Below are 115,343 nucleotides of genomic sequence, written 5' to 3'. Positions count from 1 at the left end.
CCGCGATGAACAAGGAAATCATCCGCATCATCGCCTATGGGGTCGGGCTCTCCTCGATCGCCGCGGTGGTCTATCTCGCCGGTCCGATGATCGAGATCGGCGGCGTTCGCCCGCTCGAAAATTCGATCGTTCGCGACATCATTATCGTCGTGCTGGTCGCCGCCGCCGCCGGGCTGGCCGGCTTTACCTTTTGGCGGCGCAAGAAAAACGCTGCCGAGATCGAAAAGGGCATCGCCGAAGGCGGCGCCCCGGATAGCGACGCCGAGGTTTTGGGCGAGCGCATGAAGGACGCACTGGCGACGCTGAAAAACGCCAGCAAAGGCGCGACCAAGGGCGCTTATCTTTATGAACTGCCCTGGTATCTCCTGATCGGACCGCCCGGCGCCGGCAAGACCACGGCGCTCGCCAATTCCGGCCTCAAATTCCCGCTGAGCCGGGGCGCGACCCCGGCGGCGGTCGCGGGCGTCGGCGGCACGCGCTATTGCGACTGGTGGTTCACCGAAGACGCCGTGATGATCGACACGGCCGGGCGCTACACGACGCAGGATTCCGACGCGCGGGCCGATCAGAAAAGCTGGCTCGCCTTTCTCGATCTTTTGAAGAAGAATCGGCCGCGCCAGCCGATCAATGGCGTCATCGTCGCGATCGCCCTCTCCGACATCATGACCGAGACGCAGGCGCAGATCGAAGCGCATGCGCAGGCGATTCGCTCGCGGCTGATCGAGGTCAACAAGCAGCTGAAGGTCGATTTTCCGGTCTATGTGCTGTTCACCAAGGCCGATCTCATCTCGGGCTTTCGCGAGTTTTTCGGCTCGCTCAACGAGAACGCCCGCGCGCAGGTATGGGGCGCGACCTTCCAGACGGCGGACAAGAAGCTCAATCTCGTCGGCGAGGTTCCGGCCGAATATGATTCGCTGATCGCGCGCCTCAACGAATGGACCACCGACCGGCTGCAGGAAGAGCCGGTGCCCTCGACGCGCGCGTCGCTGTTCGGCTTTCCGGCGCAGGTCGCGGCGCTGAAGAAGCCGGTGTTCAATTTCCTCAATCTGATCTTCGAGCCAACGCGCTACCACGCCAATGCGACGCTGCGCGGCTTCTATTTCACCTCCGGCACGCAGGAGGGCACGCCGATCGATCAACTGATCGGCGCGCTCTCGCGCAGTTTTGGCGCGCGCGAAGTCGCCGCCAACGCCTATTCGGGGCGAGGCCAGAGCTATTTTCTGAAGAATCTGGTCGGCAAACTGATCATCGGCGAGGCCGCCTGGGTCTCGACCGACCGCGCCGCGGTGTTTCGCGCGAGGCTGATCAAGGGCGTCGCGCTCGGCCTGCTGGCGCTCGTCTGCGCGGGCCTCTCGCTCGCCTGGTTCGGCAGCTATCAGCGCAACAGCGATCTGATCGTGCGCACGCAGGCTGGCGCGGCCGATTTCCGCACGGTCGCCGGCCCGCTCGCGACGGAGCCCGAAATTTCCGACCGCGATCTCGCCAAGATTCTGCCCCCGCTCAACAAATTGCGGTTCTTGCCGGCCGGATTTGAAACCAAGGGCGAGACGCCGCCGCTCGCGGCGACGTTCGGCCTCAGCCAGTTCGACCGGCTGCAATCGGCGTCAACGGGCGCCTATGACATGGCGCTCGAGCGGCTGCTGCGTCCGCGCCTGATCTACCGTCTCGAAGAGCAGATGGAGGCGAACCGCGGCGACCCGAGTTTTCTCTATGAGGCGCTGAAGGTCTATCTGATGCTCGGCGGCTTGCATGCGGTCGATCGTGATCTCGTCATGAATTATCTGCGCCGCGACTGGACCGAAAATCTTTATCCCGGCTCCGCCAATGCCGACGGGCGCAGGCTGCTCGAGGCCCATGTCGCGGCGATGCTCGACATGAAGGGCGACATCATCGTCAGCCTCAACGGGCCGCTGGTGTCGGAAGCGCAAAATCTTCTCGCGCGGCTCAGCGTCTCGCAGCAGGCCTATGAGCTGCTCCGCTCGCAGGCGGCAAGCTCGGAGATTTCCGATTGGAACGCCGCGCGGCAGGGCGGCCCCGATTCTGCGCTGGTGTTCGAGGCGACGCAGGGCGCTGCGCTTGATTCCATAAAGGTGCCGGCCTTCTACACCTATGCCGGCTTCCGCCGTCTGTTCATCGACCGGCTGTCCGGCATCGGCGAAAAACTCAAAAGCGATCGCTGGGTGCTCGGCGCCGCGGGCGAGCAGGCGGCGGTCGAGGATCAGTACAAAAGCCTCAGCGACGATCTGCTGGCGATCTATGGCAAGGATTTTATCGCGGCCTGGCAAAGCGCGCTCGGCCGGCTGAAGCTGAAGCGCCTCCTCGCCGACAAGCCGAAATATGTGACGCTGGCGGCGGCCTCCGCGCCGACTTCGCCAATCAAGCAACTGATCGTCTCCGTGCGCGACGAGACCGCGCTGACGCGCGAGCGGCCGGGCTTCGCCAAGAAGGAAGGCGTCGATCCGAACGCCGCTTTGTTTCAGAACCGCGCCGTCCCGGGCGCCGATATCGAGCAGGCCTTCAAAGCCTATCACGTGCTGGTCGAGGGGGAGGCCGGGCGGGCGCCGGTCGATCTCATCATCTCGAACCTCGCCGAAATCTACCAAAGCCTGCTGCTGATGGGCAATCCGGCGCAGGCTCCGCTCGCAACCTCGCAGCTGCAGACGCAGGTCGCGGCGTTGCGCGCCAACGCCAACCGGCTGCCGCAGCCCTTCGCCGGCATGCTGCAAACGGCGGGGACCGATATCGACGGCGATCTGACCAACAGCTTCCGCTCGCAGCTGAACCGCGCGCTGCGCGATACGGTGACGGGGGTCTGCCAGCAGGTGGTGTCGAACCGCTACCCCTTCGCCCGCACCGACCGCGAGGTTTCTCTCGTCGACTTCGGCCGCCTGTTCGGCCCGCAGGGGATCATCGACAAATTCTTCTCAACTCAGATCCAGCAATATGTCGACATGTCGAAGCCGGTCTGGACATTCCGGCAGGACAATAATGTCGCGCGGGCGCTCGCCTCGTCCGGCGCGACGCTGAAGGAGTTCCAGCGCGCGGCGCAGATCCGCGACGTGTTCTTTGCGACCGGCGGGCTGATGCCCTCGATGACGCTGACGATTACGCCGCCGCCGGCGCCGCTTCCCGCTCTGCCTGCTCCGCCGCCGCCCGCCGCGGGCGCGGCTCAGGCGGCGCCGGCCGCCACTCCGGCGCCCGCCGCGCCGACGGTGAGCATCAAGATGGACATGAACGGAACGCCGATCATCAGCCCGGCGGGCGCCTCGGCGCCGGTCGTCGCGCAATGGCCGGGCGCATCGACCAACCGTAGCGCGATTACCGTGACCTCGGATGCGCCGGGCGCGCAGCCCTCGACCATCGAGCGGCGCGGTCCCTGGTCGCTGTTCCGGCTGATCGAGGCGGGCGCCCCGGTGCCGCACGGCGATTCGATCGTCGTCAGCTACATCGTCGGCGGCCGGGAGCTACAATATACGTTCAGCGCGGGCTCGACGCAGAATCCGTTCACGCTGCCGGCGCTGCGCGAGTTTCACTGCCCGAGCGACCTTTAGACCCATGATGCGCTGCGGCCTCATCGGCAAGATCGCCGCAAAGCCCGACTATGTCGCCCTCGACGCGCCGGCGCCCCTGCTGGCGGCGATGGAGCCGTGGCTGCACGCGTCCATCGCCTCCAGCCGTCTGATGCTTGGCGAGTCGTGGCAGGGCGTCTTCCGCGCCGCGCCGATCTGGCGGTTCTGGCTTGGCGCAGAGATCGCCGGCGCGCCTGTCCTTGGCGCCTTGGCGCCCTCGATCGACGCCGGCGGCCGCTATTTCCCGCTGATCGCTTTCGCCTCCAGCGAGGCGGCAATAGCGATTTTGCCGCCCGAATTTGCCGATCACGACGCCTGGTTCAAAGCCGCCGAAGCGCTGCTGCTCGCCTCCCTTGGGCAAGGGGCGAGCTATGAGGCGACGGTCGCCGCCGTCGAGCGCCTGCCTGCGCCCGCCTGCGCGCCCGCCGTCGCGATCCGGCCGCCGCTGGCTGCGCTCGCGGGCGGCGTCACCGCGCCGCTCGACGACAAGCCGCTGGCGGAGGTGTTTTCCTGGCTTCGTCGCGCCGACTGGGGCAAATCCTATGGCGCGCGCAGTTTCTGGTGGACGGCTGGCGGCGTCAGTTTTCGCCCGCGCGCGCTTGGTTTTTATCATCTGCCCGACCCGTCGCTGTTTGCCGCCATGCTGACGGGTGAATTTTCTGGCGGCTCCGGCGCCGGGATGGGATAAGGCGCGTCAGGCCGGCGCGCGTCGCCGCTTCAAAGGTTCAAGAAAACACGAGGGATCCATGCTTGTCACACGCCTGTTCCGCGCCGGGCTTACGGCCGCTTATGCTCTTGTCGCCCCGGCGGTCGCCCTCGCGCCGCAGCCGGCCGCCGCGGCCGATGAGACGGTCACCAAGACGGGGCTTCGCCTGATCGACACGCAGCCGGGCGCCGGCGACACGCCAAAGCCGGGCCAGACGGTGAGCGTGCATTACACCGGCTGGCTTTATGCCGACGGCAAGAAGGGAAAGAAATTCGACAGTTCGCTCGATCGCGGCCAGCCCTTCTCCTTCACGATCGGGCAGGGCCAGGTGATTCAGGGCTGGGACGAGGGCGTCGCCACCATGCGCGTCGGCGGCAAGCGCACATTGATTATTCCGCCGGAACTCGGCTACGGCGCGCGCGGCGCCGGCGGCGTCATTCCGCCGAATGCGACGCTGCTTTTCGACGTTGAGCTGCTTGGGGTCAAATAGCGCGGCGCCGCAATTAAAGGTTGCGACGCAGGCGGGGCGATGGGAATTCTGCTGGCGGAGGGGTAAGGCCAAGAAGAACCGGGAGAGGGCCAATCGGGGCGAGGCAAGGGGCAGGGCAGTTAGCCGGGGCCGGATCGACGTGACCGCGAAAAACGATATCGGACCGACGCAATCAATCGGGAGCGCGCCCTCGGCGGCGTCCTATGGCGTCAACGCGCCGCGGGGAGCCGATTTTCCGGGCTCCGAATCGCTGCGCCCCGGCATGCAGCTGAACGGCGTCTATGAAATCGACGCCCTGCTCGCCCGCGGCGGCATGGGCGAGGTCTATAAGGGCCATTCGATCCAGACCGGCGATCTCGTCGCGATCAAGGTCATAAGGGCCGATCTCGCCGAGAATGAAGTTGCGATTGCGCTGTTTCGCAACGAAGCTTCGAAGCTGCACCGGCTGCACAATGAAGCGATCATCCGCTACTTCGTGTTTTCGGTCGATCCCGTGTTACAGCGAACCTATCTGGCGATGGAGTTCGTCGAAGGCGAGCCCCTCTCGCAGATCCTGCGTCGCGCGCCGCTGCCGCCCGAAACCGTGCGCCGCCTCGCCTGCCGCGTCGCGCTCGGGCTTCACGCCGCGCATAAGCGCGACATCATCCATCGCGACGTCTCGTCCGATAATATCGTCATCCAGAACAATGACGTCGAAGAGGCCAAGATCATCGATTTCGGCATCGCCCGCTCGACCCAGGCGGGCACGACGCTGATCGACATCGGCTTCGCCGGCAAACTCAATTACGTGTCGCCGGAACAGCTCGGCCTTTATGGCGGCGACGTCGGCGCGCGTTCGGACATCTACAGTCTCGGCCTCGTGCTGATCGAGGCGCTGCGCGGCGCTCCGGTCGACATGGGCGGCACCCAGGTCGAAGTGATCGACAAGCGCAAGAGCGTGCCGAGCCTCGAGGGGGTCGATCCGCGCCTCGCGCCGGTGATCGAGAAGATGCTGCAGCCCGATCCTGCGGCGCGACAGCAGAGCATGCAGGAGGTCGCCGATGATTTCGCGCGGATCGCGATCGAATCGGCGACCCGCGATCGCGCCGCTCCGCCGCGCGGCGGCTCGATCCGCCGCCCGGCGCCGCCCGCTGCGCGCAGGCGCCAAATCACATTGGCGCTAGGCGCGGGATCGGCGCTCGTCGCGATCGCGCTGCTCGCGGGCGCCTATTTTTGGCTTGCCAGCCCCGCGCAAAAACGTCCGGAGACGCCGCAACATGCGGAGGTCGTGCTGCAGCCGCCGCCGGAGCAGCCGCCTTTGACTGCGCCGCCTGCCGCGCCTCCCGTGACCGAGCCGGAGGCGCCGATGTCGCCCGCCACGCCACCCGGCGTCGTCACGCGCGAAAGCGTGCTCCGCTACATCGAGACCTACGAGGGGGCCGCCTGCTTCAGCATCCTGTCGGCGGCGGCGACGGCCTCGTCGACGCGAATCGAGGCGATCGGCGCCGAAAGGAGCGCGTTCGACGAGCTCAACGCCGCCTTCAGCCGGGCCATGGGCTTTGAGGCGGATATCAAAGCGATTCTCGTCCCGACCGCGGAATGCGCTGCGCTTGATTTCTACAAAGCGGCGAAGCCGGCCGCGGCGCTCGCCCCGCAGGTGCAGATCGACACGCCCTTCCTGCGCGCCGGCCAAACTCTGACGGGGTCGATCTCGGGGGCCAAGGATCGCAAGGTCGAGGCGCTGCTCATCAGCGACGACGGGACGATCCAGAACGTCACCAATGCGCTTCCAACAGCCCGTCCGCGCCCGTTCAGCCTCGCGGTGACGCGGCCGAGAGCAGGCGGGCAGCCGCAAATTCTGATGTTCGTCTCGAGCGCCAGCCCGCTGGCTTCGCTGAAACTCGGAAAACCCGGCAAGGCGGCGCAGATTCTCGCTGCGGCGGAAACGGAGGCGGCCGGGCGTCAGGAGCAGTTGGGCGTCGCGATGAATTATTTCTACGTGACGGAATGATTGATTAATGACCGCCGCTGCTGGTGCGGTCGGCGAGGGCCAGAATCAGCATCGTCAAGGCGAAGATGAGCAGGGCGCCCAGCGCCAGTCCCAGCTTCTCCGGCTGAAAACTCTGGTCGAGCTCCAGCAGGCGTTCAAGAATATTGACGGAGGTGATCGCGACGATCGAGCTCAAAAGCTTCTGCTTGAGACCCGCAAAGCCAATCCGGGTCAATCCCTCCGGCCAGCTCGGATGGTCGGAGACATTGATCGGACGCACGAAATTTTCGAATGTCGAACAGATGACGATCAGGATGAGATTGGCGGTCAGGGAGAAATCGATGAGGCTCAATATGCCGACGATGACGTCCGACTGATCAGCGTCCCGCAGATGCGTCACAAAGACGATGAGCTTGACGCAGAATTTATACAACAGCGTCAAAAGGCCAATGATGAGGCCGGCCAGAAACGGCGCCATCAGCCAGCGGCTCGCGAAGAACAGATTTTCGATGCCGCGTTCGACAGGTTTCATGGCGCCTTCGCCTGGAGAGGTTCCGATCGGATTGAAGCTCCAGCGTGATGCCATGGAAAGCGCGAGCGAGGCAACGCTTGGCTGCTCGCGAGCGTCTGGCTCAGGCCGCTTTCAGCTGCGCCACGCGGATCGGAATCGGCGGATGCGAGTAGTAGAACATGGCGTAAATTCTGTCCGGCGTCAGCGTCGCCAGATTGTCGCGCGACAGACGCGTCAAGGCGTTGATCATATCCTCTTCGCCGACGATCGCCTTGGCGAAGGCGTCGGCCTGAAACTCGGCCCGGCGCGACAGGAAATTGAGCAGCGGCGCGGATAGCCGAAGCAGCGGGCCAAGCGCGGCGGACACGATCATCAGCACGATCCCCGGATCGTCCGGAAGCCCGAACTGGCTGGCGAGGCCGCCGGCCGAAAAGGCCCAATGCAAAACGGCGAAGATCACGAAAAGGAGGATCGCCGATTGCGCCAGCCTCTGGCCGATGTGGCCGAGCTTGAAATGGCCGAGCTCATGCGCGAGCACCGAAATGATTTCGTCTTCGGTGTGCTTTTCGAGCAGGGTGTCGAAGAAGACGATGCGCTTGACCTTGCCGAAGCCGGTGAAATAGGCGTTGCCATGGCTCGACCGTTTCGAGGCGTCCATCACATAGAGGCCGTTCGATTTAAAGCCGCAGCGCGCCAGCAGCGCTTCGATGCGGCTTTTCATCGGGCCGTCCGGCAGCGGCCGGAAGGCGTTGAAGAGCGGGGCGATCCACATCGGATAGATCACGCTGGCGCCGATGGTGAGTAGGACCGTCGCCGCCCAGCCGATGACCCACCAGAGGCGAGGCAGCGCCTCGATCAGCCAGAAAAGGCCGAAAAGCAGCGGCGCCGCGATGACGAATTGCAGCACGAGGCCCTTAATCTGATCCAGCGCGAAAATGCGCGGCGTCGTGCGGTTGAAGCCGAAAGCCGCCTCGATCTTGAAGGTCTTGACGAGGGCGAAGGGAAGCGCGAGCCCGTAGCTGACCGCGCCGATCGCCATCACAAACGCGACGCTGCGCATAAGGCCCGGTTCGAACAGCGCCGCCACGAGCGCGTAAAGCGGCGCCAGCAGAACGGTCAGCCAGAGAACGGACAGGCCCGTGTCGAAAATCGTATGGAGCGCGCCGAGTCTGGCGTTCGCCAAAGTATAATCGGCGGCGCGCCGATGCTCTTCGAGCGTGACGACCGAGCGGAAATCGACCGGAATGCTGTCACGGCTAGCGCGCACCGAGTTCATTTGCCTGCGCCGCAAATAAACATCGAGCGCGCCGGAGGCGATGATCGCGGCGATAATCGATATAGCGGTGACGCTCAACGACGGCTCCAAACTGGATCCCGGCGGGGGTGTTCGCGCCGCTGGCGATTGGACCGGCGGCGCCGGAGCGATGCGTGGATCAACGCGCCGCGCGAAGGGCGCTACGGCGAAATCCGGCGGCGGCGCGTTTCAGCGCCGCGGCGCCTTGCTAGACGTCTTGGTCGCCCTGACGATGACGGGCGATAACGGAAGGTCCGCCATTCTTCGGGCGCAGCCTGACGACCACGTCGACCTTCGAGATTTCATAGCCTTCGGGCGCTTCGACGCCTTCGGCAAATCGCGCGCAATCGTGTCCGATGTCGCAGACCGCGCCGCTATCCTCGAAGAAGAAATGCGAGTGATTGCTCGTATTGGTGTCGAAAACCGTCTTGCCGCCTTCGATGGCAAGGCTGCGCACCAGCCCGACCTGAGCGAATAGATTGAGGACATTGTAGACTGTCGCGAGAGAGGCCGGCATCCGGGCGACCTGCGCTTCGGAGGCAAGCGCATCCGCTGTCAGATGTCGATCGCCCTTGCCGAACAAAAGCTTCGCCAATCCGAGCCGCTGCCGCGTCGCCCGCAGGCCATACCGCTCCAACAGGGCGCGCCCCTTAAATGCCGGCTGGCCGGCTTGCTGGAACTCGTTGCCCTTGGACTCATACATGAACGGATGCGCTTTCCCAGAATTCGCCTCCTCACATTGAATGCAATTTTTGCGTAGGACACAATCAAAAAGATAATGTTTAGAGCAATTCTAACGGAAAACCCCGCGCGCTCGTCTTGCGCGCCGCCCTGCCGTGCGGCGGCTTTATACGAAAAGCCGTAAGCTGCGCAGGGTTCGCGTCGGCCGTCATCTTGAGGAAACGAGCGCGTTCGCCATCCGGCGTCGTGTTTTGCTTGGCCGCCGCGCGGCAATGCTTCTGGGGAGACAAACGCTTTCGGCGCGCGATCGCTTCGTCAGCGGTCAGCCGGCGAAGCTATGGGGAGCCAGGAACTGCCAGGCGCTCAGCAAGAAGACGGGCATTGCCGCCGGACCATTTTGATTTTCATCGACCCATTGTCCGACCGAATAGATCATCCGGTCGGCGCTTGGGCGAATCCGCCAGCCTGATTGGCCGTGGAATTACTTCTTGGTGGCGCTGTTGAAAGCGGCCTGCGCCGACTCGCCAAGCTCCTTGGCTTGATTCTGGATCGCCTGGAGCTGGGATTTGGCGAATTCGGACTGCAGTGAGAAGACTTCCTGAACATCCTTGGCGTGGAGCAGCTTCTGCGCCAGATCGAAAGCGGCGTTGACGTTGCTTTCTGCAAACGACATGGCCTTGGTCACGGCTTCCTTGGCGCTCGAAGGAAGGGCCTCGGCCGAACCCGTCGCTTTTTGAGCGGCGCCGATAAAGCCCAAAAAGGCTTCACGCGCTTGCTCGAAGTTCTTTTCCGCAAGGTCGCGAATCTGCGTGGGGATTTGCTGCGGTATGTCGATCATGGCGTTCTCCTTCAGCTGAAAGGTTGGTCGATCCGAGTTTTAGGGGCGGCTTTTGGCGCGATGCGTGTCTTGGAGCGTTACGAACAAGGTCGGGAGGCTGGGCTGCAGTCGGAGCTTTGTGGCCAACTCCAGGTTCAACACTGCAAGTTCACCGCGTTGGGGACGAAGCAGCCTTATCTTTCCAGAATTTAGCCGTCTGCGCCACCCCCTTGGGGTCGTAGTCGCAAACTGTGACGTTTTAGCTGCATCTGCGGCAAACATCTCGCTTTCGCGCCGCCGGCGCGTTACATCGATGTCAGCCGCTTTCGAAAGGATTCGCCATGTTGTTCGTCGCATCGGTGCTGAAGGGATTTGCCGTCGCGGCCAGCGACGGGAAGATCGGAACCGTCGACGACTTTCTGTTCGACGACGAGAGCTGGAAAGTCAGATGGCTCGTGGTCGACACCGGCGGTTGGCTAAGCGGCCGCAGGGTTCTCGTGCACCCCTCCGCGCTGGGGGAGCCGGACCCCGTGCGACGCGTGCTGCCCGTGCAACTGACGAAAGCGCAGATTGAAGCCGGTCCCGACCTCGCCCAACACCAGCCGCTGTCGCGGCAGATGGAATCCCATCTTTACGATTATTACGGCTGGGATCCCTCGTGGGGCGTCAGCTATTTCGGCATCGGGGCGATCGCCCAGCCTTTATCGTTGCCGCCGCTGGAGGGCGAGGCCACCGCCGCCGACGCCGCCGAGAACGCCGCGCATCCCGGCGAGCAGGACCCGCATTTGCGGAGCGCCGCGGAAATCAATGGCTATCATATTGAGGCGAGCGATGGCGAAATCGGCCATCTTGAAAGCTTTGTGCTTGACCACGCCAATTGGGACATTCGCTATCTCGGCATTGCGACGAGCAATTGGTGGGGCGGTCAGCACGTCCTCATCGCTCCCTTTGCGGTGAAAGAGATCGATTGGGCCGACCGGCGCATTTCGATCGACATCACCCGCGCGCAAGTGAAGTCGAGCCCGCCATGCGATTCGATCGAGATGGTCGACGAGGCCTATGAGCGGATGCTGCACGGCCATTACGGCTGGCCGGGCTATTGGTACTATCCGGATTAGGCTGGCCAAGCGTTCCCCGCCGCGCGGGGCCGGCGCTCGGCGCGCGTGCCCGCGAATACCTGATTGTTTTTAGAAGATCTTCGGTCTTTCCGCATTGCAGCAGCAGTTGTTTTGCCCGGCCGCCGGCCGCGGTAGAATAGCGCCGCGGCGATGCTGTGGAAGCCGCGACAATTTCCATTCATCATTTGTGATATTCGCCGGCGATTTGTGCGGCGCAAAGAAATAGTTGCGCAAATGTCGCACCTAGGGGTCCTTTAACTTGGTGCATGCGAGATCGCGTTGACAGGGCGGGACCCGAAATGTACCGATGATTTCAGGCTCAAACGTATATCTTCTTGCGCTTATACGTGGAGCAGAACGATTTAGCAGTAATAAAGCGGGAGAAGTCGCCTTCCTGCAACAGCCTCAAAATATAAACAGAAACTTAATCGGCGTTGCTTGCAAATCGATCAATAAGAAAATGGGCGACTCTTTAGTTAAACTAGCAAACAACGGATGGGGAGAGTAATGGCTAACCGCATTGGAAGATCCAGGAGTCGCCGAGGCGGCGCCTATTTGGCGATGGCAGGCCTGATGGCCTCGGTGTTTGTCGGCTCGGTCGCTGCGCGCGCCGACACGACGGACGAATTGCTCGATCAGCTCAAGGCCAAGGGCGTCCTGACCAAGGGCGAATATTCCAAGCTGAAGCAGCGCCACGCCGCCGAAACCTCGAAGGCCGGCCCGCGCGGCGCCGCTCCGGTCGTCGGCAATGGCCGCTATCTGACCGCGCTCGACAAGGGCGTCGGCTTCCGCATTCCTGGCCAGCAGATCGTCACCAAGGACAATGGCGTTGTCTCCGTCGGCGACGTCGACGTGAAGCTCACCGGCGCGCTGATCTTCTTCGGCGCTGAGACCTTCAAGAATAATGTTTCCGGCACCGCGCTTGTCGGCGGCGTTACAGGCGGCCTCTCCGGCGGAAGCACCGTCAACAACGCCAACTCCATTCGTTCGGGTCTGCTGCCGAGCAACGTCGTGTTGAGCCTCGCCACTAACCAGATGGGTTGGGATCTCGGCTTCACGGTCGGGGCGTATTTTGGCGGCAACAACGTCTTTGTCGGATCCGATCCTAGAAATGCCAACGCAGGCGGCTCCGCATTCGCGCTCGGCACTCCCGGCATCGACCTTCGTCAGGTTTTCGGTACGATCGGCACTCCCGAACTGGGCTCGCTCAAGATTGGTCGCGACCTCGGCCTGTTCGGCGGCCAGGCGATCCTCAACGACTTCACCCTGTTCGGCGTCGGCACCGCGGCCGGCAACGCCGCCCCGGGTAATACGGCCCTCGGGCGCATCGGTCTCGGCTATGTCTATGCCGACTGGATTCCGCAGATCACCTATACGACGCCCGGGTGGAACGGCTTCACCGCTTCGGTCGGCTTGTTCTCGCCCCTCGCCGCCACGGATATCTTCACCGGCGGCCTAACAAGCGGCGTCATGACTGCCCACGATCAGCCCCAATTCCAAGGCCAGATCAAATATGTTGGTCAACTCGCGCCCGATTTCAAGCTGACCGCGTGGGTCGACGGGATTACCCAGTTGCAGCGCGCTGAAGTCGGCGATTCCGTCACCGCCTTTATCAGCGCCGGATCCCACACCAGATCGTCCGGCGTCGACGGCGGCGCCCGCGTCGACTGGAATGGCTTCAGCGTGGTCGGTTACGGCTACTGGGGCAGCGCGCTCGGCACCACCGGTCTATTCTGGCAAGCCCTCAGCCCGGATGGTCAGGCGCGCAAATCGTCCGGCTGGTACGCTGAGGCGGAATACACCTTCGGCTCGAGCCCATATCTTCCTGGCTTCCTCGGCGGCGACCGCTTCACGATCGGCGGCAGCTTCGGACAGAGCTTCCTCCAGGCAAACAGCTTCGACACGGGCACCGTGTTCGGCGCAGTCTATGAGCCCTTCCTTCTGCATACCAACCAGTCCGCGATCGGATTTGTCCGCTACAAGCTGACCGATTGGGTGGCGTTCCAGGCCGAGTTCATCAACTCGAAGTCGATCAACCAGTCTGGCGGCTCCTTCACCACCAACGCCGTCGTCGGCGGAACGACCTTCTTCTTCTAAGCCACTCGCCTAGAAGCCAAGCTCAAAAACGCCGCCCCGTCTTGGACGCGGGCGGCGTTTTCTTTTGCGGGGTCGTGCGCGCCGGATAACAAAAAGGCCGACCGGTTTCCCGATCGGCCTTTTTTGTGCGGCGACCCGGCGCCGCTCCGCGCAAAAACCCGGAGCGGCGAAAGATCAGAAGAAGCCCAGCGGCTTGTTGCTGTAGCTGACCAGCATATTCTTGGTCTGCTGATAGTGGTCCAGCATCATCTTGTGGTTTTCGCGGCCGATGCCGGACTTCTTGTAGCCGCCGAAGGCTGCGTGAGCCGGATAGAGGTGGTAGCAATTGGTCCACACGCGGCCGGCCTTGATGGCGCGGCCGAAACGATAGGCGCGGGTGCCGTTGCGCGTCCATACGCCCGAACCGAGGCCGTACAGCGTGTCGTTGGCGATCTCGAGCGCCTGCGCGTCGTCCTTGAAGGTCGTGACCGAAAGCACCGGTCCGAAGATCTCCTCCTGGAAGATGCGCATCTTGTTGTGGCCCTCGAGCACCGTCGGCTGCACATAGAAGCCGTTGGCGAGCTCCGGGCCGAGATCCGCGCGGCCGCCGCCGGCGAGCACCTTGGCGCCTTCCTGGCGGCCGATGTCCATATAGGACAGGATCTTCTCAAGCTGGTCGTTCGAAGCCTGTGCGCCGATCATGGTCGAGGGATCGAGCGGGTTGCCCTGCTTGATCGCGTTGACGCGCTTGATGGCGCGCTCCATGAAGCGATCGTAGATCTTCTCATGCACCAGCGCGCGGGAGGGGCAGGTGCAGACCTCCCCTTGGTTCAGCGCGAACATGGCGAAGCCTTCGAGGGCCTTGTCGAAATAATCGTCGTCTTCGTCGGCGACGTCCTCGAAGAAGATGTTCGGGCTCTTGCCGCCGAGCTCAAGCGTCACCGGAATGATGTTTTCCGACGCATATTGCATGATGAGGCGGCCGGTCGTCGTTTCGCCGGTGAAGGCGACCTTGGCGATGCGCGGACTTTGCGCCAGCGGTTTGCCGCATTCGACGCCGAAACCATTGATGACGTTGAGGACGCCGGGCGGAAGCAAATCGCCGATCACGTCCATCAGGACCATGATGCTCATGGGCGTCTGTTCGGCCGGCTTCATGACGATGCAATTGCCGGCGGCGAGCGCGGGGGCGATCTTCCACACCGCCATCAGCAGCGGGAAATTCCACGGGATGATCTGCGCGACGACGCCGAGCGGCTCATGGAAATGATAGGCGATGGTGTCGTGGTCGATTTCGCTGATCGAGCCTTCCTGGGCGCGCAGCACGCCGGCGAAATAGCGGAAGTGATCGACGGCGAGCGGCAGATCGGCCGCCTTGGTCTCGCGGATCGGCTTGCCGTTGTCGATGGTCTCGACCATCGCCAGCACATCGAGCTTTTCTTCAATGCGATCGGCGATGCGCAGAAGCACGAGGGACCGCGTCGCCGGCGAGGCGTTGCCCCAGCTCTCGCGGGCGGCGTGCGCGGCGTCAAGAGCAAGCTCGACGTCTTCGGCAGTGGAGCGGGCGATGGTGCAGACGACATTGCCGTCGATCGGCGAGATATTCTCGAAACTCTGGCCTTTGACCGGCGGCGTCCACTTGCCGCCGATGAAATTGTCGTAGTGCGGCCGGATGGCGATCTGATCCTTGAGATCGGCCAGAAGCTTTTCAACCATAAATATTCCTCCCTGTTAAGATCATTCGCCTGTCGGATCTTCGGACGGCGCCTGTCCTGCGTCGCCCGAGGCCTTTGCCGGACGTTGCGGCTTTGGCGCGCCGCTGTCCGATCGTCCGCCAGAGGAATCGCTTGCGCATCCCTCTCTCAACACAGCCGCTGGCGCGGCCGTCCGAATTCGTTCCTGCGAGGCGGCTTCGCCTCGGCCCTGTCCGTTTGCCGACAATAAATCGGAGTTGGCAATAAGTCAGAGAATAAGACGGTCGTCAAAGCAGCGAAAAGGGGCGAAGCGGTCTCCGCCGCCTACACTTTCCGATTGCCTGACCGGCAAAGGTTGTGCTTTGTCCTTTTAAGATGAAACTCAACTTATGTGCTGGCGACGGGGCTGGCTGCTTTCGGCGACGTTTGCGTCAAGAGACCGGGGACCTGGCCGCACAAGCCTCCGCGGCCGATCGGGGATTTTTGTCTGTTCGGCGGATTGCGCCAGCGCCGCGGCTTCTGATCGCGACATGCGCTCGGGGGGCGCGTTTTTGGGCAGCATCGCGCCTTTTCGCCAAAACATCCTCCAAGACCCGTCCAACTTACGGCATGATGCGCACGAAAAAATCACGCTCGCGGGGATTTTGTTCCCCGCTTGTTCCTTACATTCGGCGCGTTGCGATTGCGAGATCGACGGGCGCGGAGTTTAATGATCACGCCGCGCTGGTGGCTATACCCTAAAGGTCGCACGCGGCGATGCTCAGGGGCCCGGCGAAGTCGCGCAGCCGCCGCCCGTGGAAGGACAGCGCGTCGAAATTGCGCCAGTTGGCGCGGGGAACTCGATGGCGAAAGTTTTGATTGCCGACGACCATCCGGTGTTTCGCCGGGCGCTTGGCGATATCGTCGGCCAGCTGCTGCCCTCAACCGGCCTTGCGGTTGTCGAGGCGGCGGATCGCACGCAATTGTTCGAGATCGTCGAAAACGACGACGTCGATCTTATCCTGCTCGATCTTTGCATGCCGGGCATGACAGGGCTGCCGGAGCTTGTCGCCATTCGCAATATCGCGCCCGCGACGCCGGTGGTCATTATCTCGGCCATTGACGATACGACAATCGTCAATCAGGCGATCAACTGCGGCGCAGCCGGCTTCATCCCCAAATCCTCTTCCATGGAGGATCTGGCGGCGGCGTTGAAGCAGGTTCTCGACGGCGGAGTCTATATCCCGGGCAGCGACGAGGCCCGCGAAAAGCGCGGACCCGCGGAGGCCGACGCCTTGACGCCGCGCCAGCTCGCCGTCCTCGGTTTGTTGTCGGCCGGTAAGTCGAACAAGGAGATCGCGCGAGCGCTGTCGATCAGCGATCTCACCGTCAAAGTGCATATCACGACGATCTTTCGGAAACTGGGCGTCGCCACGCGCACGCAGGCGATCGTCGCCTTTCAGCGCGAGCGCGCACAGGTGTCGAATAATTGAGCGGTCCGGCAATGGGATTTCGCGCGCGAAACTATTGCGGAGACGCTGAGGACGCGGCGCGGCGCGAGGCGAGTGCGGTCAGCATGGCCCGCAGCCGCATCGGCGGCGCAGTCTTGGCGAGAAAATCATAGCCCTGCCGCTTTAACGCCCGCTGCAGCTCGCCGCTCGAATCGCTGGAGACGATCAGCGCCTGCAGCTCCTGCCCGAACGCCGCGCGCATCGCCGCGACGGCCTGCGTTCCGAAAACGCCATTATCGAGATGATAGTCTGCGATAACGAGATGCGGCGCCTTGCGCGCGGCGCTGAGCGCGGTGATCGCCGCATGCGGCGAGCGCACGGCGATTGTGATGCAGTTCCAGGAGCGCAGCAGCGCCGAAAGCGCATTGCGCAGCCGCATGTCATTGTCGATCACGACGACGCAAAGCCCGGCGAGCGATGCCCCGCCAGGCTCGAGGATCGGCTCGGGGACAGCAGGGGGCGCCTCGCTCGATCTGAGCCGCAGGGCGAAGCACGAGCCGCGTCCGAGGATCGAACGCACCTCGATTTTGGCGTCGATCAGCCGGGCGATCCGCTCGGTAATCGCAAGCCCGAGCCCAAGCCCGCGGTCGCCTTCGCGCGCCGCCGCGCCAAGTTGCCGGAATTCTTCGAAGATCAGCTTCAAATTCTCTTCGGCGACGCCGACGCCTGTGTCGTAAATCTCGACCGAGACGTCCGCGCCGCGCCTGCGGCAGCCGATCAGGATCGAGCCCTCCGCCGTGTAGCGCAGCGCGTTGCTGATGAAATTGCGCAGCACGCGCTCGATCAGAACGCGGTCGCTGTGAACCGCGGCTGCGCTGGCGACCGTCCTAAGCCGAAGGCCGACGGCTTCCGCCTGCGGCTCATAATCCTGGCGCAGCCGGTCGAGCAGCGGCTGAAGCGCGAAAGAACTGAGTTCGACCGGCCAGACGCCGGCGTCGAGGCGGGAAATATCGACCAGCGTCCGCACCAGCTCGTCGACTGTGTCGAGCGCCGCCTCGATATTGGCGACAAGCTCGCTGCCACGCGATTGCGGGTCTGAATATTCGCCGACATGCTCGCCGAGCATGCCAAGGAAGAGGCGAGCCACATTCAGCGGCTGGTGCAGATCGTGGCTGGCTGCGGCGAGAAAGCGGGTCTTGCTGAGATTGGCCTTTTCGGCGTCGCCCTTCGCGGACAGCAGGGCTTTCTCGGCGGCGCAGCGCTCCGAAATCTGCTGAAACAGCTGATGCGTCAGATTGGTTAGCTCGGCGGTTCGCTCGGCGACCCTGTTTTCCAGCGTGATCGCCGCCTGAAACAAGGTGAATGCGTTGTTGCTCTTGGCGCTCATGTCGTTTTCGACGCGGTCCATCAGCACGGAGTTGACCCGCCGCAGCCTTGCGATTTCCGCGCGCAGAGCTGCGACCTCCTGCTGCTGCGCGGAAGGTTCCGACGGCGTCGTCCGCGCCGCGCTCGGCGCCGAGAAGTCAGAGATCGTCATAAGGCTTGCCGATGGCGATTGCGGTAAAGGTCTGGTTCAAATGCATGCCGGCGAACTGCTCGCCATAAGTGCTGAAGCCGATCACATGATTGGCGGCGAGCAATGCGCCGGCAAGGCGTTTCGTCTGGGCCTTTTCCAGCGCGAGGCTGCGATAGATGCAGTCGAAGCCGATCACGAGCTCGGGTTGTCCGAAGCTTTCGTTCACGCCTTCGAAAAAGGCGGTGAGATTGGGCAGCACCGCTTCGCTTTTGGCGAGCCGCAATACGACGCCTTCGTCGATCGCGCAGAAGAAGGTGAGGCTGTCGTCGAAATGGGCGGCCTGAATCGAGCGGACATGAAAATCGGCGCCGATCTTGACCATCAGCGGATAAGTGGAGAAGGTCGAAGGGGTCAGGGCGCGCTCGGGCAGATTGAGCAGTCGCGCATATTCTCGCGCCGCCGGTTCGCCGTTGAGCTCGAACACTTTGCGGCTGTGCGGATCGGCGCGCGTCACCACCATTCGTTCGTCGGAGCCGACGAGATGCTGGCATTTCAGGATTCGGAACGGCGCTTTGATGCGGATCGCCGCGAGCAAGGCCGCGTCGCTGTGGAAGGCGCCGTCGCAATAGACGAAGGCGCCGTTGAGGCAGAGATTATCCGCCGCGGAGCCGCCGACGAGCGGCGTCATATCCATTAGAAGATGCATCGAGGCGAGCACGACCTCCTCATTGCGGGACATGCCGTCGATGAGAAGGAGCGCGAAAGAGTCCCGCGGGTCGAGCGTATAACCTTTCTCGCCCATGGCCGAGACGACTTTTTGCGTCGCGGCGTGCCCGTCGGACATCTGGAAATTGGACAGATTCTGCATCAGGGCGGTGGCCGCGACGCAATGGGAGGCCGCGATGCTGAAGCCGGTGATCGACCCGTCAAGATAGCCGATCGGGGTGATTTCTCCGGCCGTGGTGCAGCCGATTACCTGAACGCCGGCGAACATGCGCCGCAGCTCCGGCTCCAGCACATTGAGGTCGAAGCTGTAGGAGCAGAAGAACACGACCAGGCCAATATCGGGCTGGGCGATGGCGTCGTGAAATTCGCGCACCGCCGTGACAGGATCGGGCGCCGTCGAAAATCCGCGTCGTATCGCCCCGCGCCCGCTCATTGTCCTGTCCCTGCTCGCGGCGCTTGCCGCGCCTGTGCTCTCTTGCTTTTCATTCTAGCGCAGGAATGGCGCGGCCCGAAATCCGCGCCGCTCGCTCAGGCGATTATTTCACGTCGATCGTAATTGAGGCGCTGAGATCCGGCCCATAGGATTGATGCGCTCCATCGCCAAGCTGTAGCGTCAGCCGGTGCTTGCCGGGGGACAGCTTGAGTTGGGTTTCCGTCTGCGCCTTGCCGAAGTGAATCGAGGTTTCGCTGGCGCCGATGATTTCGCCTTTCGGAATCGGGCCGCCGTCAACGATGAGATGATGATGGCCGCTGTCCGGCGTCGTGTCGCCGGCGGGCTTCAGGTTGAAATTGTCCAGCCCGAATTTCACTGTGACCGGGCTTTCGACGCTCGCCCCATCCTTGGGCTCGATGAAATAGACGCGCGGCTCCGGCGCAGCGAGAGCCTGCGTCGCAACAGCGAGCGCTAAAACGGCGGCAAGGTTTAGGACATGCTTCATGAATTGGATCCTGTCGTCTTGATGGTGGGCCCCGGCGATCGAGCAGGATGGAGTAAGCCCGATGTCCGCCGCCGCGGAAAGCGGGTTTTTGACGAAAATTCCGCTGAAGGCCTTACATCGCAACGGCGGCGGCCAATATCAGAAGGGGCCGCTTAGCGGGCGGCGGCGCTTGACGAACCGCAGGGTTTTCGCGCCTTGTGAGCCGCAGGCCAGCCTCGTCTGTTCGAAGGAAAACGCACATGAAATGGTTTGGGGCAATCCTTGTCTCGGTCGCTATGGCGGCTCCCGGCGTAGCCCTGGCGCAGCGCTACCGCGAACCGCCGGCGTCTTACTATGAGCCCCACGATCCCTGCCCGACGGGATATTCGCTGCAGCAGCAGGACCGCGCGGCCTATGATTGCTCAGGCACACGTGGCCGCATGGGGCTTGGCGCAAGCCCCTATAATCCGGAAGGTCCCGGCAACTTTTCCCTCGGAAGATAGGCTGCGGGCGTAAGGCCGCTAGCTGAGGGGGAGGCTCGCCTCCTCCTTCTCGTAGTTCCCGAGGCGCCGGCGCGGCAGCGCCCAGACGAGGCCCTGCTCGAAACCGGCCCCGGTCCACTCCTGGACAGCCACCCTGATCGTGTCCGGGCCGGCTTCGATGGTCAGAAAACAGGCCGGAGTTCCCCGCGTCCGTTGCGAGAGCGTGCCAGCTCCCACCGCATAGGTCTTTCCGTCGCCCCACGGCAGAGCGAGAGAGAACGGATTATGCACATGGCCGCTGAGGATCAGATCGATGTTTTGCTCGGCGAGCAGGCGCGCGGCGGCAAGGCCGCGATGCACGCCGCCCGATACGGCGGCGTTCGTCATCTCGACCAGCGGATGGTGGCAGACGAACACCTTGAGCGCCTTGGTTGCGACCGTCATCTCCTTGGCCGCCTGCCGCACGGCGTCAAGGTCGATTGAGCCCTTCGACCAGTCGAATCGGGGCTGAACGCCGCGCGCCGTATTGAGGCTGCGCACGGTGAGGCCGGGAAGAAAGCCGGCCGCGGCGGGCTGGCCGACGTAGGCGCGATAGCGGCCGAAAGGCCAAAAAAGGCGTTGCGGCAGGTTCCAGACCGGCGTGTCATGATTGCCGGGAGTGACGATCTGCGGTTGTGGCAGGCTCGCCAGCCAGTCCCGCGCGGCAGAAAATTCCTGCGATCGTCCCTCGGCGGTGAGGTCGCCCGAAACGATCGTGAGGTCCGGCCGCAGCGCCCTCGCGGCGGCGGCGGCGGCTTCGACGGCGTCGCCGTTCTCAGTGCCGAAATGTGGATCGCTGAGGTGGACGAGCCGGATGAGCGTGGGGGCGGCGGTCACAGTTTGGCGTCGGCCGCTGCATCCGGCAGCGGAGCATCTGGTCCGACGAGCGCGTAGAAGGCGTTGGGGACAAAAGCGACCTCGACGTCGTGGTCCAACCGGCACAGTTCGCCGTCGAGCAGGCATGGAATGGCTTGCCTTGCGGTAATATGCGCCGCCTTGCAGCAGTGCGAGCGGACTGCCGGATCGCTTCGCCAGTCGCCAAACAGGGAAGCAAAGCCAATCCGAAACGCGTCGACGGCGTGGCGCGGATCGAGCGCCACCGCCTCCATAAATGCCTCGCCGGCGCAGGCCTCCGTCATCAGTGGCGAGACGAAAGCGACCGCCTCCGCCTTGCTTTGCGGAACTCCGTCGAGTTCGAAGCGTAGCTTGGACTTGAAGGCGAGGGCGAGCGCCCGCCGCGCCCGCGTCAGGGCCAGCATGAGCTTTCCGTGCCGGACTGCCTCGCGCGCCGGCGCCCAGAGCGCTGGCGCGCCGAGAATCGCCGCGACATAAAACGGCCGGCCGGCAACCGAGCCGCCCGGCGTTGGGCGAACGACTCCGGCGCGGAGGGCGCCGTCGAGAGCGTCCTGCCAACTGTGGCGCCCATAGAGCGCATAGGGCAGCATGTTCATGGTGCCGCCGGCGAGCGGGGCGAACAGGGGGCCGTCCGCTCCGCATAGCTCGGCGGCGAGGCGCGCCGTGCCGTCGCCGGCCAAGGTGATGAGCAGATCCGGATTTTTATCGACGGCGGCGCGCAGCGCCCCGGCAATTTCACCCGGGCCCACGCTGACGACGTCGGCGCCCGGCGAGAAATTCGCGACGATGCGGCGAAGCTCGTCGGCCGCGCCGGCTCCGACGCCGCCGCCGGCCTCATTGACGATTGCGGCGATGCGCCGGATGGACGGCGTCCTGGCGGGGCGGAGATCAAGGTCTGGCGACAAATCATTGGTCATGGTGAACCAAACGCCGCGCCGCAGCTAGCCGTTCCGGAGAAAGACGATGTACGCTCTGCTTTAGCCGTCCCCCTTGTCGCGTAAGGCCTCCTGCGCCTGTCTCGTCTCGGGAGCCGCTTTTCGCGCGATGGTCCAGAAACACAATGCGAAGGCGGCGCCCGCGGCCCAGCCGGCAATAATGTCGGACGGCCAGTGGACGCCGAGAAAGATCCGGCTGACGCCGATCGCAACCGTCATCAGCACCGCCAGCGAGACCAGATAAAACCGCACGGCTTTCGACGTCTGCGTTTCCGCGACGATCGCGGCGATGGTCAGATAGGCCGCCGCCGAGATCATCGCATGGCCGCTCGGAAAGCTGGCGCTCCAGCTCTGCGTCAGATGCGGAACGATATCCGGCCGGGTCCGGTGAAAGCTGAGTTTGATCAAAGCGTTGAGCGCGGAGGCGCCGCCGATCGCGGCCACAAGAATCACGAGAGCGCGCCACCGCTTGGCCAGAATGAGAAAGCCGCTCGCGGCGGCCGTCATGAGCCAGATCACGGTGAAGCCGCCGAGCGCGGAGATATCGATCGCCGATTGCAGCAGCCAGGGCGGCCCGATGGGGATGGCGGGGTCGGCCGGCGTCCGAAAGGCAAGCAGAAGCGCCCGGTCGGTCGCGTCCGTGCCGCCTTCAAGCACTTCGTCGACGATGAGGGCGAAAGCGATTAGAGCCGAGATCAGGAACAGCGCGACCAGCGGCTGAAATCCGGACCGCTCGATCGCGGAGCGAATCGTTTGCAGGGACGGCTTCAAGGCGCGTTCAGCCTCATGTCGGAGGAGCCTTCTTGTGGGGCAGCCTGAAGGGCCAGTCGATAACGCCGGAGCAGAAAAGCGCCCACCAGACCAGCACGGGCTGCATCACGAGCCTTGGCCCATGATAAAGCCAGCTATCGGGCAGGCCCTCGACGCGCACGCCCGCAAAGGCGTGTTTGAGATTGGCGGGGAACACCGCGATCGCGTAAAGCGCCAGCATAATTCCGGCGAGGCGGCGCAGGCGGGGGATCATCAAGCCGAGCGCCCCGGCAATCTCGCAGGCGCCCGTCGCGAGCACGACGGCGCCGGGAAATGGGACGAAATCCGGCATGATCGGCAGAAACCGGGCGGGATAGGACAGGTGCAGCACGCCGGCGGCAAAATAGAACGCCGCCATCGCCCAGCGCATCGGCGCGCGAAAACGATCCGCCCGCGATGATCCTGCGCCCGGGTTCGCCGCCGCGCCTATTCGGCCGCCTCGGCGGCTACGACCGACTCCCGCGCGCGCGCCTCATGTTCGAGCGCCCAGGCCTCGGCCGCCGCGCGGTCGATGCCGAGTTCGACCAGCAAAGCGACGGCGAGATCGAGGCCTGGCGGGGTCGAGGCGTCAATGACGGGCAGGAGGCCGATCGCAGCAAAAGCCGCGTGTTCGGCTTCGTTTGCCGCAAGCGTGAAGCGCTTGATGTGGGGAAAGGCCAACGCTGCAAGGGGGGTCAATTCGCGCGAGATCTGAAGGTCCGGCGTCGTGATGACCACAATTTTCCGCTCCCTGACGTTGAGCGGCTCCCAAATGCGCGGATCCGCCGCATCCCCGAACAAAACCTCATAGCCGTCGGCATTGGCGTCGGCGAAGGTCTTCTGGTCGGCCTCGATCGCCGCATAGCCGATGTCGAATTCGCTCAGCGCGTCGGCGACGGTGCGACCGACGCGCCCCATGCCGATAATCAGCACGGGAGCGGCGAGTTCGCTCTGGAGAAGTTCGCGCTCCTGCCTCGCCGCCCGACGCGCGCGCATTTTGCCGGCGAGTTTGCGGCCGAGTTTTGCGATCGCCGGCGTTAGCGCCAGACTGAGAGCGACGGCGGAAATAATGATCGCTGCGGCGCGGTCGCCGATCAGGAGACGCATCGTCGGCATGCTGAGGATGACAAAGGCGAATTCCGAGCCCTGAGCCAGCAGGAAGCCGAGCTGGGTCGAGCCTGGGATCGACCAGCGGAAGATCAGGCTCGAGACGCCATTGGTCACGATCTTGATGGCGATCAGAGCGATGGTGACGCCAAGGATCGCCAGCCAGTTCTGGCTGAGCGCGTTAAGGTCGAGCGACAAGCCGACGGAGATGAAGAAGAAGCTCAGCAGCAGATTGCGGAACGGCTTGGTCTCCGCCTGAATGATCGGCCGATAGGGCGTCTCCGCGATGATCATGCCGCCGAGAAATCCCCCGAGCGTGAGGGAGAGGCCGATCGAGCCCGTGGCCCAGCTCGCGGCGAGGGCGACGAGCAGGGCGCTTGCCGTAAACACCTCGGCGTTGTCGGTGCGGGCGATGAGATCGAACAGCGGCCGCACGACAAGGCGGGCCAGCGCAAAGGCGACGCCGAAGGCCGCCGCCGCCTTGACCACCGCCAGGAAGAGCTGCGGCGCCATCGGCCCCGACTCGCCGCCGATGGCGTTGACGATGATCAAAAGGAAGATCGCGGCGACGTCCTGAAAGATGAGAATCGCCGTGGCGGTCAGGCCGACAGGGCAATTCTGCTGGCGCCGCTGAGCCAGCAGTCCGGCGACGACCGCGGTCGAGGAGAGCGCCAGCGTCGCGCCGAGCAAAAAGGCGGGCAGCGGGGCGAGCCCCAAAATGAGGCCGCCAAGGCCAAGACCGAGCGCGCCAAGCGCGACCTGCACCGGTCCGAAGCCAAAGATGTCGCGGGCCTGTTCGCGCAGATGGTTGAGCGAGAAATGCAGGCCGATGTCGAACAGCAGGAAGACGACGCCAAGCTCCGCCAGCAGGGCGATGGTGGCGCTCGCGCCGTCAACGCCGCTGGCGTGCAACAGGATGCCGAGCGCCAGATAGCCGACGATTGGGCTGAGGCGCGCCGCGCGGCAGGCCACGGCGGCGATGACGCCGAACAGCAGCAAAAGCACGACGGGCAGCAGCGAATCGAGGACAGCGTGGATATGGTCCATGGCGATCAGCCTCGCTTCGCTTCGAGGAAGCGATGGATGTCGGACACCACAACCGAGCCTTCGCCCACCGCCGAGGCGACCCGCTTGGTCGAGCCGGCGCGGACGTCGCCGACAGCAAAAATGCCGGGCAGCGAGGTCGCGTAGGGAGAGGCCGCCGAGCCCCCAACCGCCGCCCCTGTCGCGACGAAACCTTTTTCGTCCAGCGTCAGGCAGCCCGCAAGCCAGCCCGTGTTCGGCGTCGCGCCGATCATGACGAACATGTTACAAACCTGCAACAGCTGGCTTTCGTCCGTTGCTCTGTCGGTCAGCGTCACCCCGCTCAGCCGGTCGCCGCCATGGAGGCCGGTAATTTCGGTCCGCGCATGAAGCGTGATCGATGGGGAGCCCAAAATCCGCTCGATCAGATAATAGGACATGGTCGCGGATAGATCGGGAGCGCGCACGACGATATGCACATGCCGCGTCTTGCGCGACAGAAACAGCGCGGCCTGGCCGGCCGAATTGCCGCCGCCGACGACGATGACGTCCTCGTCGCCGCAGAGCGCGGCTTCCATGGCGGTCGCGGCGTAATGAATGCCCTGGCCTTCGAACCGTTCGTAATCGGGCAGGTCGAGCTTGCGGTAGCGGGCGCCGGAGGCGATGACGAGCGTCTCCGCGCGAACCTCGCCGCCGTCTTCGAGCTGCAGCACCAGCGGCGATCCGCAGCAATCGATCCCCGCCACATCGCGCGAGATCGCCAGCTTGGCGCCGAATTTCTGCGCCTGCACCTGCGCGCGGCCCGAAAGCGCCTGTCCCGAGATGCCGGTCGGGAAGCCGAGGTAATTCTCGATCTTCGAGCTCGTGCCCGCCTGCCCGCCGGGCGCCTCGCCTTCGATCACCAGCGTGTCGAGCCCTTCCGAGGCGGCGTAAACGGCGGCGGCGAGGCCGCCCGGACCGCCGCCGACGACGACGACGTCATAGACATGGGCCGGATCGATCGTCTCGGTGAGGCCGAGCGCGTCGGCGAGCGCGGCTGTCGAGGGGTTGCGCAGCACCTCCTGCCGGGAATCGATCACGACGGGCAGCTGATCGGCCTTGATCTCGAAGCAGTCGATGAAGCCGTCGGCGTCGGGGTCGGTTTCGGTGTCGAGCAGCCGGTGCGGATAGGCGTTGCGGGTCAGAAAGCGCTGCAGCCGGATGGTGTCGCCGGAGTGCGCCGGACCCACCAGAAAGACGGCGCCGCGCGCGTGACGGATGAGGCCGACCCGGCGCAGAATGAACGCCCGCATGATGATTTCGGCGCAATCGGTCTCGATTGAGGCCATGCGGCGAAAATCGGCGCGTTTGACCCGGATGAGGCGCGTTTCCCCGCGCGTCCGCCCGCTGACGAGCGATTCGCGCTCGTTGAACAGATTGAGCTCGCCGGTGAACTGCCGCGCGGTGAGGACGATAAAGACGTCCGGCTGGCAATCCTCGCCATGATCGAAGATTTCGATCGCGCCGTCGAGGACGATGAAGAAATCGCTGTTGCGCTGGCCGCGATCGAACAGAATTACGCCGGACGGCAGCAACTCCTGCTTGCCGAACATGGCGAGGCGCGCGACCTGCTCATGCGTCAGCTGCGGAAACGTTTGCGCCCGGCGCTCATAGGGGTCGGCCGGATCGAGCGCGGAGCCAGTCGTAAGCTGCGGCGTTTCGAGCGTTAAGGTCAATCGCGCGTCTCCGTTGCGGGCAAATTTGGGTCTGCGGACAGCGCGCGCGGCGTGGCGGCGGGGCGATCCTTATCAAAGTGGCGGCGAAGCGGAATTTTCGGCGAACCGCGGCCGGATGGCAAGGCTAAAATCCGCCTGGCCCAAACGCGCCAGATCGCAACGGTCAGAGCGGCGCGTTTTCAAAACGCGAAGACGCCGTCGCCTCGGAGGCTGCGGGATGAAGCGGCAGGGTGATGATGAATTTCGCGCCCGGGGGCTCGGCTGCGCTCGCCGTCGCGGGCGGAGCAAGCGTCAGGGACCCGCCATGGGCGCGCACGAGATCGGATGCGATGACGAGCCCAAGGCCCGTGCCGCCGGCGCGATCGGCCGTGAAAAAGGCGGCGAACAGTTTTGCGCGGGCCGAATCCGGGACGCCGGGGCCGGAATCCGAAACCTCGATGATTGTTTCGGCGCGTCCGGCAGGCGCGCCCGTCGCGCCCTTTGCCGCCGGGCCGCCGGCGGGACGCCCATCGTAAGGCCCGAGCCGCTCGCGCGCCGCAATGCGTATCTCCGCCGGCCAGCCGGGAGCCGATCCGGCGCTCTGCAAGGCCTCGACGCCGTTGCGCAGAAGATTGACGAGGACGCGGAACATCTGCTCCGGGTCGGCGCAGACCTCGAGGCGTTCCGGCGCGTCATTGACAAATTCGATATGCCCGGCCGCCAGCGGCCCGACGCTTTCGATCGCTTCCTCGACAAGCGGGCGCAGCAGAAAGCGGCGCGGCTTCGGCGGCTCATCCACGGCCCGGCCATAGGTCATCGTCGCCTGGCAAAAGCGGATCGCCCGATCGAGCGTCGCAACGAGTTTCGGGGCGATGCGCTGGGCCAGCGGATCGGTGACATTGGCGAGACGATCCGACAGAAGCTGCGCCGAAGACAGCATGTTGCGCATGTCATGGTTGATCTTCGCCACCGCGAGGCCGAGCGCAGCGAGATGCTTTTTCTGGTTCAGCTCGCGCACGAGCGATTCCTGCATGACGGCGAGCGCCGCCTCCGCCTGGCCAATCTCGTGTTCGCTGCCGGAGGGCTCGATGATCCGCGCCGCATTCTCAGGGTCCGCGCCGAATTCGGTAATATTGTCGGTCAGCCTTCGGACCGGCCGCAGCACCATGATATTGATGGCGATCGTCGCCAGGATCGCGACGATCGCGGACATCACGAGCGTCATGATGAGAAGTCGCCGCGAATAGGCCTCCATGCCGCGCTTGAGCGGCGCTTCATCCATGGTGATCGCGACGGCGTCGCCTCCCATCGGAGCCGCCCCCAGAACGGTGATGACGCGCCCGCTCGGCGCGAACAGCGTCTCGATGGCCTCGAGCGGGACGTCCCCGAGCGACTGGGTGCGCAGATCATAGACAGCGTCGACGGCGGGCGGCAGGTCGGAGGAAGCGAGGATCCGCTTGGTGCCCTTCATATTGAGGACGATAACCCGCGCGCCGACGCTATCGAGCAGCTGGCGCGACAGCTCGGGCGGCGTCATTGCGCTCGGCGCCGCTTCAAGCACGAGCGCGGCCGTGTAGGCGGCGCTGAGCCGGTTGTGCAGCCAGTAGGAGCGGTAGATCGAGATGGCCGGCACGTAAATCATCGTCGCGGCGATCATGACGAACGCCGTATTCAGCACCAGCACGCGCATCGAGAGGCCAAAGCGCAGCTTGCGCCGCCGGCCCGCGCGCGCCGTCCGCGCCGCCGGCTCTGCGGCGAGCGACTCATGGCCTACGTTTGGAGGAATGGCGAGCTCGCTCATGGGCTTTCAGCGCTCCAGCGCGGCAAAGGCGGCGGCCGCAGCCACGAGTCGGCCGCCATCATCGTTGGGGCGCTCCGCGGCGTCGGGGCGCTTTCTTTCCTCGAGGCGCGCGCGAAGCGAAATTTTACGGCACACCGCGCCAAGGCCAAATCGAAAGCGTACATCTGTCCGCATATGGAGAGGGCGACGGGTTTGATCAACTCCCAGCCCAAGCTTGCGCCGGGCGTCGGCCCGAAATTATTCATCCCGCCCGGACGACCCGACGCGGAGCCGCGCGCCGTATCTGGCGTCTGGCGAGAGTTCTGCCGCATCGCAGTCTTCAATCTCATAAACTTCGCTTTCGACGACGGCGTCGCCCCGCGCCACCCTGCAGCTGCAGATACTTTAAGACTCTAACTTCTTGATCAAAATACCGTTTGAGATTTCATTCAAAAGCACCAAGTTCTAGCAGGCGGCTCGGCCGCCGCATGTGTGATTTCACACGCGCTGGTCTTAGACGACGCATCCGCTGTTTCATTCCATGAACATCATACGCTTGCGGGCCTGTTTTTGTTTCGCGCTTATGAGATTGGCGGCGCGCGCCGGGCCGACCATGCGGCAGGGATTAACCCCCCGCGATTTTGAAAGTATCAGCGCTTTTTTGAGCCGATCTCGACGCGCTGCGCATGATTTGAACAATCCGGTGGCATGATGTCGCGGCAATTTCCGCAAAACTAGGCGAGATCGGCGCTGACCGAGAGCAGCCGGCGTCAAAATGACACTTTCGCTACACTCCGCCTTCGCACGGGGGTTGCTTCAACATGTCTTTGCGAAGTGGTATAGCTCCTGCAAGGGTTTCAGGCGGCTCATCCTTTCTGGAGGCGGAATATGCATATCGCAATGGTTGGCTCAGGCTATGTTGGACTGGTTTCTGGAGCCTGCCTCGCCGATTTCGGGCATAACGTCACCTGCATCGATTCCGACGTGCGGAAAATCGATTCCCTCAAGGCCGGCAAGATGCCGATCTATGAGCCGGGTCTTGCAGAACTGGTCGGCAACAATGTCCGCCACAAGCGCCTCTCCTTTACGACCGATCTCATCGGCACCGTCGGCAAGGCGGACGCCGTCTTCATTGCGGTCGGCACCCCTTCACGGCGCGGCGACGGCCACGCGGATCTCTCCTATGTCTATCAGGCCGCGCGCGATATTGCGGCGGGCCTCGACGGCTTCACGGTGGTGGTCACGAAATCGACGGTGCCGGTCGGAACCGGCGACGAAGTCGAGCGCATCATCCGCGAAGCGCGGCCCGACGCTGAATTCGCCGTGGTCTCGAACCCCGAATTCCTGCGCGAAGGTGCGGCGATCGACGATTTCAAGCGGCCCGACCGCATCGTTCTCGGCGTCGAGAATGAGCGGGCCAAAGAGGTGATGACGGAAGTCTATCGCCCGCTTTACCTCAACCGCGCGCCTTTCGTCTTCACGAGCCGCCGCACGTCGGAACTGACAAAATACGCCGCGAACGCGTTTCTCGCGACCAAGATCACCTTCATCAATGAGATCGCCGATCTCTGCGAGCGGGTCGGCGCCGATGTGCAGGATGTCGCCCGCGGCATCGGCCTCGACAACCGCATCGGCTCGAAATTCCTGCATGCCGGGCCGGGCTATGGCGGATCCTGCTTTCCCAAGGACACGCAGGCGCTGATCAAGACGGCGCAGGATTATGATTCGCCGATCCGCATCGTCGAGATGGTCGCCGCGGTCAACGACCAGCGCAAGCGCGCCATGGCCCGCAAAGTCTTCGCCGCGCTCGGCGGCTCGGTGCGCGGCAAGACCATCGCGGTGCTCGGCCTGACGTTCAAGCCGAACACCGACGACATGCGTGATTCGCCGGCGATTTCGATCATCACCGCCCTTCAGGACGGCGGCGCCAAGGTCAATGTGTTCGACCCGGAAGGCATGGATCAGGCGCGCCTCGTGCTCGAGGATCTGACCTATTTTTACGATCCCTATTCCTGCTGCGACGCCGCCGACGCGCTTGTCATCATCACCGAATGGGACGAGTTCCGCGCTCTCGACCTCGAGCGGGTGAAGTCGCTCTTGACGGCGCCGATCATGATCGATTTGCGCAATATCTATGATCCGGCCGAAATGGAGCGCAAGCAGTTCCGCTATTCCGACGTCGGACGCGGCGCCCGGGCCAAAGTCTAGTCCCGGCTTTATTTCGTTCTCGCCTTGGCGCGCGTGGTCGGCTCCGCGCGCGCCGGGTCGTCCGGCCAGAGATGGCGCGGATAGCGGCCCTTCATCTCCGTGCGAACCGCCGCCCATGAGCCGCCCCAGAATCCCGGCAGATCGGCGGTGACCTGGATCGGCCGCGAGGCCGGCGACAGCAGTTCGAGCGTCAGCGGAATTTTGCCGCGCGCCAGCGCCGGATGGCGCGACAGCCCATAAAGCTCCTGCACTCGCACCGAAAGCGTCGGCGGCCCTTCCGATGAATAGTCGAGCGGGATGCGCGATCCGGCCGGCGTCTCGAAATGCGTCGGCGCCTCCGCGTCGAGACGGCGGCGCATATCCCACGCCAGCAAGGCGCCAAGGGCCTGTTCAAGATCGTCCGAAGTGATCGCGGCGAGGCTCGTTCGGCCCTCGATGAAAGGGGCCAGCCAGTCCGCCGCGGTTTGCGCCAGCGCCGCGTCCGAGAGATCCGGCCAGGATTCCTCCGGCTCGGCGCGGCGCAGGAAGGCGACCCGGTCGCGCCATTGCGTTTGCGCTTTGGTAAACGGGAGCTTCGGAAGCCCCCCGGAGGCCGCAATTCCCTCGGCGAGTGCGCGGGGCTGAGTCCGGCCCGGGGGGCGCCGGCAGGTTCTGCTCGCTGAGAATGAGAGCGCCAAGCCGTCGCCGTCGCCGCGCCCGCAGCGACAGGCTGCCCGGATCGAAGCTCACCTCTTCCTGCATTATGATGTCGGCGCCGGCCGCCTCTTCAAGCTCTGATTCGCTGAGAGCGGCGGCGGCGAGGATGCGGGCGGCGCCGGCCCGGCCGGCGATCTCTCCGATAGCGAGGAGATTTTCGCGCGCCAGCGCGTCATGCGGCTCCAGCGCGGCGGCGCGCCCGTTCGCCATCAGAAACTCGCCCAAGGCGCCGCGGCGCTTGGCGATCCGGTCGGGAAAGGCGAGGGCGAGGCAGGCGCCGCATTGCGAAGCGTCCAGAATTTCCCAGCGGGCCGCCGCCTTGCGCGCAAAACCCTGCGCGAGCTTTCGCGCGGCCTCGGCGCGTGGCGAGCGGTCGCGGCGAAAGCGATCGAGTTTTTGCGCGAGTTCCGGCGATTCGCCGCCAAGCCCGCGCTCGACGAGCAGCGTCGCGACTTCGGCGGCGAGGGCGCCGAAACCTTGCGCCGCGGCGAGGATGATCATGCGCGCCAATCGCGGCGGCAGCGCGAAAGTCTGGATTTTGCGGCCAAGATCGGTCAGCGCGCCGTCCGGTTGAAGCGCGCCGATTTCGCCAAGCAGGGCTCTCGCCTCCTTCAGGGCTGGGAGCGGCGGCGGATCGAGCCATTTGAGGCTCAAGGGATCGCGCGCGCCCCAGGCGGCGAGATCGAGAACAAGGCCGGACAGGTCGGCCGCCGTGATTTCGGGCGGCGCGAAGGGCGTGAGCGAACCGGTCGCGGCCGCTTCCCACAGACGGTAGCAGACGCCCGGCTCCGTGCGGCCGGCGCGTCCGCGGCGCTGGTCGGCCGCGGCGCGCGAGACGCGCACGGTTTCGAGCGAGGTGAGGCCGCGATCGGGCTCAAATCGGGGCGCGCGCGTCAGCCCGCAGTCGATCACGATCCGCACGCCCTCGATCGTCAGCGAGGTTTCCGCGATCGACGTCGCCAGCACGATTTTTCGTTGCGGCGGCATGATCTTCTCGATGGCGCGGTCCTGCGTCGCGCGGTCCAGCGCGGCGTAGAGCGGCGCGATCGTCACCGCCGGATCGCGGATCTTCTCGGCAAGCATCGCCGCCGTGCGTAGAATCTCGCCCTGGCCGGGCAAGAAAATGAGGATCGAGCCGCTCTGTTCCGCGAGCGCGCGAAGCGCGGCGGCGGCGACGGCGGCCTCGATTCGCTCACCCGGCTTGCGGCCGAGATAGCGCGTCTCAACCGGAAAAGCGCGTCCCTCGCTGACAATCACGGCGGCGTCGTCAAGAAGCGAGGCGACCCGCGCGCCATCGAGCGTCGCCGACATGATGAGGAGACGCAGATCCTCGCGGAGGGCGGCGGCGGCGTCGAGAACGAGCGCCAGCGAAAGGTCGGCGTCGAGCGAGCGCTCATGGAATTCGTCGAAAATGACCATGGCGACGCCCGTGAGGGCCGGATCGACGAGGATCATACGGGTAAAAACGCCCTCGGTGACCACTTCGAGCCGTGTCTGCCGCGAGACTTCGGTCTGCGCCCGGACGCGCAGCCCAATCGTCTCTCCGACTTTTTCGCCGAGCGTTTTCGCCATGCGGTCGGCCGCTGCGCGGGCGGCGATGCGGCGCGGCTCCAGCATGATGATTTTCTGGCCGCGCGCCCAGTCCTGTTCGATCAGCACGAGGGGCAGGCGGGTGGTTTTGCCGGCTCCAGGCGGAGCGACCAGCACGGCCCGCCGCGCCGCCGCGAAATGCGCCATGACGTCGCCGAGGACGGCGTCGATGGGCAAAGGGGAGGAAAAAACGGGCGGCGAGGGGGAGGGCTCAGGCATTGCAGCTTTGATGGCGCTTCGACGGCCGATCGGCAAGGGGCGACGCGCTCATCAGGGGTTGGGCCAAACCGCATGGCGCGCGGCTTGCAACGCGGTCGGGCCATGCGGCGGCGCAAAAAAACCTGCAACCGGCGTCCTGTGGCGGCGTTGACACGGCCAAGGCTTATCGGCCACGGCCCGCTATGAACGCATCTTGATTAAAGCTAGTTTCAGCCCGTGCGGGCAGTCGGCCTGCTCGCGCCGCAGCGCATCATGACGTCTGCTGAAGGACATCGAGTATGGCGCAGCAGATTGCGCATGAAACGCCGGCGTCCGGCAAGCCCGGGGCGAGCCCGCCTCCCGCCGGCCAGACGTCGCCCGGGCATCATGCCGGCCACCCGCCTGCCGGCCATCCGCCGGCTCAGCACAAGACGGCGGTCGCGGGTCTGGCGCTGGGCTCTCTCGGCGTCGTTTTTGGCGACATCGGCACGAGCCCCCTCTACGCGCTGCGCGAATCGCTGCATCACATGAAAGGCGAAGTCACCGACACCGGCGTGATCGGCACCGTGTCGCTGTTGATCTGGGCGCTATTCTTCACGGTGACCGCCAAATATGTGCTGTTTCTGATGCGCGCCGACAATAAGGGAGAGGGCGGCACCCTCTCGCTGATGGCGCTGGCGCAGCGCGCGCTCGGCCATCGCACCGCCCCGGTGTTTTTTCTCGGCGTCGCCGGCGCCGCGCTGTTTTCGGGCGACGCCATCATCACGCCGGCGATCTCGGTTCTGTCCGCCCTCGAAGGCCTAGAACTGGTGACGCCGCATTTCTCGCCCTACGTGCTGCCGGCGACAATCGTTCTCCTTATCTCGATTTTCTGGGTCCAGAGCCATGGCACCGCGCGCGTCGCGGCGTTTTTCGGCCCGATCATGGCGGTCTTTTTCCTTTCCATGGGCGTGCTCGGCGCGATGCACATCCATGATTCACCGCGCATTCTCCTCGCCTTCGATCCGATCCGGGGCCTCGCTTTTCTGTTCGGCCACGGCCTGCTCGGCTTCGTCGTGCTCGGCTCGGTCTTCCTCGCGGTGACGGGAGCCGAGGCGCTTTACGCGGATATGGGGCATTTCGGGCGCCTGCCGATCCAGGGCGCGTGGCTGTTGTTCGTGCTGCCGGCGCTCGTCCTCAACTACCTCGGACAGGGCGCCCTTGTCCTGTCCAACCCCGCCGCGGTTGAAAATCCCTTCTTTCTGATGGCGCCGTCGTGGGCGCTGCTGCCGCTGGTTCTTCTGGCGACGATGGCCACCATCATCGCCAGCCAGGCGGTGATCACAGGCGCTTTTTCGCTGGCGCGTCAGGCGATCCAGCTCGGCCTCTTGCCGCGCATGCTGATCTTGCACACCTCGGAGACGCAGGAGGGCCAGATCTATCTGCCGCGCGTCAACCGGCTGCTGCTGATCGGCGTGCTGATTCTCGTGCTGATGTTCAAGAGTTCGAGCGCGCTCGCCTCGGCCTATGGCATCGCCGTCACCTGCACCATGGTGGTGACGACGCTGCTCGCTTTCGTCGTCGTGTGGAAGCTTTGGCGCTGGCCGCTCTGGCTCAGCGTCCTGTTCGTCTCCGCCTTCCTCATCGTCGATCTCGCCTTCCTCAGCGCCAATCTTCTGAAGGTCGTCGATGGCGGCTGGGTGCCGCTGCTGCTTGGCGCCTGCGCGATGATCGTGATGTGGACCTGGGTCCGCGGCGCCGACCTTCTCGCGCGAAAGACACGGCGCGATTCGATCTCGATGCGGGATCTCATCCGCATGCTCGAGAAGTCGAAGCCGATCCGCGTGGCGGGCACGGCCGTCTTTCTCACCACCTCGCCGGAGGTCGCGCCCTCCGCCTTCATGCATAACCTCAAACATAACAAGGTGATGCATGAGCGGGTACTGCTCATGTCGGTGAAGACCGAGGAGACGCCCCGCGTGCCTCCGGAAAAACGCATCGAGATCACCAAGCTGTCCGACGACTTTACCAGCATCGTGCTTCATTTCGGCTTCATGGAGAGCCCGCGCATCCCGGCGGCGATGGCGAGCCTGCGCAAGGCGGGGCTCAAATTCGACATCATGACCACCTCCTTCTTCGTCGGGCGGCGCAAGATCAAGCCGGCGCAGAATTCCGGCATGCCGATGTGGCAGGACAAGCTGTTCATCGCGCTGTTTCGCCAATCGGCCAATCCGACGGATTATTTTTCCATTCCCTCCGACCGCGTCGTCGAACTTGGCGAGCAACTGACGATCTGACGTCGTCGCTCCCGTCGAAAATCCCTCTGGACAGCCTCCGCGCGGGCGATGCGCTCCAGCGCCGGCTTTGCTAGCTTGGCGCGATGTCCATCGAACCCGAAGCAAGAAAATCGCGCGCGCAGGCGGCGGCGCCCGAGAGCGCGGCCCGACGCCCCAGTGAGCCGCAGGACGGTCCCGCCAAAATCTCGCCGATGATGGCGCAGTTCATCGCGATCAAGGCGGCCCATCCCGGCTCGCTCCTGTTCTACCGCATGGGCGATTTCTACGAACTCTTCTTCGAGGACGCGGAGATCGCCGCCAAGGCGCTCGGCATCGTGCTCACGCGGCGCGGCAAATATCAGGGCGAAGACATTCCGATGTGCGGCGTGCCCGTCGAGCGCGCGCAGGAATATCTGCACCGGCTGATCTCGCTCGGCCATCGCGTTTCCGTCTGCGAACAGATCGAAGATCCAGCCGAGGCGAAAAAGCGCGGCGCGAAATCGGTAGTGCGGCGCGAGGTGCGCCGGCTCGTCACCCCCGGCACGATTACCGAGGAGACCCTGCTCGATCCCGCCAGAGCCAACAGGCTGCTCGCGATCGCGCGCGCGCGCCAGGCTGACGGGCAATGGTCTTACGGCCTCGCCGCGCTCGATATTTCGACCGGCGAATTTCTTCTCAGCGAAGCGCCCGAGGCCCAGATCGAGACCGAGATCGCGCGCATCGAGCCTGCCGAGATCGTCATTCCCGAGGGGCTGATGGATCAGCCCCTGTTCGTCCGCCTCGCCCGCGAAGCGCGGGCGCCGCTGACGCCGCTCGGGCGCCTCGCCGCCGAGGGCCCGGCAGCCGAACGGCGCATTTGCGATTTCTTCGGCCTCGCGACGCTCGATGGGCTTGGCGCGCTGTCGCCTGCGGAAATCGCGGCGGCGGCGGCGGCGCTATTTTACGTCGATCGCACGCAATTCTCTGCGCGCCCGGCCTTGAGTCTGCCGACGCGGGTCGCGCGTGAGGCGCATATGTCGATCGACGCCGCGACGCGGGCCAATCTGGAGCTGACCCGGACGCTGGGCGGCGCGCGTGAAGGATCGCTGATCGGCGCGATCGACCGCAGCGTGACCGCCGCCGGCGGCCGGCTGCTGGCCGAGCGGTTGGCGGCACCCTTGACCGATCCGGACGAGATCACGCGGCGCCAGGAGGCGGTCGCCTTCTTCTTCGACGAGCCGGCGCTGCGCGAGGCGGCGCGGCGGGCGCTGAAAGCCGCGCCCGATCTCATGCGCGCAATCGCGCGGCTTGCGCTCGAGCGCGGCGGTCCGCGCGATCTCGCCGCCCTGCGCGACGGATTCTTCGCCGCCCGCGCGCTCGTGGAGACGCTCCGCGCCGCGGAAAATCTTCCCGGCGAACTTGCGCAGGCATGCGCGGCGGCTGGCGCGCTCGATCCGCTGGTCCCGCAGAAGCTTCAATCGGCGCTCGCCGACGCCCTGCCGCTCAACCGGCGCGACGGCGGCTTCGTCGCCCCAGATTTCGACGCCGGCCTCGACGAGTTGCGGGCGCTGCGCGACGATACGCGCAAGGTCGTCGCGGCTCTGCAGGCGCGCTATTGCGACCTCGCCGACATGCGCCAGCTCAAGCTGAAGCATAATAATTTTCTCGGGTTCTATCTGGAAGCGCCGCAGGCGCAGGGCGAGAAACTGCTGAAGCCGCCGTTTGACGCCATGTTCATCCATCGTCAAACGATGGCTGGCGCAATGCGCTTCTCGACGCCGGAGCTCTCCGAGCTCGACGTGAAAATCTCAACGGCCGCCGATCAGGCGCTTGTCCGGGAACTGTCGATTTTCGATGAGCTCGCAGCGACCCTGCTGGCGCAGGGCGAGGCGATCAAGCGCGCCGCAGCGGCGCTCGCCTGCATCGACGCGGCGGCGGGCCTGGCGGAACTCGCCGCGGATTGCGGCTGGACCCGGCCGGAGGTCGACGGCTCGCTGAAATTTCACATCGAAGGCGGCCGCCATCCGGTGGTTGAGGCGGCGCTGCGCCGCGGCGGCGCGCCCTTCGTCGCCAATGATTGCGATCTGTCCGGGCTCGCGGAGGAGGGCGGCCGCATCGCCGTCGTCACCGGGCCGAATATGGCCGGCAAATCGACCTATCTGCGCCAGAACGCGCTGATCGCCGTGCTGGCGCAGATCGGCTCCTTCGTGCCCGCGCGGCGCGCCCATATCGGCGTCGTCGACCGGCTGTTTTCGCGCGTCGGCGCGTCGGACGATCTCGCGCGCGGGCGCTCGACCTTCATGGTCGAGATGGTCGAGACAGCGGCGATCCTCAATTCCGCCAGAGCCCGATCGCTGGTCATTCTCGACGAGATTGGCCGCGGCACGGCGACCTTCGACGGCCTCTCGATCGCCTGGGCGGTGATGGAGCATCTGCATGAGGTCAATCGCAGCCGGGCGCTGTTCGCCACCCATTTCCACGAGCTGACCCAGCTTGGCAAACGGCTGGCGCGGATCGACAATCTGACCGTGCGCGTCAGCGAGTGGAAGGGCGATGTCATATTTCTGCACGAGATCATCGCTGGCGCCGCCGACCAATCCTATGGCGTGCAGGTGGCGAAGCTGGCCGGGCTGCCGGCGCAGGTGGTCGCGCGGGCAAGGCTGCTCCTGTCCGAATTCGAGGCGGCGGAGCGCATGAGCAGCCGCGACCGGCTCGTCGCCGATCTGCCGCTGTTTTCCGCGTCTTACGTCAAGGCCCCGGAGCCGGCTGAGATCGCCCATGGCGGCGGGTCCGCCGACGCCCTTGGAGCTGCGCTCGACGCGGTGAACCCGGACGAGCTCTCGCCGCGGGCCGCGCTGGAGGAGCTCTATCGCCTGAAACGTTTGCGCGCCGGCGAGGCGTAAGCTTGCGTTGATCTGGACAGGGCCGTCCTTGTTTGCGCCCTTATGCGGATCGCCGTTTCATTGCCTGCAAATCAATCGTATAGATGACGCTGCCCGGAAGGGCGGCGAAGGGGGCGCTCGCAATGGCCGATGACGAACTGCCGCGCGTGGACCAGCAGGTCTGCTTCGCCCTCTATTCGACCCTGCATGCGGTGAACAAGGTCTATGCGCCGCTGTTGGAGCCGCTCGGCCTTACCTACCCGCAATATCTGGTGATGCTTGTGTTGTGGGAGGCCGACGACATTACGGTCAAGGCCATTGGCGAGCGCGTCTATCTCGATTCCGGCACCCTGACTCCGCTCCTGAAGCGGCTTGAGGCCTCTGGCTTGCTCGCCCGCGCGCGCGATCCGAAGGATGAGCGTCAGGTGCGCGTCAGCCTGACGCAAAAGGGCGGCGACATGCGCGCCTCGGCCAAAACCATTCCCGGCGAGATCGCCCGGGCGATGGGCCGGTCGCCGGAGGATTTGAAGGCCGTGCGCAAGGAGTTGCGGCGGATCCGCAACGCGCTGCTCGGCAAGCGCGAAAAGCCGGACAAGCCGCCGAAGGCCGGTTCGCGGCTCGATCCGGGCTGAAGGTCGGAGCAACAGCTTGCCGCGTCAGCGATTTTGCAGCATCCGCGACACCACCTTCGAGGTGTAATCGACCATCGGCACGATGCGCGCGTAATTCAGCCGCGTCGGCCCGATCACCCCGAGCACGCCGACGATGCGCTGATGCTCGTCGTGGAAGGGCGCGGCGATCATGGACGAGCCGGAGAGCGAGAACAGCTTGTTTTCCGAGCCGATGAAGATGCGCACCCCCTCGCCGCTGTCCGCCCGGCTCAAAAGGTCGATCACGTCCTTTTTGGTCTCGAGATCGGCGAACAGCAGGCGGATACGTTCGAGATCTTCGATCGCGGTGAGGTCCTGCAGCAGATTGGCCTGACCCCTGACGATCAGCTGCGGGCCGCTGCCCGCGCTGTCGGCCCAGCTCGCAAGGCCGGCGTCGACCAGCCGGGCGGTCAGCTCGCCAAGCTCACGCTCGGCTGCGGTCTGCGAGGCTTCGATCTCGCGCCGGACCTCGGCGAGGGTGCGGCCACGAATTCGCGCGTTGAGGAAATTCGCCGCCTCGACCAAAGCGGAAGGCGGCAGCAGCGGCGGGATATGCAGAATGCGGTTTTCGATCGATCCATCGTCGGCGACGAGGACGGCCAGCGCGCGTTCGGGCTCGAGCCGCACGAATTCGATATGTTTCAGCCGCGCGTCTTCCTTCATGGTGACCACGACGCCGGCGCCGCGCGTCAGCCCGGAGAGCAGGCTCATCGCGTCGCCAAGAACGCCTTCGAGCGGCTGCTCATAGGCGGCGGCCTTGACCTGCGCCTCGATCTGCTCCCGCTCGCCGGGGCCGACGTCGCCGAGCTCCAGCATGGCGTCGACGAAAAAGCGCAGACCAAGCTCGGTCGGCAGTCGTCCCGCGCTGGTATGGGGCGCGTAAATCAGCCCGATTTCTTCGAGGTCCTGCATGACGTTGCGAACGGACGCCGGAGACAACGGCGTCGGCAGCAGCTTCGACACCTGGCGCGAGCCGACCGCCTCGCCATAGGCAAGATAGGAATCGACGATTTGCCGGAAGATTTCTCGGGACCGCTCGTTGAGGCTGGTGAGGCCTCGGGAGCGCACCCGATCGAGGGAGTGGTCGAGAGGCGTGGCCATCTCAGGACAATGGCCGCGGGGCCGCGCCGATGCAAGCGCCGCGATGCAGCCTCTGATCTGGACGCGGCGTCGTCAGCGCGGGCGTGTTGATGCGTCAGCCGGGCGCAAGCGCGTCTTCGAGACAGCTTTCAAGGTCGCCAAGCTGAAAAGGCTTTTGCAGCACTTTTGTCCCCGCATAGCATTGATCGAGCCCGCGCGGGCCGTAGCCCGAAAGGAAGATGAAGGGGATCGCGCGCGAAATCAGCACGTCGGCAATCGGAAAGCTCCGTTTGCCATTCAGATTGATGTCCAGCATCGCAAAATCGGGCTTTGTGCGCGTGAGCGCATCGAGCGCCGCTTCCACCGAGGGCGCGACCTCAACATAGTTGCAGCCGATATCGGCGAGCATGTCCTCGATCAACATGCTGATCAAGGCTTCGTCCTCAACAACAAGAACGCGGAATTCACTGTCGATTTTCAAGGCGCTCCGCCATCAAACGCAAGGACTCTCCGAAGTAAATCCGGCAACGCTTGATTGGTTCCCTAAAATCCGGCGTGAAATCTCATGTGGGGCGAGTCGTCAGGCTGGCGAAAGCTTGCGGCCCTTGAATGGCCTCGGGCAGTCCGCTGAGGGAAAGCCGCGAGCGCATACAACCGTGCAAACCAACCCTCGACCCGCGGTCGCCGCGGGCGGCGCTTCTCGACGCGAGTCGCCCACTCGAGCTCTTTTCAATTCGCCTCGGCCGGCGCGCACGGCTCGGCGCTGTTCGCGAGATATGCATGAGCGTGCCAAAATATGAAAGCGCGGCTGTTTCGGGTCAAGGCCATAGTCGCGACAAAGCGCTGCTGCAGGTCGCGATTACGCGGGCGTTCGCCTTTCTGAATTCCGGCCAACCGGACGAGGCGCTGGCGGAGCTCGGCGGACACGCCCAGCGGGCGGCGCGGAGCGATCTCGCCTGTTATGTCTTCGGGCTGATTTGCTTCAACGCCGGGGATCTGCGCGAGGCGCTGATCTGGTTCGAGCGCGCGCTCGCCTTGAAGCCCGATTATTTCGAGGTGCTCAGCGCGCGCGCCATCGTGCTGCAAAGACTCGGCCAGCCCGAGGATGCGCTCGAGGCTTTTGAGGACATCCTGAAACTGCGCCCGAACGACGCCGACGCGCTGTTCAGCATCGGCGTCATTTTACAGAGTCTTGGCCGCATGAACGAAGCGCTCGTCTCCTATGAAGGCGCTTTGCGGGCGCAGCCCAAGCATTGCGAGGCGTTGACCAATCGCGGCGCTCTGCTCGAACGATTTGGCCGTCTTACTGAGGCGCTGTCCTGTTTCGAAGCGATCATCGCGCTGCGCCCCAACAATGGCGGAGCCCTCTTCAACAAGGGCTCGGTGCTGCAAAAGCTCGGCCGCAACGAAGACGCGCTCGCCGCCTATGAGGCGGCGGCGCAATCCGGGCCGCCCGATCCCGAGACCGAGCTCAATCGCGGCAATGTGTTGCAAAAACTCGGACGGCTCGATGAAGCGATCGTCTGCTACGACCGCGCAGCGCGCCGGCCTGGGGGTTATCCGCAGGCGCTCTACAACAAGGGCATTGCTTTGCAGGCGCTGGGCCGGCGGTCGGCCGCCCTTGCCGCTTATGACGCGGCTCTCGTGCTCGACCCCCGCTACTGCGAGGCGATCTGCAATCGCGGCAATCTGTTGCATGAACTCGGCCGGCTCGAGGACGCCTATATGGCCTATGCCGCGGCGCTGAAAATCAGGCCCGCGTTCCTGCCGGCGCTGACCAACCGCGCCAATATCTGCCTGCAATGGGGCCGCCTCGACGAAGCGATCCGCCATTGCGACGAGGCGTTGCGGCATGATCCAAAATACCCGCAGGCGTTGGGCTTGCGCGGCGCGGCGCTGCACCGCCTTGGGCGGCTCGAGGAGGCGCTCGTTTCGCTCGACCTTGCCGTGTCCGTCCGACCGGCCGCGCCGGAGGCCTGGCTCAATCGCGGCAACGTCTTGCAGGAGATGGACCGGCTCGCCGACGCCGTCGCCTCCTACCATGAGGCGCTCCGGCTTTCCCCTCATTATCCGGAGGCGCTGTCAAGCCTTGGCGTCGCTCTGAAGGAACAGGGGGATGTCGACGAAGCGCTTGCATGTTTCAACGAGGCCATACACTACAAGCCAGACTATCCAGATGCGCGCAACAACAGGGCCGGAGCGCTGTTGCTGATGGGGAGGCTGAAAGAAGGTTTTCGCGACTTTGAAAGTCGTTGGGATCGATCCAACGCGCCGCCGAGACCCATCATTCCCGCGGCGGCCCGGTGGACCGGCGAGGATCTGACGGGCAAAAAAATTCTCGTTTACGATGAACAGGGGCTTGGCGATCTCATCCAGTTCTGCCGCTACATTCCCTTGCTTGAGGAGCGCGGGGCTGAAGTCACCCTGTTGTGCCGCAGGACCATGCAAAGGCTGCTGCGCAGCCTGGATTCCCGCGTTCGGATGATCGACTCCCTGGACCCTCAAGACCGGTATGATTTTGCATCCGCCTTGCTCAGTCTGCCAGGCGGATTCGGCGCGGAGCTCGAAACGATTCCGGCGCAGACGCCTTATCTTTTCGCGGAGCCCCAGGCTGTCGCCCAGTGGTCGCAGCGCATCGGCCCCGAAGGATTTCGGATCGGCATATGCTGGCGCGGAAATTCCGCGATCAATTTGAAGCGCGGCTTTTCCCTGGACTGCCTCGGCCCGATCGCCGCGATCGAGGGCGCGCGCCTGATCGGCCTGGTCAAGGGCGAAGGGCCGATGGAAATCGAGACGCCGCAGGGATCGGCGCGCATCGAAGGGCCGGGGCCCGATTATGACGCAGGGCCGGACGCCTTTATCGATTGCGCCGCCGTGATGGAATCTCTGGATCTCGTCATCACGTCGGACACCGCCATAGCCCATCTCGCCGGCGCGCTTGGACGGCCTGTGTTCGTCGCCCTGAAACATGCGCCGGACTGGCGATGGCTGCTGCATCGTCTAGATTCGCCATGGTATCCGACGATGCGGTTGTTCCGCCAAAAGGAGCGCGATCAATGGCGGCCCGTTTTCGATGAAATGGCTGCGGCGGTCGGCGCGCTTGTCCGCGGCGTCGGCAATTCTATCCCGCCGCCCGATTTGTCTTCCAGCGATCAGAGCGTCGCGGCAGGACCGCACGCGCTCCAACCTGAAGACCCGCCGGCGCTCATCGCCATACCGGCAGGCGTTGGCGAACTCATCGACAAGATCACAATTCTTGAGATCAAGGAGCGCCGCGTCGACGATCCGGCCAAGCTGCACAACATACGCTTCGAACTCGCCCTGTTGCGCAAGCTTCGAGATGAGCACGATCTGTCGGACCCTGCGCTCGCGCGTCTTGAGGCGGAGTTAAGAAAGGCCAATGAATCTCTGTGGGATGTCGAAGACGCATTGCGCTCGTGCGAATCGAAGAACAAATTCGACGAGGAGTTTGTCTCTCTCGCGCGACTTGTCTACACCTGCAACGACAAGCGCGCTCATGTGAAGAAAGAGATCAATCTGTTGTTCAATTCCGCCATTATCGAGGAGAAATCCTACGCCCGCGCGTGAGGCCTGGCGTCGCGTCATCTGCCATCGGCGCGCCAAGTCCGGCAGCGGAAAAGCCGACGCGACGGATCGGGCCGATTCGACGTCGCGGAAGCCTACAGGACAACCGCTTCTCCACGTCCAATTCAAAACGCGAAAGGCCGAGAATTACGAAGCTAAAGGCAAGAAAAGTCACGCTGCGCCCGGTTCGCATTCTGGGGGAGAACGCCCTGCGCCGCGGCAAAGCTGCTGGAACTTATGCGCGACTGCAGCATTGAACGATCAATCCCTGACGGAAAGGATAATCGATGCGTATCGCGCTGGTCGCTCCATTGGCTGAAGCTGTGCCGCCGAAACTATATGGGGGCACCGAGCGCGTCGTATCCTGGCTTTGTGAAGAACTCGTCCGGCAGGGACATGACGTCACTTTATTCGCGAGCGCCGAATCCGTAACGAGCGCCGAATTCGCGCCATGCGCGCCGCGTAGCCTGCGGCTTGCGGGCATAAAGGACCACATCGGCAGCACGCTCGCAATGCTGCGCGCGGTGCGCAAGCGCGCGCATGAGTTCGACGTTATTCATTTTCATGTCGATCTTCTTCCGAACGCGCTGTTTCAGGACATTGCCGACAAATGCCTGATGACGCTGCACGGAAGGCTCGATCTGCCGGACGCCCTGCCGCTCTATGAAGCCTATCCCGAGATGCCGCTCGTCTCGATCTCGCTGTCGCAACGCCGTCCCATGCCAAAAAGCGCAAACTGGCTCGCGACCATCAATCATGGTTTGCCAAAGCAGGTCTGTCCGTTCAATCGGGAAGGCGGCGACTATCTTGCCTTTCTCGGCCGCATCTCGCCGGAAAAGCGGCCCGATCGGGCGATCGAAATCGCCAAGCTCGCCGGGGTGAAGCTGCGCATCGCGGCCAAGGTCGACGAGGCCGATCGCAAATATTTCAAGACGACCATCGAGCCGATGCTGGATCATCCACTGATCGAGTTTATTGGCGAGGTCAACGAGAGCCAAAAATCGGAATTTCTCGGCAATGCGCGGGCCCTGTTGTTTCCGATCGATTGGCCCGAACCCTTTGGCCTTGTCATGATCGAGTCCATGTCGGCGGGAACGCCGGTCATCGCCTGGCGCAACGGTTCCGTGCCGGAGGTCGTGACCGATGGCGTGAGCGGCGTCATCGTCGAGTCGATCGACGAAGCCGTGCTCGCCGTCGAAGCCGTCGCCAAGCTGAGCAGATCTGGCGTGCGCGCAGAGTTCGAGAAGCGCTTTACGGTTGAGCGGATGGCGCGCGACTATGTCGACGCCTATCGCCGGCTCCTCGGCCGCGGCGCGCTCAAGGACTATGCTTCGGCCCTTGCTGCGGCGCAGCCGGTAAGGGCTCCCTTGGCTGCAGCTCCATTCGGCGCGGGGCAGGATTGCGCTGTCGCTCCTGGCGGCATGCTCCAAACGCCGCTGGCGCCTGCGGCCGCCGAGCGGGCGGCCTGGTCTGAAGGCGCCGCGAAGACGGGACGGTTCACGTCCAGCCTTTAGGATGCGGAGCGCCGGGGCGGCGAGGAGGAACACGACGTTTTGTCGACGACCTTCATGCGCGCCGAATGCTGGCGTTGCGTCCCTTGAGCCGCAACAAGGAGAGCCGAGTTGACGGAAATTGCGCACGGCCTCGAATCCCTCGCCGAGGCGGCGAACGAACTGCCCGAACATTATATCGAAACGACGACGGCGTTGGTTCAAAGCGCCTTACGCACCCTGAAGCATGGCGACGCTTTTGCGGTGCTCGACGAATATGGCGATCTCGGCGTGTCGGGCCCCTCCGCCGAAGGGGTCTATTTCAACGACACGCGTTATCTCTCCTTTCTGAAGCTCCTGATCGAAGGCATGCGGCCGCTGTTGTTGAGCTCGGTCGTTCAGGACGACAATGTCGCGCTGTCTGTCGATCTCGCCAATCCTGACGTCGGCGCCCACGGCGTTATCTCGCTGCCGCGCGACACCATTTTCATTGAGCGAACCAAGTTTCTCTGGCGCGGCGTGCTGTATGAGCGGATCGGATTTCGTAACTTCGACGGGCATCGGCGGCAGTTTTCCATCACGATTTGCTATGACGCCGATTTTCGTGACCTGTTTGAAATTCGCGGCTCCCAACGCGAGCAGCGCGGCCGCGTCACGCTTACGCATGGGAAGACCGGGCCGGAGTTTCATTATGACGGCCTCGATGGCGTCAAACGCGCGACGCGCCTCATCTTTTGGCCGGAGCCGACCAGCGCCGACCACAAAAGCGCGACTTTTCTGATCGATATCGGGCCCTATGAGCGCAGTTCGATGTTTGTGTCGGTCGCCTGCTCGGACCGCAGCGCGCCGCAACTCACGCATTTTTCGCTGGCGTTCCGCGACAGACGCCGGGCCATCCGGGCGAAGACCGCGGCGATCGCGACAATCGACAGTTCAAACGATCTCTTCAACGAGGTCTGCCGCCGCGCCACCTCCGATCTCTACATGCTGGTGTCGCGCACGCCGCATGGGCTTTATCCCTATGCCGGAATCCCGTGGTATTCGACGCCGTTCGGGCGTGATGGAATCATCACGGCGATGATGCTGTTGTGGGCCGATCCCGCTGTCGCGCGCGGCGTCCTGTCATTTTTGAGCGCGACGCAGGCCGATCGCTTCGATCCCGCCGCCGACGCCCAGCCGGGCAAAATTCTGCACGAGACCCGCAACGGCGAAATGGCCCGGCTGGGCGAGGTTCCGTTCCGCCGCTACTACGGGGCCGTGGACGCGACGCCCCTATTTGTGATGCTGGCCGGCATGTATTTTGAACGCACGGGCGACAGCGAGACGATCGCGAAAATCTGGCCGAATATCCTGGCGGCTTTGCGCTGGATCGACGAATTCGGAGACCGCGACGGCGACGGCTTCGTCGAATATCTGCGCGAGACCGAAAACGGCCTCGCCAATCAGGGTTGGAAGGATTCGCATGATTCGATCTTCCATGCCGACGGTTCGCTTGCCGAAGGGCCGATCGCCCTCTGCGAGGTGCAGGGCTATGTTTACGCGGCAAAGAGCGCCGCCGGGCGCCTCGCGCGGCTGATGGGCGACGACGACGCCGGCGCAAAATTCGACGCGGCGGCGCAAGCGCTCAAGGCCGCTTTCGACAAAGCCTTCTGGTGCGAGGATTTGGGTTGTTACGCGCTGGCGCTCGATGGCCGCAAAAAGCCATGCCGGGTGCGCGCGTCGAATTCCGGTCACGCCCTGTTTGCCGGAATTGCATTGCCGGAGCGCGCAAAAACGGTCGCGAAAACGCTGCTCGGACGCAGCTTTTTCAGCGGTTGGGGCATCCGCACCGTCGCCAGCGGCGAGATGCGCTACAATCCGATTTCCTACCACAACGGCTCGATCTGGCCGCATGACAATGCGATGATCGCGCTCGGGTTTTTCCGTTACGGCCTTGGCCGCGAGGCGATCCAGATCTTTTCCGCGATGTTCGAGGCGGCCGCGCATCAGGATTTGCGTCGCCTGCCTGAACTGTTTTGCGGCTTTGGCCGCAAGCCGCATCGCGGCCCGACCGCCTATCCCGTCGCCTGCGCGCCGCAGGCCTGGGCGGCGGCGTCAATCTTTGCGCTGCTTCAGGCTAGCCTGGGGATGGAGCTTAGCAGCCAGGCCCAGTCGATCCGCTTCGTCAATCCATTGATGCCCAAATTTCTCGATACCGTCACGCTCACTCGGCTGACCATTGGCGAGTCGCATGTCCGCCTAAAGCTGCAAAGACATGGCGACGACGTGACCTTGAATCTCTTGGAGCGTAAGGGCGACGCTACGGTGATGCTGGTCAAGTAGAATTGGCGCGCAATAAAAAAGCGCATGGACCTGAAGTCCATGCGCCTCGAAGGATTTGGATCCGGCCTGGACGCGCCCTGCGGGCGCGCCGCTAGGCGCTTGGCTCAATATTTCGCGACGACCGGGGCTGCCGCGCCGCCGAAGCGGAAGGTGATGCCCCCGCCGATGAGCCAGGGGCTGAGCGCCGCGCGGCCGATGATCGACGCCGTGCCGGGCGCGATCGTCCCTGTCACGCGCGGATTCATCATGATCTTCTTGACGTCGACGTTGAAGCCCCAATGCTCGTCGATCATGTAGTCGAAGCCGACCTGGCCGGCGACGCCCCAGGAATCGCCGATCGTCACCGTGTTGAGGATGAAATAGTCAGGCTGCGTCGAGAAATAATGGGTGTAGTTGACGCCGACGCCAACATAAGGCTGAAAGGCGCCGAAATTCGTCCAGTGATATTGGGCGAGAAGGGTTGGCGGGAAAAGCAACGCGCTCGCGACCCGGTTGCCGCTGAGGGGGCCGCCGCTGAGATAAACATTGTGCTTGGTCAGGCAGCAGATCGCTTCGATCGCCAGATTCTTCGTAAAGAAGTAGGAGATGTCGAGTTCCGGAACCACCGTCGAGTTGGCTCTGAAGCCATTGCTGATGAAGGCGCCGCCGGTTGTCGACAGGGAGCCGCCGGAGGTCGGCACGACGCCGAGGGCGCGCAGGCGCACCTGCCAGGGCTGATAGAAATCTTGCGGCGGCGGCGGGGCGGGCGCAACGGCTGGAACATCGGCCGCTGACGCAGCGCCGGCGGCGCAGCCGAGTATAAGTGCGGCCATCGCGCAGCGAACGAGCCTGATCATTGGAACACTCCGTGTCTGTCCAACCCGACGGTTGCGGCGGCGCCGCTTTCCGGTGAACGCTGTCACAATGAATTTATAGGCTGAGCTTGAGTTTGATCTGTATCAAATTCCGAGCTGGCGAAACGCCAAAGCTCAATCCTGTTGCAAAGCGGCAACAGCTCGGGCGCCGGCTTTTTGGCGCGGCCGGGCCGGGGACCGCCGCCTGGACTCCCGTAAAGTGGCGCTTATATCGCGCCGGGACGCATGCTAATGTTTCGGCATGACCAGCTCCGAATCCGTGAAAGACAGGCCGGAGAGCGTGACGGACCGACGGCTCGCCTCTCTCGTCCGATCGCTCGGCGATCGCTCGATCGTCCTCGTCGGCTTCATGGGCTGTGGCAAGACCTCGACCGGCCGGCGTCTCGCGCAGCGGCTCGGCTTGCCTTTCATAGACGCCGACGCCGAGATCGAAGCGGCCGCCGGCATGACCATCGCCGAGATTTTTGCAAGGCACGGCGAGCCTTCGTTCCGTGACGGCGAGCGCCGCGTCATGGCCCGGCTGCTCGAACACGGCCCCCGCGTCATCGCAACGGGAGGCGGAGCCTTTCTCAATGAGGAGACACGCGCGCGGATCGCTCGTCGCGGTGTTTCGGTCTGGCTGAAGGCCGAACCCGACGTGCTGTGGCGCCGCGTGCGCAAGCGATCGCACCGGCCCTTGTTGCAAAGCGCCGATCCCGAAAAAACGCTGCGCACGCTGTTGCGCGAGCGTTATCCCTATTATGCTCGGGCCGACGTCACCGTGATTTCGCGTGACGGCCCGCATGAGACAGCGGTTGAGGAAATCATCGCCGCGGTCGAGTTTTTCATGCGCTTTTCCCCCGAGCCGCCCATCCTTGCCGTGTTGGACCCGATGAATCACGCCGCAAAGCCGCCGCTGCCGCCGATCCCCTCCGCCGATGGCGAGCCTCTCTTCGGCCCCGCGGCCACGACCGCGCCGGCGCCGGCGGCCCAGGACGCCGCCGCAGTGCGGGTCGAACTCGGCGAGCGGTCCTACGACATTCTGATTGGCGCGGGGCTTATTGCGGCGGCGGGAGCTTGCGTGCGGCGGCTGGCGCCCGGCGCCGCCTGCGCCATCGTCACGGACGCCAATGTGGCCGCCCTGCATCTTGCCGAGCTGGAGCGCTCGCTGCGCGAGGCGGGCGTGCGCTATAGCGCTGTGATCATCCCGCCGGGCGAGCAGTCCAAATCCTATGGCGTCTTCGCCAAGGTCTGCGACGATATTCTTGCGGCGCGGCTCGAACGGGGCGATCTCGTGATCGCGCTCGGCGGCGGCGTCATCGGCGATCTGGCGGGCTTTGCCGCCGCCTCGATCCGGCGCGGCATGCGCTTCGTGCAGATCCCGACAAGTCTGCTCGCCCAGGTCGATTCCTCCGTCGGCGGCAAGACCGGGATCAACTCCGAGCACGGCAAGAATCTGATCGGCGCCTTTCATCAGCCCTCTCTGGTGCTGGCCGACGCCGACGCGCTGGCCACCCTGCCGCTGCGCGAATTCCGCGCCGGCTACGCCGAGATCGTGAAATACGGGTTGATCGGCGATGCGCCCTTCTTCGCCTGGCTCGAGACTCATTGGCGCGGCGTTTTCGCGGGCGGCCCGGATCGCGTCCACGCCATCGCGACGAGCTGCCGCGCCAAGGCGGCGATCGTCGGCCGCGACGAGCGGGAAAGCGGGGAGCGCGCGCTGTTGAATCTCGGCCACACCTTCGGCCATGCGCTGGAGCGCATCAACCATTACGACGGCGAGCGGCTGGTGCATGGCGAGGCTGTTTCGGTCGGGCTGGCGCTCGCCTTCCGCTTCTGCGCCAGAGTCGGGCTCTGCGAGGGCGCCGACGCGGACCGCGTTGAGGCGCATCTGCGCGAGGTTGGCCTGCCGACGCGGATCGCCGACATCCCCGGCCTCGCGCTTGACGCCGATCAGATGCTCGATGCCATGCGCCAGGACAAAAAGGTCGAGCGCGGCGCCCTGACCTTCGTTCTGGCGCGCGCGATCGGCGACTGTTTCGTCGCCAAATCGGTCGAGGCGGCCGAGGTGCGCGCTTTCCTCGAGGCCGAGCTCAACACAGGACTTTGAAGCCATGCACGGCGCAGGCGCCGAGGCTCTATCGGTATCTTTATGGATCGCTATTGCGATCATCATCCTATGCGTCGCGCTCTCGGCGTTTTTCTCCGGATCGGAAACGGCCCTCACCGCCGCGTCCCGCGCGCGCATGCACGCTCTGGAAAAAGCGGGCGATCGTCGCGCCGCCCTCGTCAACAGGCTGCTCGTCAGACGCAACAGGCTGATCGGCGCCTGCCTGCTCGGCAATACGCTCGTCAACATCGGCTCTTCGGCTTTTACAACAAGCATCCTTGTATCTTTTTTCGGCGACAGCGGCGCGTTCTATGCGACCGCCCTGATGACTGTCCTCCTGCTGGTCTTCGCCGAGGTGATGCCGAAGACGGTGGCGATCAATTATCCGGATCGCGCCTCCTTGCTCGTCGCGCCGGTTCTATCGGTTTTTGTCGCGGCCTTCGGTCCGCTTCTTGTCGGCGTCGAGATTTTCGTGCGCGCGGCGCTGCGGCTTGCGGGTCTTGGCGCCGGCCATCAGCGCTCGATCCTGTCCGGCCATGAAGAATTGAAAAGCGCTGTCGATCTTTTGCACAAGGAGGGCGGCGTCGCGCGCGCCGACCGCGACATGTTCGGCGGCCTGCTCGATCTCAACGATCTCGAAGTCTCTGACGTGATGGCGCATCGCACCGACATGCTGACGCTGAACGCCGATCTGCCGCCGCATGAACTGATCGCCGCAATCGTCGCCGCGCCCTATTCGCGCCTGCCGATCTGGCGCGACGATCCCGAAAATATCATCGGCGTGTTGCACGCCAAGGATCTATTGCCTGCCCTCGACGCCTCCGGCGGCAAGCTCGACGCCCTGGACGTCGAAAGCATCGCGGTAAAACCCTGGTTCGTGCCGATGACGACCCCGGCGCAGGATCAATTGCAGGCGTTTTTGAAGCGCAAGACGCATTTTGCGATCGTCGTCGACGAATATGGCGTGGTGATGGGCCTCGTGACGCTGGAGGACATTCTGGAAGAAATCGTCGGCGCCATTTCCGACGAGCACGATCTTGTCGCCGAGGGCGTGCGGCCGCAAGCGGACGGGTCGATCACGGTGGAAGGCTCGGCGCCGATCCGCGATCTCAACCGGATCATGGGCTGGAGCCTACCGGATGAAGAGGCGACGACCATCGCCGGCCTCGTCATCCACGAGGCGCGCGCGATCCCGGACGCGGGCCAGACGTTCACTTTTCATAATTTCCGGTTCGAAGTGCTGCGCAAGAGCCGGAACCGCATCACCCTGTTGAAGATCGCGCCCGCGGCGGCGGAGAAGGGCCCGCCGGCGACGCCGTGAGGGGAAATTGCGCGCCCCGGGGGCGTCGCAAAGCGATTTTCGTTGAAATCATTCGGCGCCAGCCGACTGCCCGCAAGCTCGGCGACAGCCCGTTCTGTTAGAAAATCTGGCCTGGTCTGCCGCTTCGCGCTCTGTGACGCGGAAGCCGCACGACCGTTCAAAATTGAAGATTGAGCGCTTTAATCGGCAATTAACTAAAAATCGCCTCAATGCGGCTTCAGCAAGTTCTGCGAAGCTTTGTGTCCCGGCTTGGGCCGGCAAGGCTCGGAAGCTTCGCCGACTTTTGAACGTCGGCGAAATGTTGGCGCGTCCTTGGCGCTTTATATGCCGCGGGGCCGCTTTTGTTGATTGGACGAGTAAGCGTAAATGAAATCGCGCCGAAGGCAGACCCTATGACCCAGGCGATCTATAGCGCATCTGATTTCGTACCGTTCGAAGCGCGCCGTTCGTCCCCGAAGCTTGCTTCCTATGCGGTTCCGTTTGGCGGCGCCCTGCTGGCCTTGAGCGCGCTGGTCGGCGGGTCGATGCTCAACACGCGCGAAGCCGCGCCTCCATCGGCGGTTGACGCGTCCCAGCTTGATGCGCCGCGGGTCGTCGCTCCGCAATCCGCCTCCAGCATTGATACGGCGTCCAATCATTATGGCGCGCTGACCGATCCCGGATTTTCGTCTCTCCCCAAATCCGTCGCCGCCGCGCAAGGCGTTTCCCCGGCGCAAGACGTTCCCCCCGCATCGAAGTTCGCCGCGCTGGAGCCGGCGCCTGCGCCCGAGATCGCAAAGCCGGAGTTGGAGCCGCCCGCGCCGGCGGCGCCCCAATTTGGCGAGACCGCGCCTTTGCCGACGCCGCGTCCGCCCGAACTGCGGTCTTCGGAAGACCGCGGCTTTGTGCCGCGGGGCCGCCGCCTCGCCAATGAGGACAAAACCGCGGCCCTCCCGGCGGCTCCCGCCGATAACCGCAATTTCTTCGAAAAACTGCTCGGCATGCCGCCGCAGCAGCCAACGCGCGCGCTTGCCTATGCCGCTCCGGAAGAACCAGCTCCAGGCCCCGCCAAGAAAATCATCGCCACCGCGACGCTTCGCTCCGATCGTTACACCGCCATCTACGATATCTCCGCGCGGACCGTGTACATGCCGGACGGAACGCGGCTCGAGGCCCATTCCGGGCTCGGCGAGCTGATGGACGATCCGCGCCACGTCGACAAACCCATGCGCGGCGCAACGCCGCCCAACGTCTATGAGCTCTCCATGCGTGAAGAGCTGTTTCATGGCGTGCAGGCGCTCCGCCTTACGCCCATTGGCGGCGAGGTCTATGGCCGCAACGGCTTCCTTGCGCATACCTACATGCTGGGCGCCGCCGGCGCTTCGAACGGCTGCGTGTCGTTCAAGAACTACGGCTCATTCCTGCAGGCCTATCAGAATGGCTCGATCAAGCGTCTGCTGGTGGTCGCGCGTCTGAACTAGACCAGTTTCTTGGACAAGAACAGACGCGCGTGACCGGGCGGAAAGCCGTCGATCCGGCCGAAGCGGATAAAGCCGGCGCGCTCATAAAATTTCGCCGCGCGCGGATCGAAGGTGTCGAGGTAAAGGCCGCCGCAGCCGCGCCGCCGCGCTTCCAGTTCGGCATCGGCCAGGAGGCTTTGGCCGATTCCCCGCCCGCGAAAATGCGTCTCGATCCAGACGTGACGGATATAGAGCCAGCCCCAATGCGTCACGCCGGCGAGGCCGCCGATCAGCGTCTCGCCGTCATAGGCGCCGATGGCGAGCGGCGTCTCGTTGCGTTCGCCGAAGCCTGTGGCGATTTCGACGCCGAGCGCTGCGGCGATGCGGCCGGCGAGTTTTTCTTCGTCATCATCGTGACTTATAAGGATCAGCGGCTCTTTTGAGTCTGTTTTTCGGGTCATGGTCCGGCGTATGAAGCAACACGTCATCGGGCGTATGCAGGCCTTCAGTCTGGCCGCCGCCCTCCTTGCGATCGCGCCGGGGGCCTCGGCGCAAGGCGTCGTCTCCGCAGCGCCGGCGAGGATAGACGCAAAAGCGCCCGCCGCCGATCCCCCGCCACAGATGCGCGTGCAAAACTACCGGCCGGTGTTTCAGGAATGCCATGACGCTGGCAAGCGCCGGCTGCTCGCCATCCGCGCCATGAGCGTCGATGCAAAACGGCAGCTTCTCGTGGTCGATCCCTCTTCTCTGGCGACGAGCCTTGAAGACGAGACGAGTCTCATCTGCGCCGACACCGATGACGCGGCGCAAAAGGACACGCGCTTCATGGCCGCGATCACGGCTTCGGCGCAAGCTTCGGGCCATCCGTCGACAGCGCAGCCTTCCGTGCTGCAAAACGCCGGCCTCTCGCATGGCGTAGGAGAGGGCTCGTTCCTCACCGGCGATCTTTGCCCCAGCCGCAAACCGCTCGACCGCGCCTTCCTGCAAGGGATCGAGGCGTTGGGGCTGGCGACCCCCGTTTCGCTGTCAATCTCCGGCCTTTGGCTCAAACGGCACGGCGCCGATTTTCAATGGCTGCTGCATGAGGCGCGCGCCGGCGCCCTCACGATCACATGGGTCAATCACTCCTTCCATCACCCCTATGTTCCGGGGCGTCCTTTCGCCAATAATTTTCTGCTGACGCCGGGCGTCGACATTCAGGCGGAAATTCTGGACACGGAGCAGATTTTGATCGCCAACGGGCAGGTTCCTTCCGTGTTTTTCCGCTTCCCCGGCCTTATCTCGGATGCGGTGACCATGGACGCCGTCCGCCGCGATCATCTTGTCACCCTTGGCGCCGACGGCTGGCTGGTCTTCATGCCGCCGCTGCGCGCGGGCGCGATCCTGCTCATCCACCCCAACGGCAATGAGCCGGAGGGACTCCGGCTGTTTTCGAAATTGCTCGGCCAGGGTCGGCTCCCACGCCCGTTCCGGCCAATCCTCGATGCGCCCTGACAAGACCGCTCACGGAGCGCGCATGTCAAAACCAGCCGTGCTTTTCGTTTGCCTCGGCAATATTTGCCGCTCGCCGCTGGCCGAGGCGGCGTTTCGCATCGAGGCCGAGCGAATCGGCCTTGACGTTGCGATCGATTCGGCCGGCACCGGCGACTGGCACGCCGGCGAGCCGCCCGACCGGCGCGCGCAAGCGACGGCGCTCCGTCATGGCGTCGACATCAGCGCCTATCGCGCGCGGCAAGTGAGGGAGCAGGATTTCCAGCGCTTCACGCATATCGTCGCGCTCGATCCCAATAATCTGGCCGCGCTGGCGGCGTTGGCGCCGGCGGATGCGCGCGCCGAACTCAGCCTGTTGCTCGATCATGTCGAGGGTCGCAAAGGCCATGGCGTCGCTGACCCCTATTATGGCGATGAGGCCGGTTTCGAGGCGGTCTGGACCGAAGTGACGGGCGCGGCGCAAGCGCTTGCGGCCAAAATCGCCGCAAGCTCATGAGGGGCCTTGCCGAGCGCGGCGCCGCGCTGCTCGGCGGCCTGTTGCGCCACGCCGAACGGGTCAGCGGCGGCGACCTTTCGCAAATCCTGCGCGTCACCCTCGAAGACGGACGGCAGGCGATCGTCAAGACCGGGTCCCATCCCAAAATCGAGGCGGCCATGCTGCGCGCGATTGCCGCCAGCGGCGCCCCGGCGCCGTCCGTTCTGGCGGTCAGCGACGAGGTTCTCGCGCTCGAACTCCTACCGGGGGGCGAGGGTCTTGGCGGGGCCTGGGCGAGCCTTGGCCATGCGCTCGCCACGCTCCATGCGGCGTCAGGCGCGCGCTACGGTTGGCCGGAGGATTACGCCTTTGGGCCGGTTGCGATCGAAAATGGCTGGAGCGACGACTGGCCACGTTTCTGGGCGGCGCGGCGTCTCCTGACGCATGTCGCCCATCTGCCTGCCGCTCTCGCCCGCCGCGTCGAAGCGCTTGCCGCCGCCCTGCCGGATCGGTTGCCGGCGCAGCCGCGGCTGGCCCTTCTCCATGGCGATCTTTGGGGCGGCAATATTGTGGCGGCCGGAGGTCGGGTCAGCGGATTCATCGACCCTGCCTGCTATTATGGCGATGCGGAGGTGGATCTCGCCATGCTGAGCCTGTTCGACCAGCCGGGCGCGCCTTTTTTCGACGCCTATGGGCCGCTGGAGCCCGGCCATGAGGACCGCCGGCCAATCTATATGCTATGGCCGGCGCTGGTCCATTTGCGGCTGTTCGGCGGCGCCTATCGGCCGATGGCGAGCGCCTGCTGCAGGCCAGCGGGGTCTAAATCATGAGCGCCGACGAGAAACCGAGCCGCGCCACGCCAAGGCGCGAGGATTACACCATCGTTCCCGGCTCGATGGGGCCGCGGCGCGATTTCAGGATCGCCGTCGGCCTTCGCGAGGGATGGGATGAAGAGGGCCGCGTCTTCGACGTTTCCGAAGCCGTACGCACCGCCCGCGTCTGGATGAGGCGCCGGGTCGAGGCCGGGCTGCCGGCCCTTTCGGGCATGTTCGCCCGCGCCGAGGTGACCTACGCCTGGCCGCGTCCGGACGGCTCGGTCGGCTCCGACCGCGAGCCCGTGGCGCTTTTTAGCGGCGAGGCGGTGCACGCCTATCTCGGCCATCTTGCCGACGCCGAGGTCGAGGCGATGCTGAACGAACTCGCGGCCGAGCTCGGCGCAGCGCTCGGGCAGGAGCGGATCTATGTGGCCTTTTGCGGCCGCACATGGATCCTTGACGCCGGGCGCGAAGGCTGACCGCGTTTTGACGAACGCGCCCTGTGGTGAGACTGTGTGTCACGGAGATTGCGGCGCAAGCTGAGCCTATAAAGCGTCGCGCTTTCGCTTTGGGCTCGCTCTCCAGAGTCATGCGGGGATTTAATGCCGCTCTTTGCCTATGCCTGCCGGGATTGCAACGCCGAATTCGAGGCTCTCGTGCGGGCGTCCGACGTCCCTTCGTGCCCCTCTTGCGGCAGTCAGAATTTGCAGCAGCAGATTGCGCGGGTCTCGGGCGATATCAAGCACAAGGCGCTGGCGCAGGCCGGCCGCCGCGCCGCGGCGCGCGAGGGGCATGTCAGCAATTTCAGCGCAAAAGAAGCGCCCATCAAGAAGGGCTGAGCCGGCGGCCAGCGGCGGCGGTGGGCCGATACGCTTCGCGGGCCAGGACTGCGCGCGGGTCAGAGCGGCAAACGGACCTTCTGGGCGACAAGCTCGTCAAACTTTCCTGTTCAACGCGCGCTGCCGGGCGTCGGACGGTGCGCGGCATTATTCTCCGCGGGGCGTGAATCGAAATGGTATCGTTGTTGTCGGCGCCCGGTTCAGCGGAAATTCGTTCCAACGGAGGCCGTTTCCGCAGTTGCCCGATGCGGCAATGAATTTTAAGCTTCCTCGCCGGATCTGATCTGCCGGCGAAACAAGAGGGGGCACGTATGCGCGCTTGGCTCAAGATGGCGGCTTTAGGCTTTATGTTTTCAACGGCTTTGGGCGGGATGGCGTGGTCACAAGATTCGGCGCGCGAGGCGACGACCAAAATGTGCTGGATGGAGGCCCACAAGGAATATCCGAAAGACTCCGGCAACGATGTCAATAATACCGCTCTCGCCAGAGACGCTTACGACCATTACGCGGCTTGCATGGTCGATCACGGCCTCCAGCCATAAGGCGCGACGTCGGCGAGTCGCCGCCAAGCCCTACGCGAAACGACGTTTCGCGCCTGTTCGGGCTGGGATTTTCTCAATTGCCTGAGGCAAGTCGCAGCGTCTCTTGCGAATGAATCCGGTTGAACCCGCCCTGCACGGCTCGACGGCGTCCGTCCACTCCTTCGCCGTCGCGCCGGGCCGGGCGGGCGAGCGGCTCGACCGCTTTCTCGCTGCTGAGACCGCTGCCGCCGGCGCGGACCTCTCCCGCACCAGGCTGAAGACGCTGATCGAGGGCGGCCACGTCAGCGTCAACGGCGTGATCGTCACCGAGGCGAGCTTTGCCGTGCGCGCGGGCCAGGCGCTCGCCGTCGCCGTGCCGCCCGCCGCCGAGCCGATCCCGGCCGGCGAGGCGATCGCCCTCGACATCCGTTTTGAGGACGAACATCTCCTCGTGCTCGACAAGCCGGCCGGGCTCGTCGTGCATCCGGGCGCCGGCCACGAATCCGGCACGCTCGTCAATGCGCTGATCGCCCATTGCGGCGACAGCCTGTCGGGGATTGGCGGCGTCAAAAGGCCGGGCATCGTGCACCGGCTCGACAAGGACACCTCCGGATTGATGGTCGTCGCCAAGACCGACCGGGCGCATCAGGGGCTGGCGCGGCTTTTCGCCGATCACGGCCGCACGCTGCCGCTGCTGCGCGAATATCTCGCCTTTGTGTGGGGCGCTCCCGACCGCGCTTCGGGGCTGGTCGACGCGCCGCTCGGACGCCATCCCGTCGATCGCGAAAAGATCGCCATCGTCGCGGCGGCGCGGGGGCGCCGGGCGGTCACTCACTGGCGGCTGCTGGAGCAATTGGGCCCCGAGGTCGCGGCGCTCGCCTGCCGTCTCGAGACAGGCCGCACGCATCAGATCCGCGTCCATATGGCGAGCCTCGGCTGGCCGCTGCTGGGCGATCCCGTCTATGGGCGGGGGTTCAAGACCAAGGCGGGCCGGCTTCCGCCCGAGGCGCAGGCGGCGCTGATTGCGCTCGGCCGGCAGGCGCTTCACGCCAGGGCGCTTGGCTTTGAACATCCCGTCACGGGCGCGGCGCTGGCTTTTGAAAGCGACCCGCCGCCTGACATGGCCGAGCTTCAGGCGGCCCTGAGGCGCTCCGCTTAGGCGAGCCCCGTGCAAGGCTTCAGCGTTACAAGGAATTGGCGCAATTGCGTTCGATCGCGCGAAGTTGATTCGGATGCGGGTGATGGTCCGGCAAGGTAATCGGACGGCGTTATTTTGAATGTGATGAAACTAAACAGGGGCGTCGCGCGTCTTTAGATCTGGGACGGCGCTCGGCGTTAACGACGGGCCGCTTGGTTGCGGCCGTCTTTCAGCGATGTTGCGAAAATGTAATGCGGCGCAACATCGTCCGACCCTTTCAGCCCTGTTTCAGGCGCCTTATATTCGAAAGCCGTGCGGTTGGCTCGTTATGAGCGGCCGCGCGAGGACCCGCCGAGCACGGGGGTCTCAGTGGAGGTAACATTATGGCTGCTGCGCTGCCAATGATCTCGGGTGAGAGTGGTCTCGCCCGTTATTTGAACGAAATCAGACGGTTCCCCATGCTGGAGCCGCAACAGGAATATATGCTGGCCAAGCGCTGGCGCGAGCACGCCGATTCCGACGCCGCGCATAAGCTTGTCACGTCCCACCTTCGCCTCGTCGCCAAGATCGCGATGGGCTATCGCGGCTATGGCCTGCCGATCAGCGAAGTCGTCTCGGAAGGCAATGTCGGTCTTATGCAGGCCGTCAAGCGCTTTGAACCCGAGAAAGGGTTCCGCCTAGCCACCTATGCCATGTGGTGGATCCGCGCGTCGATTCAAGAGTATATCCTGCGCTCGTGGTCGCTTGTGAAGATGGGCACCACCGCCAGCCAGAAGAAACTCTTCTTCAATCTTCGCAAGGTGAAGAGCCAGATCTCGGCGCTGGAAGAGGGCGATCTGCGTCCCGAGCACGTCGACAAGATCGCGCACCGGCTTGGCGTGTCCAAGCAGGACGTGATCGACATGAACCGCCGCATGTCCGGCGACGCCTCGCTGAACGCTCCTTTGCGCGAGGAAGGCGAAGGCGAATGGCAGGATTGGCTTGTCGATGACAGCGCCAGTCAGGAAAAACTGCTGGTCGACCGCGAAGAGACGGACAATCGGCTCGGCGCCCTGCATACGGCTCTGAACGTGCTGAACGACCGCGAGCGGCGCATTTTCGAGGCGCGCCGCCTTGCCGACGATCCGATGACGCTGGAGGCTCTCTCCGACGAATTCGACATCTCGCGCGAGCGCGTCCGTCAGATCGAAGTTCGCGCCTTTGAAAAGGTGCAGTCGGCCGTCAAGGCGGGCGTCGCCCGCGTCGAGGCGGGCGCGCGCAGAGCTCAGATCGCCGGTCCGGCCGCGCAAGCCTGATCTTCTGATTCGGTCGCGTGTTAATAAAAAGCCAAGCAGCGGGAAGCGTTTCGAAGGAAACGCTTCCCGTTTGCATTTCGCGCCGATATTCCCGCGGGCGGTGGACTGCCGGACAGATCCAAAAAAGCTTGAGCCCCTGACCCCAACACAGAATTGAACTCCGCCCGGCTGCGCGCATCGCATCGCGTCACGCGGCGGCGTGTTAGAAGGCCGGATCCCTTTGCCGCTGCGGCTCGTGTTTCGAGCGCAAGCGCGGCGGTTCTCATGCGACAGGCGCCAAGATGATCGACCTCTATTACTGGACGACGCCGAACGGCCACAAGATCACAATCTTCCTCGAGGAGGCCGGGCTTCCCTATTCCGTGCATCCCGTGAATATCGGCAAAGGCCAGCAATTCACCCCGGAGTTTTTGGCGATCGCGCCGAACAACCGCATCCCCGCGATCCTCGATCGCGATCCGGCCGGCGGAGGCGCTCCAATTTCGATCTTCGAATCGGGCGCCATCCTGCTTTATCTTGCCGAGAAAACGGGGAAATTCATCGCTCCCGATCTACGCGGTCGCGTCGCGACGCTCGAATGGCTGTTCTGGCAGATGGGCGGCCTCGGCCCGATGGCCGGCCAGAATCACCATTTCAACAAATATGCCGCCGAGAAAATCCCTTACGCCATAGAGCGTTACGTCAGGGAAACCCGCCGCCTCTATGGCGTGCTCGACAAGCGCCTTGCCGATCGTCCTTTCGTCGCCGGCGATTATTCGATCGCCGATATGGCGATCTATCCCTGGATCGTGCCCTATCGGGACCAGAGCCAGGACCTTGCAGAGTTTCCTCACCTCAAAGTCTGGTTCGAGACGATCGCCGCCCGGCCGGCGACGAAACGCGCCTATGACGTCGCCGCCGCGATCAATGCGGCTCCGACCATCGCCGACGAGCAGTCGCGCCGGATCCTGTTTGGCGGCGCGCGGAGCTGACGCTTCGCGCCGCTGGTCACGGGCTTTATTTCCGCTTCGTCCCGGCCTATATGCTTGCCCTCCGCTCGCCGGAGGGTTTTTTCGCACGCCTGGGAGGCGTCGAAACAAGGCGTTAGGCCGTGGCGCGAATGCGCATTGGCTGTCCGCGGCGGTCGGACGGGCGCGCATTTTGAGGGGAACGACGGGACATGGCCGGACATAGCCAGTTCAAGAACATCATGCATAAGAAGGGCAAGCAGGACGCGATCCGCTCCAAGCTCTTCTCCAAGCTCGCGCGCGAAATCACCGTCGCCGCGAAACTCGGCCTGCCCGATCCCAATATGAATGCGCGTTTGCGCGCCGCCGTCATCGCCGCGCGCGTCGAAAACATGCCGAAGGACAATATCGAGCGCGCCATCAAGAAAGCGTCCGGCGCCGACGCCGAAAATTACGACGAGGTGCGCTATGAGGGCTACGGTCCCGGCGGCGTCGCCGTCATCGTCGAGGCCCTGACCGACAACCGCAACCGCACGGCGGGTGAAATACGCTCCTACTTCACCAAGGTCGGCGGCGCGCTCGCCGAAACGGGCGCGGTGTCCTTCATGTTCGACCACATCGGTCGCATCGAATTTCCGGCGAAAGTCGGCTCTGAGGAGGCGATGCTTGAGGCCGCGATCGAGGCCGGCGCCGAGGACGTGCTGTCAGGCGAAGAGGGCCATGAGGTGCTGACCTCGCTGGAAATGCTGCGCGACGTCGCTTTGGCGCTTGAAGCGAAATTCGGCGAGCCGACGCGGGCGAGCCTCATCTGGAAGCCGCAGAATACGATCAGCCTCGACGACGAAACGGGCGAAAAGGTTCTGCGCCTGATTGGCCTCCTTGAGGACAATGACGACGTGCAGAATGTCTACGCCAATTACGAAGTGTCCGAGGCGGTGCTGGCAAAGCTGGAGGCTTGATTAGTTCGACGTCACGACATTGGGCTTTGCGTGAGCGCGGCCCGGCGCCTCAGCCCCGTCGTCGAAGGGCGCCTTCGCGCCGTCGTGCGCGATCGCCGCCATGCGGATGATCGCTGCGCCGATCTCATTGATATTCTGGCGTAAGACCGCGTTTTCCTCGCGTTCGGTCGCGGCCGGGGCGCCGTCTCTCGCGGCGGAGAGGCGCCGCGTCGTCTCCAGCTCCTGGGCGAGGTTGTCGGCGCGTTGGCGTTCGGCTGCGAGCTGCTGGCGCGCGGCGGATTCGGCGGCGCCGACTCGGGCGATCTTCTCGAACATCCGGCGCTCGGCCGCGCGCGCGGTCTCGGTCTGCCGTTTGCGCCGCCGCTGCAGCTCGGCTTCCCGGCTCTCGGCCGCTTTCAGCGCCTCGTCGCGATCGGCGAGCTGAGCCGCGGCCGCCTTGAGGGCCGCGAGACTTGCGTCGCGTTCGAGCCCCAGCGTCGCCAGCGTCTCGCGCAGCGTCGCGACATCGTCGCGCGCCGCCGCAAGGTGGCGCTGCCGCATGGCGATCTCCGCTTCATAATCGGCGATGATCGCGGTTTTGCCCTGGTCGGACGCGCGCAACTTTCGCGCTTCAAGCGTCGCGTCGACGAGATCGGCGTGCTTGCGCTGCAAAAGCCCCTCCGCGCCATAGAGGGCGGAGCCGGCGACGGCGAGCTCCGCCTTGGCCTCGTCAAGGGCGCGCAGCGCCGCCGACAATTCAGCGCCCTGGGCGGCGTATTTTGCGGCCAGTTCGGCGAACTTTTCGCTCCCTTCGACGATCTGCTCGGCGCGGCGGCCAAGTTCCGCCATATCGGCCCCGCGCAGCGAGGCAATCTGCGCGGCGCGCTGCTCGATGATTCGTCGTTCGACGGCAAACTGCGCCCGCAAGAGATCGCGTTCGGCGATGATCTCCCGGGTCGAGAGCGGCACCAGCATTTCGAGCCGGCGCGTCGACAGCCGGATGGCGCGTCGCCAGAAGGCGGGCGCGATCGCGAGGGCCAGAAGCCCCGCAATCGCAAAACCCAACGCGAATGCCATCGCCTGTTCGATCAAACCAGCACCTCGTCCCGCTGACTGCGAAAGACGGCTATAGTTTATGGGATAATATGAAAACAAACCGTATGCGAGAGACGATCCGCTTCAAACGCAGCGGCAATGTGACGTTGCGCGCAATTGAGCTGCCTGCGGCCCGATTTTCGACGAAGCGGTCTCGCCGACGCAAACGGCGCGAATTTGAGCGAGCCCGCGCCGCTCGCCAAAGCGCGGCAGGCGTATTGCTCAGCTTTTCGGCAGAAGCAGGGCGTCGATGACGTGGATGACGCCGTTTTTCTGGGAGACGTCGGAGATCGCCACCAAAGCCTTTGCGCCCCGTGCGTCCGTAATCTCGATCCTTAGGCCGTTTTGCCGGAAGGTCAGCTCTTCCCCTTCCAGCGTCGTAAATCGGGCCGCGCCGCCGCCGCGACGAATGGCGTCGATCAGATTGGCCGCGGAAATCTTTCCGGCCAGGGCGTGATAGAAGACGATGCGTCGCAAAAGCGCGGCGCTCTCCTTGCTGGCGGGCGGCTCCGTCAGAACCCGCGCAAGATCCTTCGGCAGGGCCGGGAAGCCCTTGTCGAGCGGGGCGAAGACGGTCAAGGGCGCCGATCCGGCAAAGACTTCGTCAAGCCCGGCGGCGCCAACAGCGGCGGAAAATTTCGAAAACTCTTTTGAGCTCGCGAGGCTTTGGCCAATGGCGTTCGACGCCGCCACCGGCGCGCCGCCGACCTCGACTGAAAGCTCGAATTTCTGCGGCGCTGCGACCGGCTCGGATTCAGGCGGCGGCGGTTCGGCCGGCTGCTGCGCGGTTTGCGCGCCTGCCTCCATCGCAACCGCGACAGGCGCCGCCAGTACGACAAGAAGGGCCAGCAATTGTCCGGCGCGAAAAAATCGTTGCGGCAAGATTCTAGCGAGCGGAGGCGGGGAGGGCTGCGAGCGAAAGCTGCGGCGCGTCGCTCGGCGTTTCCCGCAGCGCCGCGGCGGTCGCGATCGACAGCGCGGCGATGATGACGATCGCCCCGAGCCGAACGATCTGCGCCAGCGAATTTCCTTCCGCCCCCTGCTGCGGAAGCGCGCGGCTCATGGCGATGGCGATCTGGTCGAACGACATGGGACCTCCTGCGACCTTTGCGCGAGTTTGCTGCGCCGCCGGATCGAAACGCGTGATTCGCGGCGGCGGAGCCATGCTTAGCGCGCGAGAGTTTCCAATTTATTAACCATCGCAGTCCCGAATTGGGTCAAGTGAGCCGTGGGATTTATTCACTACATTTGCGCAGGCGCGCTATGCCCCTTCCGAGGTTCGGTTAGAATGAGCGGCGTCGCCAGCGCTTTACCTCTGGTATGCAAAATGCTTTGACGGTTCGGCCGCCGCCAGACGTCCTCAGCTAGGAGCCAAACATTTTGGGAGATGGGCGCTATTTCGATGAAATGACCCTGGACGGCGGCAAGATTCGCCCCGTCTACGGCAAGATCGCCCGCTGGCTGGAGGCGACGCCGATGGAGCATCTGTCCTCGCGGCGCGCGCAGGCCGAACTGCTGTTTCGCCGCATGGGCATCACCTTCGCCGTCTATGGCGAGAAGGACGCTGGCGAGCGTCTCATTCCCTTCGACATCATCCCGCGCATCATGCTGCGCTCGGAATGGACAAGGCTCGAGGCCGGGCTGCTCCAGCGCGTCAAGGCGCTGAACGCCTTTTTGAAGGACGTTTATGGGGCGCAGGAGATCATCAAATCCGGCAAGATTCCGGCCGACCTCATTCTGAACAATCCCGAGTTCCGCCCCGAGATGGTCGGGCGGCCCGTGCCCCATGACATTTACGTGCAGATCGCGGGCATCGACGTCGTGCGCACCGACGAAGATGATTTCTACGTGCTCGAGGATAATGTGCGCACGCCCTCCGGCGTCTCCTATATGCTGGAGAACCGTGAGGTGATGATGCGGCTGATGCCGGATCTGTTCGCCGAGCATCGCGTCGCGCCGATCGAGAACTATCCCGACGTTCTGCTCGCGGCGCTGCGCTCGGTCGCGCCCCATGGAGAGAGCCAGGCGACCATCGCCCTGCTGACGCCAGGACGATTCAACTCGGCCTATTACGAGCACTCCTTCCTTGCCGACAAGCTTGGCGTCGAACTGGTCGAAGGACGCGATTTGTTCGTCGAGAGCGATAAGCTGTTCATGCGCACCACGCAGGGGCCGCGGCAGGTCGACGTGCTGTACCGGCGCATTGACGATAAATTCCTCGATCCGGAAGTGTTTCATCCCGATTCCGTGCTGGGCGTGCCGGGACTGATGCGGGCCTATCACGCCGGCAATGTCACCTTGGCCAACGCCGTCGGCACCGGCGTCGCCGACGACAAGGCGATCTACACTTACATGCCGGAGATCATCGAGTTCTTTCTCGGCGAGAAGGCGCTGTTGAAGAATGTGCCGACGTGGCGCTGCCGCGAGCCCGAGGCGCTGCGCCATGTGCTCGCCAATCTCGGCGATCTCGTCGTCAAGGAGGTCAATGGCTCGGGCGGCTATGGCATGCTCGTCGGCCCGCGCGCCACCAAGGCGCAGATCGAAGCCTTCGCCGCAAAACTCGCCAAAGACCCCAATAATTTCATCGCCCAGCCGACGCTGGCGCTCTCCACCACGCCGACCTTCTTCGACACCGGCATCGCGCCGCGCCATGTCGATCTGAGGCCGTTCATTCTCACCGGGACGAATGGCGTCCGCGTCGTGCCGGGCGGCTTGACGCGGGTGGCGCTGATCGAGAATTCGCTCGTCGTCAATTCGAGCCAGGGCGGCGGCACGAAGGATACCTGGGTCGTCGATGATTCCATCTTCGATCCGCAGCAATCCTTCCAAAGCCAGAGCCAGAGTCAGGGTTATCAAGGCCAAAGCCAGAGCCAGACCCAAACGCAATCTTAAGAATCTGCCGCCCGACGGGGTCTTGCCCTCAAGGCGACATCCCGTTGGCCCATATCGCAAGCGTCTCGCCAAATCCCCGCCCGAACCTTCAAGGATCGAGCGCTCGCCGGATCCCAACAGAGGCTCAAAGCCAGGCAATGCTTTCCCGCACAGCTGATCATCTTTATTGGCTCGCCCGCTACGTTGAGCGCGCCGATTTTCTCGCCCGCATCGTCGAGGCGACGCAGCGCCTCGCCACCCTTCCGACGAATTATTCCGGGACCGGAACGGAATGGGAAAGCGCGCTCGAATCCTCGGGCGCCGCGGCCGGGTTCCGGGAGACGCGGGGCGCCGCTGAAGAGCAGAGCGTCGTCGAATATCTGACCTTCGCCGCCGACAATCCGTCTTCGATCCGCAATTGCATCGAACTCGCGCGCACCAACGCGCGGGCCGTCCGCACCGCCTTGACGGTCGAGATGTGGGACGCGATCAACGGCGCCTGGATCGAGCTCAAACGCTTCGAGGCGAACAACGCCTCGCGCGGATTTTACGACCGGCGCGAACTCTCGCGTTTCCTCGATTTCGTCAAGAAGACCTCGCTCGACTACGACGGCTCGGCCTATCGCACCATGCTGCGCAACGACGCCTTCTGGTTTTCGCGGCTCGGCCTTTTCATCGAGCGCGCGGACAATACGGCGCGCATTCTCGACGTTAAGTATCACGTGCTGCTGCCGGAAAACGAGGCGGTCGGCGGTTCGCTCGACTATTTTCAGTGGACGGCGATTCTTCGCGCGGTGTCGGCGCTGACCGCCTATCACTGGGTGTACCGCGAAAATGTGAAGCCCTGGCTGATCGCCGATCTATTGATCCTGAAACTCGAAATGCCGCGTTCGCTGATCGCCTGCTATGACAATATCGTCTATTTCCTCGACGCCATCGCCAAGGCCTATGGCAAGCCGGGACCTTCGCAGAAACAGGCCCACGCCATCATGCAGCGGCTGGAAAGCGCGTCGACCAGCGAAATATTCAAGATGGGGCTGCACGAGTTCCTGACCGGATTCGTGCAGGACAATGACCGGCTCGGCCACACCATCTCGGAGCAATATTTGCAATATTAGGTCGTGACCTGGATCGAACCGACCAACGTCATGAAGGCGAATGCGGCCGATCCGCCGGCGTTTGACAGAAGCTCCAGTCTGATTCGCTGAAACCATCGCTCGCCGGTATGCCGGCGGCGGCGAAGCAGATCGGCTTCTTGCGGCTTCCTCCGCAGACCTTCGATCGCCCATCGAGCGGTTCAAGACTTTTCCCATCCAATCGGCGGCAGGTCCCGCGCTGCGAAGCGGCGGATATCTGCTGCTGCGCATTCGACTCCGAAGCCTGGGCGATGGCCGGTCATTGTCGTGCGGACGCCATCTGGAGGCTGTAGCAAAACTCCACGCGCGCTCCTGCCAAACGCGGGTTGACGGCGCGCCTCTCCTCAGGCCGGCATGGCGCGAGAGCCTGCCGGGATCCTGAGGGTGAATTGTCGGGATATCCCGGGGGGAATTGATGAAGGAAATGACTCAGTCAGTCGTCGGAGCAGCTTTGCTGCTCGGGCTCGGCGCTCCGTTCGCATTCGGCGACGAAGTGGCCCGCACGGCTGCGATCCGCGCCGAACTTAGCGGAAAGAAGGCCAAGAACGTGATTTTCTTCCTGGGCGACGGCATGGGCGTCCAGGAAGTGACCGCGGCGCGCTATTACCGCTATGGAGCGGCGGGGCGGCTCAACGTCGACGACCTGCCTTTCACGGGATTCCAGACGACCTGGTCGCTGAAGCCTGGCCCGGGCCCGAATTATCTGCCCGACTATGATCCGGATTCGGCCTCCACCGGCTCGATGTGGGCGACGGGCGCGAAGACGGTCGACGAACGCATTTCGCAGGGGCCGAGCACGGCCCTCAACGTCCCCGGCGTGAACCTGCCGACGGTGCTCGAACTCGCGCAGCGGCGCGGCAAGCGGACCGGCAATGTCAGCACGGCGGAGATCACCGACGCGACGCCGGCGGTGCTCAATTCGCACATCAGCCTCCGGGGTTGCCAGGCTCCCAAGGACATGGCCGCCTGCGCGACGGAAACCAAGTCCGCCGGCGGCCTCGGCTCGATCGCCGAACAGACTGTCGATCATCGCGTCGATGTCGTGTTCGGCGGCGGCAAGGGTCGCTTCGACGCGACCGGCGGCTTGATCGCGGGCGGAACGGACAATGGCAAGACCGTCGAGGAGTCGGCGGCGCGCCTCGGCTATAAGGAGATCACGACCGCGCAGCAGCTCGCGGCGCTCCTGCCCTCGAACCTGCCGGTGCTCGGCCTGTTTGCCCAAGGCAATATGACCACGGAATGGGCCGGTCCCGTTGCGGCGATCGGCGAGGGCGTCGCCCCGCACAAATGCACGGAGAATAATCGCCCGGTCAACCAGCCGAGCCTCGCGGCGATGACCAAGAAGGCGCTCGAACTGCTCGACAAGCCGAAGCCCGGCGTCCGCGGCGGCGACAAAGGTTTCTTCCTGCAGGTTGAGGGCGCCTCGATCGACAAGCAGGACCACTCCGCCAATGCCTGCGGCCAAATCGGCGAGACGATCGCCTTCGACGATGCGATCGCCGTCGCGCTCAAATACCAGCGCACCCATCCCGACACGTTGATCGTCGTCACGGCCGACCATTCGCACACGAGCGAGATCGTGGGCGAGGACTCGACCGGAACGGGCAGCCCGACCGGCTATTCGGATAATCTGATCACCGCGGACGCTCAGATCCTGCGCGTGTCCTATGGCACGGCGGGCGGCCCTGGGCCGGCTGCGGCGCCGCCCAGTCAGCAGCACACTGGCGCGGTCGTCCCGATCTGGGCGAAAGGACCGGGGGCCGCGGCGATCCTCGGCACCACGGATCATATCGACCTGTTCGACATTCTGCAGGGCAAATAGCGCGCGGCGCGCGATCAAGTCGAACGCTGCGGAGGGCTGACGGTCTTGCCCGTCCGCCTCCGCAGCAATCCCGATCCTCGAGAACGCCGCGCTCGCTCATCGCTTGCCACGACAATATCGCCTGTTTCCTCGAGGCGATCGCCATGGCCTGCGGCAAGCCCGGGCCCTCGCTGAAACAAATTGCCGAGTGTGATCGCGACCGGCCCGGTCTGCGTTGCGGTCGTCACCGCCATGGCGAAGCAACAAGGGGAATCGGCTCTGGGCGAGGCCTGCGCGCGCAAGATCGATGGTTGGGAGACCAGAGGCTTGCGCAACCGGCGCTGGAGGGCTATATTCGCGCTATTCATTTTCTCATAGCGTTTATCTTCCGGTTGGATGAGCGCCGTATCGAGAGTGGGCCCGTCCGGACCCGCTCTTTTTTATTGCCGCCGCAAGGCGAGGATCAAACAGAGCTTGGGGAACGCCACGCAAGTCGAAACCGATTCAGCGGCCCTGATGGCCGAGCCGCGCCTTGTCGCCGAGACGGGCGTCGCTGCGCGCATCGCCCATATTGCAACGCCAGTCCTCGCCGATCTCGGCTACAGGCTGGTGCGGGTCAAGCTGTCCGCGCAGGACGGCATGACCGTGCAGATCATGGCCGAGCGTCCTGACGGCGCAATGACCGTCAATGACTGCGAAGCCGTGAGCGCCGCGCTGTCGCCGGCGCTCGACGTCGAGGACGTCGTCAAGCAGGCCTATCGTCTGGAAATTTCGTCGCCCGGCATCGACCGGCCGTTGGTCCGCGTTTCGGATTTTCGCCGCGCCCTCGATCAGGAGGCCCGCATCGAGCTGCGGCTTGGGCTTGATGGCCGCAAGCGCTTTCGCGGGCTCATCAAGGGCGTGACTGGAGCGGGCGCCGCCGCCGTCGTCACGCTTGAGCGGGTCGACGCCAAGCCGGGGGAGGCCGTCGAGGCCGTGCTGCCGCTTGACGACCTTGCGGAGGCGAAGCTCGTTCTCACCGAAGAGTTGATCCGCGCCGCGCTAAGGGCGGCCAAGGCGGCGCTCGCCGAGGAAGGCGAGCCCGAAGAGCAGGAAGAGGGCGGCGGCGAAGCAGCGCCCGCAGGCAAAGCCGAGCGCGGCCCGGGCCGTTTCACGCCAAAACCCGCCAAGGCAAAATCCGCCCAGGGAAAGCCGGTCAAAGCCAAGCCGGTGCTGCCCGCCGGGGTCAAGACGCAATTCAAACAGCTTAAATCAGGCCGGCTGCAGGGTTTGGCGCGCGAAGGCGCGCCGGCCTTGCGTCCGACGCCGAAATAAGGAGACGCAATCATGGCCGTCAGCGCCAACAGGCTCGAACTTTTGCAGATCGCCGACGCGGTGGCGCGGGAAAAATCGATCGACCGTCAAATCGTTCTCTCCTCGATGGAGGATGCGATCCAGAAGGCGGCGCGCTCGCGCTACGGTCAGGAGACCGAGGTTCGCGCCGAGATCAATCCGAAGACCGGCGAAATCCGCTTCTCGCGCCTGCTGCTGGTGGTCGATCAGATTGAAAATGACGCCATCCACATCACGCTTGAGGACGCCCGCAAGAAGAACCCGGCGGCGCAGGTCGGCGACTGGATCGCCGAGACCCTGCCGCCGTTTGACTTTGGCCGCATCGCCGCCCAGTCGGCGAAGCAGGTCATCGTGCAGAAGGTGCGCGAGGCCGAGCGCGACCGTCAGTATCAGGAATATAAGGATCGCATCGGCGACATCGTCAACGGCGTCGTCAAGCGCGTCGAATATGGCAATGTGATCATCGATCTCGGGCGCGGCGAGGCGACGATCCGCCGCGACGAAATGATCCCGCGCGAGATGTTCCGGCCGGGCGACCGCGCCAGGGCCTATGTCTATGACGTGCGCCGCGAACAGCGCGGGCCGCAGATTTTCCTCTCGCGCACGCATCCGCAGTTCATGGCCAAGCTGTTCCAGCAGGAAGTGCCGGAAATCTACGACAATATCATCCAGGTGAAGGCGGTCGCCCGCGACCCGGGCTCCCGCGCCAAAATCGCGGTGATTTCGCGCGACGCCTCGATCGATCCGGTCGGCGCCTGCGTCGGCATGCGCGGCTCGCGCGTGCAGGCCGTCGTGAATGAATTGCAGGGCGAGAAGATCGACATCATCCCCTGGTCGCCGGACGCCGCGACCTTCATCGTCAATGCGCTGCAGCCGGCCGAAGTGGTCAAGGTCGTGCTTGACGAAGACTCGGCGCGTATTGAAGTTGTGGTGCCAGATGACCAATTGTCATTGGCGATCGGACGCCGCGGCCAGAACGTCCGCCTCGCCTCGCAGCTGACCGGCTGGGACATCGACATCCTGACCGAGGCCGAGGAATCGGAGCGCCGGCAGAAGGAGTTCGTCGAGCGCACCAACGCCTTCATGAACGCGCTCGACGTCGATGAGGTGGTCGGCCAATTGCTCGCCTCGGAAGGTTTCCGGTCGGTGGAGGAGCTCGCTTTCGTCGAGCCGGCCGAGCTGGCCGCGATCGAAGGCTTTGACGAAGACACCGCCGTCGAGATCCAGGCGCGGGCGCAGGACTATCTGGCGCGCATCGAGGCCGAGCAGGACCAGCGCCGCATCGAACTTGGCGTCGCCGACGAGCTCCGGGAGGTCGCCGGCGTCACCACGGCGATGCTGGTCAAATTCGGCGAGAACGACGTCAAGACGGTCGAGGACCTCGCCGGCTGCGCGACCGACGATCTGATCGGCTGGACCGAGCGCAAGGAAGGCGAAAGCGTCAAGCACGCCGGCTATCTCGATGGCTTCGAGCTGACCCGCGAAGAGGCCGAGACGATGATCATGACCGCCCGCGTTCATGCCGGCTGGATTGACGCCATCCCGCAGCCCGCGGTTGAAGAGCCGCAGCTCGAGGGAGAGGTTCGGGACTGACGCAGGAGCCTCACGTGGAAGCGGTCGATCTCGCCGCGGCGGAAGACCCCTTCGACGACGCCGAGAAGGGGCCGGAGCGGACCTGCGTCGTGACGCGCCGCAAGGCCGCGCCGGACGAGATGATCCGCTTCGTGGTCGGGCCTGAGGGCGAAGTCGTTCCCGACGTCAGGCAGAAATTGCCGGGGCGCGGCGTTTGGGTTACAGCGAGCGCTGCAAGAGTCTCGGAGGCCGTCAGGAAACAGGCCTTCGCGCGGGGATTTAAGAAGAAGGTCGTCGTTTCGCCAACGCTGGCGGACGAAGTCGAGGCCCTGCTGACGCGGGACTGCCTGCAATTCCTCGCCATCGCCAATAAGGCGGGACAGGTGATCGCCGGCTTTGGCAAGGTCGAGGAGGCGATCGCGGGCGGGGCGATCGAAGGCGTGATCCACGCCTGCGACGGCGGTGGGGACGGAGCGCGCAAGCTCGCGCAATGTTTGCGACGCCGTTTTGGAGACGAGAACGTAAGGCCGCTGATCGAACTGTTCCGGTCAGATCAATTGGATTTGGCGTTGGGGCGGTCTAATGTGGTACATGCGGCGTTGCTGACCGGATCGGCGAGCGTCGCGGCGCTCGTCCGCTGCCGCCGGCTGGCTTTATACCGGGCGCAATCGCCGGATTCGCGGCAGACGCTTGGCGAAGAGCGTGGCCAAGAGGGCTGCGACGAGACGGAAGCCGACTGAACTTGCCTGTGCGCAAGAACAGGGGGCGGCCGTTAAGGTATGGATTTGTCGCCGAAAGGCGATTGCAGAGCAAGCGGTGCGGTCTATCCCGAAGGTTGCGGCCTTTCGGATAGATCGTGAACTTGAATGGACACACTAGGCCAGGAGCGGCTTTCGCGGGCGTCCCTGGCGCCGCGGCCGGGGCCTCTCCGGCTCACTGAATTTCGAATGGGCGCGAGCCCCGGGAACGCAAGACTGATGAGTGAAACGAAGAACCCCGGTGATCATACGCTGAGCGTTTCTCCGACGAAGACGCTGTCGCTCAAGCGGCCGGTCGAGGCTGGCATCGTGCGCCAGAGCTTTTCGCATGGCCGCAGCAAGGCGGTGGTGGTCGAGAAGGTGAAGCGCCGCGCGCTGGGGGAGCCGCATGTGCTGCGCGAAAGCGCGCCCGCGCTGGACGTCGTCGCCCCGGCGCCGCAGGCGGCGCCTCCCGCGCCGACGCAGCAGCCGCAACCGCGCGTCGCCTCGCGCCCGCAGCCGCAGCAGCGCTCGTCGTCCGGCGTCATCCTGCGTTCTTTGACCGAGGAGGAGCGCGAGGCCCGTTCGCGCGCCCTTTCGGGAGCGCATGAGCGCGAAGTCGAAGAGCGCAAGCGCGCCGAGATCGAGGCCAAGGCCCGAGACGAGCGTGAAGCGCGCGAGCGTGAAGAGCGCGCCGCCGCCGAAGCGCGCAAGCGTGAGGAAGAGACCCGCCGGCTGCAGGAAGCGGAGTCAAAACGCCGCTCCGAGAGCGAAGCTAAGCGGCGTCTCGCCGGCGGCGAGCCTGCGCCCGCCGGCGCCAATGCCGCGCCGCGCAAGGCTCCGGCCCTATCGGCCGCGCCGGGCTCAGCCGCTCCTTCGGGCCAGCCGGGGCCGGCGGGCGCTGTCGGCGCTCGTCCCGCCGAGGAAGAAGACGCCGCCAAGCGCATTATTCGCCGTCCTGGCATGCCGACCAAGGTTATCGTCGCGCGTCCCGTCAAGGGCGCGGAGCAGAAGAGCCGCGGCCGCCTGACCGTCGCCAGTGCGACCGGCGACGAGGAAGAGCGCACCCGCTCCATCGCCGCCTTCCGCCGCCGCACCCAGCGCCTTAAGGGCCATGTCAGCGAGACCAAGGAAAAGCTGTCGCGCGAAGTCGTGCTGCCCGAGACGATCACGATCCAGGAGCTCGCCAACCGCATGTCGGAGCGCGCTGTCGACGTGATCAAGCTGATGATGAAGCAGGGGCAGATGGCCAAGATCACCGATGTGATCGACGCCGACACCGCCCAGCTGATCGCCGAGGAGCTCGGCCACACGGTCAAGCGCGTCGCCGAATCCGATGTCGAGGAAGGTCTGTTCGACAGCCCCGACGTCGAGGAGCATCTGATCTCGCGTCCGCCGGTCGTCACCATCATGGGCCATGTCGACCACGGCAAGACGTCGCTGCTTGACGCCCTGCGCCACGCCAATGTCGTGTCCGGCGAGGCCGGCGGCATCACGCAGCATATCGGCGCCTATCAGATCGTCGCCTCGAACGGCCTGCCGATCACCTTCATCGATACGCCCGGCCACGCCGCCTTCACGGCGATGCGCGCCCGCGGCGCCAAGGTGACCGATATCGTCGTGTTGGTGGTTGCCGCCGACGACGGGGTGATGCCGCAGACGGCCGAGGCGATCTCGCACGCCAAAGCCGCGGGCGTGCCGATCATCGTCGCCATCAACAAGATCGACAAGCCAGACGCCAAGCCCGAGCGCGTGCGACAGGAGTTGCTGCAATATGAAGTGCAGGTCGAATCGCTCGGCGGCGACACCCTCGAAGTCGAGGTGTCGGCCACGAAAAAGATCAACCTCGACAAGCTCGCCGATCTGATCGCGCTGCAGGCCGAACTCCTGGATCTCAAAGCGAGCCCGGACCGTCCGGCCGAAGGCACCGTGATCGAGGCGCGCCTCGACAAGGGCCGCGGCCCGGTCGCAACCGTGCTCGTCCAGCGCGGCACACTGAAGGTTGGCGATCTCATCGTCGGCGGCTCGCAATGGGGCAAGGTTCGCGCCCTCATCGACGACAAGGGGGTCAATCGGCAGGAGGCCGGCCCGTCGATGCCGGTCGAGGTTCTTGGCTTCTCAGGCTCTCCCGAGGCGGGCGACCGCGTCGGCGTCGTCGAGAACGAGGCGCGGGCGCGCGAGATCGCCGCCTATCGCGACCGCCAGAAGCGGGAGCAGGCGGCGGCGCGCGGCAATCTCGCCCGCGGCTCGCTCGCCGATATGATGAGCCAGCTGAAGACCGCGGCCCGCAAGGAGTTCCCGCTCGTCATCAAGGCCGACGTGCAGGGCTCGCTCGAGGCGATCGTCGCGACGCTCGAAAAGCTCAACACGGACGAAGTCGCGGCGCGCATCATTCACGCGGGCGTCGGCGGCATCACCGAATCGGACGTCACTCTGGCGGAAGCGTCGGGCGCCGTGCTGATCGGCTTCAACGTGCGCGCCCACAAGGAGGGACGCCAGCTCGCCGAGCAGCAAGGGCTGGAAATCCGCTACTACAATATCATCTATAATCTCGTCGACGACGTGAAGGCGGCGATGTCGGGCCTCTTGGCTCCGACCTTGCGCGAAGACATGCTCGGCAATGCCGAAATTCTCGAAGTCTTCCATATCTCGAAGGTCGGCAAGGTCGCCGGCTGCCGGGTCACGGACGGACGGGTGGAGCGCGGCGCCAATGTGCGGCTCATCCGCGACAATGTCGTGGTGCATGAGGGCAAGCTGTCGACGCTCAAGCGCTTCAAGGACGAAGTCAAGGAAGTCGTCGCCGGCCAGGAATGCGGCATGGCGTTCGAACACTACCAGGACATGCGCGTCGGCGACGTTATCGAGTGCTACCGGGTCGAGGAGATCCAGCGCACGCTGTAGGACGGTCCGGCGGCTCAAGCCGCCGGTCCCTCGACATATCGAGGCTAAGTAAAGCCTGAAGCTGAACGCCCCAGGGCGTCGGAGTTCTAGAAATTGTCCAGGTTACATCATCAGCAGGGCGGCCAGCCTTCGCAGAGAATGCTGCGCGTCGCCGAGCTTGTGCGCCACGCCATGTCCGAGCTCTTGACGCGCTCGGACATCAACGATCCGGCGCTTGAGGGGAAGGTCATCACCGTTCCCGACGTGCGCATGAGCCCCGACCTGAAGCTCGCGACCGTCTATGTGATGCCGCTTGGGGGCGAAAACGTCACAGAAGTGCTGGCCGCGCTCGACCGGCATAAAAAACTGCTGCGCGGCGAGATCGCGCGCCGCGTCAGTCTGAGATTTGCGCCGGACGTGCGGTTCAAGGCCGATCCCGGCTTCGAATATAGCGGCAAGATCGACGCCTTATTGTCCTCGCCGAAGGTCAAGCAGGATCTTGAGGTCCAGGATCTTGAGCTGAAGGACTCCGGCTGCGCCGGAGCGCCGGCCAAGACCGGCCCCGCGGGCGACGGCGAGTGAGCGCGCCGCGCTCGACGCGCCAAGACGTCGACGGCTGGGTGGTGCTTGACAAGCCTGTCGGCATGACCTCGACGCATGCCGTCTCGCGCCTGAAACGCATTTTCAACGCTAAGAAGGCGGGGCACGCGGGCACTCTCGATCCGCTCGCTTCCGGCATTCTGCCGATCGCCTTCGGCGAAGCGACCAAGACCGTCCCCTTCGTTCAAGACGGCGAGAAAGCCTATCGCTTTACCGTCCGCTTCGGCGCCGAAACCGACACCGATGATTCCGACGGCAGCATCGTCGCGCAATCGGAGCTGCGGCCTGCCCCGGCGGATATTCTCGCTTTGCTGCCGAATTTTATTGGCGTGATCGAGCAGACGCCGCCGTCCTTTTCGGCGATCAAGATCAATGGCGAGCGCGCCTATGATCTCGCCCGCGACGGCGAGACGCCGCAGCTCGCTGCCCGGCCCGTCACCATCCATGCGCTGGACCTTATCAGCGCCAGTCCGGATGAGGCCGTATTCGAGGCCCGCTGCGGCAAGGGCACTTATGTGCGCGCCATCGCCCGCGACCTTGGCCGCCTGCTCGGCTGCCTCGGCCATGTCACGACCTTGCGCCGCACCCGCGTCGGGCCTTTTCTCGAAGCGGATTCGATCAGGATGAGCGATCTCGAAGAGGGCGGGAGCGCTCCCGTGATGCGCCGCGTCGAGGCGGGGCTCGGCGAATTGCACCGGGTTATCGTCGATCGCGACGCTGCGGCAAGGCTGAGGCGCGGCCAATCCATCCTGCTGCGCGGCGCTGACGCGCCGATGGACGGCTCGGCCTATGCCGCCTGCGGCGGCGTCGTCATTGCCGTGGGGGCGGTCGAAAAGGGCGAACTCGTCCCCGGCCGCGTGTTCAACCTGCCGTTCTGATCCGCGCCTTCCCGTCGCGCCCGCGGCCGGAGATAGGATTGGCGCAAGCCTCACGCCTTTACGGTCCGCACTCAGGGCAGTAGCGCGGATGTGGACGATGCGGACGATTAGCGGAAATGAAGCGCGCGCGGACGAGACGGGAGCCGCGCGGCGCTCCGGGGATGAGCGCGCCCTGACGCTGGCGCTGGAATTGTTCCGCGCCGGCCGCCTGCGCGCCGCAGAGGACGCCTACAGGCAAATTCTCGCGCGGGATGGCGGCCAAGCGGTATGCCTGCATCATCTCGGTTTGATCGCGCATTACCGCGGCGAGCATGGCGCCGCCGCCGATCTCCTCTCGCGCGCCATAGCGGGAAAGCCCGACTATGTGGAGGCGCTGTCGAATCTCGGAGCGATTTTCCGCGCGCTCGGCCGCGCGGGACGAGGCCGTCGCCGCCACGCGGCAGGCGATCGCGATCCGGCCCGATTTCGCGCAAGCCTATTCCAATCTCGGCAATGCGCTTGAAGATCAGGGTCTTCTGACCGACGCGCTCGAGGCCTATGCGCGCGCCGTCGCGCTCAACCCGGGCTTTGTCGAGGCCGCGACCAACGCCGCCAATGTGATGCGCAGGCTCGGCCGCCCGCGCGACGCGCTCGCCGCCTGCGAGGAGATCATCGCCGCGCGCCCCGATGCGGCCGATCCCTATTTCAGTCTCGGCAACATTTTGAGGGAATTGCATCAGCCGGCGCGGGCGATCGAGGCGTTCCGGCGCGCCGTCGCGCTGCGCCCGCAGTTCGCCGAGGTCTATCTTAATCTCGGCAACGTGCTGCAGGGTCAGGGCGCCTTTGCGGAGGCCGTCGAGGCCTATTGCGAAGCCATCGCCCAGCGTCCGACGATGGCGCAGGCCTATGCCAACAAGGGTGCGGCGCTGGAGCAGCTCGGCCGGCTCGACGAGGCGATCGAAAGCTATCGCCGCGCGGTCGAGATCGATCCGAAGCTGACCGCTGTCCGCGTCTGGCTGCATCACAAACGCCGCTCGATCTGCGACTGGGACGGGATCGAGGCCGAGGAGGCGGAGCTGTTGTCTCTGCTCGACGGGCGTGGCGGGACGCCCAATCCCTTTGCGGTCCTCAGCATGGCGACGACGCCTTTGCAGCAATTGACTGTCGCGCGCGCTGCTGCTTCCGAGCTCAAGCCCGGCCCTGAGTCGTTCGGGCCAAGACCGCCAAGCCATCCGGAAGGCAAGCTCCGCATCGGCTATGTTTCAAGCGATTTCTGCCGCCACGCGACCGCCCTTCTCGTCGCCCAATTGTTCGAGCTGCACGACAGGACGCGCTTCGAGATTATCGCCTATTCGCACGGTCCGGATGACCGCAGCGAGATCGGCGCGCGGATGCGCAAAGCGTTCGATCATTTCGTTGATATCAACGCCCTGAGCGATGAAGAGGCGGCGCGCCGCATTCACGCCGACGGCGTCGACATATTGATCGACATGAAGGGCTTTACCTCGGGCGCAAGGCTTGGGATCGCCGCGCGGCGGCCGGCGCCGGTGCAGGCGAGCTTTCTCGGTTTTCCCGGCACGACAGGCGCCGATTTCATCGATTATGTGATCGCCGATCCCTTTGTGCTGCCATTTGGCGACGAAGCTTTTTTCAGCGAGCGAATCGTTCATCTGCCGCATTGCTACCAGCCGAATGACGCCAGCCGGCGCATCGCCGATCTGACGCCTACGCGGGCGCAATGCGGCCTGCCCGAGCAGGGCTTCGTCTTTTGCTCCTTCAACAACAGCTACAAGCTGACGCCGGCCTTCTTCGACATCTGGATGCGGCTGTTGTCCGCCGCGCCCGGCAGCGTGCTGTGGCTGCTTGAGGCCAATGACCTCGTCAAGGACAATCTGCGCAGTGAGGCGGCGCGGCGCGGGGTCGATCCCGACCGGCTGGTGTTTGCGCCAAAACTGCCCTCGCCCGAACATCTCGCCCGGCACCGCCTCGCCGATCTCTTTCTCGACACGCTGCCCTATAATGCGCACACCACGGCGAGCGACGCTTTGTGGGCTGGGCTGCCTGTGCTGACCTGTGTCGGCGCGACGTTCGCTGGCCGCGTCGCCGGCAGTCTGCTGCACGCCGTCGGCCTGCCCGAACTCGTCACGATTTCGGCCGCGGAGTATGAGAGTGCGGCGCTCAAACTGGCCTGTGGCGATCCGGCTGTGCTGCAGGATCTTCGTCACAGGCTGCTTGGCGGCAAATTGGCCTCGCCGCTGTTCAACACGCCGCGCTATGCGCGCAATTTCGAGGCGGCTTTGACGCAGATGTGGCGCTTGCATGAGGCCGGCGAGCGGCCCCGCGCCTTCGCTGTCGCAGACGCGGCTGGGCCCGCAGCCGAACCCGCTACCATCGAGCGGGTCCCCTATATGTCGTGCCCCCTTTGCGGCGGCCACGATATCCCCCTGGTTCTAGGCGCCGACTGCACGAAACACGCGCTCTACCAGAAGACGCTGCCGCCGGTCATAAACTGGCGGGAATGCGGCGATTGCGGCCATGTCTTCACCGAGGGCTGGTTCGACGCCGCGGCGGCCGAAGTGGTGTTTGCGAAGACGCATCCGAACCAGACGGTCGGCCATGACATGGAGCGGCAGCGCCCTGTCTCCGCCCGCATCGTTGCGAGCGTCGCGCGCCGCGTCAGCAGCGGCGATTGGCTCGATGTCGGCTTTGGCAATGGCTCGCTGCTGTTCGCGGCGGAGGAATGGGGTTTTCGCCCGGTCGGCCTCGATTTGCGGCGGGATAATGTCGCTATGTTGCAGTCGCTTGGTTATGAGGCGCATTGCCTGTCGATCGAGGCGCTGGATCATCGGCAGCGCTACGACGTCATCAGCATGGCGGATGTGCTGGAGCATCTGCCGTTTCCGCGCGAGGGGCTTGCCGCCGCCCGCGCGCTGCTCCGGCCGGGCGGGGCGCTGTTTCTGTCGATGCCCAATATGGACACGATGGTCTGGCGCCTGCTGCACGCCAACAAGGTCAATCCCTATTGGGCCGAGATCGAGCACTACCATAATTTTTCGCGCCAGCGACTCTATGCGCTGCTGCGCGAGCATGGGTTCGAGCCGGTCGAATATGGCGTCAGCGAGCGTTATCGCGCCTGTATGGAAGTGATTGCGATAGGTGTGTAGAGCGTCGCGCGGCCAGTTGGAATCAACCGGCGCGCTTCACCATCTGGCGGTGATCTGGCCTCGGCGTTATCCGCCGCCGCGCCGCGCAATCGACTCTATTTCAGCACCACGACCTTGGTCCCGACCTTTACGCGCGCGGCGAGATCGGTGACGTCCTCATTGGTCATCCGGATGCAGCCGGACGAGACCGCGGCCCCGATCGTTTCCGGCTCGTTCGAGCCGTGGATGCGATAGAGGCTCGAGCCGAGGTAGATCGCCCGCGCGCCGAGGGGATTGTCGATGCCCCCCGGCATGTAGCGCGGCAAATCCGGCCGGCGCTTCAGCATCTGGCTCGGCGGCGTCCAGCCCGGCCATTCGCGGACCATCGTCACCTTCTTGGTCCCGGACCAGGTAAACCCTTCGCGTCCGACTCCGACGCCATATTGAATCGCCGTCCCGTCGCCGAGGACGTAATTGAGCTTTCGCTCGCTCGTCGAGACGACCACCGTGCCGCCGGGCTGGTCGCCGCTCCAGGCGATCAGCTTCCGTTTTGTCGCCGGCTCGCGGAATATATTGAGGAAATCGCCGAGCGGATTGAAATTGGCGAGGCCAACGGCGGCCATCGGATTGTCGAGCGCTTGCGCGGGAGCGGCGTAAAGCGCCGCCGCGATGGTCGCCGCGCCGATGAGCCGGCAAACCGATTTTTGTGTTCCAAGCATTCTGATCCCAAGTCCCAATCCGAGTTGGCGCGCGCCCATATCGCCCGCTTGCAATGAATTTTGCGCTAATTCCCGACGGCCTTGCGTATCGGACGCGAGCCGACGCGCCAATGGCGATCAGCTTTGGGGCCGAAGTTTGGCGCAAGACTTCGGAACGAGACCTCGGGCGCGGGCGCGCGTTAAATTTGCGCGCCGATCGACCGGATATTTTTCCTCGTCGGGCGCCGGCGGCCTCAAGCCTTGCGCGGCGCTCCTCCTTGGTCTATGCCGCTCGCTTCGCCACCGCCCCGTCCCGTCAGGCCGCCTTGTTCGCTCATTTGAGACCCGTCGCCGTCATCATGGGCAGCCAGTCCGATTGGGAGACGATGCGGCACGCCGCCTCGGTGCTCGACGAGCTCGAGATCGGCTATGAGGCGAAGATCATTTCGGCGCACAGAACGCCGAAGCGGCTCTATGATTTCGCGACTGGCGCCAAGGCGGCGGGCTTTCGCGTGATCATCGCCGGCGCTGGCGGCGCCGCGCATCTGCCGGGAATGACCGCCTCGCTGACGCAGCTTCCCGTTCTCGGCGTTCCGGTCGAGAGCCGCGCGCTCAAGGGGCAGGATTCCCTGCTGTCCATCGTGCAGATGCCGGCGGGCATTCCGGTCGGCGCCCTGGCGATCGGCCGCGCCGGCGCGGTCAACGCCGGCCTTTTCGCCGCAGCGATCCTCGCCCTGACGGACGCCGCGCTCGACGCGCGTCTTTTCGCCTGGCGTGAGGCGCAGACGCAGGCGGTCGCGGTCGAGCCCGAACGCGAGGACTGACCGCCATGGCGTTTACGCTGTCCCCCGGCGCGCTCGCGCCCGGTTCAAGGATCGGCATTCTCGGCGGCGGCCAGCTGGGCCGCATGCTGGCGATGGCGGCCGCGCGGCTCGGCCTTCACGCGCATATTTATGCGCCGGAGCCGGACAGCACGGCTTTTGAGGTCTGCCGCGAGCGCACCCTTGCCGCCTATGAGGATGAGGAAGCGCTCGCCCGCTTTGCGGAAAGCGTCGACGCCGTCACTTACGAATTCGAAAATGTTCCGGCCCGGACGGCGGCGCTGCTCGCGGGCCTGCGCCCGGTCCGGCCAAGCGCCGCGGCGCTTGCGGTCTGTCAGGATCGCCTGATCGAGAAAGAATTTCTCGCCGACATTGGCGTCGCCACCGTCAATTTCATGCAGGTCGATCATGCCGGCGCGATGGCGCGGGCGGTGGCGCAGCTCGGCCGGCCCTCGATCCTGAAGACGCGGCGGTTCGGCTACGACGGCAAGGGCCAGGTGCTGGTCCGCGAAGGCGCGGACCTCGCCGTGACCTTCCGCTCGCTTGGCGGCGGTCCGGCCATTCTCGAAGCTGTGGCGCCCTTCACAAAAGAGATTTCCGTCGTCGCGGCGCGCGGCGCGAGCGGCGAATTCGCCGCCTTCGACGTCTGCGAGAACACGCATGAGAACCACATTCTGAAATTCACCACGGCGCCCGCAAGGATCGCCGTGCAGACGGCGGCCGAGGCCGTCCTGCTGACGCGGGCGATCGCCGAGGCGCTCGATTATGTCGGCGTCCTCGCCGTCGAGATGTTCGTTATCGAGCCCGCGGGCGGCGGCGAGCAACTGCTCGTCAATGAAATCGCGCCGCGCGTGCATAATTCGGGTCATTGGACCCTCGATGGCGCGGCGACCTCGCAATTTGAGCAGCATATCCGCGCCATCGCCGGCTGGCCGCTCGGCGCGACGTTCCTCAATGGGAGCGAAGTCGAGATGGAAAATCTGATCGGCGAGGATATTTATGCGTTCGAGGCGATTTTGCGCGAGCCCGGCGCCTGTCTCCACCTCTATGGCAAGGCCGAAGCTCGGGCGGGCCGCAAGATGGGGCATGTGACCCGCATCCGGCGCTAGAACGCCGCGGTCGCGGCGGCTGAAAATCGGGCGGAACTCTGGACAGCCGCCTGTGATGCTGCTATTCGCGTGTCTTTCGAGTGTCCGGCGCTCTTCAGCGCCCGATTTCCCGTTCCGTCATTTCTGTCACGTCCGTCGCGCAGAGCGATGGCTTGACGTCACATCAAGGACTCCTGCGTGCAAGTTCTCGTTCGCGACAATAATGTCGATCAGGCCCTGAAGGCGCTTAAGAAAAAAATGCAGCGCGAGGGCATTTTCCGTGAGATGAAGCTGCGCGGCCATTACGAAAAGCCGTCGGAAAAGCGGGCTCGCGAGAAAGCTGAAGCCATTCGTCGCGCCCGCAAGCTCGCTCGCAAGAAGATGCAGCGCGAAGGTCTGCTGCCGATGAAGCCGAAGCCGGTCGTCGGCGTACGTTGAGTTTTAAGCCCGAAATCATTTGACGTAGTCAGCGGGCCGGGGCGGCAAGTCTCCCGGCCGGCGAATGGGGATCGCCGAATGACGGCTTACGCGGCCAGACGCAGGAGCGCGACGCCGCTCTCTCGCGCGGTCCTGACAGGCGCTGGCGTCCTCCTTGGCGCGCTGGCGCTGGCGGGCTGCGAATCGGCCAATAATGCGATCAAGAGCGGGGCCGGGGTCGCGGAAGTCGCCAGCCAGTCGCCGCAGGAGGCGCAGGCCAATATCGCCTCGCTGACCGATGTCGTGCAACGTAATCCGAATAGCGCCGACGCCTATAACACCCGCGGCGTCGCCTATGCGAAAAGCGGCCGCTACAATGAGGCGATCGCCGATTTCAGCCAGGCGATCAAGATTGCGCCAACGGCCGCCTCGCTCACCAATCGCGCCCTCGCCTATCGTCAGATCGGCCGCAATGACGCAGCGCTGACGGATTTCAATTCAGCCATCGCGGCGGACGCCAATCACGCGCCGGCCTATCTCGGCCGCGCCAATCTTGAGCGCGCCTCAGGCGATCTTCCGGCGGCCCACGCCGATCTTGATTCCGCAATCAAGCTCAATCCTGAAAACGCCCAGGCGTTTCACGCGCGGGGCCTCATCTATCAGCGCGAAGGCAATCATCCGCAGGCGATCACCGATTTCGACAATGCAATCGATCGCGACCCCTTCGCCGGAGCGCCTTATCTCGCGCGCGGGCAGAGCCTGATCGCGATCGGCAAATACGACAAGGCGATCGAGGATTTCAACGCCGCGCTCAATGTCGACAACAAGAACCCCGACGCCTGGGCCGGGCTTGGCCTCGCCTACGAGAAATCCGGCAATCGCGCCAAGGCGAGCGAATCTTATTCGCGCGCGATCGTGTTCGATCCGACCAACCAACTCGCCAAGGATGGCTTGTCGCGAGTCGGCCGGGGCTAAGGCGCTGCTCGGGGGATGGCCGCTGTTTATGGAAACATAAGCTTGTCGGTGCGCCAATAGTCGACGAGGGTTCTGGCAGCCGCCGCGATGAAAATCAGAATGCTGACGATGACGGGAAGCGACGGAACGGCCGAAGCGCCCGGCGTGGCCGCCTGGTTGACGCCATGCGCGGCAGCCCAGCACAATACGCCCATCAAACTGTTGACGGGAACCCAGAGGGCGTAGGAGTTCCAGAGCTTTTGTTTTCGCGCGGCGTCGGATTTTAAGTAATCGACGATCAGCACGAAAACGTCGAACGCGAACAGAAACGCCATGAATAGATAAAATTGCGCTGGATCAGGCGGCGCCGCTCCCGGCGCGCTCGGCTTCGGTATCGCCTCGGCGATTCCGACGAAAAGAATGGCCGTGATCAGCAACATATAGACGTCCCAGATAAATTTGAAACGCTGAGCCGTCGTCGTTGTCTCGTGATCGAGGTATTTGTGGTCGAGCGAGCGGTCGCCGCCATGAAAGATCGGGACGATGGTGACGAAGAATGTCGCAAACATCCAGAAGCGATAATTGGCGAAACTGTCCCAGGAGAAGGGCCAGATCTGTCGGCAGGCCTCAGTAATCGCAAGGCCGGCGACAATGGAATAGACGCGCTTGAAATGATCGATGAGGCGCGAACGGTCCCTGCTCTTGTTCTGTTCCTGGTTGTCGTCGGAGGCGGGCAGGGCGGACATTGCAACAGCCTTTTGAGGCAATATGTCACTCTGAAAATTTGGCGTAGCGTGCGAGACGCTGGCGCAATAGCCATTGCCGAGCGTCATTCGACATGCTTCGCTTGTCAAGCTACGCGCGGACCGGCCCGTTCGCCGAACGTCTCGAGGGACCGCAGCGATGAATGAGGACGCTGAAAAAAAGAAAATCTACCTCGCGGGGCCCGAGGTGTTTCTGCCTGACGCAAGAGAGATCGGTCAGCGGAAGAAAGAGCTTTGCGCGAACTATGGGTTCAGGGGGCTTTTCCCCTTCGACAACGAAGTCTCGCTGAGCGACCCCGAAGCTCCTCTTCTCATCTACCGCGCCAACCTCGCCCTGCTTCGGCAGGCGGACTGCGGCATTTTTAACCTTACGCCTTTTCGCGGCCCGAGCGCCGATGTGGGAACGGCGTTCGAGCTGGGTCTGCTCGCCGGATTGGGAACGCCCGCCTTCGGCTACAGCAATGAGCGCGCCTCGATGCTCGAACGGATGCAGCGCGACGGTCAGGCTGCCTTCGACGAATCCACGTCAGTCTGGCGCGATGCTTCGGGCCTGTCGATCGAGGACTTTGACAATGCGGACAATCTGATGCTCGACGCATGTCTGGCCGAACAGGGCCGGCCTCTGGTCAGGACGCAAGCCGCTGCAGGCCATCGCTTGACCGATCTCGCGGGCTTCGAGCTTTGCCTTGAGCTGGCGCGGGATTATTTTGCGAGCGCTGCATCCCTGCGCACAGCCGCCCGCGCCTTCTGAATCCCTATGCGCGCCAAGAACGCGGAGGCCTTTGAACTCACGCCGCCTTCTGACCGCGTAGCGCCTCGACGCCCGGAAGCAGCTTGCCCTCGAGCCATTCCAGAAAGGCGCCGCCTGCCGTCGACACATAGGTGAAGTCGTTGAAGGCGTTGGCCTGATTGAGCGCGGCGATGGTGTCGCCGCCGCCCGCGATCGTGTCCAGCGAATGCGTCTTGGTCAGCACGGCGCAGACCTTGGCCAGCGCCACCGTTCCCGCCTGGAAGGGCGGCGTCTCGAAGGCGCCGACGGGTCCGTTCCAGACCACCGTGCGCGCCGCCGCCAGCACGCCGACGAGCTTTGAGATGGTGCGCGGGCCGATATCCAGAATCATGTCGTCGTCGCCGACCGAATCGATGTCGACGGCGCGGCAGGAGGCGTTCGGCTCGAACCGCGTCGCGACGATGGCGTCGACGGGCAGGATCAGCTGGCAATTGGCCTCGTCGGCGTCGGCCATGATTTTGCGCGCCGTCTCGGCGAGCTGCGTCTCGCAGAGCGACTTGCCGACGCTTTTGCCGCTGGCGGCCAGAAAGGTGTTGGCCATGCCGCCGCCGATGAACAGGAATTCGACCCGGCGCATCAGATTGCCGAGGAGTTCGAGCTTGGTCGAGACCTTGGCTCCGCCGACGATCGCCGCCACCGGCCGCTCGGGATGGGCCAGCATGCCGGTCAACATTTCGAGCTCGCGCTGCATGGTCCGCCCGGCGTAGGCGGGCAGCTTGTGGGCGATGCCCTCGGTCGAGGCGTGCGCGCGATGCGAGGTCGAGAAGGCGTCGTTGACGTAAAGATCGCCGAGCTCGGCCAGCTGATTCACGAAGTCCGGATCGTTCTTGGTTTCGCCGGCGTGGAAGCGGGTGTTTTCCAGCAGCAGGATGTCGCCGTTGCGCAAAGCCGCGACGGAGGATTTGGCGACCGGCCCGACGCAATCGGAGGCGAAATAGACCATCTGCTGCAGTTCGTGCTCCAGCGCGACGGCGACCGATTTCAACGACGTCTCCGCTTCGGGGCCGTTTTTCGGCCGCCCGAGATGCGAGAGGATGATGACCTTGGCGCCCTTCTGCGAGATTTCGCGGATGTTCGAGAGCACCCGGTCGATCCGCGTCAGATCGGTGATCCGCCCGTTCTCCATCGGCACGTTAAGGTCGACCCGGACCAAAACCCTCTTGCCGCCCAATATGGCGTCGTCGAGGGTCGGGAAGGGCGAGGACTGGCCGGATCTCGTCATATAAGTTTCCCCATTGCGACGGCGGTGTCGATCATCCTGTTCGAGAAGCCCCATTCATTATCGTACCACGAGAGAACCCGCACGAAGGTTCCGTCGATGACGCGGGTCTGGTCGATATGAAAGACCGAGGAATGGGAGTCATGGTTGAAGTCGGCGGAGACGTTCGGGCTCTCGGTAAAGCCGAGAATGCCCTTGAGCTCGCCGCTCGCGGCGGCTTTGACGGCGTCGGTGATCTCCGCCGCGCTGGTCGCGCGCTTGGCGATGAATTTGAAGTCGACCACCGAAACATTCGGGGTCGGCACGCGGATCGCCGAGCCGTCGAGCTTGCCATTGAGTTCCGGCAGCACCAGTCCCACGGCCTTGGCGGCGCCGGTCGAGGTCGGGATCATCGAAAGGGCGGCGGCGCGGGCGCGGTAGAGATCCTTGTGCAGCGTGTCGAGCGTCGGCTGGTCGCCGGTATAGGAATGGATCGTCGTCATGAAGCCGCGCTCGATGCCGATGGCGTCGTTCAGCACCTTGGCGACGGGGGCGAGGCAGTTCGTCGTGCAGGACGCGTTGGAGACGACGAGATGGTCCGCCGTCAGCTTGCCGTGATTGACGCCGAAGACGACGGTGAGGTCGGCCTTGTCGCCCGGAGCCGAGATCAGGACGCGCTTGGCCCCGGCGACAAGATGGGCGGCGGCTTTTTCGCGCGACGTGAAAATACCGGTGCATTCGAGCGCGATGTCGACGCCAAGATCCTTGTGCGGCAGCTCCTTCGGATCGCGCACCGCGGTCACCTTGATCGGGCCCATGCCGAGATCGATCGTATCGCCCTTGACGGTGACGACGCCCGGAAACCGGCCATGCACAGAATCGAAACGCAAAAGATGGGCGTTGGTCTCGACCGGGCCGAGATCGTTGATCGCGACGACCTCGATGTCGGTGCGCCCGGATTCGGCGATCGCTCGCAAAACATTGCGCCCAATGCGTCCAAATCCGTTGATCGCGACTTTAACCGGCATCCCAAAGCTCCCTGTTCGCCGGGTCGGTCAGGCGCCCGGACAAATGTCTAATTGATAGGCATCGTGGTATGTCGCGCTATTGCAAGACCGTCAACTTAGCAAATTGAGCGCCAGTTCCACCGCCTTGCTTTTGCGTCTATCGTCGAAGATCTTTCTTGCCCAAGCACCGCGATGCTTGGGCGCATTATGGCTCAGCATGGTCAATCGACGCGGGCGAACACTATTTCCTTGGTCGTAGGTTTGAACGAAACTATTCCACGAGTGATTTTGCGCCGCGGCGCAGAGGTCTTTTGAGAGGGTTTGACCGTGAAATGTCAATGCGGCGCGCCTGTTTCCTAGCGTCGCACCCGAGCATGCGGCGCCGCCATAAATTGCGCATCTATGCTCCATCGCCCGTACATTGTATCAAGGGGAGAGGGAGCGGACAGCCCGGGCTCTCCGCGCAGGAATGCGACTGACAGGAATGGACATCCCCCAACGCCTGGACGACGCCTTGAAGCGCCTTTCCGCCTCGCTCGAGAAGCTTGAGGCGGCGAGCGACCGGCGCGCCAAAAGCGACGCCATGCGCGCCAATCTTGAAGAAGAGCTTGCCGTGCTGCAGGATGACCGCTCGCGGCTGGCCGTCGAGCTCGACGGGGCCATCGCCCGCGCGGTCACGCTCGAGGGCGCAAACGAGGACATTGCGCGCCGGTTGAAGAGCGCCAATGCGGCGATCCGCGACATATTGGGCGAAGTTGAAAACGACCAATAGGCGCTCGCCACAAATTTCGATCGGGAGTTGAACGATGGCCCAGGTCGCCATGCAGATCGCCGGACGCGTTTATCGCGTCGCTTGCGACGAGGGCGAGGAGCCTCATCTCGAAGGCCTCGCGCGGCTGGTCGACGGCAAGATCGCCGGCATGCGGGATAAATTTGGCGAGATGGGCGACCAGCGCCTGACCATCATGGCGGCGGTGACGCTTGCCGATGAATTGCATGAATCGCAGCGCCGCGTCAGCGAACTCGAAGCGCGGCTGGCGGAAGTGCAGGAGAACGCCGCCGACGCCCTCAGCGGCCGCGAGGCGTGGATCGACAGGGTGACGGAGGCCGTCGGCGAGGCCAGCGCCCGCATCGAGCGCGCGGCGCAGGACATGAGCGGGGCCAGCCGCGGCGAGGACTAAAAGCTTTTGCAGCATCCCCTCTGGCGCTTTGCGCCGCGCCGCCTTAAGTTGCAGGGGCGGAGCTACGGGGCGCGTGCAGGATCAGTAACCCCGGGGCCTTATCGATCTCAAAGGGAGCTGTCCCTGGCCTTGCCCGTGGGCTTGGCCACATGGCGCCCACCTACGTTGTAGGTACCCGGGATCGATATCCCACGGCCATCGTGGCCCCGCGCTTTACGCCTCGCAGTCTGTTTCGACGACGAGCGGGCCCCCAGACGCCTTCTCCGACCGACGCTGCATGCAGAAGACGCCCCTCTCAAAGCAAGTTCTCCGCTCCGAAGCTTTGGCGCGCCGCCGCGCCGCCTCGGCCGTGATCGATTCTGAGGCCTTCGCCGCGCATCTGGCCGTCACGGGCGCGGCGATTGTGGCCGAGATGCAGCCTGGCATCGTCTCGGCCTATTTCTCGCTGCGGGACGAAGCTTCGACCATGCCGCTGATCGAGACGCTGGCCGAACGTGGCGTGCTGACCGCCCTGCCGATCACCGGCGCGCGTGGAACGCCGCTGGTGTTCCGGCTGTGGCGTCCGGGCGATGCGCTGGTCTCCGGCAAGATGGGCATTTCCGAGCCCGCACCGGCGGCGGCCGAGGTCGCGCCGGACCTTTTGTTCGTGCCGCTCGCCGCCTTCGACCGTTCGGGGCACCGGATCGGCTATGGCGCCGGCTTTTACGACCGCACGCTGGCGAGCTTGCGCGCGCGCAAAAAAATCGTCGCGGTCGGCGTCGCCTACGCCAGCCAGGAGACGGGCAAAATCCCGCATGAAGAGCATGACCAGCGGCTCGATTTCGTGCTAACCGAAAAAGAGCTGATCGACTGCCGCGTGTCGGATTCGGCCTGAAGTTCTGGTTTTTTCGTCGCAACGCCGGGTCCGCCGTGGCGGACGGCGGTTTCGGCGGATTTTTGCATGCGTCTTCTTTTCATCGGCGATGTCGTCGGCCGCGCCGGCCGTTCCATCATTAGCGCCGAGCTGCCGAAGCTGCGCGCGGAATGGGGCCTCGATTTCGTCATCGTCAATGGCGAGAACGCGGCCGGCGGCTTTGGCATCACCGAGGCGGTCTGCGACGAGTTTCTGGCCGCCGGGGCCGATTGCGTCACGCTCGGCAATCATGCCTTCGACCAGCGCGACGCGCTTGTCTTCATCGCCCGCCAGCCGCGCCTGATCCGTCCCGTCAACTATCCGCGCGGAACGCCCGGGAGGGGCGCCAATTTGATCGAGGCGGCCTCGGGCGCGCGCGTGCTTGTCGTCAATGTGTTGGGGCGGGTGTTCATGGACGCGCTCGACGATCCCTTTGCGGCGATCGAGCGCGAGCTTGAGGCTTGCCCGCTCGGCGTCGGCTGCGACGCGGCGGTGGTCGATTTCCACGCCGAGGCGTCGAGCGAAAAGCAGGCGTTCGGCTATTTCGTCGACGGCCGCGTCTCGCTGGTCGTCGGCACGCACACCCATGTGCCGACGGCCGACTGCCGCATTCTCGCGCAGCGCACCGCCTATATGACCGACGCCGGCATGACCGGCGATTACGATTCCGTAATCGGCATGGACAAGGAAGAGCCGGTGCGGCGGTTTACGACCAAGCTGCCGACTTCACGCTTCGAGCCGGCCTCGGGCCCGGCTACCCTCTGCGGCGTCGCGGTGGAGCTGGACGGGCAGGGGCTGGCGCTAGCGGTCGCTCCGGTTCGGATCGGCGGCAGGCTCGCCGAGGCGCGGCCGGGGTTTTGGCAAGGGTCTTGAAACGGGAACTGCCCGCGTTGGGTGATGCAATTCTGCAGCGCTCAACATGCCCCATGGCGCGCTTCGAATCGGAGGCTTCCCCTTCCGCATTTTGAGTTCCAGGCATATAGTTGAGCTTCCGTTTCTCATTCCTGATGGCAGCTCCTCCAGCATTCAAATTCCTCAGCGGAGCTGTTGGATTGAATTGATTTGCGCCCGCCCCAGAGGAGACAGCCATGACTGCCATTTCCCGCCGCGGCGTGTGCGCCGCCGGCACGACCATTGCCGCAATGGCCGCCCTGCGTCTCCGCCCCGCGGCCGCCCGGGACGCCGTCCGTCCGGCCCTCCCCATCCCGCAAGAGCTCAGGCCGGATGCGCGCGGTGAAATCGCGTTCACCGCCGAGGCCGGAGCGACAAGCTTTATGCCGGGCGCGCGCACCGCGACCTACGGCTACAACGGCCCATTTCTGGGGCCGGCGCTGCGCTTGCGGCGCGGCGAGACCGTAACGATCGACTTTACCAACAATCTTCCGGTTCCCACGACCGTGCACTGGCATGGTCTCGTCATTCCCGGCGATGTCGACGGCGGCCCCCATCGGCCTGTTGCGCCGGGGCAGCATTGGCGGCCCGCTTTATCGGTTGATCAACCGGCCGCCACGCTTTGGTTCCACCCGCATTTTTATCCCACCACCGCCGCGCAGGTCACCAAGGGGCTTGCGGGCCTGTTGATCATCGATGACGAAGATGCCGACCGCCTGGCGCTGCCCTCCCGCTGGGGCGTCAACGATATCCCGCTGATCATCCAGGACCGCCGCTTCGGAGAAGACGGCCAGTTTTTCGACAGGATGAACATCACCGCGGTCACAAGCGGATATGTCGGCGATGTGCCGTTGGTCAATGGCGTTCGCTATCCCGAGGCGCGCGTCGCGCGCGGCTGGGCGCGCCTGCGCCTGCTCGACGGCTCCAATGCGCGCAGCTACATGCTGACGGCGTCGGACGGGCGCCCTCTATTCGTCATCGGCTCCGATGGAGGGCTGTTGGAGAGCCCGGTGGAGCTGAAGCAGATCATGATCCACGCGGGAGAGCGGTTCGAGATCATGGTGGACTGCCGCTCCGGCGCGCCGTTCGACCTCGTTACGCTGCCGGTCGGAGAGCCGATCATGCGGTTGCCGCCCTTCGACGATTCCGTTCCTCTGGTCACGATCCGGCCTGACGGCGCTGACATGCCGGGTCAGCTTCCGGCCTCGCTCGCGAACCTGCCGCAGACGCCGGCGGAGTTGCCGCCCATCAGCCAGCAGCTGGTCATGAAGATGTTCCGCGACGAAGAAGGGATGATGCCGCTGATGAAAGCGGGGCTGGCGATGGGCAAAAGCGGCAAGATCGACGCGGCTGTTATTGCCCGCGTTACGAAACTGATCGTGGATCAGCCGGAGCTGTCCGAAGCGGCGCAGCTTTCCGCCAATGGCGTCAATGGCAGGCCCTTTGCCCTCGATGAACCGCTGTTCGCCGCGCCGCGCAATCAGCCGTTGCGCTGGCGGATTTCCGAAGGCGACGACCAGATGCTGCATCCTGTCCACATTCACGGTTGCCAGTTCCGCATTCTGTCGGAGAGGGGACAGCCGCCGGAGGCCTACCGCGCCGGCTGGAAGGACATCGCTCCGATCTCGGCCGGCGGCTACAGCGATATTCTGGTCAGCTTTCCGTATCCGGCTGATCCGCACGCGCCCTACATGGCGCATTGCCACATCCTGGAACATGAAGACTCCGGCATGATGGCGCAGTTTACGGTGGCGTAAAGGCTATGGCATCCGGCTTGGCCCGGCGCATAGTATGACGGCCCCTGTCCAAGGACATTGTGATATGGAAGACCCGGAGATTCGCGCGGCTCTCGATCGCCACTGGGCCGCCTCCGACGCAAACGACTTCGAGGGCGAGCACGAGATTTACCGCGAGGACGCAGTGCTCGAATATCCGCAATCGGGCGAGCGCATTCGCGGGCGGCGGAAGATTCAGTCGTCTCGCGCCGCGCAGCCGAACCGGAAACGCTTTACTGTGCGGCGGATCATCGGCGCGGGCGACCTCTGGGTCACGGAATATGTCCTGAGCTATGACGGGCGCCCGTCCTACACCGTGAGCATCATGGAGTTCCTCGATGGGAAGGTGGCCCGCGAGACCCAATATTTCGGCGATCCGTTCGAGCCGGGGGCCTCGCGCGCGCAATGGGTCGAGCTTATGCCTTGAACGCGGCCGCCGTAGGGATGGCCATCCGCCGCCCGCTCGCCCGCTCGGAGCTGCCGGTCGACACCGTCGAGCTCGCCCGCCATCTCATCGGCAAGTTGGTGGTGCGAGAGCTGCCTGAAGGCGTTGTGAGCGGCCGTATTGTCGAGACCGAGGCTTATGTCGTGGGCGATGCCGCCGGCCATGGTTACCGCGGGATGACTCGACGCAACAAGTCGCTGTTTCTCGAGCGCGGCCATGCCTATGTCTATCTCGCCTATGGCAGCTCCTACATGCTGAATGTGTCGAGCGAGACGGCAGGAATCGGCGCCGGCGTGCTCATCCGGGCGCTTGAACCGCGAGAAGGCGTCCCCATCATGCAGCGCAATCGCAACATCATGCGCCTGCGCGATCTGGCGCGCGGACCGGGACGGCTTGCCGCGGCGTTGCGGATTGACCCTTCGCTTGATGGGCTCGATCTTTGCCGGGAAGGCCCGCTGTGGCTCGCAGGCGCCGCGGGGGAAGCCGGCGAAATCGGGCAGAGCATCCGGATCGGCATTTCGAAGGAGGCCGACCGTCCCTTGCGATTTTATCTTCGCAACAATCCATTCGTCAGCGGTCCAGGATCGCTCAACGCATAAGAGGCTGCTCCGGGGATCCCCCTTAACTCCCCTCAAGCAGCTTGTCTCTCACCAGCGCCGCGGCGCCGCGCGCCCAGGAATAATCCGCGCCGATCCTCAGATCGCTTGTTCTTGCCAACACCACAGCGCCTGTATGCGCGTCGCGGATCTGGAAGCGCACCACATAGTCGGTGCGAGTGATCCGCGTCACGATGCCGACAAAGGATTGATCGGCGCCGAGCTTTTCCGCCAGCGCCGCCTCGCAGCCGTTGCACTGATGCAGCGTACGCGCTTTTGCGTCCTCGCTGTCGGCGCCCGCGACGTCGACAAGCCGGTAGCGTCCCGATTCTGCGAGCAGCTTGCGTGCCGCGCTCGTCGCCTGATCGAGATAGCGCAAATCGGCGGCATGATCGCCCGCGATCCCCGCGCCGCCGCTGAAATCATCGAGCTCGAAATCGAATACAGCGATGGCGATCGGCGCTGGATCGGCGCCGGCCGGAACGGGCGCCAGCGCGCCCATCAAAAGAGCGACCCCGCAGAGGCCAAGCCAGCGGCGCGCGCGCAACACTAATCTGTCTGTCACTGGCCAAACCCCTTTACGACGGCGGAAGCGCGGCGAGCTCGCCAAAAATGAAGGTTTCGGCCCGGCGCCAGGCTTCATCCGTATCGCCGCGAAAGGTGAACAGCTTGTCGAACAACACTCGCCCGGTCCTGGCGTCGATCGCCTGGATTTTCGCCCATTGCACCAGCGTGCTCATCTTGTGGACGCCGCCGATCAGCAGAATATCCGCGCCGGCCTCGCGCGCCGCGGCGACAAGAGCCGGGACGCCCGCGCCCTGAACAGCGCAAGGTTCGGGGCGGCAGGCTGGCGCGACGACGCGGAATTTTGCGCCTTTGGCGAGATCGCTTTTTAAGGCGTCCATGAAGGCGGCGAGCCGCGCCTCATGCTCCTTGCTCTGATCGCGCGGCTCGCCCGAAGTGTCGACATAGTCGAAGTCGATCACGGCGATCGCCGCGCTTTGCTCGGGTTCGGCGGCTATTCCGTAGGACGGCGCAAACCAGAGTCCGGCCGCCAGAATAGGAAGAAGCAAACAACGCATCCGAAAATCTCCGCTGGTTCGCCGCCACATTGCGCGGATGGCGTCGGAGGAACAGCGCATCCGTCCCGGCGCGCGCCGGGCAAATTGCCCGATTTTTGCCGCGCGTCTTCCTTGCAGCGCGCTCCGCCCCTAGATTGAGGCGGCGCGTTCTTATGAAAGAAGCCATCCATGCCGGCGCCAAAATTTGACCTGAAGCTTCGGCTCGCCCTTCGCGTCGCGGCGCTGGCGGCGGTCTGTTTCGCTGCCGCCGCGGCCTATGTTCTATTCGACACGGACCGCGCCGCGCGGGCCCGGGCCGAGACGATCGCCGATGCGGTCGCGGGGGACCTTTCGCTGCAACAGGGCGTCGCCCATTGGGTCCAGATTAACCGGGCCGAGGCCGGGTCCGATCCGTTTCCGGATTTGCAGCGCATTGCGACGGCGGTGATGGCGCCCGGCCTTTGCATCGCTTTTCGCGCGGAAAATGGCGGTATCGTCCAGCGCCTTTGCAGCGGCGCGGCGCCGGGCGACGCCGGCGCGCCGCTCCTTTTCGCGGCGCTCTATCAGGGCCTGTTCGGCGCGGGGCGTGAAGCCGCGCGTCCGGTGATGTATGGCGGCGCGGCGCATGGCGAGGCCGTGGTCTCGATCGACCGGCAGAGCCTCATCGGCCAAAGCTGGCGCGAGACGAGCCGGCTCCTCGCAATCATGGCGGCGACGCTTGTCGGGCTCTGCGTCCTCGTCTATGCCGCGCTGGCCGACGCCTTGCGGCCGACCCGGGCGATCCGCGAAGGGCTCGCACGACTCGTCGGCGGCGATCTTTCGGCGCGTCTGCCGCCCTTCGACCTCGCCGAGCTGTCGGCGGTCGGCGCGGTGTTCAATGATCTTGCCGGCAATCTCGAGACGACGCTGGCCGAGCGCAACGCGCTGACGCGGCGGCTGATCGCGGTGCAGGACGAAGAGCGGCTTCATCTCGCGCGGGAGCTACATGACGAATTCGGCCAGTGTCTCGCCGCGATCGGCGCGATGGCCGCCTCGGCCGGGCAGACGGCGCGGCGCGATTGCCCCGCGCTGGAGCCGCCATGCCAGAGCATCGGCCGCACGGCCGCGCATATGATGCAGGCGCTACGCGGCGCGCTGCTGCGGCTGCGCCCGCCGGATGTCGAAGAGCTTGGCCTTGCCGCCAGCCTCGAAGGCCTTGTCGCGGGGTGGAACGGCCGCGGCGGGGCGACGCGTTTTTCGATCGAGCTGCGCGGCGACTTCGACGCCCTGCCGCGCGATTTCGCCGCAAGCCTCTACCGGGTCGCGCAGGAAGCGATTACCAATGCGGCGAAACACGCCGAGGCCGCCAAGGTCACGCTGCGGCTCAGCTTGCGCGAGCCTCAAGGATCGGATCGGCGGGCTCATATCGAGCTTGCCGTCGACGACGACGGCAAGGGCGGGGCCGACGCAAAATCCGGCATGGGGCTGCTTGGCATGCGCGAGCGCGTCGAAGCGCTCGGCGGCCGTTTGAGCCTCAAAACGTCCCGCCCGAGCGGCCTTGCCCTCCGCGCGCATATTCCCGTCCCGCCGGCGGCGGCGCCGGACGAAACTCTGGCTGCGGCGTGAGCGGGGCAGCAACCATTCTGCTGGTCGATGATCACGCCATCGTGCGCGAAGGCTATCGCGCGCTCTTGCAGCAGCAGCCGCGCCTCAAGGTCGTCGCCGAGGCCGGCGACGGCGCCGAAGCGTATCGCCTGTTCAAGCAGGTGAAGCCCGACCTCGTCATCATGGATCTGACCATGCCGGGCCTTGGTGGCGTCGAGGCCGTCAAGCGCATCCGGCAATGGGATCCGGCCGCCCGCATTCTGGTGTTTACCATGCATCAGAACGCAGCCTTCGCGGTGCAGGCGATCCGCGCCGGGGCGAAGGGCTATGTCACGAAAAGCAGCCCGCCGGAAGCGTTGATCCGCGGCGCCTTCGATGTCCTGCAGGGCAGGATTGCGCTCAGCGCCGACATCGATCATGAGCTTGCGCTGAGCCGCGTCACGGAAACGCCGACTGCGACCGACGTGCTGACGCCGCGCGAGTTCGAAATCTTGCGCCTGCTGTTGGCGGAAAAGTCGACCGAGGCCATCGCCGCGATTTTGGGCCTCAGCCCGAAAACGGTGGCCAATACGCGCTACCTCATCAAGGCCAAGCTTGGCGTCGCCTCGGACATCGAACTCGTTCTCGTGGCGCTGCGGCAGGGGATCCTGGGCGCGGAAGGCGAGAGACATGAGATCGCGCCCCTTTGAGCCGTTAGCGCGGCGCGATTTGAAATTGACCACAATTCGCGCTTTAAATGGCCGCCGCGCCGAGGCAGCGCGAAAAAATCGGGAGCGTGGCGGGGGCCTCGAATAAGCAAGTTTGAACGGCCGCCGCACGGCAAAGCGTAACTCCCGAGGCTCCAAGGCTTTATGAATCAGTTCAATCTGTCCTTCGCGCCGATGCTGCCCTCAGCCGTTCTGATCGGCTTTGGCGTGCTGGCCCTGGTCGTCGTCGCGCTGGGTTTTCTCGCCCGTCGGCGCGGGACGGTGTTGCGCGCGCTCGGCCTTGCCCTTTTGCTGCTGGCGCTGACCAATCCGTCCCTCGTTCGCGAAGACCGCGCCGGCCTTAAGGACGTCGTCGCCATCGTCGTCGATCAGAGCGGCAGCCAGACCATCGGCGAGCGCGCCGCGCAGACCCGCAAGGCGAGCGAGGACCTGCAAAAGCAGATCAATGCGCTTGGCAATGTCGAAGTTCGCGTGATCGACGGCGGCCGCGGCGACGAGGACGCCGATGGCACGCGGCTGTTTTCGGCCCTGAACGCGGGCCTCGCCGATGTCCCGCCGGAGCGGATCGGCGGCGTCTTCATGGTGACCGACGGCCTCGTCGACGACATTCCGGCAAAAGTCGAGGCGCTCGGCTTCAAGGCGCCGCTGCATGCGCTGATCACTGGCCATGAAGGCGAGCGTGACCGCCGCATCGAGCTCATCGAGGCGCCGCGCTTTGGCATCGTCGGCAAGGATCAGACGATCGAGCTCAAGGTGCTCGACACCGCCGCCAGGGACGATCCCGTCGTCCTGAAAGTGCGGCGCGACGGCGCCCCGATCGCGACCATGTTCGCCAAGCCGGGAGAGCGCGTGCGCGTGCCGGTGCGCATCGAGCATGGCGGCCAGAATGTCGTCGAGCTCGAGGTCGAGGCGCTGCCGGACGAACTGACCGCCGTCAACAACAAGGCGGTGGTGACGATCGAAGGCGTGCGCGACAAGCTCAAGGTTCTCTTGGTTTCGGGCGAGCCGCATTCGGGCGAGCGCATGTGGCGCAACCTCCTGAAATCCGACGCGAATGTCGATCTCGTGCATTTCACCATTTTGCGGCCGCCGGAAAAGCAGGATGGCACGCCGATCAATGAACTTTCGCTGATCGCCTTCCCGACCGCCGACCTCTTTGGCCGCAAGATCAAGGAGTTCGACCTCATCGTCTTCGACCGCTATTCGAACCAGAGCGTGCTGCCGCTCGTCTATTTCGACAATATCGTGCGCTATGTGCGCGAGGGCGGCGCCCTGATGCTGGCGGCGGGGCCGGATTTTTCCGGGCCCGACGGGCTCTATTTCTCGCCGCTCGGGCGCATCGCGCCGGCGCGGCCGGACGGCGATCTGACCGAGCGCCCCTTCCGCGCGGCGATCTCGAAGGATGGCGAAAAACATCCCGTGACCCGCGGACTGCCCGGCGCCGAGCAGACCCCGCCGGCGTGGAGCGAATGGTTCCGCCAGGTCAATGCGCAGGTGACGCGCGGCTCCAGCGTCCTCGACGGCGCCGATCACAAGCCGCTGCTGGTGCTCTCGCGCGAGGGCAAAGGCCGCGTCGCCCTGCTGTTATCCGACCAGATGTGGCTCTGGGCGCGGGGCTTCGAGGGCGGCGGTCCGCATCTCGACCTGCTGCGCCGCCTCGCCCATTGGCTGATGAAGGAGCCGGAGCTGGAAGAGGAGGCGCTACGCGCCACGGTCCGCGGACGAAAGATCGAGATCGAACGCCAGAGCCTCAAGGCGGACAATCCCCCCGTCAAGATTACCGCCCCGTCCGGCGTCGAGGCGACCGCGACGCTGAAACCCGCCGAGCCGGGTCTTTGGCGCGCGAGCTTCGATGCGCCGGAGCTCGGACTCTACAGACTGACTGACGGCGCGCTGTCCGTCCTCGCCAATGTCGGGCCGGACAATCCGCGCGAATTTCAGGAGGTGGTCTCGACGCCGGACCGTTTGCGGCCGCTTGCGGAGGCGACCGGCGGCACCGTGCGGCGGATCGGCGAGGGCGCGTCGGCAGAGATCGCGCTGCCCCGCCTCGTCGCCATGCGCGAAAGCCCGATCTATGGCGGCTCCGACTATGCCGCGATCAAGCGCAATGGCGCGAGCGAGGTCAAGGGCGTCGGCGTGACGCCGCTGGCGATCGGCCTCGCGGGCCTGCTGGCATTGCTCGGCAGCGTGGTTGCGGCCTGGCTTTATGAGGGGCGGGGCCGGGGGAGGACCACGGACGCCTGAATATAGGCAAGCTACCGCGCCCGCACGCGCCGCACTTTTGCGCCCGCTGAGTCCAATGCGCCTTCGACGAGCTCGCAATAGAGCAGCCGCTCGGGATCGACCGGCCCAATGAAAGTGATTTTGCCCGGCGGGACGCGGCGAAATCCCATCTTTTCGTAATAGGGCAGATCGCCGACGAGCAGCACCAGCGCATGGCCGGCCGCGCGGGCGGCGTCGAGCGATTTCTGCACCAGGGCTTCGCCGATGCCGCCGGAGCGGAAGGCGGGATCGACGGTCAAAGGGCCGAGCAGCAGCGCGGGAGCCTCGCCGCAACGGATCGCCGTGATGCGATTGGCGCCGACGAGCAGCGTTCCGACCCGCGCGACGAAGGACAGGCTGTAATCAGGCTCGACTCCCTCCCTCAGACGATAGGCCGAACGGGCGAAGCGGCCCGGCCCGAAGGCGTGTTCGTCGAGCCGCTCGATCGCGGCGAGATCGTCGACGGTCTGCGGCGTAAGGACAAGGGAGAGAGCCGCCATGGCGAGGCCTGTTCGCAGATCGTGACGCCGAGAGAGCCGAACGATTTCTATCGCTTCGGCCGCCCTGTCTTACGTCCCTTCCCGCGATGGGTCGAGGCCGTCGGCCACGGCGGCTCTCCAATGGCCGCGCGGATGGGCGGACTTTGCCGCATAGGGCGCGAACCAGCCAAGACCTTCCAATGTGCCCTGGCGCGGAACATATTCGCAGCCGATGAAGCCGTCGTAGCGGAGCCGCTCGATTTCCTCGAACAGGAACGGATAGTTCAGCTCTTCCTCATGTGGTTCGTGCCGCGAGGGGACGCTGGCGATCTGAATATATCCGATGATCGGCATAAGAGTCCGCAACGCCATCGTGACGTCGCCCTGCATGATCTGGCGATGATAGACGTCGAATTGCAATTTGACATTCGGCAAGCCGAGGTCGCGGATCAGACTTTCGGCAAAGGCGAAGTCATTGAGGAAATAGCCCGGCATGTTGCGGGCGTTGATCGGTTCAAGGAGAAGATCGACGCCGCTCCGGCCAAGTTTTTCGGCGCTCCACACAACGGCCTTGCGGTAGGCCTCGACGCTTTCGGCGTCCCGGCGATCGGCAATTCCCGACATTAGATGAAGGCGTTTGACGCCGGTCGCCGCCGCATAGGCGAGGCCGGTTTCGACGCTCTTCTGGACCTCTTTGAGGCGCCCGCTCAATGCGGCAAGGCCGCGCTCGCCCGCCGCCCAATCTCCCGGCGGCAGGTTGAAGAGCGCCTGGGCCAGATGATTGCGCTCCAGCCGCGCGGCGATCGCGTCGGGCGGAAAATCATAGGGAAACAGATATTCGACGGCTTCGAATCCAGCGTCTGCCGCGGCGTCGAAGCGGTCCAGGAAGGGCCATTCGTTGAACATCATGGTGAGGTTCGCGGCGAACCGAAGCATCGGCGTTCCTTGACGGTTCTTTTTTGGGGAGCTTTTAGCCTAAAAATCTGCCGCTAATCGGCGTCATGCTCTGGCGACGCGGCATATTCCCGCGGCCGATTCGGTTGTGCTCGACACACTTTTTAGATTAATTCTAATTTAGAACGGAGGCCGGATCCTTGACGCGACTTTCAGATCTCAGCGAACGCGAAATCCTCGCCCTGGCGATCGCCTCGGAAGAAGAAGACCATCGCGTCTATATGCTGTTCGCCGAGCAGCTGAAAGATCGCTATCCGGCCACCGCCGAAATGTTCGAACGCATGGCCGAAGTCGAGCTCGACCACCGCGAGGCGCTGGCGGAGCTCTATAAGGACCGCTTTGGGCCGATCCTCATCCCGATCCGCAAAGCAGACGTCGTCTCCTTCGTGCGGCGGCCGCCGATCTGGCTGACGCGCAATCTTTCGCTTTCCGCAATTCGCCAGGAGGCGGAAGCGCGCGAGGCCGAGACGGTCAAATTCTATGCCCGCGCCGCCGAACACGCAAAAGACCCAGCCGTGCGCGAGCTACTGCAGCGCCTTGTCCGCGACGAGCGCTCGCATCAGGCGCTTGCCGTCGAACTCGAACAATCGATCGCGGGCGGCTCGGCGGGGGCGGCGGAAGCCGAGACGGGGCGGCGCCAATTCATCCTCGAATATATTCAGCCGGGCCTCGTCGGCTTGATGGACGGCTCGGTCTCGACGCTTGCGCCGCTGTTCGCCGCGGCCTTCGCCACGCATAATAATTGGCAGACGTTTCTCGTGGGCCTTGCCGCCTCGCTGGGCGCGGGCATCAGCATGGGCTTCGCCGAGGCCTTGTCCGACGATGGCGAACTCTCGGGGCGCGGCCCGCCGATCGTGCGCGGCGTGGTGACCGGCGCAATGACGACAGTCGGCGGCCTTGGTCATACAATGCCCTATCTCGTGCCCGACGCCTGGCCGAACGCCTTCTGGATCGCGACATCAATCTCGGCTGTCGTCGTCTTCGTCGAGCTTTGGGCGATCGCCTGGATTCGGGCGCGCTACATGAAGACGCCCTTCTTCAAAGCCGTGCTGCAAATCGTGCTTGGCGGGGCGATCGTCCTTGCGACCGGCATTCTCATCGGCGCGTCTTGACGGATGAGGGGCGGCGCTGATAGTGGCGCCCGTGCTGTTCCGCCTCGCCCATTTGACCGATCCCCACATCGGCCCGCTGCCGCGCCCGCGCCGTCGCGAGCTGCTTGGCAAACGCGTCACCGGCTATCTGAACTGGCGGCGCGGCCGCCATCTCGTGCATGATATGGCGACGCTCAGTCACATCGTCGCCGACGTCAAAGCGCAAAATCCCGATCACATCGCGATGACCGGAGACATCGCCAATATCGGCCTGCCCGCCGAATTCCAGCTTGCGCGCAAATGGCTCGAGACGCTGGGACCAAGCGAGGACGTCAGCTTCGTTCCCGGCAATCATGACGCCTATGTGCGCGGATCGCTGCCCGATCTCGCCCGCGCCTTCGCGCCCTGGACGACCGGCGAGACCGAAACTCCGGCGCGTTATCCCTATCTTCGCGTGCGCGGCAATGTCGCCCTGATTGGGCTCTCGTCCGCCGTGCCGACGCCTTTTTTCATCGCCTCGGGGCGGCTTGGGCGGCGCCAGCTCGAATGGGCCGACGCGATGCTGGCCGATTGCGCGACGCGCGATCTCATCCGGGTGGTGATGCTGCATCACCCGCCTCAGGTCGACGCGGCCGGCCTCGCCCGCGGCCTCATCGACGCCCGCGAATTCGAAGAGATGATCTGGCGCCGCGGGGCCGAGTTGATCCTGCATGGCCACAATCACAAGACGAGCGTCACCTATCTTGACGCGGGCCGCTCGCGCAAGACGCCGGTCGTCGGCGCGCCATCGGCCTCATCCGCCCGCCTCGCCGCCCGGCACAGGGCCGGCTACCACGTGTTCGAGATTGCGGGACATCTGCAAGACTATGAGATCAAGGCCTATGCCCGCGGCGTCCTGCCGACCGGCGCCATCGGCGATCTGGGCGTGCTGACGCTCTCGTCTTAGCCCGGCGTTCGCGCTTGCACGGCGCTGGGCCTGTATTTATTTTTCAGGCCGAAGAATAAATTACGGAACAAATTTCGTCCGTTAAGATTACATTTCCTGAGTTGTAACTGAATTGGATGGAAGCGCAAACACAAAGTGCGATTTAACACATCTTCAAAATTTGAATGATAGTTTTGGTAAGCTTGTTTTTCACCGGATCATGTTACGGAAAGCAAATCAACGATAAAACCTATGGTTGCTTGCCGCAATGCGGCGTCGATTTGCATAAGATATTTTCGCGCGCTTTTCCTGGGCGCTGCAGCAAGCTCAAGGCTGACGTCAATATGTCTATTCACGATTTGGCAAAAATCGGGCTCGGCGGCACGCCGATCGGCTCGGTTCTCGGACGGATCCCCTTTACAAAGGCGCTATACCGGCAGTTCGCGCAGAATTACCGCCATCATGCAGGTCTCTTTTGCGGCGTCTATCACAGCTATGATGACGCCGAAGCCGATATTGTGGAAGGTCGCGCTGCGGGTTGGAACAATGAGGAGACCGCGTCAATCTGGCTCGACAACATCGCGCCGATGCGGGAGGCCACTTATCCGCTTTTGATGTGGCTGTCGATTTTGCTGCGCGAGAAAATGACGTTGGTCGACTATGGCGGCAGCATTGGTCTCACCTTTTACGGCTTCCAGCGCTATTTTCGTCTACCCGCGGCAGCGCGCTGGATCGTGGCGGAGGTTCCGACGATCGCTACGCAGGGGCGGAAAGTCGCTGGCGAGCAGGACGTTCCGCTCGAATTCGTCACCGAACCGCAGCGCGCGCCGCCGGCCGATATTCTTCTTTCGGCGGGCGCGATCCAATATATGAAGGACATCATACCTGGTCTGCTCGATCGCTTCGTCGCGCGCCCGAGGCATATCCTTTTGAACAAGGTTCCGCTGACCGACGGACCGACCTTTTGGACCTTGCAGAATTTCGGCTCCGCGGTATCGCCCTACCAAGTCTACAATGAAGCCGAGTTTTTCGAATATTTCGCCGAGGCCGGCTATCGTCTGCGCGACCGCTGGGACGTGCATGAGCTCGATTGCTTCATCCCGTTTCACCCGGACAGATGCGTCCCGCATTTCGCCGGCCTTTATTTCGAGAAGGCGGATTAATCTCCGCCAATCTCGATCACGGTCGCCTTCCCTCGCCTGGCGAGGTCAGCCGCAGCATTGCTGACGCTGCGGTGATGGGTAAACAGCAACACCTGCGTCGTCTCGGCGAGGCCGGCCAGAAGCTCCAGAGTCGCCGCGCTGCGCTCATCGTCAAAATGAACCAGTAAATCATCGGCGATGAAGGGCAGCGGCTCGGCGGCGTCTGCGTAGCGTTCGACGCTGGCGATGCGGAAGGCGAGATAGAGTTGATCGCGCGCGCCATCGCTCATCAGCGCGACGGGGATTTCCGCGCCGCCGGCGCGTCGCCCGACGACAATCGGTTGTCCGGCCGCGTTCATATCGGTTCCGACGCCGGAAAAGGCGCCGCGCGTCGCGGCGGAAAACAGCGCTCCGGCGCGCGCAATCAGCGGGTCCTTCTGCTGATCGCGCATCTTGTCCATCGCCTCGCGCAAAAGCTCCTCGGCCAGCACGATCTCGACATAGCGCTCCAGAGTCTCGTGCATTTCCGCCGTCGCCCGTTCGCGTGCGGCCACGGCTGCATTGACGCCCTCATGCGACGTGAGCGCGGCCGATTCGCGGCTCCGGTCCTGCAGCATCGCGCGCGCCTCTTCGACGCTCGGCTCAAGATCTTTCATCTCGCCTTCTAGTTCAGCCGCGGCGGCTTTGATCTCGTCGATGTCGCGGCCGCCCCATTGCGCCCGCAGCGCGGCGAGCGGCAGCCCGTCGCCGAGCGCCTCGATACGCGCCTCCTGCTCATGCATCCGGCGCGCGATCTCGGCGCGCTCGGCGCAGCGCGCGGCGAGCGCTGCAAGCTCGGCCCCCGCGCATCCCGCCCGCGCGGCAAGCGCATCCAGCTCGGCGCGAGAGGCCAAAGCACGCCGCGCCGCCTCGTCGCGCTCCAACAGCACCCCCGGCAGCTCGCTCTCAAGACTCTCGCGCTTGATCGCGAGGTCGCGCGCTTCTCTCTGCCGCTCAGCCAGAAGCGTCGCCGCCGCCACCGCATCCTGCGGCAGAGCGAGATCGATTTTTTCGGCGAGGGCGCGGACGCAGGCGGCAAGCTCCGCCTCATCCTCGTCCATCCGCTTCAATCGGTTGCGGGTGACGCGCATCGCCTCGAAATGGCCATGCGCGGCGGCCCAGAGCGTTGCGATTTCATTGGCCTCTTCCAGCGCCACGGGCGCGCCAACGCCCAGCAAAGCGAGCGCCGCGCTCCAGTCCTCGCTCCAGCGCGCTTCGCCAAGAATCAGCGAATGATGCGAGGCGTCGATCCGCTCCAGATTCGCGGCGCTATCCTCGAGCGCGCGTTGGTCGCGGCGGAAATCGGCGTAAGAATCCTCGTGCGCTTTCGTCGCGCGGATCGCGGCGTCGACGCGGTCGGCGAGCCGGGCGTCGCTTCCCAGCCGAAGCCTTGCTTCGGCTCGGCTGAGCGCGTCAAGCCGCGGCGCCAGAGCGGCTGCGTCTCCGGCGAGCGCTTCGGTCTGCGCCCGCAGCTCCAGCCATCGCGCAAGAAGACCGGCGCGCGCGATCACGGCATGTTTCAACCGGCCGAGATCCTCGACGCCGCCCGCTGCGGGCCATGCCGCGCGCCAGGCCGCAAGCAGCGCCTCCCGCCGCGCCAGCACATCTTTCCGTCGCTCCGCGAGCGTCGCCAACGCGACATCCGCCGCCGATTTTTCCCGCGCGGCGAGTTCCAGCGCGGCGACGCGCTCAGCCTCGAGCGAGCGCCGATCGGACAAATCATCGGCCGCCCGCGTGCGCGATTCGCTGAGCGCGACATCGGCGGCGCGCTGTTCGGGCGGCGCAGCGCCAGCGTTTGGCGAAAGATAGAGCGCCTTGATCGCGGCGAAGGCGTCGTCGCGCGCGGCCCGCGCCGCGGCGATCGCCTCAAAAGTCGCGGGCGGGCCGCCGATCATCAGCCGGTCGATATCGGCCCCCGCGCGCGCGGCTTTGTCCGCTTCCGCCTCGATGCGCTCGGCCAGTCGCGAAAACTCCGTCTCGACGGAAGCGCGCCGGTCGATCTCGCTCTCAATCGTCGGCGTATCGGGCAGCGCCTGCTCGATGAGATCGTCGAAGCTGGCGAGATTTTGCCGGGCGAGGTCGCGGGCCAACTCGCCTTCTGTCTTGCGCAGGCGCAGCTCCTTTGCTGCGATCGCCGCCGCCTTGTCGGGGAGCGCCGAAAACGCTTCGGCGGCAAAACCCAAAGGCTCATGCGCGCCGGCCTCGCGGCGCCCTTCCTGACGGCGGAAAATCGCCTCGCGCGTCTGCGTCTCGCGCAGCCGCTCCTCCTTGATCGCCGCCAGCGCAGCGCGGCGCCCAACGCCCTCGGCCGCGAGTTTTTGCACGCGGGAGATGGCGTCCGGCGGAGGCGAGGCGGCCTCAAGCGCTTCGTCGCTGGCAAGCCGAAGATTTTGCCGCAGCGTCCGCAATTTTTCGCTGGATTCGGCAAGCTCGCGCTCGCGATTGCGCCGGTCGTCGCGCGCCTTGGCGACATGAAGGGCCTTGATGCCGATGGATGCGATCTCGGCCTCGGCCGCGATCAGCGTCGTCGGCACATTCAGGGCGCCGATCTTTGCTTCCAGCGTTTTGAGGCGAAGCTCCGCGTCAGCCAAAGCCTTTTCGCCCGTTTTTGAGCCCTCGATCGCTGAGCAGCATGACGCAGCGAAATCGTCCCCCAGACGAGCGAGTTCGGCATGGGCTTCGATCTCTGCGCTCAACCGGTCGAGAACCCGGATCGCCGGCGCCACCCGCGCCATGCGCTCGAGCCGAAGCTTTTCCGCGGTGACCTCGGCGAGGCGGCGCCGGCGCGCCTCCAGCGTATCGCGCGCGGCGTTCAGCGATTGCTGCGCCTTTTCATGTTTTTCGCGGGTGACGAGGCCCGATTTGATCGCGGCGTCCGCGGCATTGAAGGCGTCGAGCCCGGCATAAAAGGCGCGCTCCTTGGCTGCGCGCGGGGTGAACAGCGCCGTGGCGTCCTTGCGCAATTGCTCGACCAGCGGGAGCAGGGATCCGAGCCCGCCGCCCGCCGCCAGAATGAGGCGTCCGATCTCGCCATCGGCTGCGAGCAGATCGTCGCCGCCGCTGCGCAGGCTCGCATGGGTGAGCCCGAACAGCGACTGGAATCGGTCGCGGCCGGTCGGCCCCAACAGCTGCGCCAGAATCGCCTCGTCGACGATCTCGCCGGCCTCGCTGGTCAACGTCCGCAAGCGGCCCTTGCGGCGTCTGAGGCTGAGCTCGGTCCCATTGGCGAGCGCAATCGTCGCGCCGATTTTCAATTTGTCGGCGCCGAAAATTTCGACCCGCCTGCTGCGCTCGGGGACGCCGAACAGAAAATCGGAGATCCCTTCGAGCGCTGTGCTCTTGCCGGCCTCATTGGGACCGAAGACGATGCAAAGGCCGGGCGAATCGGGAAACTTCAGGGATGTCTCCTTGAAGCGGCCGTAGCATTCGAGCGTCAGGGATTGAAAGCGCATCAGCTTTGCCCCTGCTCGATCAGCGCGAGGGCGAGCGCGCGGGCCTTCGCCGCGCCGCTTTGTTGCAACTGGTCGAACAGATCCTCGGCGCGCGCGCCGGCCGGCAGTTTTGGCCGGATTTCGGCCAATTTGGCCGCCAGCCTCGCCTCAAGCCAGCCGTTCGCCGCGAGTTCTGCGATGGCGGCGGCAAGGCCGCCCGCGACGGTCGGATCGACGCTCAAAGGACGCTGCGACGGCTCCGTGCGATCGACGAGTTTTTCGAGCCAGAGGTCGGCGGCGATGCTGGCGAACAGCGTCTCGACCTCCTCGCGAATAGGCTGCGCTTTGGCGGCGATCTCGGCGTGCAGCAAGCCTTGCCCATAAAGCGCGACGCGCAGGGCGAGCGCGCGACCCTCCGCCGCGCCATAGGCCGATTCCGCGCGGGCGCGGATGGCGGCGAACAAAGCGTCGCGATCCGTCAGGCCGGAAACATCGATCGACTCCACGCCAAAGCGCACGACGTCGAGGGGGCGATGCTCCAGCGCGACAATCTCATGATGGTCGACCGTTACAAGGGTCGCGCCTTTGGCTCCGGTCTCCTTGATGCTGCGGCCTTGCAGATTGCCGGAAAAGACGATCGGCGGCGCCGTCGAGAGCACTTCGCGGGCGTGGATATGCCCGAGCGCCCAATAGTCGTAGCCGTGATTGGCCAGTTGCTCGACGCTGCAGGGCGCGTAATTGTCATGGCCCTCGCGGCCTGTGCCGGCGGTGTGCAACAGGCCGATGTTGAAGCGGCCGGGCAGCGGCTTTGGATAGTCGAGCGCGATATTCTCCAGAACCTCGCGCCGCGGAAAGCTGCGCCCATGCACGGCGACGCCGATCTCGTCGATCTCGATCGTGTGCGGCCGGTTCGACGGCAGGAGCGTGACATTGTCGGAGAGTTCGAGGCGACCGGCGAAGGGATTAGCCGCGTCGTGATTGCCGAGAATCATGACGATTCGCACGCCCCTTTCGCGCAAGGGGCGCATGCGGTCGACGAAGAATTGACCGGTGCGATAGTCGCGCCAATTGCCATCGAACAAATCGCCGGCGATGACGATCAGCTTGCAATCTTCGTCAATGGCGAGCGAAACCAGATTGTCGAAGGCCTGACGCGAGGCGTGCTCGACCCGCGCGGCGAACTCCGGCGATTTCTGCGACAGGCCGAGCAAGGGGCTATCGAGGTGGAGATCGGCGGCGTGAATGAAGCGAAAGCGCAAAGGGCGATCCTTCGAGCCCTTTGCGACGGAATCGGACGCAACCGATGCTTAGGCTCTTGGCGAAACCACAGGGCTTTCACCTATAGAATCAAAGGGCGGCGACCGTCAGCTGATTCGGGAGGTTTTCCCCCTCTTTGAAGGATGCGCCGACAGGGGTTTCAAAAGTCTGCGAGCGCCCCGACGGCGTGATGGGCGCTCGATATCAAGCGGCTTCGAGCAATTGCGACAGGCGAGAGGCTCGGCCGGGGTCAATCCGCTACATTGCCCGGACCCTCGGGATAGAAAGGGCTTTCGCCGAGATCCATGCGGCCGACCGTGCCGGCGGGGTCCAATCCCGGCCGATCGATCGACGCCGGTTCGACCATCACGGCGCGATGTTCGTAGAGGCCATAATAATGGGTTGCGGGCGTCGCGTGGCCATCGGGGCGACCCCCGCTGGCCGCGGCCATTCCGGCCGAGGCGATCAAGACTGATGCGAGTGAAATGCGCAGAGCTTTACAGCCCCACGCCGAATGGCGTGTGAAAGCATGCATCGGAAAACTCCAAAAGGAATGGATTGAATTTTTAAAAAAGGGCGTCCCGCCATTGCGTGGAACGACCTCGATAGACACATCTTACCGTTATATCAGCGCTGCATTTTCCAACATAAACTCGAAATTGCTATGAATCCTTAGGCAACTTTTAATATCGGCTTAATTTACGCCCGGCCTTAACTGTAACTGCGCAGAAATTTGAATACGTGCTGGAGAACGACCTTTGACTTGAACGGGAAATCCGGAGGAACGGGATCCGAAGCGTGGCGTTTTACAGCAACGCAAATCGAAGGCCGCCTCAGAATGTAGTGTTAGCGCAAGCGGCCAATGTGGAGGACCCGATCATGCCGCAGGGCGACAAATCGAAATACACCGACAAGCAGGAGCGCAAGGCAGACCACATCGCGGACAGCTACGAGGCCAAAGGCGTTCCGGAGAAAGAGGCGGAGCGCCGGGCCTGGGCGACGGTCAACAAGGATGATGGCGGCGGCAAGAAGCCGGGCGGCTCGGGGCGCGGCAAGGAAACCGGCCATCCGGCGGCGCATAAGGGCGGCAAGGCCGGCGGGGCGGCGGCGGCCGCGCGATCGCCGGCTGAGCGATCCGCCTCGGCGAAAAAGGCCGCGGCGACCCGCAAGGCCAAGGCCGCGCAGAGCTGAGCGCTGTCTGCGACGTCAGTCGCAGCTTGCAATGGGAGAGTTTTGCCGCAACCTACCGGCCGATTTATCGGGTGCGGACGGATGCGATTAAGACTTTTGATCGGGGCGGCCTGTGCGCTTGCGGCGATAACGCCGGGCGCACAGGCCGGGAGCGCGGCAAACGCTGATTCTGATTACGCCAATCTCCGCTATTCGTCGTTGAGCGAGATCAACGTCGACACGGTTCAAAACCTTGCCCCGGTCTGGACCTTTTCGACCGGCGTTCTGCGCGGCCATGAAGGCGCGCCCCTCGTCGCCGGCGGCGCGCTCTATCTGGTGACGCCTTTTCCCAATCGCGTGTACGCGCTCGATATCGCCCATGAGGGCAAGATCCTGTGGCAATATGAGCCAAGGCAGGACGCCGGCGTCGTCGCCGTGATGTGCTGCGACGTCGTGAGTCGCGGTCTCGCCTATGGCTTTGGCAAGATTTTTCTCTACCAGGCTGACGCGACGCTGGTCGCGCTCGACGCCGTCACAGGCAAGCCCGCTTGGTCGGTCAAGAACGGCGATCCGGCCAAGGGAGCGACGGGAACCTCGGCGCCAATCGTCGTCAAGGACAAGGTTCTGGTCGGCGTCGCCGGCGGCGAATTTGGCCTGCGCGGCTATCTCACCGCCTATGACGCCGCGACAGGCGCAAAAATCTGGCGCGCCTACTCGACCGGCCCCGACTCCGAGACGCTGATCGATCCAGTCACAACGCGGGAGCTCGGCCGCAGCGTCGGCGCGGAAGCGAGCCTCAAGAGCTGGAGCGGCGACCAGTGGGCGCTCGGCGGCGGGGCGCCCTGGGGCCGCATCTCCTACGATCCCGGCCTCAACCTCGTCTATTATGGGACCGGCAACCCCTCGACCTGGAACCCGGCGCAGCGCCCGGGCGACAACAAATGGGCGATGACGATCCTCGCCCGCAACGCCGATACGGGCGAGGCGGCCTGGCTGTACCAGATGATCCCGCATGATCAATGGGACTATGACGGCGTCAATGAGATGATCCTTGGCGAGGCCGCGATCGACGGGCGGGCGCGCAAAACGCTCACGCATTTTGATCGCAACGGCTTCGTCTATGTGCTCGACCGCGCCGATGGAGAATTGCTCAGCGCCGACAAATATGACCCTGCCGTCAATTGGGCCAGCCGCGTCGATCTCGGTAAAAGCTCGAAAGCCTACGGCCGTCCGGTGCTGGACAACGCCTATTCGACCGAGGCCAATGGCGAAGAAACAGTCACGCACAATATCTGCCCGGCGACGGTCGGCGCCAAAAACGCCAATCCCGCGGCCTATTCAGAGCAGACCGGCCTCTTCTATGCGCCGATGATCCGCCTCTGCATGGACTATGAGCCGTTTCACATCGCCTATGCGCAAGGCCAGCCCTATACGGGCGCGGATACGGCGGTCTATCCCCAGAAGGGCGCGGCCGATATGGGAGGATTGACGGCCTGGGACGCCGACGCGCGGCGGGAAATCTGGTCGATCAGGGAGCGTTTCGCCGTCGTCTCCGGCGCGCTGGCGACGGCGGGCGGGCTCGTCTTCTACGGCACGCTCGAGGGCTATCTGAAGGCCGTCGACGCAAAATCCGGCAAGGAGCTCTATCGCTTCAAGACCCCGTCCGGAATCGTCGGCGACGTTGCGGCGTTCGACAACGGAGGACGGGAGTATATCGCGGTGTTGTCCGGCGTCGGCGGATGGGCCGGGGCCGGTCTCACGGCGGGGCTGACGCAGACGCCGGAGGGCGCCAATTCGCCGGAGGTTTACGCGGCGCTCGCGCAGTACACGGCTCTTGGCGGCCAGCTCACGGTGTTCGCCTTGCCGTGACGCCGCGCTCGCCGGGGCGATCCTTGTGGGAGCCTCCGCGGCTTTGATGTAAAGTTCGGAGCCGGCTATCGGCATGGAGGTCGTCGCCATGGACGAAGACAGCATTTTCGGCGCGCCGCCACGCAGGGCCGCACAGCATGAGATTGGCCAAAGCCTCGACGATTTGTCCATCGCGCAGATCGAGGAACGCATCGCCTTGCTGTTTGCCGAAATCGACCGGCTGGAGACGGCGCTCAAGGCGAAGCAGGCTTCGCTCGGCGCCGCTGCGGCCTTCTTCAAGACGTGACGCGCGCTCGATCCGGCCGCGAGGGCGTCCCTCTATGCGCGGCCAAGCTTCGGCTGCCTGGCTTGTCATGCATCTGTCGGCTTGCCGCCATGGGTGCGTCAAAAAAGCTCCATGGCGTCGTTGACAAGCTGAACCGGCGGGGTCTATAAGCCCTTCATTGGGAGCGGCGCTGCTTATGTGGCGGGCGCGGATTTCGTTTCTCGGGACAGTCTCGGGTTTTGCTTCCCTGGTCTGGGTTACGACCGGGGCGGTTAGCGTTGTCTGCGTTTTGGGTCTGTCTGACCTGATCTGGTTTCCGGCTTTGGCGATGCGGTTCTTTTGAGGCTTCGGTCTTTGGGGGTTGCGTCGCTGGGATGAAGGCCTTGCGGTCTTCATTGGCGGATGGGGCTGCTGCGCGAGCGGGGCCGTATTTGCGAGGCGGGGCGCGGATTTGGGCTTGGGATCTGGCCTTGCTTCTTGATCTATTGGCGGCGGCCTTCTTGCGCTCATTGGGTCTTTTATGATCTAATGATCGTTTGCGGTCGCGTGGGGCCGGTGGTCAGGGATGGCGCCTTCGGGCGGTTTTCATGATCGGGCCTTGCGGCGAAGATCTGCTGTTTGACAATTGAATCGGAAGAAAGAGAAACGTGGACGGCGGGGTCCTTGCGGGGCGCGCGCGTTTGTCGGGAGGGTTTCCTTCTCGGCTTATGGCGGCGCCCAATGAGATAACTCTGGCGGTCACGTTATCAAGTTCATCGTGTCTTGCGGTCTTTTGGGGGCTTTGCCTTTGATGGATCGGCGGACAGATGTGCTTGGGACTCGTCAAAAGACGATCCTTCGCCGTGAGGCGACTGGATTGTCGAGTATAAAGTGACCAGCCGGGTGACAAATTCTCATCTACAACTTGAGAGTTTGATCCTGGCTCAGAACGAACGCTGGCGGCAGGCCTAACACATGCAAGTCGAACGCTGTAGCAATACAGAGTGGCAGACGGGTGAGTAACACGTGGGAACATACCCTTCGGTTCGGAACAACTCAGGGAAACTTGAGCTAATACCGGATACGCCCTTTGGGGGAAAGATTTATCGCCGAAGGATTGGCCCGCGTCTGATTAGCTAGTTGGCGGGGTAATGGCCCACCAAGGCGACGATCAGTAGCTGGTCTGAGAGGATGATCAGCCACATTGGGACTGAGACACGGCCCAAACTCCTACGGGAGGCAGCAGTGGGGAATATTGGACAATGGGCGCAAGCCTGATCCAGCCATGCCGCGTGAGTGATGAAGGCCTTAGGGTTGTAAAGCTCTTTTACCTGGGAAGATAATGACGGTACCAGGAGAATAAGCCCCGGCTAACTTCGTGCCAGCAGCCGCGGTAATACGAAGGGGGCTAGCGTTGTTCGGATTTACTGGGCGTAAAGCGCACGTAGGCGGATCTTTAAGTCAGGGGTGAAATCCCGGGGCTCAACCTCGGAACTGCCTTTGATACTGGGGATCTCGAGTCCGGGAGAGGTGAGCGGAACTGCGAGTGTAGAGGTGAAATTCGTAGATATTCGCAAGAACACCAGTGGCGAAGGCGGCTCACTGGCCCGGTACTGACGCTGAGGTGCGAAAGCGTGGGGAGCAAACAGGATTAGATACCCTGGTAGTCCACGCCGTAAACGATGGATGCTAGCCGTTAGGCAGCTTGCTGCTTAGTGGCGCAGTTAACGCTTTAAGCATCCCGCCTGGGGAGTACGGTCGCAAGATTAAAACTCAAAGGAATTGACGGGGGCCCGCACAAGCGGTGGAGCATGTGGTTTAATTCGAAGCAACGCGCAGAACCTTACCAGCTCTTGACATGTCCGGTTTGGTTTCCAGAGATGGATTCCTTCAGTTAGGCTGGCCGGAACACAGGTGCTGCATGGCTGTCGTCAGCTCGTGTCGTGAGATGTTGGGTTAAGTCCCGCAACGAGCGCAACCCTCGCCCTTAGTTGCCATCATTTAGTTGGGCACTCTAGGGGGACTGCCGGTGATAAGCCGAGAGGAAGGTGGGGATGACGTCAAGTCCTCATGGCCCTTACGGGCTGGGCTACACACGTGCTACAATGGCGGTGACAGTGGGATGCTAAGGGGCGACCCCTCGCAAATCTCAAAAAGCCGTCTCAGTTCGGATTGCGCTCTGCAACTCGAGCGCATGAAGGTGGAATCGCTAGTAATCGTAGATCAGAACGCTACGGTGAATACGTTCCCGGGCCTTGTACACACCGCCCGTCACACCATGGGAGTTGGTTCTACCCGAAGGCGTTTTCTTAACCGCAAGGAGAGAGGCGACCACGGTAGGGTCAGCGACTGGGGTGAAGTCGTAACAAGGTAGCCGTAGGGGAACCTGCGGCTGGATCACCTCCTTTCTAAGGATGATCCTCAAGTCGCCTGACATTCGTTTGGCGCTATTGGATCTCTTCAGAACACACGGCCTAAATCAGGGCCGATTATGCGGGACTTCGCCGCCTTCGTTTCTCTTTCTTCCAGGACGAGCCCGCGCGGGCTCTAAGCCTCGTTCGGCCTTGGGCCGGGCGCGCGCCTGCGCAATGGTTCTTGCGCAAGGTCTAGCGCCTTGGCGCGCGAACAGGCTTGGAGAACAGGCTTTGGGCTTGTAGCTCAGTTGGTTAGAGCGCGCGCTTGATAAGCGTGAGGTCGGAAGTTCAAGTCTTCCCAGGCCCACCATTCTTGTTAAGCAAATCCCTCGCATCAGCTCGGCGTCGCGTTCGCTCCTAGCAAAACCTTCGGTTTTGTGGCGCAAACGATGTTGCAAGTGACGTTGATCGAGCATCGGCGCCAATTCTGTCATGCGCCTCCCGGCGCGCAGCGCCGCAAGGCCGACCGGCCGCCGCGCCTGATGGCGCGAAAAGCCTAAGCGGGCGGACGCCCGCGCCGGCGTCTGAGGCTAAGGAAAAAACCCTTAGTCTCGCGCGGAGCGCAAGACTAAGGGGCCATAGCTCAGTTGGGAGAGCGCGTGCTTTGCAAGCATGAGGTCGTCGGTTCGATCCCGTCTGGCTCCACCAGATTTTGGGGATCCGGCGGCTGTGCCGAAGCCAGGCTTTCCCGCAAGATCCCGCTGCAGCCACTGCTGCAGGTCTCCCCGCAACGCGGGTCGAGATCGCGGCGATAAGGTTCGTCCAGAGAAAAGTTTCGCTCCTTCCGCGCGTCGCGCAGCCCTTTGGGTTTGCGGCGTCCGGTTTGGGCGGGTTTGATTTACATCGTGAAGAGGAAATGCATCCGGTCGGCTTTCGAGCCGCCGCATGATCGCGCCAGGATCCTTGATCTGGCGTCTCGCAAGAGACGCTGGTCTGCAAGGGTCTGATGGCCTGATCTTGCGGCTGGTTTTTGAGCCGGGCGTACAGTCAGTGAGCGAGCTTGACCGCTTCGCTCCCGGGTGCGTTTGAAGCAAACTGGTCTTTAATATCAAGATCGCGCCCTTTGATCCCTTCGGGGATCTTGCTGCTGGCGCATGATCTGGAAAATTTGCCGATTTTCCGGATAAATCATGCGCTGTAGACGATTGGCGGTGGGCGTCGATAATGAGAGCGATCAAGTGTCTTAAGAGTATCCGGTGGATGCCTTGGCGCTGAGAGGCGAAGAAGGACGTGGTACGCTGCGATAAGTCATGGGGAGCCGCGAACAGGCTTTGATCCGTGAATTTCCGAATGGGGAAACCCACCTTCGATCTCTGTTATTCCAAAGGTTCTGTTTCGATGCGCACAGCATCGGAAGGGATTCGAGCTGGGCGGCCCGCGCTGATGCGCGGTTTGCCCAAAGGCTCGGCTTTTGGATTAGCAGAGGTCAAAAGAAGGTATTTGTTTCTGAATACATAGGAAACAAAGGCTAACCCGGGGAACTGAAACATCTAAGTACCCGGAGGAAAGGACATCAACGAGACTCCGTTAGTAGTGGCGAGCGAACGCGGACCAGGCCAGCGCTTCTGTATTTTTAACCGGAACCGATTGGAAAATCGGGCCTTAGTGGGTGAGAGCCCCGTACGGATTTCGAGATGCAGAAGACTTGAGTAGGGCGGGACACGTGAAATCCTGTCTGAACATGGGGAGACCACTCTCCAAGCCTAAGTACTCCTCAGCGACCGATAGCGAACTAGTACCGTGAGGGAAAGGTGAAAAGCACCCCGACGAGGGGAGTGAAATAGTCCCTGAAACCGGATACTTACAAACAGTAGGAGCCCAAGATCCGTTCTGGGTGACTACGTACCTTTTGTATAAT

General features: G+C 64.3%; 93 protein-coding genes, 2 tRNA genes, 2 rRNA genes, 1 other RNA gene and 1 pseudogene (1 of these 99 running past the window's edge). 64 read left to right on the top strand and 35 right to left on the bottom strand.

Annotation, left to right across the window (positions count from 1 at the left end):
* Positions 1-5 precede the first annotated feature (5 nt).
* From tssM to MSIL_RS12005, 4 genes are all read left to right on the top strand, one after another.
* Positions 6-3,551, top strand: a complete 3,546-nt coding sequence (gene tssM, locus MSIL_RS12020) for a type VI secretion system membrane subunit TssM (RefSeq protein ID WP_012591351.1) — start codon at positions 6-8, stop codon at positions 3,549-3,551.
* A 4-nt stretch (positions 3,552-3,555) separates the two neighbouring features.
* Entirely contained in the window at positions 3,556-4,257 is a 702-nt protein-coding gene (gene tagF / locus MSIL_RS12015) for a type VI secretion system-associated protein TagF (protein WP_012591350.1), read from the top strand.
* Positions 4,258-4,315: 58 nt separating this feature from the next.
* Positions 4,316-4,765, top strand: coding sequence for an FKBP-type peptidyl-prolyl cis-trans isomerase (locus MSIL_RS12010; protein WP_012591349.1), 450 nt, complete (start codon positions 4,316-4,318; stop codon positions 4,763-4,765).
* Positions 4,766-4,904: 139 nt separating this feature from the next.
* Positions 4,905-6,755: a serine/threonine-protein kinase gene (locus tag MSIL_RS12005; protein WP_012591348.1), complete on the top strand. Its 1,851-nt coding sequence runs from the start codon at positions 4,905-4,907 to the stop codon at positions 6,753-6,755.
* Positions 6,756-6,759: 4 nt separating this feature from the next.
* Here MSIL_RS12005 and MSIL_RS12000 read toward each other — a convergent pair whose 3' ends face one another.
* The 4 genes from MSIL_RS12000 to MSIL_RS11980 form a co-directional block, all read right to left on the bottom strand.
* Positions 6,760-7,266, bottom strand: coding sequence for a YqhA family protein (locus MSIL_RS12000; RefSeq protein ID WP_244406121.1), 507 nt, complete (start codon positions 7,264-7,266; stop codon positions 6,760-6,762).
* Positions 7,267-7,366: 100 nt separating this feature from the next.
* Positions 7,367-8,599 carry a M48 family metallopeptidase gene (locus tag MSIL_RS11995; protein WP_012591346.1) on the bottom strand — a complete coding sequence of 411 codons (1,233 nt, stop codon included), beginning with the start codon at positions 8,597-8,599 and terminating at the stop codon, positions 7,367-7,369.
* A 148-nt stretch (positions 8,600-8,747) separates the two neighbouring features.
* Positions 8,748-9,242, bottom strand: coding sequence for an iron response transcriptional regulator IrrA (irrA, locus tag MSIL_RS11990; protein ID WP_012591345.1), 495 nt, complete (start codon positions 9,240-9,242; stop codon positions 8,748-8,750).
* 459 nt (positions 9,243-9,701) lie between these two features.
* Complete coding sequence (locus MSIL_RS11980) at positions 9,702-10,058, bottom strand: phasin (protein WP_012591344.1); 357 nt, start codon at positions 10,056-10,058, stop codon at positions 9,702-9,704.
* Between the two features lie 320 nt (positions 10,059-10,378).
* Between MSIL_RS11980 and MSIL_RS11975 the strand changes: the two genes are divergently transcribed.
* Positions 10,379-11,155, top strand: a complete 777-nt coding sequence (locus MSIL_RS11975; protein WP_012591343.1) for a PRC-barrel domain-containing protein — start codon at positions 10,379-10,381, stop codon at positions 11,153-11,155.
* Positions 11,156-11,728: 573 nt separating this feature from the next.
* The gene (locus tag MSIL_RS11970; RefSeq protein WP_244406120.1) at positions 11,729-13,252 is read left to right on the top strand and encodes a porin; all 1,524 of its coding nucleotides are present in this window, start codon (positions 11,729-11,731) and stop codon (positions 13,250-13,252) included.
* Positions 13,253-13,426: 174 nt separating this feature from the next.
* On the opposite strand, the gene adh is transcribed toward MSIL_RS11970, so the two are convergent.
* Positions 13,427-14,947 carry an aldehyde dehydrogenase gene (gene adh / locus MSIL_RS11965; protein WP_012591341.1) on the bottom strand — a complete coding sequence of 507 codons (1,521 nt, stop codon included), beginning with the start codon at positions 14,945-14,947 and terminating at the stop codon, positions 13,427-13,429.
* Between the two features lie 820 nt (positions 14,948-15,767).
* Between adh and MSIL_RS11960 the strand changes: the two genes are divergently transcribed.
* On the top strand, positions 15,768-16,397 hold the full coding sequence (locus tag MSIL_RS11960; protein WP_012591340.1) for a response regulator: 630 nt from the start codon (positions 15,768-15,770) through the stop codon (positions 16,395-16,397).
* 31 nt (positions 16,398-16,428) lie between these two features.
* Here the strand turns inward: MSIL_RS11960 and MSIL_RS11955 are convergent, their stop codons facing one another.
* The 3 genes from MSIL_RS11955 to MSIL_RS11945 form a co-directional block, all read right to left on the bottom strand.
* The gene (locus tag MSIL_RS11955) at positions 16,429-17,892 is read right to left on the bottom strand and encodes an ATP-binding response regulator (protein WP_012591339.1); all 1,464 of its coding nucleotides are present in this window, start codon (positions 17,890-17,892) and stop codon (positions 16,429-16,431) included.
* Complete coding sequence (locus MSIL_RS11950) at positions 17,879-19,030, bottom strand: FIST N-terminal domain-containing protein (RefSeq protein ID WP_012591338.1); 1,152 nt, start codon at positions 19,028-19,030, stop codon at positions 17,879-17,881. The genes MSIL_RS11955 and MSIL_RS11950 overlap by 14 nt, the downstream gene beginning before the upstream one ends.
* Before the next feature lie 103 nt (positions 19,031-19,133).
* A complete protein-coding gene (locus tag MSIL_RS11945) occupies positions 19,134-19,535 on the bottom strand; it encodes a DUF4399 domain-containing protein (protein WP_012591337.1) in 402 nt (133 codons plus the stop codon).
* Positions 19,536-19,774: 239 nt separating this feature from the next.
* On the opposite strand from MSIL_RS11945, the gene MSIL_RS20800 reads away from it, so the two are divergent.
* Positions 19,775-20,017 carry a hypothetical protein gene (locus MSIL_RS20800; protein WP_012591336.1) on the top strand — a complete coding sequence of 81 codons (243 nt, stop codon included), beginning with the start codon at positions 19,775-19,777 and terminating at the stop codon, positions 20,015-20,017.
* Between the two features lie 18 nt (positions 20,018-20,035).
* Here the strand turns inward: MSIL_RS20800 and MSIL_RS11940 are convergent, their stop codons facing one another.
* The 7 genes from MSIL_RS11940 to MSIL_RS11910 all read right to left on the bottom strand — a co-directional run bounded on the left by MSIL_RS11940 (position 20,036) and on the right by MSIL_RS11910 (position 28,239).
* Positions 20,036-20,872, bottom strand: a complete 837-nt coding sequence (locus tag MSIL_RS11940) for a metallophosphoesterase family protein (protein ID WP_012591335.1) — start codon at positions 20,870-20,872, stop codon at positions 20,036-20,038.
* Complete coding sequence (locus tag MSIL_RS11935) at positions 20,869-21,807, bottom strand: diacylglycerol/lipid kinase family protein (protein ID WP_012591334.1); 939 nt, start codon at positions 21,805-21,807, stop codon at positions 20,869-20,871. Before MSIL_RS11935 ends, MSIL_RS11940 begins: the two co-directional genes overlap by 4 nt.
* Before the next feature lie 60 nt (positions 21,808-21,867).
* Positions 21,868-22,596 carry a phosphatase PAP2 family protein gene (locus MSIL_RS11930; RefSeq protein WP_012591333.1) on the bottom strand — a complete coding sequence of 243 codons (729 nt, stop codon included), beginning with the start codon at positions 22,594-22,596 and terminating at the stop codon, positions 21,868-21,870.
* Positions 22,597-22,609: 13 nt separating this feature from the next.
* Positions 22,610-23,005, bottom strand: a complete 396-nt coding sequence (locus tag MSIL_RS11925) for a DoxX family protein (protein ID WP_012591332.1) — start codon at positions 23,003-23,005, stop codon at positions 22,610-22,612.
* Between the two features lie 56 nt (positions 23,006-23,061).
* Positions 23,062-24,768, bottom strand: coding sequence for a cation:proton antiporter domain-containing protein (locus MSIL_RS11920; protein WP_012591331.1), 1,707 nt, complete (start codon positions 24,766-24,768; stop codon positions 23,062-23,064).
* Between the two features lie 5 nt (positions 24,769-24,773).
* A complete protein-coding gene (locus MSIL_RS11915; protein ID WP_012591330.1) occupies positions 24,774-26,459 on the bottom strand; it encodes an FAD-dependent oxidoreductase in 1,686 nt (561 codons plus the stop codon).
* A 163-nt stretch (positions 26,460-26,622) separates the two neighbouring features.
* A complete protein-coding gene (locus MSIL_RS11910; RefSeq protein ID WP_012591329.1) occupies positions 26,623-28,239 on the bottom strand; it encodes a sensor histidine kinase in 1,617 nt (538 codons plus the stop codon).
* A gap of 867 nt (positions 28,240-29,106) precedes the next feature.
* On the opposite strand from MSIL_RS11910, the gene MSIL_RS11900 reads away from it, so the two are divergent.
* The gene (locus MSIL_RS11900; RefSeq protein ID WP_012591328.1) at positions 29,107-30,426 is read left to right on the top strand and encodes a UDP-glucose dehydrogenase family protein; all 1,320 of its coding nucleotides are present in this window, start codon (positions 29,107-29,109) and stop codon (positions 30,424-30,426) included.
* A gap of 8 nt (positions 30,427-30,434) precedes the next feature.
* Here MSIL_RS11900 and hrpB read toward each other — a convergent pair.
* Positions 30,435-32,931: pseudogene (hrpB, locus tag MSIL_RS11895) on the bottom strand (ATP-dependent helicase HrpB).
* Between the two features lie 278 nt (positions 32,932-33,209).
* Here hrpB and MSIL_RS11890 point away from each other — a divergent pair.
* From MSIL_RS11890 to MSIL_RS11880, 3 genes are all read left to right on the top strand, one after another.
* Positions 33,210-35,186, top strand: a complete 1,977-nt coding sequence (locus MSIL_RS11890) for a potassium transporter Kup (RefSeq protein WP_012591327.1) — start codon at positions 33,210-33,212, stop codon at positions 35,184-35,186.
* Between the two features lie 83 nt (positions 35,187-35,269).
* On the top strand, positions 35,270-38,047 hold the full coding sequence (mutS, locus tag MSIL_RS11885) for a DNA mismatch repair protein MutS (protein WP_012591326.1): 2,778 nt from the start codon (positions 35,270-35,272) through the stop codon (positions 38,045-38,047).
* 122 nt (positions 38,048-38,169) lie between these two features.
* Entirely contained in the window at positions 38,170-38,658 is a 489-nt protein-coding gene (locus MSIL_RS11880) for a MarR family winged helix-turn-helix transcriptional regulator (protein WP_012591325.1), read from the top strand.
* A gap of 24 nt (positions 38,659-38,682) precedes the next feature.
* Here MSIL_RS11880 and hrcA read toward each other — a convergent pair whose 3' ends face one another.
* A complete protein-coding gene (gene hrcA / locus MSIL_RS11875) occupies positions 38,683-39,777 on the bottom strand; it encodes a heat-inducible transcriptional repressor HrcA (RefSeq protein ID WP_012591324.1) in 1,095 nt (364 codons plus the stop codon).
* 94 nt (positions 39,778-39,871) lie between these two features.
* On the bottom strand, positions 39,872-40,237 hold the full coding sequence (locus MSIL_RS11870; RefSeq protein ID WP_012591323.1) for a response regulator: 366 nt from the start codon (positions 40,235-40,237) through the stop codon (positions 39,872-39,874).
* 299 nt (positions 40,238-40,536) lie between these two features.
* Between MSIL_RS11870 and MSIL_RS11865 the strand changes: the two genes are divergently transcribed.
* The 3 genes from MSIL_RS11865 to MSIL_RS11855 all read left to right on the top strand — a co-directional run bounded on the left by MSIL_RS11865 (position 40,537) and on the right by MSIL_RS11855 (position 47,153).
* Entirely contained in the window at positions 40,537-43,344 is a 2,808-nt protein-coding gene (locus tag MSIL_RS11865; protein ID WP_012591322.1) for a DUF6165 family protein, read from the top strand.
* A 284-nt stretch (positions 43,345-43,628) separates the two neighbouring features.
* On the top strand, positions 43,629-44,855 hold the full coding sequence (locus MSIL_RS11860; RefSeq protein ID WP_012591321.1) for a glycosyltransferase family 4 protein: 1,227 nt from the start codon (positions 43,629-43,631) through the stop codon (positions 44,853-44,855).
* A gap of 108 nt (positions 44,856-44,963) precedes the next feature.
* Positions 44,964-47,153, top strand: a complete 2,190-nt coding sequence (locus tag MSIL_RS11855; protein WP_012591320.1) for an amylo-alpha-1,6-glucosidase — start codon at positions 44,964-44,966, stop codon at positions 47,151-47,153.
* Between the two features lie 104 nt (positions 47,154-47,257).
* Here the strand turns inward: MSIL_RS11855 and MSIL_RS11850 are convergent, their stop codons facing one another.
* Positions 47,258-47,989, bottom strand: coding sequence for an OmpW/AlkL family protein (locus MSIL_RS11850; protein ID WP_012591319.1), 732 nt, complete (start codon positions 47,987-47,989; stop codon positions 47,258-47,260).
* A 259-nt stretch (positions 47,990-48,248) separates the two neighbouring features.
* On the opposite strand from MSIL_RS11850, the gene aroB reads away from it, so the two are divergent.
* The 3 genes from aroB (at position 48,249) to MSIL_RS11835 (ending at position 52,877) form a co-directional block, all read left to right on the top strand.
* Positions 48,249-50,096 (top strand): 3-dehydroquinate synthase, encoded by a 1,848-nt coding sequence (aroB, locus tag MSIL_RS20795; RefSeq protein ID WP_012591318.1) that lies wholly within the window; start codon positions 48,249-48,251, stop codon positions 50,094-50,096.
* A 4-nt stretch (positions 50,097-50,100) separates the two neighbouring features.
* Positions 50,101-51,417: an HlyC/CorC family transporter gene (locus tag MSIL_RS11840; RefSeq protein WP_012591317.1), complete on the top strand. Its 1,317-nt coding sequence runs from the start codon at positions 50,101-50,103 to the stop codon at positions 51,415-51,417.
* A gap of 392 nt (positions 51,418-51,809) precedes the next feature.
* Positions 51,810-52,877 (top strand): DUF2778 domain-containing protein, encoded by a 1,068-nt coding sequence (locus MSIL_RS11835; protein WP_012591316.1) that lies wholly within the window; start codon positions 51,810-51,812, stop codon positions 52,875-52,877.
* On the opposite strand, the gene MSIL_RS11830 is transcribed toward MSIL_RS11835, so the two are convergent.
* The gene (locus MSIL_RS11830) at positions 52,874-53,317 is read right to left on the bottom strand and encodes a GNAT family N-acetyltransferase (protein WP_012591315.1); all 444 of its coding nucleotides are present in this window, start codon (positions 53,315-53,317) and stop codon (positions 52,874-52,876) included. The genes MSIL_RS11835 and MSIL_RS11830 overlap by 4 nt on opposite strands.
* A gap of 10 nt (positions 53,318-53,327) precedes the next feature.
* Between MSIL_RS11830 and MSIL_RS11825 the strand changes: the two genes are divergently transcribed.
* The 10 genes from MSIL_RS11825 to MSIL_RS11780 all read left to right on the top strand — a co-directional run bounded on the left by MSIL_RS11825 (position 53,328) and on the right by MSIL_RS11780 (position 61,336).
* Positions 53,328-54,350, top strand: coding sequence for a polysaccharide deacetylase family protein (locus tag MSIL_RS11825; protein WP_012591314.1), 1,023 nt, complete (start codon positions 53,328-53,330; stop codon positions 54,348-54,350).
* Between the two features lie 22 nt (positions 54,351-54,372).
* On the top strand, positions 54,373-54,843 hold the full coding sequence (locus tag MSIL_RS11820) for a low molecular weight protein-tyrosine-phosphatase (RefSeq protein WP_012591313.1): 471 nt from the start codon (positions 54,373-54,375) through the stop codon (positions 54,841-54,843).
* Positions 54,840-55,652, top strand: a complete 813-nt coding sequence (locus tag MSIL_RS11815) for a fructosamine kinase family protein (RefSeq protein WP_012591312.1) — start codon at positions 54,840-54,842, stop codon at positions 55,650-55,652. The genes MSIL_RS11820 and MSIL_RS11815 overlap by 4 nt, the downstream gene beginning before the upstream one ends.
* A complete protein-coding gene (locus tag MSIL_RS11810) occupies positions 55,649-56,116 on the top strand; it encodes a hypothetical protein (RefSeq protein ID WP_012591311.1) in 468 nt (155 codons plus the stop codon). Before MSIL_RS11815 ends, MSIL_RS11810 begins: the two co-directional genes overlap by 4 nt.
* Before the next feature lie 123 nt (positions 56,117-56,239).
* The gene (locus tag MSIL_RS11805) at positions 56,240-56,476 is read left to right on the top strand and encodes an FmdB family zinc ribbon protein (RefSeq protein WP_012591310.1); all 237 of its coding nucleotides are present in this window, start codon (positions 56,240-56,242) and stop codon (positions 56,474-56,476) included.
* Between the two features lie 371 nt (positions 56,477-56,847).
* Entirely contained in the window at positions 56,848-57,018 is a 171-nt protein-coding gene (locus MSIL_RS21700; protein ID WP_187148652.1) for a hypothetical protein, read from the top strand.
* 109 nt (positions 57,019-57,127) lie between these two features.
* Entirely contained in the window at positions 57,128-58,156 is a 1,029-nt protein-coding gene (locus MSIL_RS11795; RefSeq protein ID WP_012591308.1) for an RluA family pseudouridine synthase, read from the top strand.
* 362 nt (positions 58,157-58,518) lie between these two features.
* The gene (rpoH, locus tag MSIL_RS11790) at positions 58,519-59,430 is read left to right on the top strand and encodes an RNA polymerase sigma factor RpoH (protein WP_012591307.1); all 912 of its coding nucleotides are present in this window, start codon (positions 58,519-58,521) and stop codon (positions 59,428-59,430) included.
* A gap of 281 nt (positions 59,431-59,711) precedes the next feature.
* The gene (locus MSIL_RS11785; RefSeq protein ID WP_012591306.1) at positions 59,712-60,401 is read left to right on the top strand and encodes a glutathione binding-like protein; all 690 of its coding nucleotides are present in this window, start codon (positions 59,712-59,714) and stop codon (positions 60,399-60,401) included.
* 188 nt (positions 60,402-60,589) lie between these two features.
* Positions 60,590-61,336 carry a YebC/PmpR family DNA-binding transcriptional regulator gene (locus MSIL_RS11780; protein ID WP_012591305.1) on the top strand — a complete coding sequence of 249 codons (747 nt, stop codon included), beginning with the start codon at positions 60,590-60,592 and terminating at the stop codon, positions 61,334-61,336.
* Here MSIL_RS11780 and MSIL_RS11775 read toward each other — a convergent pair whose 3' ends face one another.
* The 3 genes from MSIL_RS11775 to MSIL_RS11765 form a co-directional block, all read right to left on the bottom strand.
* Entirely contained in the window at positions 61,337-62,392 is a 1,056-nt protein-coding gene (locus tag MSIL_RS11775) for a coiled-coil domain-containing protein (RefSeq protein WP_148213082.1), read from the bottom strand. It abuts the gene before it with no gap.
* Positions 62,393-62,632: 240 nt separating this feature from the next.
* A complete protein-coding gene (locus MSIL_RS11770) occupies positions 62,633-63,292 on the bottom strand; it encodes a fasciclin domain-containing protein (protein ID WP_049768159.1) in 660 nt (219 codons plus the stop codon).
* Between the two features lie 4 nt (positions 63,293-63,296).
* Complete coding sequence (locus MSIL_RS11765) at positions 63,297-63,500, bottom strand: hypothetical protein (RefSeq protein WP_012591302.1); 204 nt, start codon at positions 63,498-63,500, stop codon at positions 63,297-63,299.
* Positions 63,501-63,817: 317 nt separating this feature from the next.
* On the opposite strand from MSIL_RS11765, the gene MSIL_RS11760 reads away from it, so the two are divergent.
* The 10 genes from MSIL_RS11760 to MSIL_RS20790 all read left to right on the top strand — a co-directional run bounded on the left by MSIL_RS11760 (position 63,818) and on the right by MSIL_RS20790 (position 79,360).
* The gene (locus tag MSIL_RS11760; protein WP_041369026.1) at positions 63,818-65,302 is read left to right on the top strand and encodes a circularly permuted type 2 ATP-grasp protein; all 1,485 of its coding nucleotides are present in this window, start codon (positions 63,818-63,820) and stop codon (positions 65,300-65,302) included.
* Positions 65,303-65,439: 137 nt separating this feature from the next.
* The gene (locus tag MSIL_RS11755; RefSeq protein WP_012591300.1) at positions 65,440-66,399 is read left to right on the top strand and encodes an alpha-E domain-containing protein; all 960 of its coding nucleotides are present in this window, start codon (positions 65,440-65,442) and stop codon (positions 66,397-66,399) included.
* Positions 66,400-66,841: 442 nt separating this feature from the next.
* Positions 66,842-68,239, top strand: coding sequence for an alkaline phosphatase (locus MSIL_RS11745; protein WP_148213081.1), 1,398 nt, complete (start codon positions 66,842-66,844; stop codon positions 68,237-68,239).
* A 495-nt stretch (positions 68,240-68,734) separates the two neighbouring features.
* Positions 68,735-69,532, top strand: a complete 798-nt coding sequence (rimP, locus tag MSIL_RS11740) for a ribosome maturation factor RimP (RefSeq protein WP_083772308.1) — start codon at positions 68,735-68,737, stop codon at positions 69,530-69,532.
* Between the two features lie 12 nt (positions 69,533-69,544).
* Positions 69,545-71,143 carry a transcription termination factor NusA gene (gene nusA / locus MSIL_RS11735; RefSeq protein ID WP_012591297.1) on the top strand — a complete coding sequence of 533 codons (1,599 nt, stop codon included), beginning with the start codon at positions 69,545-69,547 and terminating at the stop codon, positions 71,141-71,143.
* A 14-nt stretch (positions 71,144-71,157) separates the two neighbouring features.
* On the top strand, positions 71,158-71,862 hold the full coding sequence (locus tag MSIL_RS11730; protein ID WP_012591296.1) for an RNA-binding protein: 705 nt from the start codon (positions 71,158-71,160) through the stop codon (positions 71,860-71,862).
* Positions 71,863-72,099: 237 nt separating this feature from the next.
* A complete protein-coding gene (gene infB, locus MSIL_RS11725) occupies positions 72,100-74,760 on the top strand; it encodes a translation initiation factor IF-2 (RefSeq protein WP_012591295.1) in 2,661 nt (886 codons plus the stop codon).
* Between the two features lie 138 nt (positions 74,761-74,898).
* Positions 74,899-75,321, top strand: coding sequence for a 30S ribosome-binding factor RbfA (gene rbfA, locus MSIL_RS11720; protein WP_049768158.1), 423 nt, complete (start codon positions 74,899-74,901; stop codon positions 75,319-75,321).
* Positions 75,318-76,217 (top strand): tRNA pseudouridine(55) synthase TruB, encoded by a 900-nt coding sequence (gene truB / locus MSIL_RS11715; RefSeq protein ID WP_012591293.1) that lies wholly within the window; start codon positions 75,318-75,320, stop codon positions 76,215-76,217. Before rbfA ends, truB begins: the two co-directional genes overlap by 4 nt.
* 362 nt (positions 76,218-76,579) lie before the next feature.
* Positions 76,580-79,360, top strand: a complete 2,781-nt coding sequence (locus MSIL_RS20790; protein ID WP_083772215.1) for an O-linked N-acetylglucosamine transferase family protein — start codon at positions 76,580-76,582, stop codon at positions 79,358-79,360.
* A gap of 95 nt (positions 79,361-79,455) precedes the next feature.
* Here MSIL_RS20790 and MSIL_RS11705 read toward each other — a convergent pair whose 3' ends face one another.
* Positions 79,456-80,058: a L,D-transpeptidase gene (locus MSIL_RS11705; protein WP_012591291.1), complete on the bottom strand. Its 603-nt coding sequence runs from the start codon at positions 80,056-80,058 to the stop codon at positions 79,456-79,458.
* Between the two features lie 338 nt (positions 80,059-80,396).
* Between MSIL_RS11705 and purE the strand changes: the two genes are divergently transcribed.
* The 4 genes from purE to MSIL_RS11685 all read left to right on the top strand — a co-directional run bounded on the left by purE (position 80,397) and on the right by MSIL_RS11685 (position 83,338).
* Complete coding sequence (gene purE, locus MSIL_RS11700) at positions 80,397-80,861, top strand: 5-(carboxyamino)imidazole ribonucleotide mutase (RefSeq protein WP_041369023.1); 465 nt, start codon at positions 80,397-80,399, stop codon at positions 80,859-80,861.
* Positions 80,862-80,866: 5 nt separating this feature from the next.
* Positions 80,867-81,967 carry a 5-(carboxyamino)imidazole ribonucleotide synthase gene (locus MSIL_RS11695; protein ID WP_012591289.1) on the top strand — a complete coding sequence of 367 codons (1,101 nt, stop codon included), beginning with the start codon at positions 80,867-80,869 and terminating at the stop codon, positions 81,965-81,967.
* Between the two features lie 177 nt (positions 81,968-82,144).
* Positions 82,145-82,384: a 30S ribosomal protein S21 gene (rpsU, locus tag MSIL_RS11690; RefSeq protein WP_012591288.1), complete on the top strand. Its 240-nt coding sequence runs from the start codon at positions 82,145-82,147 to the stop codon at positions 82,382-82,384.
* 78 nt (positions 82,385-82,462) lie between these two features.
* Positions 82,463-83,338 (top strand): tetratricopeptide repeat protein, encoded by an 876-nt coding sequence (locus MSIL_RS11685; RefSeq protein WP_012591287.1) that lies wholly within the window; start codon positions 82,463-82,465, stop codon positions 83,336-83,338.
* 26 nt (positions 83,339-83,364) lie between these two features.
* Here the strand turns inward: MSIL_RS11685 and MSIL_RS11680 are convergent, their stop codons facing one another.
* Entirely contained in the window at positions 83,365-84,063 is a 699-nt protein-coding gene (locus MSIL_RS11680) for a hypothetical protein (RefSeq protein WP_012591286.1), read from the bottom strand.
* Between the two features lie 157 nt (positions 84,064-84,220).
* Here MSIL_RS11680 and MSIL_RS11675 point away from each other — a divergent pair, with 157 nt between their 5' ends.
* Entirely contained in the window at positions 84,221-84,832 is a 612-nt protein-coding gene (locus MSIL_RS11675; protein WP_012591285.1) for a nucleoside 2-deoxyribosyltransferase, read from the top strand.
* Positions 84,833-84,869: 37 nt separating this feature from the next.
* Here MSIL_RS11675 and MSIL_RS11670 read toward each other — a convergent pair whose 3' ends face one another.
* From MSIL_RS11670 to MSIL_RS21355, 3 genes are all read right to left on the bottom strand, one after another.
* Positions 84,870-86,093, bottom strand: a complete 1,224-nt coding sequence (locus MSIL_RS11670) for a phosphoglycerate kinase (RefSeq protein WP_012591284.1) — start codon at positions 86,091-86,093, stop codon at positions 84,870-84,872.
* Positions 86,090-87,097 (bottom strand): type I glyceraldehyde-3-phosphate dehydrogenase, encoded by a 1,008-nt coding sequence (gene gap, locus MSIL_RS11665; protein ID WP_012591283.1) that lies wholly within the window; start codon positions 87,095-87,097, stop codon positions 86,090-86,092. The genes MSIL_RS11670 and gap overlap by 4 nt, the downstream gene beginning before the upstream one ends.
* A 90-nt stretch (positions 87,098-87,187) precedes the next feature.
* Positions 87,188-87,415: a hypothetical protein gene (locus MSIL_RS21355; protein WP_148213080.1), complete on the bottom strand. Its 228-nt coding sequence runs from the start codon at positions 87,413-87,415 to the stop codon at positions 87,188-87,190.
* Positions 87,416-87,545: 130 nt separating this feature from the next.
* On the opposite strand from MSIL_RS21355, the gene MSIL_RS11660 reads away from it, so the two are divergent.
* The 8 genes from MSIL_RS11660 (at position 87,546) to MSIL_RS11630 (ending at position 92,859) form a co-directional block, all read left to right on the top strand.
* A complete protein-coding gene (locus MSIL_RS11660; RefSeq protein WP_341871973.1) occupies positions 87,546-87,848 on the top strand; it encodes a DUF4164 domain-containing protein in 303 nt (100 codons plus the stop codon).
* 34 nt (positions 87,849-87,882) lie between these two features.
* A complete protein-coding gene (locus MSIL_RS11655; RefSeq protein ID WP_012591281.1) occupies positions 87,883-88,257 on the top strand; it encodes a cell division protein ZapA in 375 nt (124 codons plus the stop codon).
* A 56-nt stretch (positions 88,258-88,313) separates the two neighbouring features.
* Positions 88,314-88,468, top strand: a non-coding RNA gene (gene ssrS, locus MSIL_RS20785) — 6S RNA.
* 66 nt (positions 88,469-88,534) lie between these two features.
* The gene (locus MSIL_RS11650) at positions 88,535-89,131 is read left to right on the top strand and encodes a 5-formyltetrahydrofolate cyclo-ligase (RefSeq protein ID WP_012591280.1); all 597 of its coding nucleotides are present in this window, start codon (positions 88,535-88,537) and stop codon (positions 89,129-89,131) included.
* A gap of 66 nt (positions 89,132-89,197) precedes the next feature.
* Positions 89,198-90,022 carry a TIGR00282 family metallophosphoesterase gene (locus MSIL_RS11645; protein WP_012591279.1) on the top strand — a complete coding sequence of 275 codons (825 nt, stop codon included), beginning with the start codon at positions 89,198-89,200 and terminating at the stop codon, positions 90,020-90,022.
* A gap of 215 nt (positions 90,023-90,237) precedes the next feature.
* On the top strand, positions 90,238-91,797 hold the full coding sequence (gene cueO, locus MSIL_RS11640; RefSeq protein ID WP_012591278.1) for a multicopper oxidase CueO: 1,560 nt from the start codon (positions 90,238-90,240) through the stop codon (positions 91,795-91,797).
* Positions 91,798-91,861: 64 nt separating this feature from the next.
* The gene (locus MSIL_RS11635; protein ID WP_012591277.1) at positions 91,862-92,242 is read left to right on the top strand and encodes a nuclear transport factor 2 family protein; all 381 of its coding nucleotides are present in this window, start codon (positions 91,862-91,864) and stop codon (positions 92,240-92,242) included.
* 17 nt (positions 92,243-92,259) lie between these two features.
* Positions 92,260-92,859: a DNA-3-methyladenine glycosylase gene (locus MSIL_RS11630; RefSeq protein ID WP_085985879.1), complete on the top strand. Its 600-nt coding sequence runs from the start codon at positions 92,260-92,262 to the stop codon at positions 92,857-92,859.
* Positions 92,860-92,881: 22 nt separating this feature from the next.
* On the opposite strand, the gene MSIL_RS11625 is transcribed toward MSIL_RS11630, so the two are convergent.
* The gene (locus tag MSIL_RS11625; protein ID WP_187148651.1) at positions 92,882-93,421 is read right to left on the bottom strand and encodes a DUF3280 domain-containing protein; all 540 of its coding nucleotides are present in this window, start codon (positions 93,419-93,421) and stop codon (positions 92,882-92,884) included.
* Positions 93,422-93,434: 13 nt separating this feature from the next.
* Positions 93,435-93,938 (bottom strand): DUF2380 domain-containing protein, encoded by a 504-nt coding sequence (locus MSIL_RS11620; RefSeq protein ID WP_187148650.1) that lies wholly within the window; start codon positions 93,936-93,938, stop codon positions 93,435-93,437.
* A gap of 168 nt (positions 93,939-94,106) precedes the next feature.
* On the opposite strand from MSIL_RS11620, the gene MSIL_RS11615 reads away from it, so the two are divergent.
* The 3 genes from MSIL_RS11615 to MSIL_RS11605 all read left to right on the top strand — a co-directional run bounded on the left by MSIL_RS11615 (position 94,107) and on the right by MSIL_RS11605 (position 98,452).
* Complete coding sequence (locus MSIL_RS11615; protein WP_012591275.1) at positions 94,107-95,522, top strand: HAMP domain-containing sensor histidine kinase; 1,416 nt, start codon at positions 94,107-94,109, stop codon at positions 95,520-95,522.
* Positions 95,519-96,190, top strand: coding sequence for a response regulator (locus MSIL_RS11610; RefSeq protein WP_012591274.1), 672 nt, complete (start codon positions 95,519-95,521; stop codon positions 96,188-96,190). Before MSIL_RS11615 ends, MSIL_RS11610 begins: the two co-directional genes overlap by 4 nt.
* Positions 96,191-96,352: 162 nt before the next feature.
* Positions 96,353-98,452 (top strand): membrane protein, encoded by a 2,100-nt coding sequence (locus tag MSIL_RS11605; RefSeq protein WP_012591273.1) that lies wholly within the window; start codon positions 96,353-96,355, stop codon positions 98,450-98,452.
* A gap of 11 nt (positions 98,453-98,463) precedes the next feature.
* Here MSIL_RS11605 and MSIL_RS11600 read toward each other — a convergent pair whose 3' ends face one another.
* Positions 98,464-98,970, bottom strand: a complete 507-nt coding sequence (locus MSIL_RS11600) for a GNAT family N-acetyltransferase (protein WP_012591272.1) — start codon at positions 98,968-98,970, stop codon at positions 98,464-98,466.
* A 69-nt stretch (positions 98,971-99,039) separates the two neighbouring features.
* Positions 99,040-99,885 carry a 2-oxo-tetronate isomerase gene (otnI, locus tag MSIL_RS11595; RefSeq protein WP_012591271.1) on the bottom strand — a complete coding sequence of 282 codons (846 nt, stop codon included), beginning with the start codon at positions 99,883-99,885 and terminating at the stop codon, positions 99,040-99,042.
* A gap of 158 nt (positions 99,886-100,043) precedes the next feature.
* On the opposite strand from otnI, the gene mbfA reads away from it, so the two are divergent.
* From mbfA to MSIL_RS11580, 3 genes are all read left to right on the top strand, one after another.
* Positions 100,044-101,015 carry an iron exporter MbfA gene (gene mbfA, locus MSIL_RS11590; protein ID WP_012591270.1) on the top strand — a complete coding sequence of 324 codons (972 nt, stop codon included), beginning with the start codon at positions 100,044-100,046 and terminating at the stop codon, positions 101,013-101,015.
* 22 nt (positions 101,016-101,037) lie between these two features.
* On the top strand, positions 101,038-101,940 hold the full coding sequence (locus MSIL_RS11585; protein ID WP_012591269.1) for a metallophosphoesterase family protein: 903 nt from the start codon (positions 101,038-101,040) through the stop codon (positions 101,938-101,940).
* 323 nt (positions 101,941-102,263) lie between these two features.
* Positions 102,264-103,082 carry a TIGR04325 family methyltransferase gene (locus tag MSIL_RS11580; RefSeq protein ID WP_012591268.1) on the top strand — a complete coding sequence of 273 codons (819 nt, stop codon included), beginning with the start codon at positions 102,264-102,266 and terminating at the stop codon, positions 103,080-103,082.
* On the opposite strand, the gene MSIL_RS11575 is transcribed toward MSIL_RS11580, so the two are convergent.
* The 3 genes from MSIL_RS11575 to MSIL_RS11565 all read right to left on the bottom strand — a co-directional run bounded on the left by MSIL_RS11575 (position 103,079) and on the right by MSIL_RS11565 (position 108,323).
* Entirely contained in the window at positions 103,079-106,552 is a 3,474-nt protein-coding gene (locus MSIL_RS11575) for a YhaN family protein (RefSeq protein WP_012591267.1), read from the bottom strand. The two genes, MSIL_RS11580 and MSIL_RS11575, sit on opposite strands and share 4 nt — an antisense overlap.
* Positions 106,552-107,790, bottom strand: coding sequence for a metallophosphoesterase family protein (locus MSIL_RS11570; RefSeq protein WP_012591266.1), 1,239 nt, complete (start codon positions 107,788-107,790; stop codon positions 106,552-106,554). The genes MSIL_RS11575 and MSIL_RS11570 overlap by 1 nt, the downstream gene beginning before the upstream one ends.
* A 248-nt stretch (positions 107,791-108,038) precedes the next feature.
* Positions 108,039-108,323, bottom strand: a complete 285-nt coding sequence (locus MSIL_RS11565; protein ID WP_012591265.1) for a hypothetical protein — start codon at positions 108,321-108,323, stop codon at positions 108,039-108,041.
* 344 nt (positions 108,324-108,667) lie between these two features.
* Here MSIL_RS11565 and MSIL_RS11560 point away from each other — a divergent pair, with 344 nt between their 5' ends.
* From MSIL_RS11560 to MSIL_RS11530, 7 genes are all read left to right on the top strand, one after another.
* A complete protein-coding gene (locus MSIL_RS11560; RefSeq protein ID WP_012591264.1) occupies positions 108,668-108,979 on the top strand; it encodes a hypothetical protein in 312 nt (103 codons plus the stop codon).
* A gap of 81 nt (positions 108,980-109,060) precedes the next feature.
* Positions 109,061-110,827 (top strand): PQQ-dependent dehydrogenase, methanol/ethanol family, encoded by a 1,767-nt coding sequence (locus tag MSIL_RS11555; protein ID WP_041367950.1) that lies wholly within the window; start codon positions 109,061-109,063, stop codon positions 110,825-110,827.
* 88 nt (positions 110,828-110,915) lie between these two features.
* Positions 110,916-111,113, top strand: coding sequence for a DUF1192 domain-containing protein (locus MSIL_RS11550; protein ID WP_012591262.1), 198 nt, complete (start codon positions 110,916-110,918; stop codon positions 111,111-111,113).
* Between the two features lie 879 nt (positions 111,114-111,992).
* Positions 111,993-113,479, top strand: a 16S ribosomal RNA gene (locus MSIL_RS11545).
* 239 nt (positions 113,480-113,718) lie between these two features.
* A tRNA-Ile gene (locus MSIL_RS11540) sits at positions 113,719-113,795 on the top strand.
* 262 nt (positions 113,796-114,057) lie between these two features.
* Positions 114,058-114,133: transfer RNA gene (locus tag MSIL_RS11535), tRNA-Ala, on the top strand.
* A gap of 524 nt (positions 114,134-114,657) precedes the next feature.
* A 23S ribosomal RNA gene (locus MSIL_RS11530) occupies positions 114,658-115,343 on the top strand; it runs 2,187 nt beyond the window's last position.
* The 16S and 23S rRNA genes sit together here with 2 tRNA genes alongside, the layout of an rRNA operon.

Origin of the sequence: Methylocella silvestris BL2, assembly GCF_000021745.1 — a bacterium.
In the GTDB taxonomy this organism is placed as follows: Bacteria; Pseudomonadota; Alphaproteobacteria; order Rhizobiales; family Beijerinckiaceae; genus Methylocapsa; species Methylocapsa silvestris.
The sequence above is the reverse complement of the archived record's forward strand: the minus strand, read 5'-3'. Positions and strand labels throughout refer to the sequence as shown.

What these genes read in the sequence shown, in the direction of transcription:
- tssM (WP_012591351.1), top strand. Translation starts at nt 6, where the DNA reads ATGAACAAGGAAATCATCCGCATCATCGCCTATGGGGTCGGGCTCTCC.
- tagF (WP_012591350.1), top strand. Translation starts at nt 3,556, where the DNA reads ATGATGCGCTGCGGCCTCATCGGCAAGATCGCCGCAAAGCCCGACTAT.
- MSIL_RS12010 (WP_012591349.1), top strand. Translation starts at nt 4,316, where the DNA reads ATGCTTGTCACACGCCTGTTCCGCGCCGGGCTTACGGCCGCTTATGCT.
- MSIL_RS12000 (WP_244406121.1), bottom strand. Translation starts at nt 7,266, where the DNA reads ATGAAACCTGTCGAACGCGGCATCGAAAATCTGTTCTTCGCGAGCCGC.
- irrA (WP_012591345.1), bottom strand. Translation starts at nt 9,242, where the DNA reads ATGTATGAGTCCAAGGGCAACGAGTTCCAGCAAGCCGGCCAGCCGGCA.
- MSIL_RS11980 (WP_012591344.1), bottom strand. Translation starts at nt 10,058, where the DNA reads ATGATCGACATACCGCAGCAAATCCCCACGCAGATTCGCGACCTTGCG.
- MSIL_RS11975 (WP_012591343.1), top strand. Translation starts at nt 10,379, where the DNA reads ATGTTGTTCGTCGCATCGGTGCTGAAGGGATTTGCCGTCGCGGCCAGC.
- MSIL_RS11970 (WP_244406120.1), top strand. Translation starts at nt 11,729, where the DNA reads ATGGCCTCGGTGTTTGTCGGCTCGGTCGCTGCGCGCGCCGACACGACG.
- adh (WP_012591341.1), bottom strand. Translation starts at nt 14,947, where the DNA reads ATGGTTGAAAAGCTTCTGGCCGATCTCAAGGATCAGATCGCCATCCGG.
- MSIL_RS11960 (WP_012591340.1), top strand. Translation starts at nt 15,768, where the DNA reads ATGGCGAAAGTTTTGATTGCCGACGACCATCCGGTGTTTCGCCGGGCG.
- MSIL_RS11955 (WP_012591339.1), bottom strand. Translation starts at nt 17,892, where the DNA reads ATGACGATCTCTGACTTCTCGGCGCCGAGCGCGGCGCGGACGACGCCG.
- MSIL_RS11950 (WP_012591338.1), bottom strand. Translation starts at nt 19,030, where the DNA reads ATGAGCGGGCGCGGGGCGATACGACGCGGATTTTCGACGGCGCCCGAT.
- MSIL_RS11945 (WP_012591337.1), bottom strand. Translation starts at nt 19,535, where the DNA reads ATGAAGCATGTCCTAAACCTTGCCGCCGTTTTAGCGCTCGCTGTTGCG.
- MSIL_RS20800 (WP_012591336.1), top strand. Translation starts at nt 19,775, where the DNA reads ATGAAATGGTTTGGGGCAATCCTTGTCTCGGTCGCTATGGCGGCTCCC.
- MSIL_RS11935 (WP_012591334.1), bottom strand. Translation starts at nt 21,807, where the DNA reads ATGACCAATGATTTGTCGCCAGACCTTGATCTCCGCCCCGCCAGGACG.
- MSIL_RS11925 (WP_012591332.1), bottom strand. Translation starts at nt 23,005, where the DNA reads ATGCGCTGGGCGATGGCGGCGTTCTATTTTGCCGCCGGCGTGCTGCAC.
- MSIL_RS11920 (WP_012591331.1), bottom strand. Translation starts at nt 24,768, where the DNA reads ATGGACCATATCCACGCTGTCCTCGATTCGCTGCTGCCCGTCGTGCTT.
- MSIL_RS11910 (WP_012591329.1), bottom strand. Translation starts at nt 28,239, where the DNA reads ATGAGCGAGCTCGCCATTCCTCCAAACGTAGGCCATGAGTCGCTCGCC.
- MSIL_RS11900 (WP_012591328.1), top strand. Translation starts at nt 29,107, where the DNA reads ATGCATATCGCAATGGTTGGCTCAGGCTATGTTGGACTGGTTTCTGGA.
- MSIL_RS11890 (WP_012591327.1), top strand. Translation starts at nt 33,210, where the DNA reads ATGGCGCAGCAGATTGCGCATGAAACGCCGGCGTCCGGCAAGCCCGGG.
- mutS (WP_012591326.1), top strand. Translation starts at nt 35,270, where the DNA reads ATGTCCATCGAACCCGAAGCAAGAAAATCGCGCGCGCAGGCGGCGGCG.
- MSIL_RS11880 (WP_012591325.1), top strand. Translation starts at nt 38,170, where the DNA reads ATGGCCGATGACGAACTGCCGCGCGTGGACCAGCAGGTCTGCTTCGCC.
- hrcA (WP_012591324.1), bottom strand. Translation starts at nt 39,777, where the DNA reads ATGGCCACGCCTCTCGACCACTCCCTCGATCGGGTGCGCTCCCGAGGC.
- MSIL_RS11865 (WP_012591322.1), top strand. Translation starts at nt 40,537, where the DNA reads ATGAGCGTGCCAAAATATGAAAGCGCGGCTGTTTCGGGTCAAGGCCAT.
- MSIL_RS11860 (WP_012591321.1), top strand. Translation starts at nt 43,629, where the DNA reads ATGCGTATCGCGCTGGTCGCTCCATTGGCTGAAGCTGTGCCGCCGAAA.
- MSIL_RS11850 (WP_012591319.1), bottom strand. Translation starts at nt 47,989, where the DNA reads ATGATCAGGCTCGTTCGCTGCGCGATGGCCGCACTTATACTCGGCTGC.
- aroB (WP_012591318.1), top strand. Translation starts at nt 48,249, where the DNA reads ATGACCAGCTCCGAATCCGTGAAAGACAGGCCGGAGAGCGTGACGGAC.
- MSIL_RS11840 (WP_012591317.1), top strand. Translation starts at nt 50,101, where the DNA reads ATGCACGGCGCAGGCGCCGAGGCTCTATCGGTATCTTTATGGATCGCT.
- MSIL_RS11835 (WP_012591316.1), top strand. Translation starts at nt 51,810, where the DNA reads ATGACCCAGGCGATCTATAGCGCATCTGATTTCGTACCGTTCGAAGCG.
- MSIL_RS11830 (WP_012591315.1), bottom strand. Translation starts at nt 53,317, where the DNA reads ATGACCCGAAAAACAGACTCAAAAGAGCCGCTGATCCTTATAAGTCAC.
- MSIL_RS11825 (WP_012591314.1), top strand. Translation starts at nt 53,328, where the DNA reads ATGAAGCAACACGTCATCGGGCGTATGCAGGCCTTCAGTCTGGCCGCC.
- MSIL_RS11820 (WP_012591313.1), top strand. Translation starts at nt 54,373, where the DNA reads ATGTCAAAACCAGCCGTGCTTTTCGTTTGCCTCGGCAATATTTGCCGC.
- MSIL_RS11815 (WP_012591312.1), top strand. Translation starts at nt 54,840, where the DNA reads ATGAGGGGCCTTGCCGAGCGCGGCGCCGCGCTGCTCGGCGGCCTGTTG.
- MSIL_RS11810 (WP_012591311.1), top strand. Translation starts at nt 55,649, where the DNA reads ATGAGCGCCGACGAGAAACCGAGCCGCGCCACGCCAAGGCGCGAGGAT.
- MSIL_RS11805 (WP_012591310.1), top strand. Translation starts at nt 56,240, where the DNA reads ATGCCGCTCTTTGCCTATGCCTGCCGGGATTGCAACGCCGAATTCGAG.
- MSIL_RS21700 (WP_187148652.1), top strand. Translation starts at nt 56,848, where the DNA reads ATGGCGTGGTCACAAGATTCGGCGCGCGAGGCGACGACCAAAATGTGC.
- MSIL_RS11795 (WP_012591308.1), top strand. Translation starts at nt 57,128, where the DNA reads ATGAATCCGGTTGAACCCGCCCTGCACGGCTCGACGGCGTCCGTCCAC.
- rpoH (WP_012591307.1), top strand. Translation starts at nt 58,519, where the DNA reads ATGGCTGCTGCGCTGCCAATGATCTCGGGTGAGAGTGGTCTCGCCCGT.
- MSIL_RS11785 (WP_012591306.1), top strand. Translation starts at nt 59,712, where the DNA reads ATGATCGACCTCTATTACTGGACGACGCCGAACGGCCACAAGATCACA.
- MSIL_RS11780 (WP_012591305.1), top strand. Translation starts at nt 60,590, where the DNA reads ATGGCCGGACATAGCCAGTTCAAGAACATCATGCATAAGAAGGGCAAG.
- MSIL_RS11775 (WP_148213082.1), bottom strand. Translation starts at nt 62,392, where the DNA reads ATGGCATTCGCGTTGGGTTTTGCGATTGCGGGGCTTCTGGCCCTCGCG.
- MSIL_RS11765 (WP_012591302.1), bottom strand. Translation starts at nt 63,500, where the DNA reads ATGTCGTTCGACCAGATCGCCATCGCCATGAGCCGCGCGCTTCCGCAG.
- MSIL_RS11760 (WP_041369026.1), top strand. Translation starts at nt 63,818, where the DNA reads ATGACCCTGGACGGCGGCAAGATTCGCCCCGTCTACGGCAAGATCGCC.
- MSIL_RS11755 (WP_012591300.1), top strand. Translation starts at nt 65,440, where the DNA reads ATGCTTTCCCGCACAGCTGATCATCTTTATTGGCTCGCCCGCTACGTT.
- MSIL_RS11745 (WP_148213081.1), top strand. Translation starts at nt 66,842, where the DNA reads ATGACTCAGTCAGTCGTCGGAGCAGCTTTGCTGCTCGGGCTCGGCGCT.
- rimP (WP_083772308.1), top strand. Translation starts at nt 68,735, where the DNA reads ATGGCCGAGCCGCGCCTTGTCGCCGAGACGGGCGTCGCTGCGCGCATC.
- nusA (WP_012591297.1), top strand. Translation starts at nt 69,545, where the DNA reads ATGGCCGTCAGCGCCAACAGGCTCGAACTTTTGCAGATCGCCGACGCG.
- infB (WP_012591295.1), top strand. Translation starts at nt 72,100, where the DNA reads ATGAGTGAAACGAAGAACCCCGGTGATCATACGCTGAGCGTTTCTCCG.
- rbfA (WP_049768158.1), top strand. Translation starts at nt 74,899, where the DNA reads ATGCTGCGCGTCGCCGAGCTTGTGCGCCACGCCATGTCCGAGCTCTTG.
- MSIL_RS20790 (WP_083772215.1), top strand. Translation starts at nt 76,580, where the DNA reads ATGTGGAGGCGCTGTCGAATCTCGGAGCGATTTTCCGCGCGCTCGGCC.
- MSIL_RS11705 (WP_012591291.1), bottom strand. Translation starts at nt 80,058, where the DNA reads ATGCTTGGAACACAAAAATCGGTTTGCCGGCTCATCGGCGCGGCGACC.
- purE (WP_041369023.1), top strand. Translation starts at nt 80,397, where the DNA reads ATGGGCAGCCAGTCCGATTGGGAGACGATGCGGCACGCCGCCTCGGTG.
- MSIL_RS11695 (WP_012591289.1), top strand. Translation starts at nt 80,867, where the DNA reads ATGGCGTTTACGCTGTCCCCCGGCGCGCTCGCGCCCGGTTCAAGGATC.
- MSIL_RS11685 (WP_012591287.1), top strand. Translation starts at nt 82,463, where the DNA reads ATGACGGCTTACGCGGCCAGACGCAGGAGCGCGACGCCGCTCTCTCGC.
- MSIL_RS11680 (WP_012591286.1), bottom strand. Translation starts at nt 84,063, where the DNA reads ATGTCCGCCCTGCCCGCCTCCGACGACAACCAGGAACAGAACAAGAGC.
- MSIL_RS11675 (WP_012591285.1), top strand. Translation starts at nt 84,221, where the DNA reads ATGAATGAGGACGCTGAAAAAAAGAAAATCTACCTCGCGGGGCCCGAG.
- MSIL_RS11670 (WP_012591284.1), bottom strand. Translation starts at nt 86,093, where the DNA reads ATGACGAGATCCGGCCAGTCCTCGCCCTTCCCGACCCTCGACGACGCC.
- gap (WP_012591283.1), bottom strand. Translation starts at nt 87,097, where the DNA reads ATGCCGGTTAAAGTCGCGATCAACGGATTTGGACGCATTGGGCGCAAT.
- MSIL_RS11660 (WP_341871973.1), top strand. Translation starts at nt 87,546, where the DNA reads ATGCGACTGACAGGAATGGACATCCCCCAACGCCTGGACGACGCCTTG.
- MSIL_RS11655 (WP_012591281.1), top strand. Translation starts at nt 87,883, where the DNA reads ATGGCCCAGGTCGCCATGCAGATCGCCGGACGCGTTTATCGCGTCGCT.
- MSIL_RS11650 (WP_012591280.1), top strand. Translation starts at nt 88,535, where the DNA reads ATGCAGAAGACGCCCCTCTCAAAGCAAGTTCTCCGCTCCGAAGCTTTG.
- MSIL_RS11645 (WP_012591279.1), top strand. Translation starts at nt 89,198, where the DNA reads ATGCGTCTTCTTTTCATCGGCGATGTCGTCGGCCGCGCCGGCCGTTCC.
- cueO (WP_012591278.1), top strand. Translation starts at nt 90,238, where the DNA reads ATGACTGCCATTTCCCGCCGCGGCGTGTGCGCCGCCGGCACGACCATT.
- MSIL_RS11635 (WP_012591277.1), top strand. Translation starts at nt 91,862, where the DNA reads ATGGAAGACCCGGAGATTCGCGCGGCTCTCGATCGCCACTGGGCCGCC.
- MSIL_RS11630 (WP_085985879.1), top strand. Translation starts at nt 92,260, where the DNA reads ATGGCCATCCGCCGCCCGCTCGCCCGCTCGGAGCTGCCGGTCGACACC.
- MSIL_RS11620 (WP_187148650.1), bottom strand. Translation starts at nt 93,938, where the DNA reads ATGCGTTGTTTGCTTCTTCCTATTCTGGCGGCCGGACTCTGGTTTGCG.
- MSIL_RS11615 (WP_012591275.1), top strand. Translation starts at nt 94,107, where the DNA reads ATGCCGGCGCCAAAATTTGACCTGAAGCTTCGGCTCGCCCTTCGCGTC.
- MSIL_RS11605 (WP_012591273.1), top strand. Translation starts at nt 96,353, where the DNA reads ATGAATCAGTTCAATCTGTCCTTCGCGCCGATGCTGCCCTCAGCCGTT.
- MSIL_RS11600 (WP_012591272.1), bottom strand. Translation starts at nt 98,970, where the DNA reads ATGGCGGCTCTCTCCCTTGTCCTTACGCCGCAGACCGTCGACGATCTC.
- otnI (WP_012591271.1), bottom strand. Translation starts at nt 99,885, where the DNA reads ATGCTTCGGTTCGCCGCGAACCTCACCATGATGTTCAACGAATGGCCC.
- MSIL_RS11580 (WP_012591268.1), top strand. Translation starts at nt 102,264, where the DNA reads ATGTCTATTCACGATTTGGCAAAAATCGGGCTCGGCGGCACGCCGATC.
- MSIL_RS11575 (WP_012591267.1), bottom strand. Translation starts at nt 106,552, where the DNA reads ATGCGCTTTCAATCCCTGACGCTCGAATGCTACGGCCGCTTCAAGGAG.
- MSIL_RS11565 (WP_012591265.1), bottom strand. Translation starts at nt 108,323, where the DNA reads ATGCATGCTTTCACACGCCATTCGGCGTGGGGCTGTAAAGCTCTGCGC.
- MSIL_RS11560 (WP_012591264.1), top strand. Translation starts at nt 108,668, where the DNA reads ATGCCGCAGGGCGACAAATCGAAATACACCGACAAGCAGGAGCGCAAG.
- MSIL_RS11555 (WP_041367950.1), top strand. Translation starts at nt 109,061, where the DNA reads ATGCGATTAAGACTTTTGATCGGGGCGGCCTGTGCGCTTGCGGCGATA.
- MSIL_RS11550 (WP_012591262.1), top strand. Translation starts at nt 110,916, where the DNA reads ATGGACGAAGACAGCATTTTCGGCGCGCCGCCACGCAGGGCCGCACAG.